General features: G+C 56.4%; 112 protein-coding genes and 3 pseudogenes (2 of these 115 only partly in view). 66 read left to right on the top strand and 49 right to left on the bottom strand.

Features of this window, described 5'->3' with window-relative positions:
• Positions 1–103 carry the 3' portion of a hypothetical protein gene (locus tag SCU88_RS14405; protein ID WP_175341772.1) on the top strand. 101 nt of this gene lie to the left of the window's left edge, so the window shows 103 of its 204 coding nt (coding positions 102–204); its start codon lies beyond the left edge, outside the window; the stop codon is at positions 101–103.
• On the opposite strand, the gene SCU88_RS14400 is transcribed toward SCU88_RS14405, so the two are convergent.
• Positions 81–293, bottom strand: coding sequence for a hypothetical protein (locus SCU88_RS14400; RefSeq protein WP_175341771.1), 213 nt, complete (start codon positions 291–293; stop codon positions 81–83). The genes SCU88_RS14405 and SCU88_RS14400 overlap by 23 nt on opposite strands.
• A 166-nt stretch (positions 294–459) precedes the next feature.
• Here SCU88_RS14400 and SCU88_RS14395 point away from each other — a divergent pair, with 166 nt between their 5' ends.
• The 7 genes and pseudogenes from SCU88_RS14395 to SCU88_RS14365 form a co-directional block, all read left to right on the top strand.
• Complete coding sequence (locus SCU88_RS14395; protein WP_175341770.1) at positions 460–3,648, top strand: TipJ family phage tail tip protein; 3,189 nt, start codon at positions 460–462, stop codon at positions 3,646–3,648.
• The gene (locus SCU88_RS14390) at positions 3,648–3,959 is read left to right on the top strand and encodes a hypothetical protein (protein ID WP_175341769.1); all 312 of its coding nucleotides are present in this window, start codon (positions 3,648–3,650) and stop codon (positions 3,957–3,959) included. The genes SCU88_RS14395 and SCU88_RS14390 overlap by 1 nt, the downstream gene beginning before the upstream one ends.
• 3 nt (positions 3,960–3,962) lie before the next feature.
• Entirely contained in the window at positions 3,963–4,637 is a 675-nt protein-coding gene (locus SCU88_RS14385; protein WP_175341768.1) for a hypothetical protein, read from the top strand.
• A 113-nt stretch (positions 4,638–4,750) separates the two neighbouring features.
• Positions 4,751–4,981: a phage exclusion lipoprotein Cor gene (gene cor, locus SCU88_RS14380; protein ID WP_175341767.1), complete on the top strand. Its 231-nt coding sequence runs from the start codon at positions 4,751–4,753 to the stop codon at positions 4,979–4,981.
• A 98-nt stretch (positions 4,982–5,079) separates the two neighbouring features.
• Positions 5,080–6,330 (top strand): tail fiber domain-containing protein, encoded by a 1,251-nt coding sequence (locus tag SCU88_RS14375; RefSeq protein WP_175341766.1) that lies wholly within the window; start codon positions 5,080–5,082, stop codon positions 6,328–6,330.
• A 224-nt stretch (positions 6,331–6,554) separates the two neighbouring features.
• Positions 6,555–6,974 carry a translesion error-prone DNA polymerase V autoproteolytic subunit gene (locus tag SCU88_RS14370; RefSeq protein ID WP_175341765.1) on the top strand — a complete coding sequence of 140 codons (420 nt, stop codon included), beginning with the start codon at positions 6,555–6,557 and terminating at the stop codon, positions 6,972–6,974.
• 2 nt (positions 6,975–6,976) lie between these two features.
• Positions 6,977–7,321: pseudogene (locus SCU88_RS14365) on the top strand (DNA polymerase V subunit UmuC); the annotation flags it as partial.
• A gap of 51 nt (positions 7,322–7,372) precedes the next feature.
• Here the strand turns inward: SCU88_RS14365 and SCU88_RS14360 are convergent.
• Positions 7,373–7,744: pseudogene (locus SCU88_RS14360) on the bottom strand (SOS response-associated peptidase family protein); the annotation flags it as partial.
• 851 nt (positions 7,745–8,595) lie between these two features.
• Between SCU88_RS14360 and SCU88_RS14355 the strand changes: the two are divergent.
• Together SCU88_RS14355 and SCU88_RS14350 are read left to right on the top strand one after the other, a co-directional pair.
• Positions 8,596–9,210: a lytic polysaccharide monooxygenase gene (locus SCU88_RS14355; protein WP_175341764.1), complete on the top strand. Its 615-nt coding sequence runs from the start codon at positions 8,596–8,598 to the stop codon at positions 9,208–9,210.
• 143 nt (positions 9,211–9,353) lie between these two features.
• Positions 9,354–10,175, top strand: coding sequence for a CPBP family glutamic-type intramembrane protease (locus SCU88_RS14350; protein WP_175341763.1), 822 nt, complete (start codon positions 9,354–9,356; stop codon positions 10,173–10,175).
• 39 nt (positions 10,176–10,214) lie between these two features.
• Here the strand turns inward: SCU88_RS14350 and SCU88_RS14345 are convergent, their stop codons facing one another.
• Complete coding sequence (locus SCU88_RS14345; RefSeq protein ID WP_175341762.1) at positions 10,215–10,919, bottom strand: hypothetical protein; 705 nt, start codon at positions 10,917–10,919, stop codon at positions 10,215–10,217.
• 188 nt (positions 10,920–11,107) lie between these two features.
• Between SCU88_RS14345 and pphA the strand changes: the two genes are divergently transcribed.
• Positions 11,108–11,752, top strand: a complete 645-nt coding sequence (gene pphA / locus SCU88_RS14340; RefSeq protein ID WP_138097886.1) for a protein-serine/threonine phosphatase — start codon at positions 11,108–11,110, stop codon at positions 11,750–11,752.
• A gap of 3 nt (positions 11,753–11,755) precedes the next feature.
• Here pphA and SCU88_RS14335 read toward each other — a convergent pair whose 3' ends face one another.
• From SCU88_RS14335 to yebS, 5 genes are all read right to left on the bottom strand, one after another.
• On the bottom strand, positions 11,756–11,947 hold the full coding sequence (locus SCU88_RS14335; protein WP_138097885.1) for a YebW family protein: 192 nt from the start codon (positions 11,945–11,947) through the stop codon (positions 11,756–11,758).
• 105 nt (positions 11,948–12,052) lie between these two features.
• Entirely contained in the window at positions 12,053–12,292 is a 240-nt protein-coding gene (locus SCU88_RS14330; RefSeq protein ID WP_138097884.1) for a YebV family protein, read from the bottom strand.
• A gap of 97 nt (positions 12,293–12,389) precedes the next feature.
• Entirely contained in the window at positions 12,390–13,805 is a 1,416-nt protein-coding gene (rsmF, locus tag SCU88_RS14325) for a 16S rRNA (cytosine(1407)-C(5))-methyltransferase RsmF (RefSeq protein WP_431810171.1), read from the bottom strand.
• Positions 13,806–13,932: 127 nt separating this feature from the next.
• A complete protein-coding gene (locus SCU88_RS14320) occupies positions 13,933–16,563 on the bottom strand; it encodes an MlaD family protein (RefSeq protein ID WP_175341760.1) in 2,631 nt (876 codons plus the stop codon).
• On the bottom strand, positions 16,532–17,815 hold the full coding sequence (gene yebS / locus SCU88_RS14315) for a membrane integrity lipid transport subunit YebS (RefSeq protein WP_175341759.1): 1,284 nt from the start codon (positions 17,813–17,815) through the stop codon (positions 16,532–16,534). The genes SCU88_RS14320 and yebS overlap by 32 nt, the downstream gene beginning before the upstream one ends.
• 131 nt (positions 17,816–17,946) lie before the next feature.
• Here yebS and SCU88_RS14310 point away from each other — a divergent pair, with 131 nt between their 5' ends.
• The 11 genes from SCU88_RS14310 (at position 17,947) to SCU88_RS14260 (ending at position 30,031) form a co-directional block, all read left to right on the top strand.
• Positions 17,947–18,441, top strand: a complete 495-nt coding sequence (locus SCU88_RS14310) for a GAF domain-containing protein (protein ID WP_138097880.1) — start codon at positions 17,947–17,949, stop codon at positions 18,439–18,441.
• Positions 18,442–18,542: 101 nt separating this feature from the next.
• Positions 18,543–19,217, top strand: coding sequence for an RNA chaperone ProQ (proQ, locus tag SCU88_RS14305; protein WP_138097879.1), 675 nt, complete (start codon positions 18,543–18,545; stop codon positions 19,215–19,217).
• A 20-nt stretch (positions 19,218–19,237) separates the two neighbouring features.
• On the top strand, positions 19,238–21,286 hold the full coding sequence (gene prc / locus SCU88_RS14300) for a carboxy terminal-processing peptidase (RefSeq protein ID WP_175341758.1): 2,049 nt from the start codon (positions 19,238–19,240) through the stop codon (positions 21,284–21,286).
• A gap of 194 nt (positions 21,287–21,480) precedes the next feature.
• Positions 21,481–22,362, top strand: coding sequence for a protease HtpX (gene htpX / locus SCU88_RS14295; protein ID WP_138097877.1), 882 nt, complete (start codon positions 21,481–21,483; stop codon positions 22,360–22,362).
• Positions 22,363–22,528: 166 nt separating this feature from the next.
• Positions 22,529–25,297 carry a sigma 54-interacting transcriptional regulator gene (locus SCU88_RS14290; protein ID WP_175341757.1) on the top strand — a complete coding sequence of 923 codons (2,769 nt, stop codon included), beginning with the start codon at positions 22,529–22,531 and terminating at the stop codon, positions 25,295–25,297.
• A 92-nt stretch (positions 25,298–25,389) separates the two neighbouring features.
• Positions 25,390–25,812 carry a PTS sugar transporter subunit IIA gene (locus SCU88_RS14285; RefSeq protein WP_175341756.1) on the top strand — a complete coding sequence of 141 codons (423 nt, stop codon included), beginning with the start codon at positions 25,390–25,392 and terminating at the stop codon, positions 25,810–25,812.
• Positions 25,813–25,828: 16 nt separating this feature from the next.
• Positions 25,829–26,299: a PTS sugar transporter subunit IIB gene (locus SCU88_RS14280; RefSeq protein WP_175341755.1), complete on the top strand. Its 471-nt coding sequence runs from the start codon at positions 25,829–25,831 to the stop codon at positions 26,297–26,299.
• Positions 26,300–26,314: 15 nt separating this feature from the next.
• Positions 26,315–27,094, top strand: a complete 780-nt coding sequence (locus SCU88_RS14275; RefSeq protein ID WP_175341754.1) for a PTS sugar transporter subunit IIC — start codon at positions 26,315–26,317, stop codon at positions 27,092–27,094.
• Positions 27,072–27,923, top strand: a complete 852-nt coding sequence (locus SCU88_RS14270) for a PTS system mannose/fructose/sorbose family transporter subunit IID (protein ID WP_175341753.1) — start codon at positions 27,072–27,074, stop codon at positions 27,921–27,923. The genes SCU88_RS14275 and SCU88_RS14270 overlap by 23 nt, the downstream gene beginning before the upstream one ends.
• 13 nt (positions 27,924–27,936) lie before the next feature.
• On the top strand, positions 27,937–29,001 hold the full coding sequence (locus tag SCU88_RS14265; protein WP_175341752.1) for an SIS domain-containing protein: 1,065 nt from the start codon (positions 27,937–27,939) through the stop codon (positions 28,999–29,001).
• Between the two features lie 19 nt (positions 29,002–29,020).
• Positions 29,021–30,031: an SIS domain-containing protein gene (locus tag SCU88_RS14260; RefSeq protein WP_175341751.1), complete on the top strand. Its 1,011-nt coding sequence runs from the start codon at positions 29,021–29,023 to the stop codon at positions 30,029–30,031.
• 46 nt (positions 30,032–30,077) lie between these two features.
• Here the strand turns inward: SCU88_RS14260 and SCU88_RS14255 are convergent, their stop codons facing one another.
• Positions 30,078–31,448 carry an MFS transporter gene (locus SCU88_RS14255; protein WP_175341750.1) on the bottom strand — a complete coding sequence of 457 codons (1,371 nt, stop codon included), beginning with the start codon at positions 31,446–31,448 and terminating at the stop codon, positions 30,078–30,080.
• Positions 31,449–31,625: 177 nt separating this feature from the next.
• On the opposite strand from SCU88_RS14255, the gene kdgR reads away from it, so the two are divergent.
• On the top strand, positions 31,626–32,417 hold the full coding sequence (gene kdgR / locus SCU88_RS14250) for a DNA-binding transcriptional regulator KdgR (RefSeq protein ID WP_138097875.1): 792 nt from the start codon (positions 31,626–31,628) through the stop codon (positions 32,415–32,417).
• A gap of 36 nt (positions 32,418–32,453) precedes the next feature.
• Here kdgR and SCU88_RS14245 read toward each other — a convergent pair whose 3' ends face one another.
• Positions 32,454–32,696 (bottom strand): YobH family protein, encoded by a 243-nt coding sequence (locus SCU88_RS14245; RefSeq protein ID WP_138097874.1) that lies wholly within the window; start codon positions 32,694–32,696, stop codon positions 32,454–32,456.
• A gap of 164 nt (positions 32,697–32,860) precedes the next feature.
• Here SCU88_RS14245 and SCU88_RS14240 point away from each other — a divergent pair, with 164 nt between their 5' ends.
• From SCU88_RS14240 to rlmA, 7 genes and pseudogenes are all read left to right on the top strand, one after another.
• Entirely contained in the window at positions 32,861–33,004 is a 144-nt protein-coding gene (locus SCU88_RS14240) for a PhoP/PhoQ regulator MgrB (RefSeq protein ID WP_138097873.1), read from the top strand.
• A 74-nt stretch (positions 33,005–33,078) separates the two neighbouring features.
• A complete protein-coding gene (locus tag SCU88_RS14235; RefSeq protein WP_138097872.1) occupies positions 33,079–33,351 on the top strand; it encodes a YebO family protein in 273 nt (90 codons plus the stop codon).
• A 40-nt stretch (positions 33,352–33,391) separates the two neighbouring features.
• Entirely contained in the window at positions 33,392–34,387 is a 996-nt protein-coding gene (locus SCU88_RS14230) for an MBL fold metallo-hydrolase (protein WP_175341749.1), read from the top strand.
• A 550-nt stretch (positions 34,388–34,937) separates the two neighbouring features.
• A pseudogene (locus SCU88_RS14225) lies at positions 34,938–35,073 on the top strand (DUF2627 domain-containing protein).
• Positions 35,074–35,084: 11 nt separating this feature from the next.
• On the top strand, positions 35,085–35,294 hold the full coding sequence (gene cspE, locus SCU88_RS14220) for a transcription antiterminator/RNA stability regulator CspE (RefSeq protein WP_138097870.1): 210 nt from the start codon (positions 35,085–35,087) through the stop codon (positions 35,292–35,294).
• Positions 35,295–35,577: 283 nt separating this feature from the next.
• Positions 35,578–37,323 (top strand): peptidoglycan glycosyltransferase FtsI, encoded by a 1,746-nt coding sequence (ftsI, locus tag SCU88_RS14215; RefSeq protein WP_138097869.1) that lies wholly within the window; start codon positions 35,578–35,580, stop codon positions 37,321–37,323.
• A 64-nt stretch (positions 37,324–37,387) separates the two neighbouring features.
• A complete protein-coding gene (gene rlmA / locus SCU88_RS14210; RefSeq protein WP_175341748.1) occupies positions 37,388–38,200 on the top strand; it encodes a 23S rRNA (guanine(745)-N(1))-methyltransferase in 813 nt (270 codons plus the stop codon).
• Here the strand turns inward: rlmA and mntP are convergent, their stop codons facing one another.
• The 5 genes from mntP to manX all read right to left on the bottom strand — a co-directional run bounded on the left by mntP (position 38,201) and on the right by manX (position 42,386).
• On the bottom strand, positions 38,201–38,764 hold the full coding sequence (gene mntP, locus SCU88_RS14205) for a manganese efflux pump MntP (RefSeq protein ID WP_138097867.1): 564 nt from the start codon (positions 38,762–38,764) through the stop codon (positions 38,201–38,203). It abuts the gene before it with no gap.
• A gap of 390 nt (positions 38,765–39,154) precedes the next feature.
• Positions 39,155–39,613 carry a DUF986 family protein gene (locus tag SCU88_RS14200; RefSeq protein WP_175341747.1) on the bottom strand — a complete coding sequence of 153 codons (459 nt, stop codon included), beginning with the start codon at positions 39,611–39,613 and terminating at the stop codon, positions 39,155–39,157.
• A gap of 57 nt (positions 39,614–39,670) precedes the next feature.
• Positions 39,671–40,522: a PTS mannose transporter subunit IID gene (locus tag SCU88_RS14195; RefSeq protein ID WP_138097865.1), complete on the bottom strand. Its 852-nt coding sequence runs from the start codon at positions 40,520–40,522 to the stop codon at positions 39,671–39,673.
• Between the two features lie 12 nt (positions 40,523–40,534).
• A complete protein-coding gene (locus tag SCU88_RS14190; RefSeq protein WP_138097864.1) occupies positions 40,535–41,335 on the bottom strand; it encodes a PTS mannose/fructose/sorbose transporter subunit IIC in 801 nt (266 codons plus the stop codon).
• Between the two features lie 70 nt (positions 41,336–41,405).
• Positions 41,406–42,386 (bottom strand): PTS mannose transporter subunit IIAB, encoded by a 981-nt coding sequence (gene manX / locus SCU88_RS14185; RefSeq protein WP_175341746.1) that lies wholly within the window; start codon positions 42,384–42,386, stop codon positions 41,406–41,408.
• Between the two features lie 457 nt (positions 42,387–42,843).
• Between manX and yoaE the strand changes: the two genes are divergently transcribed.
• Positions 42,844–44,406: a CNNM family cation transport protein YoaE gene (gene yoaE / locus SCU88_RS14180; RefSeq protein WP_175341745.1), complete on the top strand. Its 1,563-nt coding sequence runs from the start codon at positions 42,844–42,846 to the stop codon at positions 44,404–44,406.
• Between the two features lie 52 nt (positions 44,407–44,458).
• Here yoaE and sdaA read toward each other — a convergent pair whose 3' ends face one another.
• The 3 genes from sdaA to pabB all read right to left on the bottom strand — a co-directional run bounded on the left by sdaA (position 44,459) and on the right by pabB (position 47,977).
• Positions 44,459–45,823 carry an L-serine ammonia-lyase gene (gene sdaA / locus SCU88_RS14175; protein ID WP_138097860.1) on the bottom strand — a complete coding sequence of 455 codons (1,365 nt, stop codon included), beginning with the start codon at positions 45,821–45,823 and terminating at the stop codon, positions 44,459–44,461.
• Positions 45,824–46,028: 205 nt separating this feature from the next.
• Positions 46,029–46,604, bottom strand: a complete 576-nt coding sequence (locus tag SCU88_RS14170; RefSeq protein ID WP_175341744.1) for a CoA pyrophosphatase — start codon at positions 46,602–46,604, stop codon at positions 46,029–46,031.
• The gene (gene pabB / locus SCU88_RS14165) at positions 46,601–47,977 is read right to left on the bottom strand and encodes an aminodeoxychorismate synthase component 1 (protein WP_175341743.1); all 1,377 of its coding nucleotides are present in this window, start codon (positions 47,975–47,977) and stop codon (positions 46,601–46,603) included. Before pabB ends, SCU88_RS14170 begins: the two co-directional genes overlap by 4 nt.
• A 117-nt stretch (positions 47,978–48,094) precedes the next feature.
• Between pabB and SCU88_RS14160 the strand changes: the two genes are divergently transcribed.
• Positions 48,095–48,274 carry a YoaH family protein gene (locus tag SCU88_RS14160; RefSeq protein WP_175341742.1) on the top strand — a complete coding sequence of 60 codons (180 nt, stop codon included), beginning with the start codon at positions 48,095–48,097 and terminating at the stop codon, positions 48,272–48,274.
• A 17-nt stretch (positions 48,275–48,291) separates the two neighbouring features.
• Here the strand turns inward: SCU88_RS14160 and SCU88_RS14155 are convergent, their stop codons facing one another.
• A complete protein-coding gene (locus tag SCU88_RS14155; protein WP_138097856.1) occupies positions 48,292–48,639 on the bottom strand; it encodes a RidA family protein in 348 nt (115 codons plus the stop codon).
• Between the two features lie 140 nt (positions 48,640–48,779).
• Here SCU88_RS14155 and SCU88_RS14150 point away from each other — a divergent pair, with 140 nt between their 5' ends.
• The 5 genes from SCU88_RS14150 (at position 48,780) to rnd (ending at position 55,161) form a co-directional block, all read left to right on the top strand.
• Positions 48,780–50,690, top strand: a complete 1,911-nt coding sequence (locus tag SCU88_RS14150) for an ATP-dependent DNA helicase (protein ID WP_175341741.1) — start codon at positions 48,780–48,782, stop codon at positions 50,688–50,690.
• A 58-nt stretch (positions 50,691–50,748) separates the two neighbouring features.
• The gene (gene tsaB, locus SCU88_RS14145; RefSeq protein WP_175341740.1) at positions 50,749–51,444 is read left to right on the top strand and encodes a tRNA (adenosine(37)-N6)-threonylcarbamoyltransferase complex dimerization subunit type 1 TsaB; all 696 of its coding nucleotides are present in this window, start codon (positions 50,749–50,751) and stop codon (positions 51,442–51,444) included.
• A 57-nt stretch (positions 51,445–51,501) separates the two neighbouring features.
• A complete protein-coding gene (locus SCU88_RS14140) occupies positions 51,502–52,080 on the top strand; it encodes a Slp/YeaY family lipoprotein (protein WP_138097854.1) in 579 nt (192 codons plus the stop codon).
• Between the two features lie 201 nt (positions 52,081–52,281).
• Positions 52,282–53,967: a long-chain-fatty-acid--CoA ligase FadD gene (gene fadD / locus SCU88_RS14135; protein ID WP_175341739.1), complete on the top strand. Its 1,686-nt coding sequence runs from the start codon at positions 52,282–52,284 to the stop codon at positions 53,965–53,967.
• A 72-nt stretch (positions 53,968–54,039) separates the two neighbouring features.
• Entirely contained in the window at positions 54,040–55,161 is a 1,122-nt protein-coding gene (rnd, locus tag SCU88_RS14130) for a ribonuclease D (RefSeq protein WP_175341738.1), read from the top strand.
• 85 nt (positions 55,162–55,246) lie between these two features.
• Here rnd and minE read toward each other — a convergent pair whose 3' ends face one another.
• Genes minE through minC form a run of 3 tightly spaced genes read right to left on the bottom strand, consistent with a single transcriptional unit; the run spans position 55,247 to position 57,054 of the window.
• Positions 55,247–55,516: a cell division topological specificity factor MinE gene (gene minE / locus SCU88_RS14125; RefSeq protein ID WP_138097852.1), complete on the bottom strand. Its 270-nt coding sequence runs from the start codon at positions 55,514–55,516 to the stop codon at positions 55,247–55,249.
• Between the two features lie 3 nt (positions 55,517–55,519).
• A complete protein-coding gene (gene minD / locus SCU88_RS14120) occupies positions 55,520–56,332 on the bottom strand; it encodes a septum site-determining protein MinD (RefSeq protein ID WP_138097851.1) in 813 nt (270 codons plus the stop codon).
• 26 nt (positions 56,333–56,358) lie between these two features.
• Complete coding sequence (gene minC / locus SCU88_RS14115) at positions 56,359–57,054, bottom strand: septum site-determining protein MinC (protein WP_175341737.1); 696 nt, start codon at positions 57,052–57,054, stop codon at positions 56,359–56,361.
• A gap of 126 nt (positions 57,055–57,180) precedes the next feature.
• Here minC and SCU88_RS14110 point away from each other — a divergent pair, with 126 nt between their 5' ends.
• The 5 genes from SCU88_RS14110 to lysM all read left to right on the top strand — a co-directional run bounded on the left by SCU88_RS14110 (position 57,181) and on the right by lysM (position 60,091).
• Positions 57,181–57,456, top strand: coding sequence for a YcgL domain-containing protein (locus tag SCU88_RS14110; protein WP_138097849.1), 276 nt, complete (start codon positions 57,181–57,183; stop codon positions 57,454–57,456).
• Between the two features lie 162 nt (positions 57,457–57,618).
• Positions 57,619–58,278 carry a fumarylacetoacetate hydrolase family protein gene (locus SCU88_RS14105; protein WP_175341736.1) on the top strand — a complete coding sequence of 220 codons (660 nt, stop codon included), beginning with the start codon at positions 57,619–57,621 and terminating at the stop codon, positions 58,276–58,278.
• A 72-nt stretch (positions 58,279–58,350) separates the two neighbouring features.
• On the top strand, positions 58,351–58,842 hold the full coding sequence (locus SCU88_RS14100) for an NUDIX hydrolase (protein ID WP_138099267.1): 492 nt from the start codon (positions 58,351–58,353) through the stop codon (positions 58,840–58,842).
• Positions 58,843–58,935: 93 nt separating this feature from the next.
• Positions 58,936–59,388: a YcgN family cysteine cluster protein gene (locus SCU88_RS14095; RefSeq protein ID WP_138097847.1), complete on the top strand. Its 453-nt coding sequence runs from the start codon at positions 58,936–58,938 to the stop codon at positions 59,386–59,388.
• A 256-nt stretch (positions 59,389–59,644) separates the two neighbouring features.
• Complete coding sequence (gene lysM, locus SCU88_RS14090) at positions 59,645–60,091, top strand: peptidoglycan-binding protein LysM (RefSeq protein WP_138097846.1); 447 nt, start codon at positions 59,645–59,647, stop codon at positions 60,089–60,091.
• A 47-nt stretch (positions 60,092–60,138) separates the two neighbouring features.
• On the opposite strand, the gene dsbB is transcribed toward lysM, so the two are convergent.
• On the bottom strand, positions 60,139–60,669 hold the full coding sequence (gene dsbB / locus SCU88_RS14085) for a disulfide bond formation protein DsbB (protein ID WP_138097845.1): 531 nt from the start codon (positions 60,667–60,669) through the stop codon (positions 60,139–60,141).
• A gap of 126 nt (positions 60,670–60,795) precedes the next feature.
• Positions 60,796–62,355, bottom strand: a complete 1,560-nt coding sequence (nhaB, locus tag SCU88_RS14080) for a Na(+)/H(+) antiporter NhaB (RefSeq protein ID WP_175341735.1) — start codon at positions 62,353–62,355, stop codon at positions 60,796–60,798.
• Between the two features lie 235 nt (positions 62,356–62,590).
• Between nhaB and fadR the strand changes: the two genes are divergently transcribed.
• Entirely contained in the window at positions 62,591–63,310 is a 720-nt protein-coding gene (gene fadR / locus SCU88_RS14075) for a fatty acid metabolism transcriptional regulator FadR (RefSeq protein WP_138097843.1), read from the top strand.
• 62 nt (positions 63,311–63,372) lie between these two features.
• Here the strand turns inward: fadR and SCU88_RS14070 are convergent, their stop codons facing one another.
• A complete protein-coding gene (locus SCU88_RS14070; protein WP_175341734.1) occupies positions 63,373–64,911 on the bottom strand; it encodes a SpoVR family protein in 1,539 nt (512 codons plus the stop codon).
• A gap of 325 nt (positions 64,912–65,236) precedes the next feature.
• Here SCU88_RS14070 and SCU88_RS14065 point away from each other — a divergent pair, with 325 nt between their 5' ends.
• Entirely contained in the window at positions 65,237–66,532 is a 1,296-nt protein-coding gene (locus tag SCU88_RS14065; protein ID WP_175341733.1) for a D-amino acid dehydrogenase, read from the top strand.
• Between the two features lie 13 nt (positions 66,533–66,545).
• Positions 66,546–67,616, top strand: a complete 1,071-nt coding sequence (gene dadX, locus SCU88_RS14060; RefSeq protein ID WP_175341732.1) for a catabolic alanine racemase DadX — start codon at positions 66,546–66,548, stop codon at positions 67,614–67,616.
• Between the two features lie 18 nt (positions 67,617–67,634).
• Here the strand turns inward: dadX and SCU88_RS14055 are convergent, their stop codons facing one another.
• On the bottom strand, positions 67,635–69,371 hold the full coding sequence (locus tag SCU88_RS14055; RefSeq protein WP_175341731.1) for a potassium/proton antiporter: 1,737 nt from the start codon (positions 69,369–69,371) through the stop codon (positions 67,635–67,637).
• A gap of 93 nt (positions 69,372–69,464) precedes the next feature.
• Entirely contained in the window at positions 69,465–70,376 is a 912-nt protein-coding gene (ldcA, locus tag SCU88_RS14050; protein ID WP_175341730.1) for a muramoyltetrapeptide carboxypeptidase, read from the bottom strand.
• 113 nt (positions 70,377–70,489) lie between these two features.
• On the opposite strand from ldcA, the gene emtA reads away from it, so the two are divergent.
• Positions 70,490–71,104: a membrane-bound lytic murein transglycosylase EmtA gene (gene emtA / locus SCU88_RS14045; protein ID WP_175341729.1), complete on the top strand. Its 615-nt coding sequence runs from the start codon at positions 70,490–70,492 to the stop codon at positions 71,102–71,104.
• A gap of 70 nt (positions 71,105–71,174) precedes the next feature.
• Here emtA and SCU88_RS14040 read toward each other — a convergent pair whose 3' ends face one another.
• From SCU88_RS14040 to hpaR, 4 genes are all read right to left on the bottom strand, one after another.
• Complete coding sequence (locus SCU88_RS14040) at positions 71,175–71,456, bottom strand: HigA family addiction module antitoxin (RefSeq protein ID WP_175341728.1); 282 nt, start codon at positions 71,454–71,456, stop codon at positions 71,175–71,177.
• Positions 71,456–71,737: a type II toxin-antitoxin system RelE/ParE family toxin gene (locus tag SCU88_RS14035; RefSeq protein WP_175341727.1), complete on the bottom strand. Its 282-nt coding sequence runs from the start codon at positions 71,735–71,737 to the stop codon at positions 71,456–71,458. Before SCU88_RS14035 ends, SCU88_RS14040 begins: the two co-directional genes overlap by 1 nt.
• A 96-nt stretch (positions 71,738–71,833) precedes the next feature.
• Complete coding sequence (locus tag SCU88_RS14030; protein WP_431810170.1) at positions 71,834–73,987, bottom strand: TonB-dependent siderophore receptor; 2,154 nt, start codon at positions 73,985–73,987, stop codon at positions 71,834–71,836.
• 157 nt (positions 73,988–74,144) lie between these two features.
• Positions 74,145–74,573 carry a homoprotocatechuate degradation operon regulator HpaR gene (hpaR, locus tag SCU88_RS14025; protein WP_138097835.1) on the bottom strand — a complete coding sequence of 143 codons (429 nt, stop codon included), beginning with the start codon at positions 74,571–74,573 and terminating at the stop codon, positions 74,145–74,147.
• 367 nt (positions 74,574–74,940) lie between these two features.
• Here hpaR and hpaX point away from each other — a divergent pair, with 367 nt between their 5' ends.
• Positions 74,941–76,281: a 4-hydroxyphenylacetate permease gene (gene hpaX, locus SCU88_RS14020; protein WP_175341725.1), complete on the top strand. Its 1,341-nt coding sequence runs from the start codon at positions 74,941–74,943 to the stop codon at positions 76,279–76,281.
• Between the two features lie 43 nt (positions 76,282–76,324).
• Here hpaX and treA read toward each other — a convergent pair whose 3' ends face one another.
• On the bottom strand, positions 76,325–78,070 hold the full coding sequence (gene treA / locus SCU88_RS14015) for an alpha,alpha-trehalase TreA (protein ID WP_175341724.1): 1,746 nt from the start codon (positions 78,068–78,070) through the stop codon (positions 76,325–76,327).
• Positions 78,071–78,355: 285 nt separating this feature from the next.
• Between treA and SCU88_RS14010 the strand changes: the two genes are divergently transcribed.
• Positions 78,356–79,234, top strand: coding sequence for a PhzF family phenazine biosynthesis protein (locus SCU88_RS14010; protein ID WP_431810014.1), 879 nt, complete (start codon positions 78,356–78,358; stop codon positions 79,232–79,234).
• Positions 79,235–79,273: 39 nt separating this feature from the next.
• On the opposite strand, the gene SCU88_RS14005 is transcribed toward SCU88_RS14010, so the two are convergent.
• Both SCU88_RS14005 and SCU88_RS14000 read right to left on the bottom strand, forming a co-directional pair.
• Positions 79,274–79,561 carry a DUF1330 domain-containing protein gene (locus SCU88_RS14005; protein ID WP_175341723.1) on the bottom strand — a complete coding sequence of 96 codons (288 nt, stop codon included), beginning with the start codon at positions 79,559–79,561 and terminating at the stop codon, positions 79,274–79,276.
• 2 nt (positions 79,562–79,563) lie between these two features.
• A complete protein-coding gene (locus SCU88_RS14000) occupies positions 79,564–80,238 on the bottom strand; it encodes a GntR family transcriptional regulator (RefSeq protein ID WP_138097829.1) in 675 nt (224 codons plus the stop codon).
• 479 nt (positions 80,239–80,717) lie between these two features.
• Here SCU88_RS14000 and SCU88_RS13995 point away from each other — a divergent pair, with 479 nt between their 5' ends.
• The 7 genes from SCU88_RS13995 to SCU88_RS13965 all read left to right on the top strand — a co-directional run bounded on the left by SCU88_RS13995 (position 80,718) and on the right by SCU88_RS13965 (position 87,913).
• Positions 80,718–81,320: an amino acid synthesis family protein gene (locus tag SCU88_RS13995; RefSeq protein ID WP_175341722.1), complete on the top strand. Its 603-nt coding sequence runs from the start codon at positions 80,718–80,720 to the stop codon at positions 81,318–81,320.
• Entirely contained in the window at positions 81,292–82,137 is an 846-nt protein-coding gene (locus SCU88_RS13990; RefSeq protein ID WP_175341721.1) for an alpha/beta fold hydrolase, read from the top strand. Before SCU88_RS13995 ends, SCU88_RS13990 begins: the two co-directional genes overlap by 29 nt.
• Positions 82,124–83,053 carry a flavin reductase family protein gene (locus tag SCU88_RS13985; protein WP_431810013.1) on the top strand — a complete coding sequence of 310 codons (930 nt, stop codon included), beginning with the start codon at positions 82,124–82,126 and terminating at the stop codon, positions 83,051–83,053. The genes SCU88_RS13990 and SCU88_RS13985 overlap by 14 nt, the downstream gene beginning before the upstream one ends.
• Before the next feature lie 19 nt (positions 83,054–83,072).
• Positions 83,073–84,110, top strand: a complete 1,038-nt coding sequence (locus tag SCU88_RS13980; protein ID WP_175341720.1) for an LLM class flavin-dependent oxidoreductase — start codon at positions 83,073–83,075, stop codon at positions 84,108–84,110.
• 13 nt (positions 84,111–84,123) lie between these two features.
• The gene (locus SCU88_RS13975; RefSeq protein WP_175341719.1) at positions 84,124–85,590 is read left to right on the top strand and encodes an aldehyde dehydrogenase family protein; all 1,467 of its coding nucleotides are present in this window, start codon (positions 84,124–84,126) and stop codon (positions 85,588–85,590) included.
• Positions 85,591–85,739: 149 nt separating this feature from the next.
• On the top strand, positions 85,740–87,122 hold the full coding sequence (locus SCU88_RS13970; RefSeq protein WP_175341718.1) for a cytosine permease: 1,383 nt from the start codon (positions 85,740–85,742) through the stop codon (positions 87,120–87,122).
• 116 nt (positions 87,123–87,238) lie between these two features.
• Positions 87,239–87,913: a hypothetical protein gene (locus SCU88_RS13965; RefSeq protein WP_175341717.1), complete on the top strand. Its 675-nt coding sequence runs from the start codon at positions 87,239–87,241 to the stop codon at positions 87,911–87,913.
• A gap of 27 nt (positions 87,914–87,940) precedes the next feature.
• On the opposite strand, the gene SCU88_RS13960 is transcribed toward SCU88_RS13965, so the two are convergent.
• The 6 genes from SCU88_RS13960 to SCU88_RS13935 form a co-directional block, all read right to left on the bottom strand.
• The gene (locus SCU88_RS13960) at positions 87,941–89,101 is read right to left on the bottom strand and encodes a PatB family C-S lyase (protein WP_175341716.1); all 1,161 of its coding nucleotides are present in this window, start codon (positions 89,099–89,101) and stop codon (positions 87,941–87,943) included.
• 13 nt (positions 89,102–89,114) lie between these two features.
• On the bottom strand, positions 89,115–90,566 hold the full coding sequence (gene nhaC, locus SCU88_RS13955; RefSeq protein WP_175341715.1) for a Na+/H+ antiporter NhaC: 1,452 nt from the start codon (positions 90,564–90,566) through the stop codon (positions 89,115–89,117).
• A 125-nt stretch (positions 90,567–90,691) separates the two neighbouring features.
• Positions 90,692–91,699, bottom strand: coding sequence for a substrate-binding domain-containing protein (locus SCU88_RS13950; protein ID WP_175341714.1), 1,008 nt, complete (start codon positions 91,697–91,699; stop codon positions 90,692–90,694).
• A 112-nt stretch (positions 91,700–91,811) separates the two neighbouring features.
• Positions 91,812–92,096, bottom strand: coding sequence for a heavy-metal-associated domain-containing protein (locus SCU88_RS13945; protein ID WP_138097819.1), 285 nt, complete (start codon positions 92,094–92,096; stop codon positions 91,812–91,814).
• Entirely contained in the window at positions 92,093–92,455 is a 363-nt protein-coding gene (locus SCU88_RS13940) for a mercuric transporter MerT family protein (protein ID WP_138097818.1), read from the bottom strand. Before SCU88_RS13940 ends, SCU88_RS13945 begins: the two co-directional genes overlap by 4 nt.
• Entirely contained in the window at positions 92,427–93,572 is a 1,146-nt protein-coding gene (locus SCU88_RS13935) for a transglutaminase-like domain-containing protein (protein WP_138097817.1), read from the bottom strand. Before SCU88_RS13935 ends, SCU88_RS13940 begins: the two co-directional genes overlap by 29 nt.
• 225 nt (positions 93,573–93,797) lie before the next feature.
• On the opposite strand from SCU88_RS13935, the gene SCU88_RS13930 reads away from it, so the two are divergent.
• On the top strand, positions 93,798–94,751 hold the full coding sequence (locus tag SCU88_RS13930) for a chemotaxis protein CheW (protein ID WP_175341827.1): 954 nt from the start codon (positions 93,798–93,800) through the stop codon (positions 94,749–94,751).
• A gap of 77 nt (positions 94,752–94,828) precedes the next feature.
• Here the strand turns inward: SCU88_RS13930 and SCU88_RS13925 are convergent, their stop codons facing one another.
• The gene (locus SCU88_RS13925) at positions 94,829–95,263 is read right to left on the bottom strand and encodes a hypothetical protein (protein ID WP_175341713.1); all 435 of its coding nucleotides are present in this window, start codon (positions 95,261–95,263) and stop codon (positions 94,829–94,831) included.
• Positions 95,264–95,343: 80 nt separating this feature from the next.
• Entirely contained in the window at positions 95,344–96,813 is a 1,470-nt protein-coding gene (proP, locus tag SCU88_RS13920; RefSeq protein WP_175341712.1) for a glycine betaine/L-proline transporter ProP, read from the bottom strand.
• A 346-nt stretch (positions 96,814–97,159) separates the two neighbouring features.
• Here proP and dbpA point away from each other — a divergent pair, with 346 nt between their 5' ends.
• Positions 97,160–98,533: an ATP-dependent RNA helicase DbpA gene (gene dbpA, locus SCU88_RS13915; protein WP_175341711.1), complete on the top strand. Its 1,374-nt coding sequence runs from the start codon at positions 97,160–97,162 to the stop codon at positions 98,531–98,533.
• Between the two features lie 69 nt (positions 98,534–98,602).
• Here dbpA and SCU88_RS13910 read toward each other — a convergent pair whose 3' ends face one another.
• From SCU88_RS13910 to pth, 3 genes are all read right to left on the bottom strand, one after another.
• Positions 98,603–99,616, bottom strand: coding sequence for a hypothetical protein (locus SCU88_RS13910; RefSeq protein WP_175341710.1), 1,014 nt, complete (start codon positions 99,614–99,616; stop codon positions 98,603–98,605).
• Between the two features lie 317 nt (positions 99,617–99,933).
• Positions 99,934–101,025: a redox-regulated ATPase YchF gene (gene ychF / locus SCU88_RS13905; RefSeq protein ID WP_138097811.1), complete on the bottom strand. Its 1,092-nt coding sequence runs from the start codon at positions 101,023–101,025 to the stop codon at positions 99,934–99,936.
• Positions 101,026–101,162: 137 nt separating this feature from the next.
• Positions 101,163–101,747 carry an aminoacyl-tRNA hydrolase gene (pth, locus tag SCU88_RS13900; protein ID WP_175341709.1) on the bottom strand — a complete coding sequence of 195 codons (585 nt, stop codon included), beginning with the start codon at positions 101,745–101,747 and terminating at the stop codon, positions 101,163–101,165.
• Positions 101,748–102,020: 273 nt separating this feature from the next.
• Between pth and ychH the strand changes: the two genes are divergently transcribed.
• Positions 102,021–102,305: a stress-induced protein YchH gene (gene ychH / locus SCU88_RS13895; protein ID WP_175341708.1), complete on the top strand. Its 285-nt coding sequence runs from the start codon at positions 102,021–102,023 to the stop codon at positions 102,303–102,305.
• A gap of 197 nt (positions 102,306–102,502) precedes the next feature.
• Positions 102,503–102,961 carry an IS200/IS605 family transposase gene (gene tnpA / locus SCU88_RS13890; RefSeq protein ID WP_175342350.1) on the top strand — a complete coding sequence of 153 codons (459 nt, stop codon included), beginning with the start codon at positions 102,503–102,505 and terminating at the stop codon, positions 102,959–102,961.
• Positions 102,962–103,081: 120 nt separating this feature from the next.
• Here the strand turns inward: tnpA and dauA are convergent, their stop codons facing one another.
• From dauA to lolB, 4 genes are all read right to left on the bottom strand, one after another.
• Entirely contained in the window at positions 103,082–104,749 is a 1,668-nt protein-coding gene (gene dauA, locus SCU88_RS13885) for a C4-dicarboxylic acid transporter DauA (RefSeq protein WP_175340657.1), read from the bottom strand.
• A 100-nt stretch (positions 104,750–104,849) separates the two neighbouring features.
• Positions 104,850–105,797: a ribose-phosphate diphosphokinase gene (prs, locus tag SCU88_RS13880; protein WP_138097807.1), complete on the bottom strand. Its 948-nt coding sequence runs from the start codon at positions 105,795–105,797 to the stop codon at positions 104,850–104,852.
• A 142-nt stretch (positions 105,798–105,939) separates the two neighbouring features.
• On the bottom strand, positions 105,940–106,788 hold the full coding sequence (gene ispE / locus SCU88_RS13875; protein ID WP_175340656.1) for a 4-(cytidine 5'-diphospho)-2-C-methyl-D-erythritol kinase: 849 nt from the start codon (positions 106,786–106,788) through the stop codon (positions 105,940–105,942).
• A complete protein-coding gene (gene lolB / locus SCU88_RS13870; RefSeq protein WP_175340655.1) occupies positions 106,785–107,405 on the bottom strand; it encodes a lipoprotein insertase outer membrane protein LolB in 621 nt (206 codons plus the stop codon). Before lolB ends, ispE begins: the two co-directional genes overlap by 4 nt.
• A 200-nt stretch (positions 107,406–107,605) precedes the next feature.
• On the opposite strand from lolB, the gene hemA reads away from it, so the two are divergent.
• The 7 genes from hemA to nrfA form a co-directional block, all read left to right on the top strand.
• Complete coding sequence (hemA, locus tag SCU88_RS13865) at positions 107,606–108,862, top strand: glutamyl-tRNA reductase (RefSeq protein ID WP_175340654.1); 1,257 nt, start codon at positions 107,606–107,608, stop codon at positions 108,860–108,862.
• Positions 108,863–108,901: 39 nt separating this feature from the next.
• Positions 108,902–109,984, top strand: a complete 1,083-nt coding sequence (gene prfA / locus SCU88_RS13860) for a peptide chain release factor 1 (protein ID WP_138097803.1) — start codon at positions 108,902–108,904, stop codon at positions 109,982–109,984.
• A complete protein-coding gene (prmC, locus tag SCU88_RS13855; RefSeq protein WP_175340653.1) occupies positions 109,984–110,817 on the top strand; it encodes a peptide chain release factor N(5)-glutamine methyltransferase in 834 nt (277 codons plus the stop codon). The genes prfA and prmC overlap by 1 nt, the downstream gene beginning before the upstream one ends.
• Before the next feature lie 41 nt (positions 110,818–110,858).
• Positions 110,859–111,248, top strand: a complete 390-nt coding sequence (locus SCU88_RS13850) for a SirB2 family protein (protein ID WP_175340652.1) — start codon at positions 110,859–110,861, stop codon at positions 111,246–111,248.
• Between the two features lie 3 nt (positions 111,249–111,251).
• Positions 111,252–112,061 (top strand): invasion regulator SirB1, encoded by an 810-nt coding sequence (sirB1, locus tag SCU88_RS13845; RefSeq protein ID WP_175340651.1) that lies wholly within the window; start codon positions 111,252–111,254, stop codon positions 112,059–112,061.
• A gap of 41 nt (positions 112,062–112,102) precedes the next feature.
• Positions 112,103–112,957 (top strand): 3-deoxy-8-phosphooctulonate synthase, encoded by an 855-nt coding sequence (gene kdsA, locus SCU88_RS13840; RefSeq protein WP_175340650.1) that lies wholly within the window; start codon positions 112,103–112,105, stop codon positions 112,955–112,957.
• Between the two features lie 236 nt (positions 112,958–113,193).
• A protein-coding gene (nrfA, locus tag SCU88_RS13835) for an ammonia-forming nitrite reductase cytochrome c552 subunit (protein ID WP_175340649.1) crosses the window boundary here: on the top strand, positions 113,194–113,501 show its 5' portion. It continues 1,129 nt past the right edge of the window; the window shows 308 of its 1,437 coding nt (coding positions 1–308); its start codon is at positions 113,194–113,196; the stop codon falls past the right edge of the window.

Below are 113,501 nucleotides of genomic sequence, written 5' to 3'. Positions count from 1 at the left end.
GACGCAGGCTGCCGCACATGACCTTCAGCAAATAGTGGCCCAGCAGCAGGCCACAAAAAAATATAGAGCAGCAATGAGTATTACTGTTGATCCATTAGTCTGATGTTTTTCACGATGTCTTGCATGATATCGCTATCAATGGCTGATAACTCATCAGTAATTACTTTTCTCTTCTCCGGCATGTGGGCAAGAATACACATTAGGACATTCTTTATAGCCACAATTTCAAGCGCTGTATGAGTTGGGATTTCTGGTGACATCGTGAATCCGAAATTAACAAATTTTTTATCCATTTCTAATCCTTAATCAGAGGTAATCAGCCATCCCTCCTTTTGCTGTGTGCGCCCATGTGTCGGCATGGGCGGGCTGAGTCCTTACCTTATCCAGGGATACCTAAAAGCAACATCCTGATATTCAAACAGTGGCCACCCATGCGGTGGCCTTTTTTATGGGCGCAATATGGCTACAGCAACTGCTATCAAAGGCCGCAAAGGTGGCGGATCAAAACAGCGCACACCGGTTGAACAGCCGGACGATCTCCAGTCCGTAGCAAAAGCAAAAATTCTCCTGGCGCTGGGTGAGGGTGAATTTGCTGGCGCGTTGACGGCACAGGATATTTACCTTGACGGGACGCCGCTACAAAACGCGGATGGCTCTGATAATTTCGGTGGGGTAGCTTGGGAGTTTCGTGCTGGTACGCAGGCACAAAATTACATCCAGGGGATACCCGGCACAGAGAACGAAATAAACGTCGGTACTGAGATATCAAGTGTTACTGCATGGACGCATACATTTACGAATACCCAGCTATCTGCGGTGCGGCTGCGCCTCAAATGGCCGAGCCTGTTTAAACAGGAGGATTCCGGGGATCTGGTTGGTTACTCCATCAACTATGCCGTCGATTTGCAGACCGATGGCGGTACCTGGCAGACGGTGCTGAATACATCCGTAACAGGCAAAACCACATCCGGTTATGAGCGTAGTCACCGTATCGATTTGCCGCAGGCTGGCAGCACCTGGACTATTCGCGTTCGCAAAATCACGGCAGATGCCAACAGCGCCAAAATCGGCGATAAAATGTCCCTGGAGAGCTACACCGAGGTTATCGACGCGAAGCTGCGCTATCCGAACACTGCATTGCTATACGTCGAATTCGACTCCAGCCAGTTCAACGGCTCCATTCCTCAGATTTCGTGCGAGCCGCGCGGGCGTGTAATCCGGGTGCCGGATACCTATGACCCGGAAACCAGAACATATAGCGGAACCTGGACCGGTAATTTTAAATGGGCGTGGACTGATAACCCCGCCTGGGTTTTTTACGATCTTGTTGTGTCTGGCCGGTTCGGCCTGGGTAATCGCCTCACTGCTGCAAACATCGATAAATGGATGCTTTACCAGGTGGCGCAGTACTGCGATCAGATGGTGCCGGATGGGAAGGGCGGTAGCGGCACAGAGCCGCGCTATACCTGCAATGTGTACATTCAGGACCGCAACGAGGCATATACCGTTCTGCGCGATTTCGCCGCGATATTTCGCGGCATGACGTACTGGGGCGGCGATCAGATCGTCTGTCTTGCTGACATGCCGCGTGATGTTGATTTCTGCTATACCGCAGCGAACGTTATTGATGGCCGCTTTACATACTCCAGCAGCACGACAAAAAGCCGCTATACCACGGCGCTGGTTTCCTGGTCAGATCCGGCGAATGCCTATGCAGATGCCATGGAACCGGTATTCGAGCAGGATCTGGTACGCCGGTACGGTTTCAACCAGCTCGAAGTTACGGCTATCGGGTGTACGCGCCAGTCAGAAGCGAACAGGAAAGGACGCTGGGGGGTTCTGACGAACAATAAAGATCGGGTGGTGACGTTTGATGTGGGCCTCGATGGGAACATCCCGCAGCCGGGCTATATCATCGCCGTATCAGATCGCAACCTGTCCGGAAAAGACCTAGGTGGACGCGTATCCTCGGTCAATGGCCGGTCAATTACCCTGGACAGGGCGCCGACGGCGGGCAATGGCGATCGACTGTTAATCAACCTGCCCAGCGGTGTATCTCAGGCGCGCACGATTCAGGTCGTATCCGACAACGTTGTAACGGTAACTACTGCCTATAGTGAAACTCCGGCCAATGGCGCTGTGTGGGTGATTGAGTCGGATGCTTTGTATGCGCAGCAATATCGCGTCGTGACTGTCACCGATAACGATGACAACACTTACACGATTACCGCCGCATATCATGACCCTGACAAATACGCCCGCATCGATACCGGCGCGATTATTGACGAGCGACCGATCAGCGTTATTCCCCCGGGTAACCAGTCGCCCCCGGCAAACATCGCCATCGGTAGCTATTCGGTCGTGAGCCAGTGTATCAGCCTTGAAACGATGACTGTCACCTGGGACAAGGCCGACAATGCTATCGCATACGAGGCTCAGTGGCGCCGGAACGACGGCAACTGGGTGAACGTGCCGCGCAGTTCTACAACGTCGTTCGAGGTTCCCTCTATCTACGCCGGGCGTTACCTGGCGCGCGTGCGGGCGATTAATGCCGCTGAAATATCGTCAGGATGGGGATACTCGGAAGAGAAGACGCTGACCGGGAAAGTAGGCAACCCGCCGAAGCCGGTCGGCTTTCGTGCCTCCGAGGACGTCGTGATGGGTATCGAACTGAACTGGGGATTTCCGCCCAACACCGCGGATACGCTGAAAACTGAAATTCAGTACAGCTATACCAGTTCAGATGAAGATGCGATGCTGCTGACCGATGTCCCGTACCCGCAGGCTCGCTACCAGATGATGGGGCTACAATTCGGCCAGGTGTTCTGGTTCCGGGCGCAACTGGTGGATAAAACCGGGAATGAATCAGGCTATACCGATTGGGTTCGCGGCCAGTCCAGCGCCGATGCCTCTGACATCCTGGATGTTATCGGCGATGACATAATGACGACAGAAACCGGCCAGCAACTGGTAGAGCAGATCAACACCAACACCGACGCGATTATCTCCAACGCTCTGGCGAACGACGCAGATATCCAGCGCTGGCGAAAACAGGCCGGTAAAGCCTGGGCCGAAATACTGGAAATCCGCACTGTGCAGGCGACAGACCAAAAGGCCTTTGCAGAATATCAGCAGCTTGTTACGGCGCAGTTCAACGATACCAACGCTGCTGTGCAGACGACAGCATCAGCGCTGGCCGATCTGGATGGTAACCTGTCGGCGCAATATAACGTTAAAGTCGGCGTTACCTCCGGCGGTGTTTACTATGCAGCGGGGATGGGGATCGGTGTTGAGAGCACTCCCAGCGGAATGCAGACGCAGGTTGTATTCCTGGCCGATCGTTTTGCTGTTATGTCTGATGTAAACGGCACGCCAAAAACGTTTTTTGCGATTCAGTCCGGCCAAACCGTCATTGCAAATGCATTTATTGGTGATGGCACGATTACTAACGCAAAAATCGGTAGCTATATTCAGTCGAATAACTACGTAGCTGGGAAAACAGGATGGAAGCTGGATAAAAATGGAACGTTTGAAAATTATGGTAGCGACTCATCCGGCGCAATGAAGCAGACTAATACCAATATTTCGGTTCGTGATGCTAACGGAAGATTGCGTGTCCAGGTTGGTAAAATCACAGGAGCTTGGTAATGGCTTGGGGTATTCAAACATGGGATGCAAATGGTAATGCCAATAACTATGGGATAAATCCCGTTAACGTTGTTGGCACATTTCGTCTTAATAAAAATCAAATCACCGGGGATTATAAATTTACGGTCCCGCTTGGCTGTAAACTTGATGTAATGCCAGTGAGCCTGAATTTTGCATTTGATACAACTGCGCGCCGCCGGTTCGTGATCAGTGGCGGAACGGTCAGCGTCAAGGATGGTGCTGGATATTATGGCGTTGATGCGGATCAGGCTTCGGAGGTTTTTTGTCTGGTAATTGCTGTGAGAGTGTAAGTGATGAGTTTTGGAGCATACCTAACAACAGTAGACGGCGGGGTGTTTGTCACCCCTGATTCTATGCCTCTTTCCCTAATCGAAAAGAAAACCCTTGCAAATGGTACGTTTGAGGTTGCTGTTAACTATGACGCAACTCGCCCAATGATTCCATTCATCACCCACAACCGGGCAGCACCAGAAACAAACACCGCATCCACAGCCATCACTGCTTCGCTGGATAATGGCGTTTGCACGCTAAGCGCGTACTATTTGGGTGTCGAGGGCGGAACTATAGATGCGTATTTTTTTTCTGTTGAGCCTCAGACACCACCAGAATGGGGAATGGCAATCTGGGATTCTAACGGGGTTTGTATATTGACTAATGAAACAAAGGTATTAACTGATGTTGAGGCTATCGGAGATCCTTCTAATGAAAATAATAGTGGGACAAAGCTTGATGTAACTAAATCTGGGAAATGGGCCGTAATGCCACGAATGGTAGGTTATATTATTGGCATGGCCGGATCAGCCCAGCCGATACCATTTCAAACAATACAAACATCAATGGCGTACTACTCAGGAGGCAATACAAGAATAAAAGCCGTTGTAGGCATATCACCAGGTTCCGGGTTACTTAACCCAGGTTATATTAATTACCGAAACAGATATTTAATTACTGACGTTTCCCGCTATTAAACAAGATTGATCGATGAAAACGATCAATCTTGGCCCATTGATCTACCAAACCAATTGGATGAATTCGTGCCTGGCTGTTAATTTCGTATGAAATAACAGAATAAGGAACTACCGTGAGAGCGATTATTTTATCTCTGGTGATTTTTGCTGCTGGTTGCTCGTCGCTTGTAGAGCAACAGACGCCGGTATGCGATGCGGTCGCGATGATTGGCGGCCAGCACACGACTGTGCACATTTACGGCGTCCGCAGCGTGGCGAACCAGACGCAATACAAGGCTGGCTACCCATTTAACTGGCGATGGGTGAGCAGGGGTAATTTTGTCAGTTCGACATGCCAGAAGTAACCGAATTCTGACCCGCTACGGCGGGTTTTCTTTTTTCCAAAAACGACCGTTTTTGCAAAGCCTCCTTCGCGGGGCTTTTTTATTGGGAGAATTTCACTATGTCGATGTATGAAACCGGCACCGTATCCGCGACCGCCGACGCCACCACGATCACAGGTTCCGGTACGAAATGGGCGGACCAGAAAAACGGCATTGGCCCGCAGTGCACAATCGCGATTTACGACGCCGGGACCGTCGATTTGTACGCTATCGCCAGGGTGGACAGCGATACTCAATTAACGGTAACGCGTCCGGTATCAAAGGCGTTCTCCGGCGCCGCTTACGGCGTCATGGTGGCCGAAACCCAGTCGGTACAGTACTGGTCAAACATGCTCGCGTCACAGCTCGGCTACTACCAGTCACAGATGGACGGCTGGCAGGAAATCATGACCGGCACCGGTGAGGTGACCATCACAGCGCCGGACGGGCGGGAAGTTACGATCAGTTCGTTCAAGAAATTAACAGACGACATGGCCGGGAAAGCGGGGCTGGTTGACGGCGCCGTTCCGGTTGCACAGGGCGGGACTGGGGCAAAGACTGCAGCTGACGCTCGAACAAACTTCGGTTTAGGAAACAGCGCAATCAGGGACGTTGGCGCAGTGGCGGGAACGGTCGCCGCCGGCGATGATGCACGCCTAAGTACGGTGAACGGTAAAACTGGAGGTACGATTTCGTCTGCTGTGACAATCAAAGGTGTTGGTGGCGGAGCAACTGACTGGCATACAAATGCCGGTGGTGGTTTAGGTGTTAGGAAAGGAAATGGAGGTGACAATTCCATTGAGATGAACAATACGACAACGGATTCATCTCAGGGGAATTATGTAAACCAGATAGTCGGTAAGTGGTATAGCGGCTCCTGGGCGTTTGGTGCAATACGTAGCGGCTCAACCCAACTTGATCGTGTTCAGTTAAATGTGGTGGCAGAATCTGGAGGGGCTGCAGCATCTTTTATGTTTTACCCGGATGGGCGTGGCACCGGTGGTCAATGGGTATCACTCTCAGATGCGCGTATCAAAAAAGACATCGTGCGCATATCTGACCCACTCGTAAAGATGAGAACTATTAAGGGCTGCTTTTGGGAGCGTATTGACAATGAAACAACAGGTTACGGCTTTATTGCCCAAGACGTTGAGCAAGAGTTTCCCGAAGCGGTTAAAGGCGGCTATGACATTTCCCTGAAGGATGGCACAGTGATTTCTGATGTGAAAACTGTCGATACTTATGGGGTTGCTGCAGCTCTTCACCATGAAGCGATCCTTGCTCTCATGGATGATATTGAAAGGCTTAAAGCACAGGTCGATAACTTATGACGTTGCCGTATGTACGCTTTATAAAAAATTCCCCGCTTCAAAACAGGCTTAAATCTGCTCACATAGAGTTGCGGACATAAAATTTACAAAAATCATAATTCGAAGCGACATAGAAACTTAGAAGCGAAGCGGCGAACCTTTAAGCAGTGACGGTAGGGCCTGTATCTTGCGGACACTTACAAATAAAACTACTGTATATAAAAACAGTATTTGAGGTGTGTGCAATGGAATTCATCAGGCCAACAGAACTGCGAGAAATTATCGCTCTCCCGCTTTTCAGTGACTTAGTACAGTGTGGTTTCCCAAGCCCCGCAGCTGATTACGTTGAACAGCGTATCGATCTCAATGAGTTACTTGTCGCTCATCCGAGCTCCACCTATTTCGTCAAAGCCGCAGGTGATTCAATGATCGAAGCCGGGATTAGCGATGGTGATCTGCTGGTGGTGGACAGCTCGCGCACAGCTGAGCACGGAAACATTGTCATCGCCGCGGTGGAAGGGGAATTTACTGTTAAACGCCTGCAGTTACGCCCGACAGTCCAACTCATCCCAATGAATAGCGCCTACAGTCCGATTGTTGTAGGCAGCGAAGATACGCTGGACGTTTTCGGCGTTGTTACTTTCATCGTCAAATCGGCGAGCTGAGTATGTTTGCGCTCTGTGATGTGAATTCGTTCTACGCATCATGCGAGACCGTATTCAGGCCTGACCTGAGAGGGCGCCCGGTTGTCGTTCTCTCGAATAACGATGGCTGTGTAATCGCACGCAGTGCCGAGGCTAAGGCCGCTGGAATTACAATGGGAGAGCCTTTCTTCAAGCAAAAGGACTTATTTCGGCGCGCTGGGGTTGTTTGCTTCAGCAGCAACTACGAGCTGTACGCAGACATGTCGAACCGGGTAATGACGACGCTTGAGGAAATGAGCCCCCGCGTAGAAATTTACAGCATCGACGAAGCTTTTTGCGACCTCACAGGCGTGCGTAACTGCCGGGTGCTCGAGGAGTTCGGTCACGAGCTGAAAGATGCGGTGCGCAGGAATACCGGCCTGGCCGTCGGCTCGGTGAATGAAGTAGGGCTGTTTTTTGTCGCCGTCCTTCTTCCACTCGAACCATCCATCCGCAAAACAGATCGCCCTGCCATGCTGCCAGAGAGGTTTAAACATTCGGCTTGTGGACGCAGTCTCGACGCGCGCGTTAATCAGTGGTGCCTTGTCCCACCACCCGGGCGCGTATGACCACAGGACCGGATCGAGATGCAGTTGCTCGTCTCGTTCGCTCAGTAGCAGGACTTTTGTACCGGGCGCGACGTTGTACTGGCCTATGGGTTCCGGGTCGTATGCGATGTCGCGATCGGCTTCATCGGCCAGGTAAGCCAGATATTCTTCACGGGTTTGGGCTTGTGCAAAACGTCCACACATAGAAACCTCCAGCCAGATATCAGACTGAAAGTATAGGGCAGGGAGAAAAAAACAGGTGCGCACCGAAAGTCTATGATTTTGAAACATGGGTATGATGATGGAAGTCAGCAAGGCGGTAAATCGGGGGTTTGCGAAACTGGAAGGAGCTACGCAAAGTTGGGGAGGTTGTGGATCGAACTGATCCCGAAGTACACTCGTCGACCACTCGAAAAACGTGGCAACGGTTTGATCTTGAATGGATGTATTGGTAAGCATTGAAACCCGTTTTTAACGGGTTTCTGATGTGTAAGTGCCTGAATGGTATCAAGAAAGGCAGATTGTAGCGGAAACAGGAATCGTATTCGGTCTTTTTTTGTCTGTTGTTTTTGTTGCGCCTGCCCCGACCGGGCGGGCGACAGTGACTGTTCGCTCTCACCCTGGGTCTGAATCGTTGTAACACGGTTAACGATTCATTTACAAGTTGCTGACAGAATTTTTTTGTCGGATGTGATGACCGACCTGATGATGCCGGTGTCGTCGATAAGGATGAGCGCTGCCCCCCCAGACGATCAATCTCATGGTGCTCACCTCGTCGGCAGGGAACGCAGATTGTTTTCAATGGCTTTTTTATATCCCTGCCATGCTGGCTGAACAGTATGGCATCAAAAATGTACACCGTTTCGAATAATATAAAATAAAATGTTTTGTTTTATTAACTATCTGATTTTTTTGCGTGGTTGAACGTAACTCATTAATAAATATTGATGGTTCTTGTTTTTCGAGAAATAAATAAAAATTTAACTTTCTCTTAATTGGTGGGCGGCGATTCGGCGGTCTATATTAAAAAAGTCCATTCAGAAGGAGGTATCCAAATGAGTAATATCACCCCGTTTCATGGTCATGCTTATGATCCGCCAACCCGCGCCGTTCATGCTATCCAGTACTGGACTGAATTCCAGGAAGATCATGCCAATGAGTTAGAAGGAGGAAAAAACTTCCCTGATACCGTTGCAGGCCAGGCCCATTACGAAGGTACTGACGTATGGAGCGAGACGCCACCTGCAGATGGCCTTATTCTAAGCGGTGGGCGTTCTGATATTCGTAAAAAACTAAATTATACCGATCAGCAATTAAAAGAAGAGGGGAAACAGCCCTGGCCAAGAGTTTCGGTTAAGGCTTCGCAAGAATTAACAATTAAATGGAAATATACTGCGCCACATCCAACCAGGGGGTATATTGCCTTTATTACTAAAGATGGCTGGGATCCCTCCGCACCTGTTACCCGGTCGCAATTAGAAGAGAAACCTTTTTTTGAAGATGTTTATACCGAAGCGCCTTACTGGAGTTATCCGCTGCCTGCGAAGGATGAACATAAACTGATAATTCCCGCTGGAAAATCCGGATATCATGTTGTGGTGCTTATCTGGCTGGTGGCTGATACCGGCAATGCCTTCTACCAGACCTACGATCTGGATATCTCTGCCTGACAGGCCCCGTTTTCAGTGCTGATTGTGGTCCTCACAGGCGGGTCTGTGGGGACCGTTTGGCGTTGCCTGGCGTTTTTTATTTTGGTTAAGAATTTCCTGTTAGGCATAATCCGGCCAATATCATCGACACAAGGAGAACGATAATGTGGATTTTATTGGCCGCGGCGCTGCTGGCGCTGCGCTTTTACCTGCCTCTGGCGCTGGCGTTACTGGTGGGTTCTGCCGTCTGGGGCGTTGTCAGTGGCGTTGTGCAGCCAGTGGGCATTATCGCGCTGGTGGTCATGGCGCTGCTGGGGGTTGCCTGCGTTAAATGGCGCGAGCGGCGCGGAGTCAAAATTGCTCTTGAGGTGGTACTGGTCGTTGCGGCAGCGGCGCTGATGCTGCATCTGATCCCCGGGTTTAACAATCCCAAAGTTCTTGATGGAATTCACGCCGGGCCGCGCAGCGCCCCATTTACGATGTATTTTAACTTCGATAAAGCGCTGGTGCCGTTCCTGCTGCTGTGTTGCCTGCCCACGCTATTTGTGGCGCAGCCGTTAAAACGGGCTGTTTTCTGGCAGTGGCTGCTACTGGTGCTGGCCGTCCCGGCGCTGCTACTGGTGGCGGTAGCGCTGGGTGGGCTGGGGCTGGAGTTGCATCAGGGCCAGTGGCTGCTGCCTTTTGCCTTCGCCAACCTGTTCTTTGTATCACTGGCGGAAGAGGCGCTGTTTCGCGGCTGGCTGCTGCAACGGCTGTGTGGCGTGATGACGGCGCCGCTGGCGCTGTTGCTGAGCGCAGTGATTTTCGGGCTGATGCATACGGCGGGAGGCGTGCTGCTGGTGGTATTCGCCACGCTTGCCGGTGTGCTCTACGGGCTGGCCTGGCTATGGAGCGGCAGGCTGTGGGTGTCCACGGTACTGCACTTCGCGCTTAATCTGTGCCACGCCTTGTTCTTTACCTACCCTATGCTGCAGCACGGCAACTGATCAAAAAGGCCGGCGTGAGAGACGCCGGCCTGATATCCGTTACGACCGGGAGGCGCTCTCTCTGGCCCAGACTTCCGGCTCGTGCCGCCCTGTATTAAAACGCGTGACCCGGGCTTCCCGCTCTGGCGCAACCTGGCGCTGAGGCTGCAGGCTCAGCGCAAACCAGGCGCTGGAGAACAGGCACAGCGTGTAGCCGATCAGTTCTGTGCCTTCTTCGATCGCCGTTTTCACCACGTTCAGATAACCCCCCTGGAGCAGGCCGTTCCAGAGTTCAGTCATGCCGAACAGACGTGAGAACACCAGGATTATCACCATACCGGATGTGGTATGGGCAAAGCAGGGATGGCGGGTAAAAGCCAGCAGCCCCGGTTTCACAGACGCGTGCCAGTTAGCGGCCAGGATCAGGAAGAGGGCGGTGGAAGCCAGGGCGAACCAAAACCAGGCGCCGTGGTGCAGCATATCGAAAAAGGAGTCCAGCTCGCGGATCAACAGCGCGGCATAGAAACCGGCAATCAGCAGTAATCCACCGCGCATTCCCGGCGAACGGCGGGCGCAGAAGATAAAGATAACCACGTTCGCCAACAGGAAGAGCTCCTGGGAAATTTCGGTTAGCGATATCTCTTTCACCTGATTATGGAGCCAGAGCACATCGATAAATAAAAAGCTGGTGCTCAGGGCAATGCAGATGGCTAAAGCCAGAAAAATAATGAACTGTTTTAGTATGGGGGATTGATTCAGGAACACGACGCACCTCTTAACAAACATCAGGTGCAACATAAAGATTAACGCGGCAGGGTGATTAGCAGAACTTGCTTAATTTAACCTTAAGATAAACCTTACGTGCGGTTTAGGAAAAAGCGTGGAAATTCTCCAGTGAACCTGGTGATTATCTCATCAATCGCGGACGCTATACTTAGCCCAGGAGGCGATCTGTGTATCAGAGAATCGATGGTGCCGCCTGGCGTCATATCTGGCTGGTTGGCGATCTACACGGCTGCCTGCAGCAGCTGGCGACCGCGTTGCGGGACAGGCGTTTTCATCCCTGGCAGGATCTGCTGGTCTCGGTTGGCGATCTGATCGATCGCGGGCCCGACAGCGCTGGCTGCCTGGCGCTGCTGGATAAACCCTGGTTTCGCGCGGTGCGTGGCAATCATGAGGAGATGGCGCTGGAGGCTCTGGAAGCCCGCGACGGGATGCTGTGGCAGATAAACGGCGGTGACTGGCTGAACCAGCTTGCGGAACAGCCGCAGCGGGATGCTGTGGCACGCCTGCGCCGCTGCGCTGGACTGCCGTTAATCCTTGAGCTGCACAGCGCCGGTAAGGTTCAGGTTGTTGCGCATGCCGACTATCCCTCGTCCCATTATGTCTGGCAGAAGCCGGTAGATGCCCACCGTACGGTATGGAGCCGCGAGCGGCTGACCCGTCACCTGGAGGGCCGGGGTGGCCCCATTACCGGGGCGGATGAGTTCTGGTTCGGACATACGCCGTTGCAGGAGGCCAAAACCTTTTTTAATCAACACTACATCGATACCGGCGCGGTTTTTGGCAATACGCTGACGTTGGTACAGCTTCAGTAGCCGTCAGAAATCGCTGTACTGCTGAGCAGGCAGCCAGAAGCCGTCGATAAAATCTTCCACCGGATAGCAGCCGCCGTGGCGAATTTTCTGGCTGTCCATGGCCACTTCGCACTGCTGTTCGGTATTAAAAAGCTCTACGACGATATCGTCGCATCCGCCATCCAGATAACAGACAAATAAAACCAGTGCGAACATGCTATCCCCGCCACAATCAGCGCTGCGTTTTAGGGGTATTGTAGAGGATTATGGGGAAATGCGTTGATCTGAAAAACAACCCGCCCTTGCGGCGGGTTCATGGGTTCAGGCAAAATGCATGACCCAGGAGTCGGTACTGCGGTCGTAATGTTTACGGTACAGGACAGAATTTTCGCCGTTTAGCAGCGCAGGGATGCTGGTCTCTTCGTCCCAGGCATCGAGCTGCATGCACAGGTCAGGATCAGACTTGCAGGGGATACTCAGAGTGCGAGCGCCCTGATCTCCTCCGTGTATTTCGGCATCATCAATCTCGAATGCGCCGATTCGAACGCTGGTTTTTGCCATAGAACGATTCCCAATCGTAATAAGTGAGTGCCGCATTGCCTGTACGGTTTAAAAACCGTACAGGCCCATCTTGGCAGATGGCGAAAAAAGACGCAATTCAAATTGTAGGGTTTTTATTTTGTCCTGCGGCGCTGAACAGGCGGCCGTTGCGTACCAGCTCGCGCGGATAGCTATTTTTCAGACGCGACCCTACCCGTTTGGCCAGCCCCAGCGGCTGATTCTGGAAGGTCACGATGACATCGCCATCCGGAGGGAGCGTATCCGGGAAGATATCGCGGCCCCGGAACCACTCTTCGGCCTGTTCCGCCGTTAGCGCAAAGGCGTTGGCGGCATGCCCGGAGGCCAGCGCCACGATGGCCTCATGCTGCCAGCGGTAGCCTTTGGTATGACGTTCGGCCAGCCGTAGCCCACAGCGCGAGAAGCGCACTTTACCGAACAGCGGGACCATTTCCGTCGGGAACAGCCACAGCTCTTTATCCCGCTCCCAGAGCTGCAAACGATCGTCCCAGACAAGGCCCACTCTGGCGGCGGCATTTTCCACTTCGCTAAGCGGCTTGCCCCTGAGTGGGGTAAAGGGGAATTTGCCCACCCGAAAGTCCGGGGCGGGCAGTGGATCTAACGCGGCGGTTTTACGCAGCCGCGCCACGAAAAAGCCTTCACAGTCGAAGATTTGAGGGAAGACGTGCAGCCAGCCTTCCGGCGTGAGCGCACGCCCGGCGCCCGGGAACAGATCGCCCAGAGGCTCGACTTCCACTGCATCAGGATAGCGTTCCAGCAGCCAACGCAGCACCTGATGGTTCTCGTCACGATTCAGGGTACAGGTGGAATAAACCAGTACGCCGCCGGGTCTGAGGGCATGAATGGCGCTCTCGATAAGTGCTCGCTGAGTCGCGGCGATCTCCTGATTACTGGCCGGAGACCAGTTACGCAGGGCATCGGGATCCTTGCGTACCACCCCTTCGCCGGAGCAGGGGGCATCCAGCAGAATGGCGTCGAAACTTTCCGGTAGCGCGGCGCCGAAGACTCGTCCGTCGAAGTGAGTCAGGGCGACGTTGCTGGCGCCGCAGCGGCTAAGGTTCGCGTGCAGCACCTTTACCCGGCTGGCCGAGTATTCGTTGGCCAGGATAGCGCCCAGATTCTCCATCCGCGCCGCCATTTGCGTGGTCTTGGAGCCCGGAGCGGCAGCCATATCCATCACCCGCTGCGGGGCATTGCCGTCGGCGAACAGTGCCGCCACCGGCAGCATGGAGCTGGCTTCCTGAATGTAGAACAGACCGCTCAGGTGTTCGGCGGTACTGCCTAGCGGTAGCTCATCTTCGTTATCGCGCTCGATCCAGAAGCCTTCCGGGCACCATGGGATTGGTGTCAACTGCCAGCCGTAGGGGGCGACCTGCTCAAGAAAGTCCGTCACGCTGATTTTCAATGTGTTAACCCGCAGGCTGCGCCGTAGTGGACGCTGACAGGCGGCAATAAAGTCATCAAAGGAGAGGGTGTCCGGCATAGCCTCGCGCATCAGGTCGAGGAAGGCGTCCGGTAGCCAGGCGGATGGGGTTTGCACCAGTGGAGTGTCTCGTTCAGGGAATTAGCAAAGGCGCAGTGTAGCATAAAGGCCCCGGCGCCGCAGGCACCGGGGCACAGCGTTAACGCGGCAGGGCAGTACCCCATTCGCGCCACTCTTTCGGCTCGTTGTCGAGCAGCAGGAAGTGTTTGCCTGGGTTCGCCATTGGCGCCAGCGGTGTGCCAGGCGGGGTGGCGAAGGCGATGCCGCCGCGAATGAACTGGTTAAAGGTACCGGTCTTGACCACGCCGCCAATCAACCCAAAGTCGAGGCTATAGCCGGAAGCCAGCCAGAATACCGAGTTATTGCGCACCAGATGCTGATAACGCTTGCTGATGCGCAGGGCTACCATCACACGATCCGAAAGATTCCCCAGATGCATGCCGGTAACGGTACCCACTTCCATTCCGCGGAACAGTACCGGCGTGCCGATGCCCAGCGAACCGGCATCCGGCACTTCGACGGTGATGCTCAGACCGTCAAGGTAGCGGGAGTCAGTGATGGTGGCTTCCTGTAGTTCAAAATTGCGCCTGGGCTTGCCGTGACCCGGCTCGACGTTGATATAGGGCTGGAGCAGGGTATCCAGGTGCTCAACGCCCGCGGCTGACAACTGCGGCGTGATAACCGAGAAGCGGGTTCCGCCCCGGGCAAAGGTATCGACATACTCCGGATAGAGCACTGCGCTGGCCTGGACTTCATTACGATCGGTCAGCAGTTTTAGCGACTCCAGCTGACCGATATCGATGCCCAGATAACGAATGGGCATCCCCTCCGCCAGTTTACCGGCATCAAAGGTGTGCAGGGTAATCTGGCTGCCCACAGCTCGGGCCGCGGTTTCTGACGGATAAAGGTGACGTTTTTGCCCTTCTGGCAGAGATGCGCCGGACAGATTATCGAAGCTGATGGCGCCCTTGAGCGCTCTGGCCAGCGGCGATGCCTGAACCGAGACGCCGGCGCCGTTAAGCTGAACTTTGGCTCCGCCTTCGGCCCAGAAGACGCTGCTGGAGGTGAGCAGGTTGCGGTACTGAGGCTTAATATAGACATCGATATCAAAGGCGTTGGCCCTTGGGCGGATGTCGACGATTTCGCCTACCTCGAATTTACGATACAGCACCACCGAACCGTCCTGAACATCAGGCAGGCTTTGGGCCGACAGGGTCAGCGTCGGATTCGGCTGTTCACTCTGGGTGTTCTCCCGGGCCCGTTCCAGATTGGCGTAAAGCGGATAGCGTTGCTTCACCGCGCCGCTGTCGCCCGGCAGTATGCGAATACCGCCATCCACCCAGTCGCTGGCACTGGCGCCAAGCATCTCAACGCCGCTCAGGCCAACTTTCACGTCAATGCGGCTGTTGACCACAAACTTACTGTCGCCCTTGATGAGAGCGCGATACTCGGGATCGATGGCGACCGAGAAATCTACCCCTTTGGCGCTAAGCTGACGCTCCACCACGCGCCCGACCTGCACGCCGTGTAGCAACAAGGGCTGACCGGCGTCGATGCCAAAGCTTTCCGGGGCGGTGAGTGTCAGTTTCAGGGTACCGGCCTGTTGCAGCGGCGCTTTATTTTCCTGGGCCACCACAAAGTGCTGCTGGGGTTCGCCTTCGCCGGGAATTAATTCAAGGGTACTGCCGGTCAGCAGACCACTCAGGCGCGGGCTGTGCAGCGAAACCTTGGGGCTACGCAGTTCGATACGGGTACCGGTCCGCATCAGGCTCACCACGCTGGGATCCACCGTAAGCTCACCGCTGACGCTGCCGGTTTTGGCATCCAGGGCCAGTTTACTCAGGGTCCCGACCTCCAGTCCCTGATACATCAGGCGGGTGGATCCTTCCCGCAATCCTTCGCCGCCGGGCAGATCCAGCTTCACTTTCACGCCGCGTTTGGTGTCGGCCAGATCGTCATACAGCTGGTAGCTATCATTTTGCTTTGCGGCTTCGCCCTGGTCAGGGGAGTCGAAGGCAATGGCGCCGTTAACCAGCGCGCTCAGGCTTTCCAGCTCGACCTTCGCTCCGGAAAGGCTGACGTCAGCTTTTACGCCGGAGACGTTCCAGAAGCGGCTGTTTTGCTTCACCAGATTAGTGAAACGACGGTCGATCAGAACATCGATAGTCACGCCCTGTTTATCCGAGTTAATCGAATAGTCGTAAACCCTACCCACTGGAATCTTGCGAAAATAGACCTGCGAGCCGCTACTCAGGGAGCCCAGGTTAGGCGCCTGCAGGTGAATCATCAGTTCGCCGTTGTTGATGCGATATCGGGGTTGGGTATCCAGGGCGGTAAAGTGATCCCGGGACTCGCCCGGCCCGGGCATCATACCGATATAGTTACCTCCCACCAGGGCATCAAGACCGGAAACCCCGGCCAGGGAGGCCTTGGGCGTCACCAGCCAGAACTGAGTTTCGCTGCGCAGGGCATCTTCCATATCGCGCTTAATGCTGACGGTAACGGCAATCTTTTTTAGATCCTTGCTCGGACGCACATTCTGTACCGTGCCCACTTCCACCCCCTGGTAACGCACCGGGGTACGGCCGGGAACGATACCATCGGCAGAGATGAAGTCGATGGTGATGGTAGCGCCGTGCTCCTGCCAGGTGTTCCAGACCAGCCACAGCGCGATCAGCAATGCGATGATCGGCAGCAGCCAGAACGGAGAGATACGGCGTTTGGTTTTTATTTGCGCTTCAGTCGGTGAAGCGGGCGTTTCCTGACTCATGAGCGTCCCAAAGTAAGCGGCTGTCCAGCCATTCCACTGCAAGAATAGTTAAAATTACCGCTGCGCCGAAGTAGAAGGCGGCCGGTCCCATGGTAAAAGCCAGTAGCTGATCGCGATTGACCAGCGACATGGTTAACGAGATAACGAACAGATCCAGCATGGACCAGCGACCAATCCAGGTCACGAAACGCAACAGCAGAATTCGTGTTTTTAGCCCCTGCTCGCATTTTAAGTGAATGCTGATCAGCAGGGTAAACAGCACCAGTACCTTGGTAAAGGGCACCAGGATACTGGCGACAAAGACCACGGCGGCCACCGGTACGTTGCTGGATGCCAGTGACAGGATGCCGGACAGTATCGTGTCCTCCTGACGGGCACCGTTGACGTAGATTATCGAAATCGGCAGCAGGTTAGCCGGAAGCAGGAAAAACAGCGAGGCGATAAGTGCCGCCCAGCATTTTTGTACGCTCATCGGTCGCCGATGGTGAAGCGGCACGTGGCAGCGCGGACAGCGGCCGCGTTTATCGGCAACGCTGGTAAAGTGGCAGCTCAGGCAGACGCGAAGCTGCTGATTGTGGTGGCGCGCGGGCTTCTGCGGGTAAAAACGTTCCCACAGCTCTTCCATATTCAGATGGATAAGGGTCAGGATACTGAGCAGGGTGAGGGCCGCAAAGGCATACAGGCCGATGCCAGGTTGCAGAAAGGCGTATTCGCTGACTTTGATTGAGGCCACGCCGATCCCCACCAGATAAATATCCAGCATCACCCACTCTTTAAGTTTATCCAGCATAAGGAGTACCGGTCGCAGGTTCATGCCGAGGATGTTGCCGAGCCACAGATAAGCAATGGCGGCCACCAGAATGACCGGCGCGGCCACCGAGCCGAAAAGCACCATCGCCGCGGTGAGGGGAGAGCCCTGAAGCACCATCTGGCGCACGCCCTGTAGCAGACTGGCCTCGATATGACTGCCTAACAGCCACAGGTGCAGCAGCGGTTCGCCCCAGGCGAAGGGCATCAGCAGTAGCATGGTTATCGCCATCGCGCCCAGCCGGGTCATCGACCAGTCCCGGCCGTTATGGACTTTGGCATGGCAGCGCGGGCAGAAGGCATCCTGGTGCGATTTCACCACCGGTAACAGAAAAAGGGTATCGCATTCAGGGCAACGCTGATACCGTGAATGTGGCAGAGCCTCGCCAATGGCGTGAATAGTAAGGGGATTACCCGATGAGGAGTGCCTGAACTTTAGCGTCATGACGTTAGATGTCTGATAATTGCCTCTGCGAAGAATGGTAACCTAATTTGCGATTCGCCTTGAGCGTAACCGCATTTAGTGCTTATTTTATCAGGCATAGTCCTAAGTAATACAGCTGATGTGATTGATTAATGAATAAAGACCAATTTTACGCGGATCTCAACCGCGATTTTAATGCTTTAATGGCAGGGGAGACCAGCTTTCTGGCCATCATGGCGAATACCAGCGCGCTGCTATTCGAACGTCTGGAAGAGGTGAACTGGGCCGGATTCTACCTGCTGGAAGGGGAAACCCTGGTGCTGGGGCCGTTCCAGGGTAAGCTGGCCTGTGTGCGGATCCCGATGGGAACCGGCGTATGTGGTACTGCCGCAGCGACCCGTACCGTACAGCGGGTGGCCGATGTACACGCCTTCGATGGCCATATTGCCTGCGATGCCGCCAGTAATGCTGAGATTGTGCTGCCGCTGGTGGTGGAAAATCAGATTATTGGCGTTCTCGATATCGACAGCACGCAGTATGACCGCTTCGACCAGCAGGATGAGCAAGGGCTAAGCCAGCTCGCTAAAAATCTGCAGAGCGCGATCGCATCCAGCGATTTTAAAAAATTCTTTACGATTAACGCGTGATAAACAACGGTTCCCGTAGCATTTGCCGATTGCGTCATTATAATGGCGCCTGTTCATGCCTGCGACTTGGTTGGCAAAGCCCGTTGTAATCAGGAAATTTCATGGAAAATCAACCTAAGTTGAATAGCAGTAAAGAAGTTATCGCCTTTTTGGCCGAGCGTTTTCCTCGCTGTTTTAGCGCCGAAGGTGAAGCACGCCCCCTGAAAATTGGTATTTTTCAGGATTTGGTTGAGCGTGTTCAGGGGGAGATGAGTCTCAGTAAAACCCAGCTTCGTTCCGCTCTTCGTCTCTATACTTCCAGCTGGCGTTATCTGTACGGCATTAAGCCGGGCGCCACGCGCGTTGACCTGGATGGCAATCCCTGTGGTGAGCTGGAAGAGCAACACGTTGAACACGCCCGCAAGCAGCTTGAAGAGGCGAAGGCCCGGGTTCAGGCTCAGCGCGCTGAAAAGCAGGCGAAAAAACGTGAAGCGAATGGCGAAGGTGAAGCCCCGCGTCGCGAGCGTAAGAGCCGCCCAACGACGCCCCGGCGTAAAGAAGGTGCCGGGAACAAGCCCCGAGCAGAGAAACCTGCTGCCAAAGCCGCACGCGCTGCAGAGCCGCGTCATACGCCGGTAACGGATCTTTCCGTATTGAAGCAGGGCCAGAGCGTCAAAGTTAAAGCAGGTAACAATGCGATGGACGCCACCGTGCAGGAAGTCACCAAAGATGGCGTTCGTGTGCAGTTGACTTCTGGTATGTCAATGATAGTACGCGCAGAACACTTGATGTTCTGAAACGGAGGTCAACCCAGGGCATGAACACATTTTTTAAGCTTACGGCTGTCGCCAGCCTGCTGCTGCTGTCTGGCAGCGCGCTGGCGGTTGAAGATATCACCCGTGCGGATCAGATTCCGACGCTGAAAGAAGAGCCGCAGCATTCTACGGTAAGCGAGCGCGTGACATCGCGCTTTACCCGTTCCCACTATCGTCAGTTCGAACTCGATAACGCTTTTTCAGCGAAAATTTTCGATCGCTATCTTAATCTGCTGGATTACAGCCACAATGTGTTGCTGGCCAGCGATATTGAAGCGTTTGCGAAAAAGAAAAGCCTGATTGGCGATGAACTGCGCAGTGGGCAGCTCGATGTTTTCTACGATCTGTTTAATCTGGCGCAGAAACGTCGTTTTGAACGTTACTCCTGGGCGTTGAAGGTGCTCGATCGGCCGATGAATTTTAACGGTAACGACACCTTTAATCTCGATCGCAGTAAGGCGCCCTGGCCGACCAGCGAAGCCGAGCTCAATGCGCTGTGGGACGCCAAGGTTAAGTACGATCAGTTAACGCTGAAACTGACTGGCAAGAACGACAAAGAGATTCACGATACGTTGTCACGCCGCTATAACTCGGCCATCCGCCGCCTGGCGCAGACCAAGAGCGAGGATGTCTTTTCGCTGGCGATGACGGCGTTTGCCCATGAGATCGACCCCCATACCAACTACCTGTCGCCGCGCAACACCGAGCAGTTCAATACCGAAATGAGTCTGTCGCTCGAAGGGATTGGCGCCGTGCTGCAGATGGATGACGATTACACCGTGATTAACTCGCTGGTGGCCGGTGGACCGGCGGCCAAAAGCAAGTCCCTCAGCGTTGGCGATCGTATCGTCGGCGTGGGGCAGCCGGGTAAATCCATGCAGGATGTGATCGGCTGGCGACTGGACGACGTGGTGGCGCTGATCAAAGGCCCGAAAGGCAGCAAGGTGCGCCTTGAGATCCTGCCGGGGGGCAAAGGTACCAAAACCCGCATCGTCACGCTGACTCGCGAGCGTATTCGCCTTGAAGATCGGGCGGTGAAGATGTCGGTGAAAAAGATTGGCAAAGAGAAGATCGGCGTGCTGGACATCCCGGGTTTCTATGTCGGTCTGACCGATGATGTGAAGGTGCAGCTCCAGAAGCTGGCTAAGCAGCACGTTAGCAGCGTGGTGATCGACCTGCGCTCGAACGGCGGCGGTGCGCTGACGGAAGCGGTATCGCTCTCCGGTCTGTTTATTCCCGGCGGTCCGGTGGTTCAGGTTCGCGATAATAACGGCAAAGTGCGTGAAGATAGCGACACCGACGGCGTGGTTTACTACAAGGGGCCGCTGGTGGTGCTGGTGGACCGCTTTAGCGCCTCGGCCTCCGAAATTTTCGCGGCGGCCATGCAGGATTATGGACGAGCGTTGATCGTCGGCGAACCCACCTTCGGTAAAGGTACCGTACAGCAGTACCGTTCGCTGAACCGCATCTACGATCAGATGCTGCGCCCCGAATGGCCGGCGCTGGGCTCGGTGCAGTACACCATCCAGAAGTTCTACCGAATCAACGGCGGAAGTACCCAGCGCAAAGGGGTCACGCCGGATATCCCGATGCCGACCGCGAATCAGGATACCGAAACGGGCGAGAAGTACGAGGATAACGCGCTGCCCTGGGACAGCATTAAACCAGCGACCTGGGTAGAAGCAGGGGACCTGAAAGGGTTCGAGCCTGAGCTGCTGAAACTGCACCAGCAGCGTATCGCCAAAGATCCTGAGTTCCAGTTCATTATGAAGGATATCGAGCGTTACAACGCGATGAAGGCGAAGCGCAATATCGTCTCTCTTAACTACGCCCAGCGCGAGAAAGAGAACGATGAAGAAGAGGCCACCCGCCTGATGCGAGTTAACGATCGCCTGAAGCGCGAAGGTAAGCCGCTGCTGAAGAAGATCGACGACCTGCCCAAGGGGTATCAGGAGCCGGATCCTTATCTCGACGAGACGGTCCATATTGCCAGCGACCTGGCGAAAATGGAAAAAGCGCGACCGGCCCAGCAACCTGAAACCGCAAAATAACCCCCCAACAGGCACAAAGTTTTGTGCCTGTTTTTTTTAGGCTTTCTCAGCATTGCGTTAGCGAAATGCTACAAAATGTAAAGATATGTCTTTTTAGTCACCTGGCGACCTCCGATCGTTGAAAATAACGCTTTCGCGCCTCACGATATGAGGAATCGCGTAGTGCGTTTGGTTTAAACGAGGTTAAAAAAATTATGATGCGAATCGCGCTTTTCCTGCTGACCAACCTTGCCGTTATGGTCGTCTTCGGGATTGTGCTAAGCCTGACGGGAATTCAGTCCAGCAGCGTTAGTGGTCTGTTGATTATGGCGCTGCTGTTTGGCTTTGGCGGATCTATCGTATCGCTGCTGATGTCCAAATGGATGGCGCTGCGTTCGGTAGGGGGGGAAGTTATTGAGCAGCCGCGTAACGAGACCGAACGCTGGCTGATGGAAACCGTAAGCCGTCAGGCGCAGCAGGCGGGCATCGCTATGCCGCAGGTGGCTATCTACCATGCGCCGGATATCAACGCCTTCGCGACCGGCGCCCGACGCGATGCGTCGCTGGTGGCGGTCAGTACCGGTCTGTTGCAGAACATGAATCAGGACGAGGCTGAGGCGGTGATCGCTCACGAAATCAGCCATATCGCCAATGGCGACATGGTCACCATGACTCTGATTCAGGGGGTAGTGAACACCTTCGTTATCTTTATCTCGCGTATTATCGCGCAGCTGGCTGCGGGTTTCCTGAGCGGTAACCGCGACGAAGGCGAAAGCTCCAACGGTAACCCGATGATCTACTTTGCCGTTTCCATGGTGCTGGAACTGGTATTCGGTATTCTGGCCAGTATTATCACCATGTGGTTCTCGCGCTACCGCGAATTCCACGCCGATGCCGGCTCTGCGAAGCTGGTAGGGCGTGAAAAGATGATCGCTGCGCTGCAGCGTCTGAAGACCAGTTACGAACCGCAGGAAGCCAGCAGCATGATGGCGTTCTGCATCAACGGTAAGGGTAAATCCTTTAGCGAACTGTTTATGAGCCATCCGCCGCTCGATAAGCGTATCGAAGCGCTGCGTAGCGGGGAGTACCTGAAGTAATTCAGGGTATTAAACAAAAAAGCGCCGGATGGCGCTTTTTTTATGCCTGCGCCGTACCGCCCGACAGGTAGTGTGCTGCTGCCCACAAATCATCAGGCTCAGCCCCGGTTTTCCGCACTTTCACGGCATGATAAAGAGCAATGCCCGTGAAGCGTGAGGAGAGACTATGCCAAAAGATGACCTGCTGACATTTCTTACTAATCAGACCGACTTTTTTAATCCCCGCGATGTCAGTGAGGTGTTCACCGCCAGCTATCTGGCGCAGCGTTTCGGGATGCAGCGTAATACCGCCAGCCACTATCTCAATCAGTGGGTAGCCCAGGGGCTACTGATTAAAATTAATACCCGCCCGGTTTACTTTTTACATAAGGCCAGCTTCGAGCAGCAATTTTATCCGCTGACTTGCAGCGAATACGCCAGTATCGATGCGCTGCTGGATGATGCACAGGCCGAGCCTGAAACCGTGGATCACTTCTCGCTGCTGATTGGCCACAACGGATCGCTGAAAAAAGCGGTAGAACAGCTGAAAACGGCGCTGCTCTATCCGGGCGGCGGCCTGCCGCTGCTGATTTCCGGCGACAGCGGCACCGGTAAGAGCTATATGGCGCAGTTACTGCATCAGTACGCCATCGCTCAGGGGATTATTGATGCCGATGCCCCCTTTGTGACCTTCAACTGCGCTAAGTACGCCCATAACCCGGAACTGCTGGCCAGTAACCTGTTTGGCTACGTCCGGGGAGCTTTCACCGGGGCGGCGGCGGATAAGACTGGCGCTTTCGAAGCGGCCGATGGCGGTATGCTGTTTCTGGATGAAGTGCACCGGCTGGATGCCGAAGGGCAGGAGAAGCTGTTTACCTGGCTCGATCGCGGCGAAATTTACCGCGTTGGCGAAACGGCTAACGGACGCCCGGTTTCGGCCCGGCTGATTTTCGCCACCACCGAAGAGATTCACAGCACCTTTCTGACCACCTTCCTGCGACGGATCCCGATTCAGGTGGCGCTGCCGACCATCGCCGAGCGCAACCTGAAAGAGCGGGAAGCGCTGATCCTGCAATTCTTCTGGAGCGAAGCGCAAAAAGTGGGGCGCGGGCTGCGTATTACGCCGCGATTGTTAGGAGCGCTGATGTACTGTGTCTATCGGGGCAATGTCGGGGAGCTAAAAAACGTGGTGCGTTACAGCGTGGCCTGCGCGTTTGCCCATAACCCGCAGCAGGGACCGCTGCGGGTCACCCTTCACCACCTCCCTGATTCGGTACTGACCCGGTTACCCCAGTCTGAAGACGAGGCCGCTTCGCAGCAGGATGTGATACTGGAGCAGGGGACGTCTCTGCACTGGCTGCTCGATTCACGTGATGAAAACCGGGTGTTAATCCATGATGTTCAACTGCGGGTACTGGCGTTGTTCGAAAAGTATCGCCAGGGAGCGGCGGCGTGGAGCGATGTTGAGAGCCTGATGAGCCAGGATATTGAGAACCTGTTCGATCGGCTGATTTTTGACAACCGTAGCCAGAACGGCTCGCAGACCCTGCAATGGATAACCAGCCAGCTGCGGGATGAGTTCTACCGGCTGGAAAGACACTACAGCCTGCAGTTTAATGGCAACGGGATCTACGCGATCGGCCACTATCTGCTTTATCGTCCGGCGCTGGCGCCCCGGCAGCTAAAGGCCGGACTGTGCCAGCAGTTTGATGACTTCCTGCAACAAAAGTATCCCCAGCTGTACCCGTTCTGCCTTGAGGTGCTGGACTGTCTGTCCCGCAAGCTGGATCTGAGTATTCAGCCGATGGATGCCTCGCTGCTTATCCTGTGGCTGCATAAAATGGGCGTGCAGCGCAGCGCGCTGGTGACCCGGGCGGTGATTCTGGCCCACGGCTACGCCACGGCCAGCAGTATTGCCAGTGTGGCCAACCGGCTGTTGAAACAGCCGGTGTTTGAATCATTTGATATGCCGCTGGACGTCACGCCACAGGAGATTGCCAGGGAGGTGAGTCATTACATCGAGCGTAATGCGCTGTCTTCGGGCCTGGTTATCCTGGTGGATATGGGGTCGTTAAGCGAGATACATCATGACTTTTCGGGTCGTGTGACCACGCCTGTGGCGATTTTTAATAATGTCTCCACCGGCATGGCGCTGTATGTGGGCGAGCGCCTGTTACAGGGGGATTACCTGGAAAATATTGCCCAGGATATCGGTCGTGACCTGCCGGTGGAACACCAGATTATCTGGCCGCAGCGCAACAAACCCAGGGCCATTATTACCACCTGCGCTACGGGAATGGGGGCTGCCAGTAACCTGTGTCATCTTCTGAAAGCCAGTATTCCGGCGGCGCTGGGTATAGAGGTAGTGGCCTGTGAATACGATGCTCTGGTACAAAATAAGCGGCGTGAACCTATCTTTAACCGCTTCGAGGTTCTGGCGCTGGTGGGAACGGTGAACCCACGGGTGGCGGATATCCCCTGGGTTTCCCTGGAGTCCATGATTTCCGGGCATGGGGCGGCGTTACTCAACCCAATATTCGGGGCCCTGACCACGCCGGAAGGGGTGGCGGAAATCAACAATGCGATTGTTAAACACTTCTCTCTGCGCCGGGTGATCGAGTCGGTCACCATTCTGGATACCGGTAAGGTTATCGATCAGGTAGAGCAGTTTCTGATGCGCTATGAGCATCCGGGCGATCTTCAGATAGCCAATGATAAAAAAGTCGCGCTTTACATTCATATCAGTTGCCTGATTGAGCGGCTTATTCGTCAGGCGTCGGTTGAAAACTACAGCGGCCGGGGAGAGTGTCAACGACATCATCTGGACAGGCTGCGCGAAGCCTTTAGTGTCATTGAGGCCAGCTATAGTGTCAAAATTCCGGATAGTGAGCTGTTTTACGTTCACGACATCCTGCACTCAGAAACTGAATTTTTGCAGTACGATCAAGAGTTTTAGCCGCTAGCCTTGTCCTTCGCTTACCGTGCCACTTTTCCTGGCACGGTGCTTGCTCAGTTATTGTCTGTTACCGGAGCCATCTCGAGGTCAGGATGAACAGACATTATATTTTTGCCAGTCATGGAAATTTTGCCGCAGGAATATTGCATTCCGTCGAACTGATATTAGGAGAGCAACCCTGTGTGCGAACCCTGTGCGCTTATGTTAACGAACAGGATGATTTAAGCGCTCAGGTTGATGAACTGCTGCAATCTTACTCAGAGCAGGATGAATTAATCGTACTGACGGATATATTTGCCGGTAGCGTCAATAATGAATTTATGCGTTTTATCCACCGGCCTCATTTTCATCTGATTGCCGGGCTCAATCTTCCTTTAATTATTGACATGTTTATCTCCGAGTCGGATGAAGCGACTGAACGCCTGATTTCCCATGCGCTGGAGAATGCCCGCGAGAGTATCCAGTATTGCAATCACACCATCGACCAGCAGCCGATTGCTGATAAAGACTTCTGACAGAGGATGCAGAAAAATGATAACACTGTTGCGTATTGACCATCGCCTGCTGCACGGGCAGGTCGCCTTTTCATGGACCCAGTATATTGGCGCCGATTGCATTTTAATTGCCAATGATAACGTACCCAATGACGACCTGCGAAAAACCACCATTAAGCTGGCTAAACCCCCTGAAGTTAAGCTGGTGATTAAAAATATTGCCGACTCCGTTGAGGCGATAAAAAGTGGCGTAACCGATAAATACCGGCTGTTTATTGTGGTGGAGTCGGTAGAGGATGCCTGGCGGTTGGCGCAAGGCGTGCCCGGAATTAACAGTATTAATCTCGGAGGGATCAAGGCAAAGCCGGGCAGCCAGAATATCTCCAAAGCGATTAATTTATTGCTGCCTGAAATAGACCAGCTTAATCAGCTGGCGAATATGGGCATCGAAATTGAAATTCGCCAAGTGCCGAACGACAAAAAAATCCTGTTTACGGATTGTGTCTGATCCCGGAGGGACATCATGACAGAAGCGCTATTACTTGGGCTGGTGGCGTTCATTGCCCAGTCCGAATATGCATTAGGAACCTCGCTGATTTCCCGGCCCATCGTCACCGGGCTGCTTACCGGGCTGGTGCTCGGCGACGTGGAGACCGGGGTAGTGATGGGCGCCACGCTGGAACTGGCGTTTATTGGCTCATTTTCGGTGGGCGCCTCGATCCCTCCAGATGTGGTCACGGGGGGCATCCTCGGGGTGGCTTTTGCGATCACCTCCGGGGCGGGGACCGAAACGGCGCTGCTGCTGGGGCTGCCCATCGCCACGCTGACGCTGGTGCTGAAAAACGTTTACCTCGGGCTGTTTATTCCTTCCTTAAATCAGCGCGCCGATGTGCTGGCCAGCCGGGCGGATACCCGCGGCGTGGAGCGTATGCATCTGATAGCCGGTATCGGGCTTTCGCTGATGCTGGCGACCATCGTGACCCTCTCTTTCCTGGTGGGGAGCAGCGCCGTGAAGAGTCTGCTGGACGCGATACCGGAATTCATCAAGCACGGCCTTGCGGTGGCGACCGGCATTATCCCGGCGCTGGGCTTTGCCATGCTGGCCCGTCTGCTGATTAACCGCAGGGTGGCGCCTTACTTTTTCCTCGGCTTCGTGCTGATGGCCTATCTCAAAATTCCGGTGACGGGCATCGCCATTCTTGGCGCGATCGCTGCCGTGGTGATGGTCAACGTCACCCAAAATACATCCAGTCGCGCCGCCGCGGCGCAAGGAGCCTCGCATGACGACGAAGATGACTTCTGAAAACACGAACAGCGTGCAGCCCACAGAGCCGGAAACCATTACCCCACGGGATTTACGGCGCGTCTTCTGGCGCTCCTTCCAGATGGAATTCTCCTGGAACTATGAGCGACAGATGAACCTGGCGTTTGTCTACGCCCTGATGCCGGTACTGAAAAAGCTCTATCACAACAAAGACGAGCTGGCGGCGGCGCTCAGGCGTCACCTGGCGTTTTTTAACACCACCCCCCACATCGTCACTCTGATTCTGGGCATCACGGTCGCGATGGAAGAGAAAAACAGCCGCGAAGGCGGGCGCGACGCGGCGTCGGTCGATAACGTAAAAGCCTCGTTGATGGGGCCGCTGGCCGGGCTGGGCGACTCCTTTTTCTGGGGAACGCTGCGACTGATCGCCACCGGCGTGGGCACCAGCCTGGCGCTGAAGGGCAACGTGCTGGGGCCGGTTCTGTTCCTGCTGATTTTCAATGTTCCGCATATCGCGGTGCGCTACCTGTTCACCCGCTGGGGTTACGTGTTGGGCACCGGCGTTTTGCAGCGGATTCAAAAGAGCGGCGCTATGGAAAGCCTGACCTTCGGGGCCGCCATTATCGGGCTGATGGTGGTAGGGGCCATGACGGCCTCGATGATCGACATCACCATTCCGCTCACTTTTGGTACCGGCGATGCCACGACCCGGGTACAGGACATCATCAATGACATCATGCCCAGCCTGCTGCCGCTGGCGAGCTTTGGCGTGGTGTACTGGCTGCTCGGCAAAAAGGTACGGCCGCTGTCGATTATTGGCGGTATGGCGCTGGTGGGCATTCTCGGATCCTGGATAGGTTTACTGTAATAAGGAGTCAGCAATGGCTGAAACAATGATGACCTACATTGAGCAGCACCCCGCGGTACTTGGGGCCATCGCTCATCAATACCCGCAGTCGCTGGCGCCGCTGGCGGATTGGCTGGCGCAGCATCAGGTGAACAGAATTCTGATCCTGGCGACGGGATCTTCGCTTAACGCCGCGCTGTGCGCGCGTTACTACTTTGAAATGCGCTTTGGCATTCTGGTGGAAATCAAAGAGCCGTGGAGCTTTTGTCACTACGAGCGTATCGACCCGACCACCAGTCTGGTTCTGGCGATTAGCCAGAGCGGTAAAAGCGCCTCCACGATAGCGGCAATCGAAAAGGTCAGACGCGCCGGCCTGCCCGCTTTTTGCCTGACCTCCGATCCACACAGCCCGGCGGCGCAAGCGGCACAGGCGGTACTGGATATCGGAACCGGCATTGAAACGGTGGGCTTTGTCACCCGGGGCTTCAGCGCCACGGTATTAAACCTGCTGTTGATTGCGCTGTTAATCGCCCAAAAGCAGCAGGCGATAACGGCGGAACAGGCCGCCACCGAACGGGATGAGATCCAGCGACTGGCGGCAGCGCTACCGTCGGTTATCGATAAGACGGAGCGCTTCTTTACCCGCCAGCAGAAGCTGCTGGCCGAACATGCGCGTTTCGTAGCGGTGGGCTATGGCGCGCTGCTTGGGGTGGCGAAGGAATTTGAAACCAAGTTCACCGAAACTGTGCGTCAGCCTTCCAGCGGCTTTGAGCTGGAAGCCTACATGCATGGCCCCTATCTGGAGGCCAGTCGCGAGCACATCCTGTTTTTTATCGACAGCGACCATCATCCCCGCCTGCAGGCGCTGCGTGACTATATGCGCCCGGCCGTTGGCGCGGCGTTTCTGGTGACCACCGGACCTGACAGCGGCGATGAGCAGACCCTGGCGCTGGATCTCGGGGTCTCCCACCACTTTGCGCCTCTGGCGCTGATTGTTCCGTTTCAGATTCTGGCCTGGCGCACGGCGGCGCTGAAAGGCATCGATTTAAGCGTGCGCATTTTTGATGACTTTGACCGCGTACTGAAAAGCAAAATCTAACCTGCAGGAGAGAGTGACGATGTTGGGATTTAATCAGGATGAGTACCAGACCAGCGCCCGGGAAATTATCGCCGCGCGCGAGGTGGCGCAACAGGTTGCCGATGAAATTCACCGGGACGGGTACCGTAACCTCTTTTTCGCCTCGGTGGGTGGCTCGCTGGCGCCGATGATGGCGGTTAATGAGTTCGCTAAAGTGATGACCACGCGACCGGTATTTACCGAGCAGGCGGCTGAACTGATGGCCAGGGGCCATCGCCAGCTGACCCGGGACTCGGTGGTTATCACCCTATCAAAATCTGGCGATACCAAAGAGTCGGTCGCCGTGGCCGAATGGTGCAAGGCCCAGGGGATTCGGGTGGTGGCGGTAACCAAAAACGCCGACTCGCCGCTGGCCCGGGCGGCCTCATGGCATATACCCATGCGCCATAAAAATGGCGTCGAGTTTGAGTACATGCTGCTCTACTGGCTGTTCTTCCGCCTGGTGGCCTTGAATGATGAATTTCCGCAGTGGGAGCGCTTCGCCAGCCAGTTGGAACGCCTGCCGGAAGGTCTGCTGCAGGCCAAGCGCCAGTTTGACGGGCGCGCCGCCACACTTGCCGCTAAATATCATGATGCCGACTACATGATGTGGGTGGGCGGAGCTGAGATGTGGGGCGAGGTGTATCTGTTTTCGATGTGCATTCTTGAGGAGATGCAGTGGAAGCGCACCAAATCGGTCTCGTCGGCGGAGTTTTTCCACGGCACCCTGGAGCTGCTGGAAAAACCGATGCCGCTGTTTCTGGTGAAGGGCGAGGGGGCCTGTCGGGCGCTGGACCAGCGGGTTGAGCGCTTTGCCGCGAAAATCACCGACTGCCTGGAGGTAATCGATCCGCAGGCGTTCCCGCTGGCAGGCATCGATGATGAGTTTCGCTGGATTGTGGCGCCCTGCGTGGTCTCAACGCTGCTGGTGGATCGCCTGGCGGCGCACTTCGAACAGCAGACCGGACACGACCTGAATATTCGACGCTACTATCGCCAGTTCGATTATTGATAAAAAAGCGGCTTAGCCGCGAGCGCGCTCGCGGCGGTCAGGTTATTTATGCGCGACTGCGGGGCTGACTCAGGCGCAGGCTGCTGATGATTGCCGCTATACAGGCAAAAGCGGCCGCCAGCCAGAGGGCGGACTGGGTACCGCTGTCGTTAAACAGGTTAAACATCAGCGCTACCAGCGCGGCTCCGATGCTCTGACCGGTCAGACGCGCGGTGCCCAGCATCCCGCTGGCACCGCCGCTGCGGTTATGTGGAGCGCTGGATATAAGGGTATGGTTATTCGGCGACTGGAACAGCGCAAATCCGACGCCGCACAGCGCCATACGCCAGATGATATCCATATCGCCAGGGGTATCCGTAAGTAGCGCCAGCGCCGCCAGCCCGGCGGTAAACAGCAACAGCCCCAGCGCACCCAGCAGTCCGGCATGGACATGTTCGATCAGTCTTCCGGCCACAGGCGCCACCAGCATAGTCGCGATAGGCCAGGGGGTCAGCAGCAACCCTGTCTCCACTTCGCTGCGTCCCAGCACCCCTTGCATCCAGAACGGCAGGGCGACCAGCGCCAGCATCTGTGCGGTAAACGAACAGATAGAGGTCGCCATCGATAGCGAAAAAATCGGAATACGTAGCAGGTCCACTGGCAGTAACGGCACTTCCAGGCGCAGCTGGCGGCGCACAAAGAGCGTACCGATAATCAACAGCGCGATACACTCACCGGCAACCAGCAGCGGCGGCTGTCCCTGCGCGAAGCCGCTCAGGGCGCCGATCAGCAGGCCAAAGGTCAGGGCGTTCATCAGCGCGCTGGGCAGATCGAAGCGCTGACGCTGTTTTTCGGTGTTGGCTGGTAGCCAGCGCAGCGCCAGAATCAGTCCCACAACGCCGATGGGCAGGTTAATCAGAAACAGCCAGTGCCAGGTAGCGACCGACAGAATCGCCGCGGCCACGGTGGGGCCAGCGGCGGCGGAGACCGCCACGATCAACGCGTTAATGGCGAGCCCGCGTCCCAGTTGGGCGCGGGGATAGATCAGGCGAATCAGCGCGGTATTCACGCTCATTACCGCCGCTGCGCTAAAGCCCTGAAGGATGCGGGCGGCAATCAGCCATTCCAGCGTAGGGGAAAGGGCACACATCAGCGACGTCAGGCTAAACAGCGCTAGCCCGTAGCGGTAGATACGCCGGTAGCCGACCATATCGCCTAAAAAAGAGAATGACAGTAGCGACACCATAATCGCCATCTGATAGGCATTGACCACCCAGATGGTGCTGGCCGGGCTGGCCTGCAGTTCCTGGGAGAGCGTCGGCAGCGCTACATTAGCAATCGCGCCATCCAGCACCGACATCATAATACCCAGAGCGATGGTGATAATAGCGCCGTAGCGTTGGGGCAGCGGCATGCCGTCTGCGGGGGAGTTTTCCATAAAATGACGGATTAGTGGCAAAAAGTTTAATAAAGCGACCAGTTTATCATCGATGGTGCAGCTGAATGTCGCAGATTTGTAACGAAACTGGCGCACAGCGATTGCGGCACGCGGGTGGTCAAATTATACTAAAAACCAGTTCTGATTTTTATAAAACAAATTGCGCCGAGGTGATTAATGGCAGTCGCAGACTTGGATAAGCAGCCGGATTCGGTCTCTTCCGTACTGAAGGTATTCGGTATTCTTCAGGCGTTGGGCGAAGAACGCGAAATAGGGATAACCGAGCTGTCGCAGCGCGTAATGATGTCGAAAAGCACGGTATACCGCTTTTTGCAGACCATGAAGTCGCTGGGTTACGTCGCTCAGGAAGGCGAGTCGGAAAAGTATTCTCTGACTCTGAAGCTTTTTGAGCTGGGTGCCCGCTCGCTGCAGAATGTCGATCTGATTCGCAGTGCCGACATTCAGATGCGCGAGCTGTCGCGTCAGACCAAAGAGACCATCCATTTGGGGGCGCTGGATGAAGACAGCATTGTCTACATCCACAAAATCGACTCCATGTATAACCTGCGTATGTATTCGCGTATTGGTCGCCGGAACCCGCTGCACAGTACCGCTATTGGGAAGGTGCTGCTGGCCTGGCGCGATCGCGACGAGGTAAAGGAAATCCTCTCGCACATTGAGTATACCCGCAGCACATCACGTACCGTTGGTAGCACCGAAGAGCTGCTGCCGGTTCTGGATACGGTGAAAAGACTGGGTTACGGGGAAGATAATGAGGAACAGGAAGAGGGGTTGCGCTGTATTGCGGTGCCGGTATTCGACCGTTTCGGCGTGGTGATTGCCGGACTGAGTATTTCGTTCCCGACTTTACGTTTCTCTGAAGAAAAACTGCATGAGTATGTGGCGATGTTGCATCGCGCCGCACGCAATATCTCCGAACAACAGGGCTATCACGACTATCCGTTCTGATAATTACGGCCCCGCCCCTGGCGGGGCCGTAATCGCTTATTTGCCGTCGTCGACCGCGTCGCCGGTCTTGCGCAGTACCGGGCAGTCCGTAATGCCGATGATACCGCTGTCGGTGTGAACGTACTGAACGGTCTGAGTGCTGCGGGCGGTCAGATATTTACACTGTAGTCCCAGCCCAGCAGCGTTCTCCTTGCTGCCGATAAGCACCCCATAGCCGCTCAGTAGTAAGCCAATCCAGATGAGCGCCAGCACAATAATGATACGAATCAGGATGCGCATTAATTCCCTCTTATTTGATATTGATTTGCGAAAGCCAGGGTAAAACAGCGGGCAGATCTTAACAATCTGATGATTCCTAAAGGAAACGCTGAATGAGTGAAGTTTGGTTTAACCTGGCGATGCCAGGATGGTAGCATACCCTGCCCGACAACAATGGAGTCGCTGTGAGAAAATACTGGTGGATCATCCTGATAGTCGTCCTGATAGCCTGCCTGCTGATGTGGACACAGATGCTGAACGCCATGTGCGATCAGGATGAACCATTCTTTAACGGTATTTGCGTTGTGAATAAATTTATCCCCTGGTAGCGAGTAAGGGCGCTTGCGCCGGTGGTGTCCCGGGCAGACCCGCGGTAGAATCCGGGTTTGTTTGAGGTGGTTAAATGAATGAACTCATGAATACGTTAAATGTGGCCTCGCTGGCGGTCTCCGGACTGATGCTGGTGATTGGTCTGGTGGTGTGGTTTTTTGTTAATCGCGCAAGCGTCAGGGCCAGCGAGCAGGTCGCGTTGCTTGAAGCGCTGCTCGAACAGCAGAAGCGACAAAACGCGCTGCTGCGTCGTCTGTGCGAGGCCAATGAACCTGAAAAGGATGCGCCCGTACTGGTTCAGGATGATAACGACGAAGAGCTGGTGCGGCTGGTAGCGGAGCGCTGAATCTGCTATATCATCCAGAGGCTGATTCTGCGGAGGCCCAATGCCCTGGAAAAACCCCTGGTATGATCCCCAACTGGCGCACCATCTTCCCAATGGCTTCTGCAATATTGAGCCGGGCCGCCGTCAGCCCGGCGATTTAAAGCGCTGGCGTAGAATGCGCCGCGAGCAGGGGCTTCCCTTTCCTCCTGATGACGGTTACCCGGGGTTTATCGCGCGCTGGTGGCAGTATGCCGACATTTGCGGCAATGAAGATGCCGTCTGGTGGCTGGGCCATGCCACATTGCTGCTGCGTATCAATGGCCGCTATCTGTTAACCGATCCGGTCTTTTCCCACCGCGCCTCTCCGCTGCGTTTCTGGGGGCCCCAGCGCAGGACGCCGCTGGCCCTGGTGCCGGACGATCTCCCGCAGCTTGATGCGGTGCTTATCTCTCATAACCACTACGATCATCTCGACAGCGCCAGCATACGGCTATTACACCGGCGTTTTCCCCATGCCGCTTTTCTGGTCCCTGCAGGTCTGGGAACCTGGTTTCGACGCCGGGGTATTCATCAGGTTGTGGAGCGCGACTGGTGGCAGAACCACGAGCTCAACGGTATTACGCTGACTGCGGTGCCCGCACGTCACTGGAGTATGCGTACCCCCTGGGATCGCAACCGTTCTCTGTGGTGTGGTTGGGTGGTGGAATGGGCTTCCCGGCGCTTCTGGTTCAGCGGCGATACTGGCTACAGCGATCTGCTGCTGGAGATTCCCCAGCGTCTTGGCGCGCTGGATGGGGCTGCGATTCCTATTGGCGCCTATGAGCCACGCTGGTTTATGCGCGATCACCATATGGGGCCTCAGGAGGCGGTGGCGCTCTGGAGGGCGATAGGACGCCCCCTTGCCATTCCCATTCACTGGGGAGTATTTGAGCTGGCGGATGAATCGCTGGACGCGCCGCCGCGTGAACTGTGCGCGGCGTTGAGTGCGGTAGGGGAACAGGAGGCCGCTTTCCGTCCGCTGCGCATTGGTCAGTATTTGGCAATAGCCCGGGAATAAGGAAACGCTATTACATCACGGACCAGTAATTATTTGGTTTCGGGATTATCTCATCATGTCATGGTGTCGATTTATATATTGGTGCAGGTCGCGCACGCTTATGATGCGTTGTCATTAAATCGTCATTATTCTGGTGCAATATATTGTTGAATGACTCAAATTTTATTATCGGGAACAAACTGGCGAGTCTGAAGGTTAGCGGCTAAACTTGGCCTGCGGCGCTTTATTCATTACTTTATGTTATAAGTTGTCCGTAAATGATATAACCAAAAAAGCGAGGCGGCACGACTTTTTAACAGTTCGCCTGGACGGGCGGAAGTGTTTGAGCTATGGTGAAAAAGTCGCAGCGAAGCGGGGCGCCAGCCCTTATTCCTTGCGGTAGGGTACTGCAGCTTTAGCGCACGCAGGTGCATAATGGGGCGCTGTTTATCTGGTGAATATCTGAATCTGTGCGGCAGATCGTGACACGCCTAAAAATGGCTTGCCATCGTTAACGTTGTGTGTGATAACACGATGGGTTAAACGAGGTATAGTTCTGTTTTTTTGTGGCATGTTAAGTCAAAGAAGTCCTGAGTAAACACGATGTCGTTGAATACCGCTTCTCTGCCGAACCTTATATTAGTGCCTCAAGCAGTAATGTCTCAGTTTTATCTAAGTTGCGCCTGCGGGCGAAGAAAACAATTTAAGGAATTTGTAAATGGCAAAGATCACAGGTCAAGTTAAGTGGTTCAACGAGTCTAAAGGCTTTGGTTTCATCACTCCGGCCGATGGCAGCAAAGATGTGTTCGTACACTTCTCTGCTATCCAGGGCAACGGTTTCAAAACGCTGGCCGAAGGTCAGAAAGTTGAATTTGAAATTCAGGACGGCCAGAAGGGCCCGGCAGCCGTTAACGTGGTCGCCATCTGATAATTTTTGCGCAACTGCTATGGTTGCAGGTTAGTGAAACCCCGCAGCTTCCATCATATTGGGCGCGGGGTTTTTTGTTGCCCGCTATATTTCCCGCCTCTGGTTACCCGGTAACCACTTTGAACCTGCTAAAAGAGTATGGTTTTTCAGAGTGTTACTGAACCCGCCCTCTGGTTGTGTTCTGTTGCAAAGCGTTGGTCGCTATTAGCATTTTGTGACGTTATCTGTGCTTAATGTCGGGTTTAATCGGGGCTGTTTTCCGGTTAACCGCAAAGGAGAGGATGTGAAAAAATTGCGCGGCGCGACAAGCCTGAACTTTGTCCACTGGCGTTACGGGCTGCTCTGCATTGCCATTCTGGTGAGTTTACTGGTGATTCTTGGCCGGGTGGCCTGGCTGCAGCTGGTTGAGCCAGATCACCTGGTAAAGGAAGAGGATAAGCGTTCGCTGCGTGAAGAGCCGCTGGTGGTGCCTCGCGGTATGATTGAGGATCGCAACGGTCAGCCGCTGGCGGTCAGCGTACCGGTAGCGGCGGTCTGGGCCGATCCCCTTATCGTCGGTCAAAAGGGCGGCGTGCAGATTAACGCCCGCTGGCAGGCGCTGGCGACGGTGCTGAAACAGCCGCTCAGCGAGATAGCTCACCGTATTGAGCATAATCCGAAAGGGCGCTTTGTCTATCTGGCGCGCCAGCTTGACCCGCAGCAGGCGCAATATATTAAAAAGCTGCGTTTACCCGGCATCAGCCTGCGTCAGGAATCGCGACGTTTTTATCCCTCGGGCCACGTGGCGGCGAATCTGATTGGCTTCACCAATATCGATGACCGGGGTATTGAAGGGGTCGAGAAAAGCTTTAACCGGCAGCTGACCGGTAAGCCCGGCGAACGGCGGGTACGAAAAGATCGCTACGGCAAGGTTATCGAAAATATCACCGAACGCCCGCCAGTGCCTGCCCACAATATTATCCTGAGCATCGACCGGCGGTTACAGACCGTCACCGAAGATGCGCTTAGCAACGCCGTCACCTGGAATAAAGCAAAGTCGGGTGCCTCGGTATTGTTGGATGTCCATACCGGTGAGGTGCTGGCGATGGCCAGCTATCCCACCTTTAACCCTAACAATCGCGCCGGGGCCACCCTGGATGATTTTCGTAACCGCGCCATCAGCGATACCTTTGAGCCTGGCTCGACGGTCAAACCCCTGGTATTAATGACGGCGCTGCGTAAGGGGATCGTTCAGCCGGACAGCGTAGTGGATACCCATCCCTGGCGTATCGACGGTCATATGATTCGCGATGTTGGTTACTATCCGGAGCTGACGCTGACTGGCATCCTGCAGAAGTCGAGCGATGTCGGCGTCTCCCGACTGTCGCTGGCGATGCCGATTAACGCTCTGATGCAGACCTATAAAGCCTTCGGCTTCGGTCAGCCTACGGGGCTGGGCCTGACCGGCGAGAGTAGCGGCCTGCTGCCGCACCGCCGCATCTGGGGCAAACTGGATCGCGCCACCTTTTCGTTCGGCTATGGATTGATGGTCACGCCGCTACAGCTGGCCCATGTCTACGCCACGATTGGTGGTTTCGGTATCGAACGGCCGCTGTCGATTACTCGTATCGATCCGCCGGTAGAAGGGCAGCGGGTGATGCCGGAGCAAATTGTCCACCAGGTGGAACATATGATGGAAAGCGTTGCCCTGCCGGGTGGCGGTGGGATTAAGGCCGCGGTGCGTAACTATCGGGTGGCGGTAAAAACCGGCACGGCGAAAAAGATTGGGCCGGATGGCCACTATATCGACAACTATGTGGCTTACACCGCCGGCGTGGCGCCGGCCACCAATCCGCGTTACGCGCTGGTGGTGATGATCAATAATCCGCAGAACGGCGAATATTACGGTGGTGCGGTAGCGGCGCCGGTCTTCAGCCAGATTATGGGCGATGTGCTACGGCTTCAGAACGTGGAGCCGGACGGCGTAGCGCCGGATTCGGACCATCTGTCGGTACTGAAAACCAGCGATGAGGCTCATCCTCTGTCGTGATGGCTTCCCTGGCGAGGGGCGCAGCGGTACACTGCGCCCCTCGTTTTTAGATCCCGGAGCCACTATGTCCTTTGTTTGTCCGCTATGTCACGCACCGCTGACCGAGCAATCCACGCAGTTCCGCTGTCCAGCGGGGCATCAGTTCGACAGGGCCAAAGAGGGATATGTCAATCTGCTGCCGGTACAGCATAAGCGCTCAAGGGAGCCGGGGGACAGCGCAGAGATGATGCGCGCCCGCAGGGCATTTCTGGATGCGGGATACTATCAGCCGCTGCGCGATGCGGTAACGGCGGTTCTGTCCGGGGCGCTGCCCGAAGATGGACGGGTGCTGGATATCGGCTGCGGCGAAGGCTATTACACCTCGGCCTTTGCCGGGGCGCTGGGGCAGGGGAGTGAGTGTTACGGTCTGGATGTTTCAAAGGTTGCTATTCGCTATGGGGCGAAGCGTTACCCACAGGTTCGCTTTTGTGTGGCCTCCAGCCATCGGTTGCCTTTTGCCGATCGGTGTTTCGACGCCGTAGTGCGCATTTATGCGCCGTGCAGCGCCGCAGAGCTGGCGCGGGTGGTGCGACCCGGGGGGATTCTGGTGACCGTTACCCCGGGGCCCCGCCATCTGGTACAGCTTAAAGCGCTGATTTATCGTGAGGTCCAGCTTCATCCGAATCGGGAAGAGCGACTGGAAGGCTTTGAACTGGTGCAGACCCTGACGCCGGGCTGGACTATGCAGCTGCCGGGCGATCAGGCCCGGGCGCTTTTACAGATGACGCCGTTCGCCTGGCGGGCGCGCCCGGAAGTCTGGCAACAGCTGGACGAGGCGCAGGCATTCGCCTGCGAAACGGATTTTGTGGTACGGGTCTGGCGTCGGCAGGAAGGATAATCAGCCAGTGAAATGACTCCAGAGGATCTGGATACCGATACCTATCAGAACAACGCCGCCGAGAATTTCGGCGCGCTTACCGAGCAGCGGGCCGATAAAGCGGCCCACCATCATACCCAGGGTCGACATCATCATGGTGGCGCAGCCAATGGCCAGCGCGGTATGAATGATGTTGACCTTCAGGAAGGCAAGACCAACGCCGACCGCCATGGCGTCCAGACTGGTGGCGATGGCCGTAGTCACCAGCAGCCAGAATCCGTGGCGCTGGCGGGGTTCTTCATCGTCGCTGCTGGTGCGAAAGCCTTCGATAATCATCCGGCAACCCAGAAACAGCAGCAGTGCGAAAGCGACCCAGTGGTTCCACTCCATCACGACCTTGCTGGCCAGCATCCCCAGTCCCCAGCCGATAAGCGGGGTAATGGCTTCCACCACACCGAAGATTAGGCCGGTGCGTAACGCTTCAGAGAATTTGGGTTTTTGCAGCGTGGCGCCTTTGCCGATAGAGGCGGCGAACGCGTCCATCGACATGCCGAAGGCGAGAAGAAGCGTGGCGGATAGGTTCATTCAAGCGTCCTGACCGGGAAAACCATATAGCGCAAATCCACTGCCCCCAGTATCAGCAGTGATGCGCTATGGTCTCGCCTGACCGGAATACGACTCCGGCCCGTACGCGCCACGTTTCCTTTCGGTCACGAGTCTGTTGACACGTACATCTCCTGATACCAGGAGATCGGCTACTCCCCAAAGAACGGAGCGTACTTTATCTTATTTTTTAGCCAGCATCAAATCGCGAGGGAATTTATTATTTATCAATTGATAACGATTTTCATTTGACTTTATCGGTAATGATTTTGTTAATCAGGACGGGTTTTATGGTTAATGATTTTATAGCCTTTGCTATATCCGAGGTTATTTTTTAGCCCGGATAAAATATAGACCGGGCTATATTGTATGCTATTGACCTCGCAGCATAATTTTATATATCGCCTCAAGATCGTCGATATTTCGTACTCGAATAAGCAGACGCTGTTTTTCTAATTGCACTACCAGAACGCCATCTTCCGACAAATTCATTCCGCTAATTCTTTGATAGCTAATCCATACCGGTCCGTAGAAAAATCCGCCGATTTTAAATCGCAGCCAGGGCGTTCTTAGCCAGCCGATATAAATGGCCAGCAGCGCGGTTCCACATAATAGCCAGGTGGTAAGCAGGGTACCGTGGTTCACCAGGTTGTTATATACCAGGATGGCCAGTAGAGCGGTGAATATAGCGGTGTCTACCGGGCTGCGCCGCAGTAGCGGAACCTTTAGCTGAGTGCGGCCACGTCGCCGCTCCGGCACTATCTCGACCCAGAGCGCCCAGCCGAGCATTAGCGCAATCAGTACAATCAGGATGATGTCCGTCAGACCCATACTTTCTCCATAAAAACGCCGGGGCGAGCCCCGGCGATATCGATATAACGCGTTGGATTATAGCCCTAACAGGCCGATTGCATAGCCCACGATACCAATCACGAAGAAGCCGCAGATGATCCACAGCGCATTAACCTTCTTGCGCAGCAGCCACATACAGGCAAAGGTGAGCAGCAGCGGTACCAGGCCCGGCATCAACTGGTCAAGGATATTCTGTACCGTAGTGACCTGCTCCTGGCCGGTCTGGTCGGTCACGCGTGAAACTACCATCGGTATGTTGACGTGGGTCCACTTGTTCACCAGTGCCCCCATCACAAAGAGGCCGAGAATCGACGCCCCCTCCGTCAGTTTCTGCAGGAAGCCGCCGCCCATATCCTTTACGATATCGACCCCTTTGCGGTAGCCGTAAGCCACGCCGTAGTAGCGGGTCGCCAGACGTACCAGGTTGAACAGAATGAAGAACAGCAGGGGACCGAGCAGGCTGCCGCTCATGGCGATACCGGCGCCAAGTGCCGCGAACACCGGACGCACGGTACCCCAGTAGATGGGATCGCCAACCCCGGCCAGCGGCCCCATCAGGCCGACTTTGATCCCGTTGATGGCGCCATCGTCGATCTCGGCGCCGTTGGCGCGCTGCTCTTCCATCGCCATCGTGACGCCCAGAACGGGTGCTGCCACATAAGGATGGGTGTTAAAGAATTCCAGGTGACGCTTAATTGCCTGACGGCGTGCGTCGTTATTTTCCGGATACAGGCGACGGATCACCGGTACCATAGAGAAGCAGAAGCCCAGCGCCTGCATACGCTCGAAGTTCCATGACCCCTGGAACAGGTTAGAGCGCAGGAATACGCCGCGAATATCGCCCGGAGTGAGTTTTTTCTCGGTAGTCGTTTTAGTCATATCAACCATGTCGCTCACCTGTTAATCCAGTTCGTTGTCGAGATCGTTAGAGGTTGCCGCCTGGGCAGGCGCTGCCGCAGAACGGTTATATTTCGGGCTCAGCTGGATGTAGAGCACGGCCATGACTGCGCCGATAACGCCCAGAGCCACCAGGTTGAAGTCGGTGAATGCTGCGGTCACGAAGCCCAGATAGAAGAAGGGCATCAGATAGCCGGCGCGCATCATGTTAATGACCATGGCGTAACCGACCACGACAATCATGCCGCCAGCGATATTCAGACCGTTGGTAACCACTTCCGGAATGGCGCTCAGCAGGTTTTGTACCTCGCTGGTACCCACGGAAAATGCCACGATAACCGCCGGAATAGCGATACGCATGGCCTGCAGCACCAGGGCCGAGACGTGAATCCAGGAAAGCGCCGTCAGGTTGCCTTTCTCTGCCGCGCTGTCTGCAGCGTGCTGGAAGCCCACGGTGATAGTACGAACGATGATGGTCAGCACCTGGCCTGCGGCCGCCAGTGGAATGGCCAGCGCGATACCGGCGCCGATGCTTTGATGTCCGGCAATAACCAGAATGGTGGAAATAATCGAGGCCAGGGCGGCATCCGGTGCCACGGCGGCCCCGATGTTCATCCAGCCAAGGGCGATCATCTCCAGGGTCCCCCCGATGATGATACCGGTTTTCATATCACCCAGAACGGCGCCAACCAGCGTACAGGCGACCAGTGGGCGGTGAAACTGGAATTCATCGAGGATTGATTCCATACCCGCAATACAGGCGACGATAAATACCAGCACAATCTGAAGAGTGGTTATCTCCATTGTACTTCTCCTATAAACGTAGTCAGACTAAATGTGAAAAGCTGAGCACAGTGAAACCGGCTGGTTTCGTCTATTTATCTATTTTGCTAATCAGGTCCATCATCTTGAGTTTGGGATCGCTGGAGACTTTACGGACTTCCAGCTCAATGCCGCGCTCGTTGAGGTGGTTAAAGGCGGCAATATCTTTTTCGTCCACCGACACCGCGTTGTTCACCTGGGTCTTACCCTGGCGATAGGCCATACCGCCAATATTCACCGTGGTGATCTTCACGCCGCCTTCCACCAGCCGTTCGACGTCGGTCGGATTGGTGAACAGCAGCATCACGCGCTGACCGGCGTATTTCGGGTTGTTATAGACGCGGATCATTTTGGCGACGTCCACCACGTGGGCGGTGACCCCGGGCGGAGCGACCTGGGTGAGCAGGGTTTTACGCACCTGATCGGCGGCTACTTCGTCACTGACTACGATAATGCGGGTGACGTTGGTCTCTTTGGTCCAGCGGGTGGCGACCTGTCCATGAATCAGACGGTCGTCGATACGCGCCAGGCCGATGACCATATAGTCATTGGGGCCCATGGGTTTCGCGGGCGCGGCTGGTTGTGGCGCGGCTACTGTTGCCGCTACGGGAGCGGCAGGCTGAGCCGGTTCAACCGGTTTGGCTTTCAGCGCTTTAACGCCTTCGCGACCAGTTTCAACCGCCACCGCCACCAGTTCATCAAAGCTGGGGTCGTCGTCACGGGCCATCAGGGTTTCGACCAGCATCGGGATATTGACCCCGGCGATGACCTCATAGCCCTCTTTATCCACCACGATGCGACTGGCTGCGTTGAATGGGCTGCCTCCCCATGTATCTACCAGGAACAGAACACCCTTAGCGGTATCCAGTTTCTGCAACTGGGCCTGATATTTTTCGATCAGGGTTTCTGCATTTTCCCCCGGGACGAAATCGATCCAGCCTACGTTCTCCTGCTCGCCAAGCAGCATTTCGGCAGTTTTTAACAACTGCTCCGCTGCCCAGCCGTGCGTGCCTATCACAATAGCAATGGTCACCTGCTACCTCCTGTTGTGTCGCCAGCCACTCTGTATGCTCTGATCAGAGTGAATCGATTCAGACAAGGGTTATTAAGATTTATCTAAAAAACCGCGATTTATTTTAGACAGTGAAAAAATAATTTTTGTGATGAACTTCGATAAATCATCTTTGGTTAAAGAATAAAAAACTTTTGTGAAATCAGTCACTCTTTTCCCTTTGTTAGAGGTATTGCAAAGTCTGGTAAATCTTTGCCAGAAGGTTAATCCCTCTGTTATGTTAGCCGTTCTGACCATTTTGTAAGGAGCTTTGGGCAGTTGCCCTCCGTATGGACCGTCACCGACGTTGTTTATTGAGCAGCACCTGCTGCGCAACTTTTCATCCTCTGGGCCCGTGCCCACGTTCTGCTTTCTTCTGCCTTTTTGTGCCCGCGATTTGCGGTGTACGCTTTGATCATTCCTGTTTTCGGAGCTTGTCATGGAACTGTTAATGGACCCGTCAATCTGGGCCGGCCTGCTGACGCTGGTAGTGCTTGAGATTGTGCTGGGGATTGATAACCTGGTGTTTATCGCAATCCTTGCCGACAAACTGCCGCCGAAGCAGCGTGATAAAGCGCGTCTGATCGGTCTGTCGCTGGCGCTGATTATGCGTCTGGGTCTGCTGTCGCTGATCTCATGGCTGGTCACGTTAACCAAACCGCTGTTCAGCGTCTGGGATTTCACCTTCTCGGGGCGCGATCTGATCATGCTGGTGGGGGGCCTGTTCCTGCTGTTCAAGGCGACTACGGAGCTCCATGAACGGCTGGAAAACCGTCAGCACGACGGTGAGCACGGTAAAGGCTATGCCAGCTTTTGGGTGGTGGTGTTGCAGATAGTGGTGCTGGATGCGGTCTTCTCGCTGGATGCGGTTATTACCGCGGTCGGTATGGTGAACGATCTGCCGGTGATGATGGCGGCGGTGGTCATCGCCATGGGCGTGATGCTGCTGGCCTCTAAACCCCTGACCAACTTCGTGAACGCTCACCCGACGGTGGTGGTGCTCTGTCTTAGCTTCCTGTTGATGATCGGTCTGAGTCTGGTGGCGGAAGGCTTCGGTTTCCATATTCCGAAAGGTTATCTGTACGCGGCCATTGGTTTCTCTATCCTGATTGAGGTGTTTAACCAGATAGCGCGCCGTAACTTTATCCGTAATCAGTCTCAGCGGCCGCTGCGTGCCCGTACCGCCGAAGCCATTCTGCGCCTGATGGGCAATCGTCGCGACGGAGCTAACCAGAGCGAGCCGGAAGGGCCGGTAGTCATGCCTGTCCCGCACGAAGGCTTCGCCGATGAAGAGCGCTATATGATTAACGGCGTACTGACTCTGGCTTCTCGTTCGCTGCGTAGCATTATGACGCCGCGCGGTGAAATCAGCTGGGTTGACGCCAGTCTGCCGCTGGAGGAGATACGCCAGCAGCTGCTCTCATCGCCCCACAGCCTGTTCCCGGTGTGTCACGGCGAACTGGATGAGCTGATTGGCGTGGTTCGCGCCAAAGAGCTGCTGGTGGCGCTGGACGACGGCGTCGACGTAGCGGCCTGGGCAGCCTCAACGCCGGTTATCGTAGTACCTGAAACGCTGGATCCCATTGCGCTGCTGAGCGTTCTGCGCCGGGCGCGTGGCAGCTTCGTGATGGTGACTAACGAATTCGGTGTGGTGCAGGGGCTGGTCACGCCGGTAGACGTGCTGGAAGCCATTGCCGGTGAGTTCCCGGACGATGACGAAACTCCGGAGATCGTTGCCGACGGTGACGGCTGGCTGGTCAAAGGTTCCACCGATCTGCATGCCCTTCAGCAGCACCTGGATGTCACTACCCTGGTGGATGAAGACGCGGATATTGCTACCGTGGCGGGTCTGGTGATTGATGCCCACGGCCAGATCCCGAAAGTGGGTGAAGAGATTGCGCTGCCGCCGCTGCGTATTCAGGTGGTGGAAGCCAGCGATTACCGGGTGGATCTGGTGCGGGTGGTGAAAGAGTCACCGCCCGATGAGGAAGAAGAAGAGTAATAAAAAAACGCCTGCCGGTTCGGCAGGCGTTTTTGCATTCAGGGGCGGAATATCAGTCGCACTGAACCTTAATCGCCAGACCGCCGCGTGAGGTTTCACGGTATTTGGCGTTCATATCCTTTCCGGTTTCATACATGGTTTCGATAACCTTATCCAGCGATACTCGCGGCTCGCTGGTGCGACGCAGCGCCATGCGCGAGGCGTTGATGGCTTTTACTGAGGCGATAGCGTTACGCTCGATGCAGGGCACCTGTACCTGGCCCGCCACCGGATCGCAGGTGAGGCCCAGGTTATGCTCCATTCCGATTTCCGCGGCTACGCACACCTGCTCCGGGCTACCGCCCAGCAGCTCGGCCAGACCGGCGGCGGCCATGGAACAGGCCACGCCCACTTCCCCCTGACAGCCCACTTCGGCGCCGGAGATCGAGGCGTTCATCTTGTAGAGAATGCCGACGGCTCCGGCGGCCAGGAAGTAGCGTAGCCAGATATCGGGAGTGACCGGCTCGATAAAGTGGTCATAGTAAGAGAGTACCGCAGGCACGATACCGCAGGCGCCGTTAGTCGGCGCCGTGACCACGCGACCACCGGCGGCGTTCTCTTCGTTCACTGCCAGGGCGAACATATTAACCCAGTCCACCACGTTCATCGGGTCGCGGCTCAGCTTATCGCTGGAGACCAGCATCCGGCGCAGCGCCGCAGCACGGCGCGGTACCCGCAGCGGCCCGGGCAGCACGCCTTCGGTGCTGAGACCGCGATCGATACAGGCGCGCATGGTCTGCCAGACATCGGCGAAATAGTCATCGATCTCCTGACGGCTGTGCAGCGCCAGTTCGTTCTGTAGCACCAGACCGGAAAGGGAGTAGCCGCTCTCTTTGCAGTGGGCCAGCAGCTCTTTGGCCGAATGATAGGGCCAGGGGACCTCCACTTCGTCAAGCACGCTCTTACCGAAGTTTTCTGCATCAACGATAAAACCACCGCCGATGGAGTACCAGGTACGGGCATAGATTTCGCGCTCGCCGTCAAAGGCGTGAATGCGCAGACCGTTTTCATGCAGGGGCAGGTTTTCGCTGTGAAAGCGCATCCCGTTATCCTGGGGGAAATCCACTTCGTGTCGCCCCTGAGCCAGCGGCAGACGGCCACGGGTTTCGACATCGCGGATAAATCCGGGAATAGCGTCGATATCCACATCATTCGGCTGGTTGCCCGCCAGCCCCATAATAATGGCGATATCGGTATGGTGACCCTTACCGGTCAGGGCGAGGGAGCCGTAAACGTCCACCGCAATACGGGTGACGCTATCCAGCAGCCCCTGTTCGATAAGCTCATCAACAAACAGCTTGCCGGCCTTCATGGGGCCTACGGTGTGAGAACTGGAAGGGCCGATACCGACCTTGAACATATCAAATACGCTAATCACGCTGAAACTCCTGGCCAGGGGAGCCGTCATCGGCTCCGAAGGTCTATAAACTGCGGCTAGTGTACGGGGATCCCGGGCCCGCCGGGAAAAACTATTCGCATGAATTAAACTAATCCCGGGCGTGAAAATCTCTAATTCTCAACTGCCTGCCGCCTGGAATAATTCTCTAAATAAGGGCGGTTACTTAGAATTAAAGTATAGCGTCTTAGCGAATGCCAATTTGTAGAGCCAGCTCACGAATGATGCCTGCGGTCATGCCCCAGACCATGTAGTGCTGATACCAGGAGAGCCAGACCCGGCGGTCGCCGTCGCGACGTTTGATGTCCAGCGGATGATAGCGCCCGAGCCGCAGAGCCTCCTGAAGCGGCATCTCAAACACCGAAGCGACTTCATCTTCGCAGGCGTGATAATGCAGATCCGGCGGGATAATCCCCACTACTGGCGTTACCTGGAAACCGCTGACGCTATCCACTGCTGGCAGTACGCCGACGATTTCAACCCGTTGAGAAGGAATACCAACTTCTTCCCGGGCCTCGCGCAGGGCGGCATCGACCAGTGATGCGTCGCTGGCATCCACGGCGCCGCCGGGAAAAGCCACCTGTCCGGCGTGCTTGCGCAACCGTGGGGAGCGCTGGGTTAGCAGCAGCCCCGGCGTCGGACGGCGTACGATGGGGATCAGTACCGCCGCCTGGCGCAGGTTGCGGCTCGGCGTGCGTGAGCGGGGGCGCAGCATCTGAAAGCGGGAGAGAAAATCGTCGATCGTAAGCTCGTTGTGGATCATGCTGTGGTTCCCGTCAAACGCAGAATGCGGTTAACTTTAGCAAAAGTTTCCTGATATTCCGCCTCTTCGTCGCTGTCGGCCACGATACCGCCGCCGGCTGAGACGTAGAGTTTGCCGCCCGTGGCGGTTAGGGTACGGATGGTAATACTGGTATCCATCCGCCCGCAGAAACTCAGGTAGCCAATGCTGCCGCACCAGGCGTTACGGCGCTGGGGCTCCAGCTCTTCGATAATCTCCATGGCCCGAATTTTGGGGGCGCCGGTGATGGAACCGCCGGGAAAGGCGGCACGCAGCAGATCGGTGGCATGCAGGCTGGCGGGCAGTTCGGCGGTAATGGTGCTGACCAGATGGTGTACCGCGGGGAAGGGTTCCACCACGAACAGCTCCGGCACCCGAACGCTGCCGGGCACCGCGACTCGCCCGATATCGTTACGCAGCAGATCGACAATCATCAGATTTTCGGCCCGATCCTTGGGAGATTCCTGCAAACGCCGGGCCTGACGGGCGTCCTGGTCAGGATCCGCCAGCCGGGGCAGGGTGCCCTTGATGGGGCGGGTCTGAATGCGTCCTTCGGCCAGATGAATAAAGCGCTCCGGCGACAGGCTGAGAATGGCGCCTTCGTCGGTGCGAATAAAGGCGCTGAACGGCGCCCGGTTATCGCTATTGAGCGCGCAAAAAGCCTGCCATTCGTCCCCTTCATAACTGGCGCTAAAGCGCTGGGCCAGATTAACCTGATAACAGTCGCCGCTGCGGATCCAGCCCTGAATCTGACGAAACTTATGGCCATACTCATCGCGGCTCATATTGGATTGCCAGGGGGAGGTGAGCCGGAAAGGGGGGCCTGGCGTATGGCGCTGCGCCTCCAGCCAGCGCAGACGTGCCGCCGGATCCTGATGGTCGATAAGCGTAATGCACTGGCGATGATGATCGACTATCAACGCCCAGTCGTAGATACCCACCGCCATATCCGCAATAGTGATATCCGCCTGAGCCTGGCTGGGTAGTTTTTCGAACCGGCGACCCAGATCGTAGCCAAACAGCCCCAGAGCGCCCCCCTGAAAGGGCAGGCAGCACTCCTGAGAAGGCTGAAGGCAACTCTGTTCCAGCACGCCGCGCAGCAGGGCCAGCGGGTCTTCATGGCTGACCTGCGGGGCTTTCCCCCTTTGGGCAATTACCGTTTCGGCCCCGTGAGTGGTCAGGGTCGCAATGGGGGCGGCAGTCAGAATATCGAAGCGGTTATCCGGATGTTCGGCATGGCCGGAATGCAGCAGCATGGCCCAGGGAAGGGCATTAAGCGGTGCGAAATAGTGGCTGGCGGCGTCCTCGCGCCAGGGGAGCGTCAGACTCGGCGGCGGGGTGAGCGGTTGTGGCATGGTCGGTGGTCACTCTAAAACAGAAACGTCAGGCGCTCAGGATGCCACAAGCCGGGGGCTCTGGCATCTGTCGTAAGGGCGTGGGATAATAGCCACCTTAAAAACGAGGAGTCGAATATGTTTACAGGTCTTCCTTCCCTGACTCACGAACAGCAGCAGCAGGCCGTTGAGCGAATTCAGGCGTTGATGGCTGAGGGCGTCAGCAGCGGCGAAGCCATCGCCAGAGTGGCGCAGGAGATCCGCGCAACTCACACCGGGGGCCGTGTGGCTGCGCGGTTTGAGGATGAGGAGGAGTAGTCCTCCTCTGATCGCCCTCAGTCCACAGCCGCAATAATCTTAATTTCCACCCGGTATTCGGCTTTCATCAGCGTCGCCTGAATGGTGCAGCGTACCGGAGTATGCTCGGGATCCACCCAGCTATCCCAGGCGCGGTTCATCTCGGCGAAATCGGCGCCGTCCGCCAGAATAATGGTGGCGTCGAGCACTTTGCTTTTATTACTGCCCTGAGCGTTCAACATCTCTTCTACCTGCGCCAGAGTATCCAGCGTCTGCTCATAAGCACCGGCACTCAGGTTTCTCGGTACCCCGGTGTAATAAAGCGTGTTGTTATGGATCACCGCGTCGGACATACGGGGGTCGGTGTCTATGCGCTTGATGGTCATGGTCTTGTTATCCTTAGGTCACATCGGTTTGAAAACGCTGAGCCTGCCATATTCGCGCTCAGGCCGCTACCTCTTTGCTGGTGTTGTCGGCCTGGCCCTGACATAATCACTGGCAATTTATACATGGGGATATGGGTAGCGTGACGGACGATTTTGCAGTTGACGGGCAGCTTGCCAAAGCGATACCCGGCTTTAAACCGCGCGAGCCGCAGCGCCAGATGGCGCAGGCGGTGAGTAAGGCTATCGAACAGGGCGAGCAACTGGTGGTTGAGGCGGGGACCGGTACCGGTAAAACCTATGGTTACCTGGCGCCGGCGTTGCGCAGCGGTAAGCAGGTGATTATCTCCACCGGTTCCAAAGCCTTGCAGGATCAGCTCTATAGCCGCGATCTGCCCACCGTCAAAAAAGCGCTGGACTATAAAGGCCAGATTGCGTTGCTTAAGGGACGATCCAACTACCTGTGTCTGGAACGTCTGGAGCAGCAGTCGATGGCCGGTGGCGATCTGCCGGTTCAGGTGCTGAGCGAGGTGGTTAAGCTGCGCAGCTGGGCGACCGAAACCCTCGATGGCGATGTCAGCAGCTGTGCGGGCGTACCGGAAGACTCTGCGGTCTGGCCGTTGGTGACCAGCACCAATGATAACTGCCTGGGTAGCGACTGCCCGCTCTATAAAGAGTGCTTTGTAGTAAAAGCGCGTAAAAAAGCCATGGAGGCCGATGTGGTGGTGGTGAATCACCATCTGTTCCTGGCCGATATGGTGGTGAAAGAGAGCGGCTTTGCTGAACTGATTCCGGAAGCCGAGGTGATGATCTTCGATGAAGCGCATCAGATCCCCGATATCGCCAGCCAGTATTTTGGTCAGTCGCTGTCCAGCCGTCAGCTGCTGGATCTGGCTCGGGATATCAATATCGCCTACCGGACCGAACTCAAAGATACCCGCCAGTTGCAGAAGTGCGCCGACCGCCTGGCTCAGAGCGCGCAGGATTTCCGCCTGCAACTGGGTGAACCTGGCTACCGCGGCAATCTGCGCGAATTGCTGGCGGATGCCAGCATCCAGCGGGCGTTGCTGCTGCTCGACGATGCGCTGGAGCTCTGTTACGACGTAGCGAAACTGGCGCTTGGCCGTTCGGCGCTGCTGGACGCCGCTTTTGAGCGCGCCACCCTTTATCGCGCCCGGCTGCAACGTCTGAAAGAGGTCAATCAGCCCGGTTACAGCTACTGGTATGAGTGCAACTCGCGCCACTTTACTCTGGCGCTCACCCCCCTGACGGTGGCAGAGAAGTTTAAAGAGGTGATTGGCCAGAAGCCCGGTAGCTGGATCTTCACTTCGGCAACCCTGTCGGTGAATGACGATCTCGGCCATTTTACCGGCCGCCTTGGCATTGACGATGCCCAAACGTTACTGCTGCCGAGCCCCTTCGACTATGCCAGCCAGGCACTGCTCTGCGTGCCGCGTGGCCTTCCTGAAGCCCGCCAGCCCGGCGCGGCGCGTCGTCTGGCGCAGATGCTGCGCCCGATGATCGAAGCCAATAACGGGCGCTGTTTTATGCTGTGTACCTCTCACGCCATGATGCGCGATCTGGCGGCGGAGTTTCGCGCCACCATGACCCTGCCAGTGTTACTCCAGGGCGAAACCGGCAAGGGGCAGCTATTGAGCCAGTTTATCGAAGCGGGTAACGCCCTGCTGGTCGCGACCAGCAGCTTCTGGGAAGGGGTGGACGTGCGCGGCGATGCGTTGTCTTTGGTGATTATCGATAAACTGCCGTTCACCGCGCCGGACGATCCGTTGCTAAAGGCGCGCATGGAAGACTGCCGTCTGCGCGGCGCCGATCCCTTTAACGACGTGCAGTTGCCGGAAGCGGTCATCGCCCTGAAACAGGGAGTAGGGCGTCTGATTCGCGACGTTGACGATCGCGGGGTGCTGGTGATTTGCGACAGTCGCCTGGTCATGCGCCCTTACGGTGAGGTGTTCCTGAACAGTTTGCCACCGGCGCCGCGCACCCGGGATATAAAGCGGGCAGTCGCCTTCCTGACCGACAGCGCGGCGCAGTAATTCGCGCCCGGCTGTGGTATGATGCGCGCCGTTTTTATCCACCGGGGTTGACTGAACCATGCGAATCCTCGCCATTGATACTGCCACCGAAGCCTGTTCCGTCGCACTCTGGCTAGACGGCCAGGTGTTGAACCACTTCGAACTTTGCCCGCGCGAACACACCCAGCGTATTTTGCCTATGGTGCGCGATATCCTGAACCAGGGCGGCATTTCTTTGTCTGAACTGGATGCACTGGCCTTTGGGCGTGGCCCGGGTAGCTTCACCGGCGTACGTATCGGTATCGGCATTGCCCAGGGACTGGCGTTGGGCGCAGAGCTGCCGATGGCGGGCGTCTCGACGCTGGCGACTATGGCGGAAGGCGCCTGGCGGCGTACTGGAGCGACCCGGGTGCTGGCGGCCATCGATGCCCGCATGGGTGAGGTATACTGGGCAGAGTACCAGCGCGATGAGCAGGGGGTGTGGCACGGTGAAGAGAGCGAAGCGGTACTCAAGCCCGAAGCCGCCTGTGAGCGTATGGCGCAGCTTGATGGCGAATGGGCCACCGTCGGTACTGGCTGGCAGGCCTGGCCGGAAATGGGCGCCGATAGCCAACTGACGCTGAAAGATGGCGAGGTGACACTGCCGGAAGCGCGCGACATGCTGCCGCTGGCGCAGTGGCGTATCGACCAGGGGAAAACCGTGCCGGTCGAGCAGGCCGAGCCAGTCTATCTGCGAAACGAAGTGGCCTGGAAAAAACTGCCTGGCAGAGGCTGACTCTGTCAGATTAACGTTATCTACCGCGCGCGTTGCGGTCGCGGAAAGGAGTCTATTATGGCGGGTCGATTCTCTACAGGACGCTGGCTCGTAGCGCCATTACTGGCGCTGACGCTGAGCGGCTGCATTAGTGTACCGGAGGCCATTCGTGGCACCAGCCCCACGCCTCAGCAGGATCTCATCAGGGTGATGAATGCTCCGCAGCTTTATGTCGGCCAGGAGGCGCGCTTCGGCGGCCGGGTGGTGGATGTGAAGAATCTGCAGGGCAGCACCCGGCTGGAGATCGCCACCGTACCTCTGGATGCCAGCGCCGCCCCGGTGCTGGGTGCCGCCTCGGTCGGGCGTATCTACGCCGATGTTAATCAGTTCCTCGACCCGGTGGATTTCCGTAATCGTCTGGTGACCGTGGTGGGCCCCATCACCGGTACTGAAAAGGGAACCATCGGCAAAACCCCCTATAACTACCTGATCGTACAGGTTAACGGCTTTAAGCGCTGGCGCGTGACCCAGCAGGTGGTGATGCCGCCTCAGCCGATTGATCCCTGGATGTGGGGGCCGGGCCCCTGGCGCTATGGGCCATGGGGAGGCTGGTACAGCCCCATGCCGGCTCAGGTTCAAAGCGTCGTGACTGAATAATCTTTTGATTTTTAGAAATATTTAACAGCGGCCTGGCCGCTGTTTCTTTATATCCAGGACGGATAGAGAAATTTAGTGATGTGCTTCGCAACCTTTAATCCGGCTAATAAATAAACTGGTACGCTGAGTTAATATTATGTTAACGGAGCGTTATGAGACCAGGTTGCGATGACGATGAATAATAAATTCAGAGGTGAATCCTTGAACAAGGTCTGGCTTAATCGCTATCCGGCGGATGTCCCGGCGGATATCAATCCCGATCGCTATCTGTCGCTGGTGGAGTTGTTTGAACATGCCACCACCAAATATGCGGATCGTCCCGCGTTTGTGAACATGGGGGAGGTCATGACCTTCCGCAAGCTGGAAGAGCGCAGCCGCGCCTTTGCAGCCTGGCTTCAACAGGGACTGGGGCTGAAAAAAGGGGACCGGGTGGCGTTGATGATGCCCAACCTGCTGCAGTATCCGGTGGCGCTGTTCGGTATTTTGCGCGCCGGTATGGTGGTCGTTAATGTGAACCCTCTTTATACGCCGCGCGAGCTGGAACACCAGCTTAACGATAGCGGCGCCAGCGCCATTGTAATTGTATCGAACTTTGCCCACACCCTGGAAAAGGTGGTGGCGCGCACGCCGGTACGTCACGTCATTCTGACCCGCATGGGCGATCAGCTTTCCACGGCCAAAGGCACCCTGGTCAACTTCGTGGTGAAGTACGTGAAACGGCTGGTGCCCAAATATCATCTGCCGGACGCCATCTCCTTTCGTAGCGCGCTTCAGCGCGGTTATCGCATGCAGTACGTCAAGCCGGAACTGAACGGCGATGATTTAGCCTTTCTGCAGTATACCGGCGGTACCACCGGCGTGGCGAAGGGGGCGATGCTGAGCCACCGCAATATGCTGGCTAACCTGGAACAGGTAAAGGCGACCTACGGTTCGCTGCTGATGAGCAACACCGAACGAGTGGTGACCGCGCTGCCGCTCTACCATATCTTCGCCCTGACCATGAACTGCCTGCTGTTTATCGATCTGGGTGGCCAGAACCTGCTGATCACTAATCCGCGCGATATTCCCGGCATGGTGAAAGAGCTGGAGAAGTTCCGCTTTACCGCCATTACCGGGGTGAATACGCTGTTTAACGCGCTGCTGAATAACAGCGAATTCTGTAAGCTGGACTTCTCGAATCTGCATCTTTCCGCCGGAGGCGGCATGCCGGTACAGCACGTGGTGGCGGAGCGCTGGGAAAAGCTTACCGGGCGTTATCTGCTGGAAGGCTACGGTCTGACGGAGTGCTCGCCGCTGGTGAGCGTCAATCCGCATGATATTACGTATCACAGCGGTAGTATCGGCCTGCCTATTCCCTCCACCGAGGTCAAGCTGGTTGACGAAGAGGACAACGAGGTCGCGCCGGGCGAACCGGGCGAGCTGTGCATTCGCGGCCCTCAGGTGATGACCGGCTACTGGGGCCAGCCTCAGGCCACGGAAGAGATCCTGCGCGATGGCTGGCTGTACAGCGGCGATATCGCGGTGATGGATGAACAGGGCTTCCTGCGCATCGTCGATCGCAAAAAGGATATGATTCTGGTTTCGGGTTTTAACGTCTATCCCAACGAGATAGAAGATGTGGTGATGCAGCACGAAGCGGTGCAGGAAGTGGCTGCCGTGGGGGTGCCTTCAGAAACCAGCGGCGAGGTGGTGAAGTTGTTTGTGGTGCGTAAGAGCGATACTCTGACCGAAGAGTCCCTGATCGCGTTTTGCCGCCGTAATCTTACCGGTTACAAGGTGCCGAAACAGGTTGAATTCCGCGAAGACCTGCCGAAATCCAACGTCGGAAAAATTTTACGACGCGAACTGCGTGACGCAGAGCGTAATACAAGTAACAATAGCGACTAGATTCACAGGTCAGTCGCCCGAACGCCGGTCAGCCGGCGTTTTTTTTGGCCGCAAACCGAAAGAGAACACAATTTGAATTACCAGATGATTACCCAGGACGCGCAACTGGCGGATGTGTGCCAGCAGGCGCGCCTTGTTCCTATGGTGGCGCTGGATACTGAATTTGTCCGTACCCGCACCTACTGGCCCCGCCTGGGGCTGATTCAGCTGTTCGATGGCGAACAGACATCGCTTATCGATCCCCTGACCATTACTGACTGGGCGCCAATGAAGGCGCTGTTGCAGGATGAAAAGGTCACCAAGTTTCTGCACGCGGGAAGCGAAGATCTGGAGGTGTTCTGGCACGCGTTCGATATGATGCCGACGCCGATGATCGACACCCAGGTGCTGGCGGCGTTTTTGGGCCATCCACTCTCCTGCGGTTTTGCGACCATGGTCGAGAAGTACAGCGGCGTGGTGCTGGATAAAAGCGAATCGCGTACCGACTGGCTGGCGCGCCCCCTGACGGAGCGTCAGCTCGACTATGCGGCGGCGGACGTCTGGTACCTGTTGCCCATCGCCCGTCGCCTGATGGATGAGATCGACCAGACCGGCTGGCTGGCGGCGGTGGAAGACGAATGTCGGCTGATGGCGACCCGGCGCCGTGAACAGCTGGATCCCGATGAGGCCTGGCGCGATATTGGTAACGCCTGGCAACTGCGTACCCGCCAGTTGGGCTGCCTGCGACTGCTGGCCTCATGGCGCCTGCGCAAGGCCCGGGAGAGGGATATGGCGGTCAATTTCGTGGTGCGTGAAGAGCATCTGTGGCAGGTGGCGCGCCATATGCCGGGAACTCTGGGCGAGCTGGACAGCCTGGGGCTTTCCGGCAGCGAAATCCGCTTTCACGGTAAAACCCTGATCCGGCTGGTGGAAGAGGCGAAAGCGCTGCCCGAAGCGGCGCTACCGGCACCGCTGGCGAATCTTGTCGATATGCCGGGCTATCGCGGCATCTTCAAAGAGATTAAAGCGCTGGTGCAGAAGGTGGCGGAAAATCATGGTCTGAGCCCTGAGCTGCTGGCATCGCGTCGCCAGATTAACCAACTGCTGAACGCCCACTGGCAGCTGAAACCGGCCACTCTGGCGCCGGAGCTGGCCAGCGGCTGGCGTGGACGGCTGTTCGGCGACCAGCTACAGGCGCTGCTCGCGAATCGTTAAGCCACGAAAATCAGCCCTGACGGCGCTGCCGCAGGGCTGAATAAAATATCTCCCGTAGCCTGAGGCCGAAGGAGATATTTTGACGTCAGGACTTCGACTCTTCCATTTCCGGAAGCGTCACATTGAGCTCCAGAATGGAAATATCTTCACCCTTTTGATCCAGCTGTACTGAAACCATTTCCGGATCGATCTTTACGTACTTGCAAATCACTTCCAGAATGTCCCGCTTAAGCTGCGGCAGGTAGTGAGGTTCGGTATCGCCACGACGGCGTTCTGCAACGATAATCTGTAAACGTTCTTTGGCGATGTTGGCGGTGTTCTTTTTTCGGGACAGAAAAAAGTCAAGTAATGCCATGACTTATCCTCCGAACAGGCGTTTCAGGAAACCTTTCTTCTCTTCTTCAATGAAGCGGAAAGGACGTTCTTCTCCCAGCAGACGATCCACGGCATCGGCATAGGCTTTGCCCGCATCGGCCGTTGCGTCCAGGATCACCGGCTCCCCCTGGTTAGAGGAGCGCAGCACTGACTGATCTTCCGGAATCACGCCCAGCAGCGGAATGCGCAGAATTTCCAGCACGTCTTCCATGCTCAGCATATCGCCCCGGGTGACGCGACCAGGATTGTAGCGGGTCAGCATCAGATGCTCTTTAATCGGCTCTTCGCCGTTTTCGGCGCGGCGTGATTTGGACGACAGAATCCCCAGGATGCGGTCAGAGTCGCGCACGGAGGAGACTTCCGGGTTAGTGGTGATGATGGCTTCATCCGCAAAGTAGAGCGCCATCAGCGCGCCAGTCTCGATACCGGCAGGGGAGTCGCAGACGATAAAATCGAATTCCATCTTTTTCAGTTCATCGAGCACTTTTTCCACGCCTTCGCGGGTCAGTGCGTCTTTATCGCGCGTCTGCGACGCCGGGAGAATATGAAGGTGTTCGGTACGCTTATCTTTGATTAGCGCCTGATTAAGCGTGGCATCGCCCTGGATAACGTTAACGAAATCGTATACGACACGGCGTTCACACCCCATGATCAGGTCGAGGTTACGCAGGCCGATATCGAAGTCAATAACGACAGTTTTCTTTCCCTTCTGTGCCAGACCTGTAGCGATGGCCGCGCTGGAGGTGGTTTTTCCAACGCCCCCTTTACCTGATGTAACTACAATAATGCGTGCCATAAGAAATTCCTTGTTAAAAGGGCTTATCAATTAAAAGGTTGTACGGTAAGAGCGCCGCCTATCAGCTGTAGCCGGGCCGCCTTACCTGAAAAATCGGCCGGAATCTGCTCACTAAGCCAGTAGACTCCGGCAATAGACACCAGCTCTGCCGTCAGGCTGATGCTGAATATCTGCGCATCGCGATCGCCGCTGGCGCCTGCCAGTGCACGACCACGCATGGTCCCATAAATATGGATATTGCCGTCGGCGATAAGCTCGGCGCCCGCGCTGACGTGGCTGGTTACCACCAAATCACAGTTTGGCGCATAAATGCGCTGACCGGAACGTACCGGCGTATCGATAATGCGCGTTTTTGTGACGGATGTTGCAACTGGCTGCGGTGGGGAGGGCGGAGGCTCGACCGCACGCGGCTTCTCTTTACCCTCGCTCATCAGCGGCAGGCCCGCGCGTTCGATGCGCTCGCGCAGGAGAGGATCCTTGCAGCCGCTTACGCCAACCACGCGTAAACCGCTTTCCACAACCGCCTGCTGGATGGGCTCCCATTCGGCATCGCCAGTGAGACCGGTGACATTGAGCACGATGGGGGCGTGTTTCAGAAACGCGGGGGCCTGGGCGACTTTCTCCCGCAGCGCCTCGCGGATCACACCGGGCTGAGCGTCATGCAAATGAACCACAGAGAGAGTGAAACTGCTGCCTTTTAGCTCGATGGGTGTGTTTGACATCCTGGCCTTACTCAATTCAGTTTTTAGAGTCCACGTTCGCGGGACGATATTCCGATGTACAGCAGGCATGTTATAGTCAGCGTTATATTCAGGCAAGTAACCAACCGGTGAAATCAGAGTAAAATTATGCTTTGTGCGATCTATCGAAGTTCAAAACGCGATCAGACCTATCTTTATGTCGAAAAAAAAGACGATTTTTCACGCGTACCGCAGGATCTGATGCAGGGATTTGGCGTCCCGGCGTTTGCCATGCTATTGCCGCTGGACGGCACGAAAAAATTAGCTAATGCCGAAATAGAAAAAGTAAAACAGGCACTCAGCGAGCAGGGCTATTATTTACAACTGCCTCCTCCGCCGGAAAGTTTACTTAAGATTCATCTGGAAACTCAGCGGGAGAAATAATATTTCGCCGGATCCGGATATTTCCCGGGGATTTGTTTTCAGCCACAGGCGCCGTTTTCCGGCGCCTTTCTTATATCGCTACCCCAATGATTGACAGTTTGCCCGCCCGCCGTGGATAGTGGGTGGATAACCTGACAACACTACAATCTGAAGGGGAGCATCATGTACCGACATCACAACTGGCAGGGGGCGCTGCTGGATTACCCGGTCAGTAAGGTCGTCTGCGTCGGCAGCAATTACGCCATGCATATTCGCGAGATGGGCAGCGCAACGCCAGAAGAGCCCGTGCTGTTTATTAAACCAGAAACTTCGCTCTGCGATCTGGGCCAGCCGCTGGCGCTGCCTCAGGGAATGGGGGAAGTGCATCACGAGGTGGAGCTGGCGGTGCTGATTGGCTCAACGCTGAAACAGGCCACCGAAGAGCATGTGCGTCAGGCCATCGCCGGTTACGGCGTGGCGCTCGATCTGACGCTGCGCGAACTGCAGGGCAAACTCAAGAAGGCGGGGCGACCGTGGGAGAAAGCTAAAGGCTTCGACAATGCCTGCCCGATCTCCGGCTTTATTCCGGCTGCGGAATTTCATGGCGATCCGCAGAACACGCCGCTTTCGCTGACTGTAAATGGCGACGTGCGCCAGCAGGGCACCACTGCCGATATGATTCATCCCATCCTGCCGCTGATTGCTTATATCAGTCGCTTCTTTACCCTGCGCGCCGGCGATGTGGTGTTGACGGGAACGCCTGAAGGCGTTGGAGCACTGCACAGCGGCGATGAACTGGCGATTGGTTTTGACCATCGCGAACTGACAACCCGGGTGCTGTAACGACGAGGGGGAAGAGTGGCAGAAACAGAGATACAGACGCTTTCGTCGACCGAGGTCTACCGCAATAAATGGATGACTCTTAAAGAGGATCGCATTCGCAGGGCCGATGGCAACGAAGGGCTCTATTCGGTGGTGGTCAAACCGGACTTTGTGGTGATCCTGCCGGTAGAAGGGGAGTTTATCTATGTGGTGGAGCAGTATCGCTATCCGTTGGGACAACGTACTCTTGAACTGCCTCAGGGAACCTGGGAAACGGCGCCCGATGCCGATCCGCTGGCGCTAGCGGCAGGCGAGCTGCGCGAGGAGACCGGGCTCCAGGCCAACAGTATGACCTGGGTGGGATATCAGAAGCTGGCGCAGGGGTATTCCAGTCAGGGATACCATATTTATCTGGCAAGCGATCTGAGCCACGACAGCCAGCAACTGGATGCCGAAGAGCTGGGGCTGACTGCCGGTAAAATAAAGATCGGCGACTTTATGGCGCTGATCCTGGAGGGAAAGGTCAGCGATGCCACCTCGGTGACCGCCTTCCTGCTGGCCCGGGCTAAGGGGCTGCTGGGGTAAAGGACTATAATGGAGAAATAGCGGTTTGCTTGACGGCGGCCGCCATGCCCTTTATAACGTGCAGCTTATTTTCCGACGACCAGGATCACGCCAATGACCGAAACGCCTTTCTGGCAGCGTAAAACGCTGGAACAAATGAGCGATGAGGAGTGGGAGTCCCTCTGCGATGGCTGTGGGCAGTGCTGCCTGCACAAACTGCAGGATGAAGTGACCGACGAGATCTATTTTACCAATGTGGCCTGTCGGCAGCTCAATATTAAAACCTGCCAGTGCCGCAACTATGAGCGGCGCTTTGAATATGAATCGGACTGCATCAAGCTGACCCGGGAAAACCTGCCGACCTTCGAATGGCTGCCTCCCACCTGCGCCTATCGGTTGCTGGCGGAAGGCAAGGGGCTGCCGGTCTGGCACCCTTTGCGCAGCGGCTCTAAGGCGGCGATGCATGCCCAGCGTATCTCGGTGCGCCATATTGCAGTACCGGAATCCGAGGTTCGCGACTGGGAAGAGCATATTCTCAACCATCCTCAGTGGGAAAGTCGGCGCTGAAATGAAACAGCCGGATTGCGCCGGCTGTTAAATAAATATTAAGCGTCAGTCTCCCGGCAATCTATAGCCCCGCCTTGCGAGTATTTATCAATCGCTTTGTATTTATACGGAAATATTCTTTTTGTTGCGCGTTTTCCTTATTAACGTAATGATTTTGCGTGATAAATCTTATTTCCGCCTTTACTTTTCGCCATTTTTTGCCAGACTTCTTAGCACGAGGATGGGCATGTGCCCGGCAAATAACAGGAGTACAAAAATGGGACTGTTTAATTTTGTAAAAGAAGCGGGTGAAAAGCTTTGGGATGCGGTGACCGGTCAGGACGACCAGCGCGGCGACCTTATCAAAAAGCATCTGGAAAAAACGGGTCTGGCCGGTGCTGACAAAGTGGAAGTCGAAGTAAAAGGCGATAAGGTTATCGTCAAAGGCGACGGCCTGAGTCAGGAGCAGAAAGAGAAGATTCTGGTGGCTGCGGGTAACGTTGAAGGCGTGGGCGACGTGGAAGATCAGGTGACCGTGGCGGCGGGCGACAGCGCGGCGGCCAGCAAGTCTTACACGGTGAAGAAAGGGGATACCCTGAGCGCCATCGCGAAAGAAGTTTATGGCGATGCCAACCAGTACAACAAGATCTTCGAAGCCAATAAGCCGATGCTGAGCGACCCGAATAAAATCTATCCGGGCCAGACGCTGCGCATTCCTCAGTAATTCGCTGAGATGAAAAAAAACCTCCGACTGGAGGTTTTTTTATAGGATTAATGCTTGAAAATACCGCGCCGCTTCGGCTTCACAAACTGGGCAATCACCACCACCAGCGCCACTATAAGGTAAGCGGCAAAGATGCCTACCAGCCACTGCGGCATTTCCAGCGACAGAAATTCCCACTGACGTACCGAACAGTCGCCGGTAGCGACGAAAACCTGCGGCAACCATTTATCCAGCGGTAGCCATGTGGGGAATCGGGCGGCGAAATCACACACCTGGAAAGGCGAAGGGTGCAACTGCATCATGGTGTGCTGCCAGGCCAGCTCCAGACCGCGCCAGGCGCTGTAGATCCAGACCGCCAGCGCCACAAAGCGCAGTGGGGTTTTCGGGGCGATGGCGCCCAGCAGACCGGCGCCCATCACACCAAATAGCGCACAGCGCTCGTAGATACAAAGCACGCAGGGTTGCAGCTTCATAACATGCTGGAACCAGAGCGCGACCAGCTCCAGCGCAAAGGCCGTCAGGGCCATCAGCAGCCATGCGCCCCGACCACGTGAGCATTGGTTGAGATATTGCAACATAAATAACATTCCCTGCTAAATTCGTTCGCGCAGTGTAAACCAATTCGCCGCCCGCGCCATCAGGCGGACAAAAAATTATACACTTCCGTATGGCTACTGGCGGCGGGTCGTGCCCGCCACCGGTTGTTATGGCTTGAGCGGTGGAGCGCTAATCCAGCCATGGGCCAGCATCCAGTCTGTTGCGGGCATCAGGAAAAACTCCACGCCGAGAAGCCCCACCAGGGTTAGCACCAGGGTGTAGGGCAGCGCCATCAACACCATGCGACCATAGGAGAGGCGGATCAGTGGCGCCAGGGCTGAGGTGAGCATAAACAGGAATGCCGCCTGACCGTTGGGCGTCGCCACCGACGGCAGGTTGGTACCGGTGTTAATCGCCACTGCCAGCAATTCATACTGGTGCGGATCGATAGCGCCGTTAAGCATGGCGTTTCGCGCTTCGTTAATGTAGACGGTACCGACAAACACATTGTCAGAGATAGACGACAGCAGGCCATTGAAGACGTAGAACAGCGACAGCTGAGTGTGGGGCGATGCCTGGAGCACGAATTCGATAATCGGCTGGAACAGCTGCTGGTCGATAATGACGGCGACGATGGCAAAGAAGACCGTCAGCAGCGCGGTAAAGGGCAGGGCCTCGGTAAAGGCGCGCCCGATAGTATGCTCGTCGGTGACGCCGCACAGCGAAGTGGCCAGGATAATCACCGACAGGCCAATCAGACCCACCTCGGCCATATGCAGCGCCAGTGCGGTAATCAGCCAGATGCCGATCAGCCCCTGAATCACCAGCCGTACCTGCTCCTGGCGGTTACGCTGGCGGGCCTCTTTCTGAGCGAACTCTTTCAGTACGGCCCGAACGCTTTCCGGTAACGGTTCGCCATAGCCCAGCACCTTCAGGCGCTCCAGCAGCATACAGGTTATCAGACCGCAGAACAGTACCGGCACGGTAACCGGCGCCATGCGCAGCAGGAAGTCGCCAAAGTGCCAGTTGGCTGCCCGGGCGATAATCAGGTTCTGCGGTTCGCCGACCATGGTCATGACGCCGCCCAGCGCAGTACCCACGGCGGCGTGCATCATCAGACTGCGCAGAAAACTGCGGAACTGCTCTAACGTGGCCTTATGATCCTGGAAGATGTCGTTATCGTTTGACAGGTCGCCGTCATCGTCACGACTGGAAGCCACCCGGTGGTAAATACCGTAAAAACCGACGGCGACGCTGATAATCACCGCGACCACCGTCAGAGCGTCCAGAAAAGCAGAAAGAAAGGCGGCAGCCAGACAAAAAGAGAGGGAGAGCAGCATCTTGGAGCGAATGCCCAGCAGCAATCGGGTAAAAATCAGCAGCAGGAGCTGCTTCATAAACCAGATGCCGGCGACCATAAAGATCAGCAGTAAAATCACTTCAAGGTTATTGGCGACCTCGTCGCGCACGTGCTGGGCGCTGGTCATGCCGAAGGCGACAGCTTCAATGGCCAGCAGGCCGCCGGGCAGCAGCGGATAGCACTTCAGCGCCATGGCCAGGGTAAAGATGAACTCTGCCACCAGCAGCCAGCCTGCCGCAAAGGGGCTGACAAAGAAGAACACCAGTGGATTGATCACCAGAAAACAGAGTATCGCCAGCTTATACCAGTCCGGAGACTGTCCCAGGAAGTTGCGATAAAGAGCGCGGCCAGTGGATATTTCCTTCATGGATTGAGATCTTCCGTTATTTTGTTCTGAATGACACGAGAGGAATCATCCAGCCTACTCCCCGAACCTGGAACTGACAAGGCACGCTCCTGCAGGATTGTCACCTGGATAAGGCTGAAATGTCTAAAAAGTGAGCGGGGACACGCTAATTTGTTATCCGTGCGTGCTATCTGCCTGGCTGTGCATCTGGTATGATGAGTCCCCATGATTAAGCCAGGTTAATGGAAATTTCACTATGGTGATAAAGGCGCAGAGCCCAGCGGGTTTCGCGGAAGAATATATTATTGAGAGCATCTGGAAAAATCGCTTTCCGCCGGGATCCATTCTGCCTGCCGAGCGTGAGCTATCTGAATTGATTGGCGTTACCCGAACCACCCTGCGCGAAGTACTTCAACGTCTGGCGCGCGACGGCTGGTTAACCATTCAGCACGGCAAACCGACCCGGGTAAATAACTTCTGGGAAACGTCTGGTCTGAATATCCTTGAAACCCTGGCGCGCCTCGACCACGAAAGCGTTCCCCAGCTCATCGATAATCTGTTGTCGGTCAGAACCAACATCGCCACCATCTTTATTCGTACCGCACTGCGTAATCATCCTGATGAATCACAGCAGGTGCTGGCCAGCGCTCAGTCGGTGGAAGATCATGCCGATGCCTTCGCCGAACTGGATTACGGTATTTTCCGCGGGCTGGCATTCGCCTCCGGGAATCCGATCTACGGCCTGATTCTGAACGGCATGAAAGGGCTGTACACCCGTATCGGGCGGCACTACTTTTCCAGCCCGGAAGCGCGTGCTCTGGCACTGGGCTTCTACCATAAACTGTCGACGCTGTGTCGCGAATCGCTTCACGATCAGGTGTATGACGTGGTGCGAACCTACGGTCGTGAAAGTGGGGATATCTGGCACCGGATGCAGAAGAATCTGCCGGGTGACCTGGCGATGCACGGCCACTAATTCCGCCCGCCACCAGAATAAAAAATGCCGGTAAGCAGTTACGCTAACCGGCTTTTTTTTCGCTACAGAGTATTGTTGACCCGTGGCGGGCAGCGTTCCAGCAGTTCGACGCTGCCGTCGTCGTTCTGCTGCTCCAGCAGCACATCAAAACCCCACAGCCGGTGCACATGCTTCAGCACCTCGCGGCGTCCCTTATCCAGCGGCACCCGATTATGCGGGATATAACGCAGCGTCAGCGAACGGTCGCCGCGCAGGTCGACATTCCAGACCTGAATGTTGGGCTCCAGATTGCTCAGGTTGTACTGGCTGGAAAGGCGTGAACGCAGCTCCTGATAACCCTCTTCGTTGTGGATCGCTGAAATCTCCAGATAGTTTTTGCGATCGTCATCTTCTACCGCAAACAACCGGAAATCCCGCATCAGCTTCGGCGACAGGAACTGGCTGATAAAGCTCTCGTCCTTAAAATCGCGCATGGCGAAGTGCAGGGTATCCAGCCAGTCCTTACCGGCCATTTCCGGGAACCAGTAGCGGTCCTCCTCGGTGGGGGACTGACAGATGCGCTTGATGTCCTGGAACATGGCGAAACCCAGCGCGTAGGGGTTAATGCCGCTGTACCAGGGGCTGTTATAGGGCGGCTGATAGACCACGTTGGTGTGATTATGCAGAAATTCCAGCATAAAGCGGTCGCTAACCTTGCCCTCGTCGTACAGGTGGTTGAGGATGCTGTAATGCCAGAAGGTGGCCCAGCCTTCGTTCATCACCTGAGTCTGCTTTTGCGGATAAAAATACTGGCTGACCTTACGCACAATGCGCAGGATCTCACGCTGCCAGGGCTCCAGCAGCGGCGCGTTCTTCTCCATAAAGTACAGCAGGTTCTCCTGGGGCTCCGACGGAAAGCGATGGCTGGCCTCGACGGTTTTCTCTTCTTCGTGACGCGGCAGCGTGCGCCACAGCATATTGACCTGGCTTTGCAGGTACTCCTCACGGCTCTTCTGACGCGCTTTCTCCTCCTGCAGAGAGATCTTAGACGGGCGCTTATAGCGGTCCACCCCGTAGTTCATCAGGGCATGACAGGAGTCCAGCAGCTTTTCCACCTCATCCACGCCGTAGCGTTCTTCGCACTCGCGAATATAGTTACGGGCAAAGATAAGGTAGTCGACAATCGAACTGGCATCGGTCCAGCTGCGGAACAGGTAGTTGTTTTTAAAGAAGGAGTTGTGCCCGTAGCAGGCGTGGGCCATCACCAGCGCCTGCATGGTAATGGTGTTCTCCTCCATCAGGTAGGCGATACAGGGGTCGGAGTTAATGACGATTTCATAAGCCAGCCCCTGCTGGCCGTGTTTATAACGCTGCTCGGTTTCGATGAATTTTTTGCCGAATGACCAGTGGGTATAGTTGATCGGCATTCCGATGCTGGAGTAAGCATCCATCATCTGCTCAGAGGTGATGACCTCAATCTGATGAGGGTAGGTTTCCAGCCGGTAGTATTTGGCTACCCGGTCGATCTCGGCCAGGTAATCCTCCAGCAGCCCGAACGTCCAGTCGGGGCCGTCGCTTAGATGTTTGGTGTCCTTGCTCGTGGAATCTGCAACAGTCGCCATCAGCGCCCCCTCATTGTTAACGGCTCTCATCTGAATGGAAAGCCTCAAAATCAAGCATAGAACAGGGGCAGCGTTTCGGGCGGTGAGCGGAATTTTTTTCATGGGCGGTTATTTTAATTTTTGTGCTGAATTTTTTTTGTTATCCAGTATTTTTTACTGACAAAAATGTTGCGGGAGCACGAGATTCTGAATTCGCGATTTACCGCTACGCCAGCCACATTGTGAATTATGTCACCATAATAAAGCCCTATGTTGAATAACATTTTCATCTGGGTTATCAATTTGTAGCCAGAATATTATTCTTTTACTCAGAATGGAGCAGGCTATGCGAGTCATTGTGCTGGGAAGTGGGGTTGTGGGCGTCGCCAGCGCCTGGTATTTACGCCAGGCGGGACACGAAGTCACGGTCATCGACCGGGAATCCGGACCGGCAGAGGAGACCAGCGCCGGTAACGCCGGGCAGATCTCCCCGGGCTATGCGGCGCCCTGGGCGGCGCCGGGTATTCCGCTAAAGGCGGTTAAGTGGATGTTTCAGCGCCATGCGCCGCTGGCTATCCGCCCGGACGGCACCTCTTTCCAGCTCAAGTGGATGTGGCAGATGCTGCGCAACTGCGACGCCCGCCACTATGCAGAAAATAAAGAGCGCATGGTGCGGCTGGCCGAATACAGCCGCGACTGCCTGAAGGCGCTGCGCGCCAGCACAGGTATCGCTTATGAAGGGCGCCAGAAAGGGCTGATGCAACTGTTCCGCAGCCCTCAGCAGTACGAAAATGCGGCGCGCGATATCGCCGTTTTGGAAGAGGCCGGGGTGCCTTATGAACTGCTGGAAGCCGGACAACTGGCCCGGGCCGAACCGGCGCTGGCCTCCGTCGCCCACAAGCTGGCTGGCGGTTTGCGACTGCCGAATGATGAAACCGGCGACTGTCAGCTGTTTACCCGTGGACTTGCCCGCATGGCGGAAGAGGCGGGCGTCGAATTTCGCTATAACCTGCCGGTGGACCAGCTACTGACCGAAGGGCAACAGATTGCCGGTGTCAAATGTGGTAACGAAGTGCTTAAGGCGGATGGCTACGTGATGGCCTTTGGCTCGTACTCTACGGCGATGCTTAAGGGCATCATCGATATTCCGGTTTACCCCCTGAAGGGCTATTCGCTGACCATTCCCATTGCCGATGAGAGTGGGGCGCCGGTATCGACCATTCTCGATGAAACTTACAAGGTCGCCATTACCCGCTTCGACCAGCGTATTCGGGTGGGTGGCATGGCGGAGATCGTCGGTTTTAATACCGGGTTGCCAGCTGCGCGTCGCGCCACGCTGGAAATGGTGGTGCGCGATCTCTACCCGCGCGGCGGCCATATCGAGCAGGCTATCTTCTGGACCGGCCTTCGTCCCATGACGCCGGACGGTACGCCGGTGGTGGGCCGTACTCCCTGGAAAAACCTTTGGCTGAATACCGGTCACGGCACTCTGGGCTGGACTATGGCCTGCGGTTCTGGCCAGATGCTGAGCGATATTATCTCCGGACGTACACCGGCGATCCCCAGTGAGGATCTGTCGGTAGCGCGTTATCTGCCGGGCTTTACTCCTGGCCATTCGCCGCGTCTGCACGGCGCACACTAACAGGGAGCTTTCTATGACGCGTCCTGTTCAGGCCAGTATTCATCTGGCCGCCCTGCGCCACAATTTGAGTCAGGTGCGCCATGCCGCGCCGCACTCCCGGGTGTGGGCGGTGGTGAAAGCCGACGCATACGGCCATGGTTTATCACGGGTCTGGTCAGCGTTGAGCGGTGCCGACGGCTTCGCGATGCTGAATCTGGAAGATGCTATACAGCTACGCGAGCGGGGCTGGAAGGGGCCGATTCTGATGCTGGAAGGCTTTTTCGATGCTCAGGAGTTGGCGTTGTTCGATCGCTATCGCCTGACCACCAGCCTGCACAGTCGCTGGCAGATTAAGGCGCTGGCCGATGCCCGACTCAGCGCGCCGCTGGATGTTTACCTTAAGATTAACAGCGGTATGAACCGGCTGGGGTTTGTCCCGGAGCAGGTGCATCGGGTCTGGCGCCAGCTACGCGAACTGAAAAATGTGGGTGAGATGACCCTGATGGCTCACTTCGCCGATGCCGACCGACCCGACGGCGTGGATGCGCCGATGGCGCGTATCAGCCAGGCAGCGGAAGGGCTGGAGGCGCCGCGCTCGTTGGCTAACTCGGCGGCGACGCTGTGGCACCCCCAGACCCACTACGACTGGGTGCGGCCGGGTATTGTGCTATATGGTGCTTCGCCGAGCGGTCACTGGTGCGATATCGGCAGCGCCGGGCTGCGACCCGCCATGACCCTCAGTAGCGAAATTATCGGCGTGCAGACGCTTAAGGCGGGGGAGCGGGTGGGCTATGGCAGCCGCTACTGCGCGTCTGGCGAACAGCGTATCGGGATTGTGGCCTGCGGCTACGCAGATGGCTATCCGCGGGTAGCCCCGGACGGTACGCCGGTGCTGGTAGGAGGCGTGCGCACCGGGCTGGTGGGCACGGTTTCTATGGATATGCTGGCAGTGGATCTGACCCCCTGTCCCCAGGCGGGAATCGGTACACCGGTAGAGCTGTGGGGCGAGCAGATTCGTATTGATGATGTGGCGGCTGCCAGCGGAACCATCGGCTATGAGCTGATGTGTGCGCTGGCGCCGCGCGTGCCAGTTGTGACAGCGTAACAATAGGGGAGGCGGCGGTTATTCCGCCTCTTCCTGAGCCACCCGGACCCCGATTTTCATTACCTGATTATCCTCTTTTTCCGCGACCGTCCAGACCAGACCGGCGTACTCCACCTGGTCGCCGACCACCGGTGCGCCGCCCAGACGCTGAATCACCCACTCGCCCAGGGTCTGTTCGCTATTTTCCGCGTTATCCGGCTCCAGACCGTAAATGGTTGCTACATCGCCAAAGCGGGCGTTGGCCTCCAGAATAAAGTCGCCAAAGAAACGCTGGTCGAGTTCCGGCGATACTGGCGGGGTGTGGCTGAACAGTTTGCCCAGGGCGGGCAGATCGCGCTCGCGGCCAATCACGCACAGGATATCGCCTTCCCGCAGACGGGTGCTGCCGCTGGGGTGCAACAGACTTTTACCGCGAAACAGCGCGGCGATACGGGTATCTTTCGGCATATGCAGATCGCGCAGGGCGGCCCCCACGCACCACTTATCGGCGCTGAGCTGATAGATAAGCTGCTCCCAGGGCTTCTCCGGGTGGATATCCAGACCGATACGCGAAACCGGCCAGCCCACCAGCGGCACCACCACTTTGGCGCGCCTGGCCGCCCAGCTAAGGCTGGTACCCTGAAGCAGCAGCGACACCAGCACCACAAAGAAGGCGACGTTAAAGAACAGGCGTGAATTTTCCAGCCCCGCCATCATCGGGAATACCGCCAGAATAATGGGTACCGCGCCGCGCAGTCCGACCCAGCTGATAAACACTCGCTCGCGCAGGTTAAAGCTGCGAAACGGCAGCAGCCCCAGAAACACCGACAGCGGACGAGCGAAGAAGATCATCCACAGTGAAAGCAGCAGCGCCGGTATCGCGATCGGCAGCAGATCCGACGGCGTCACCAGCAGCCCCAGCACCAGGAACATGCCGATCTGAGCCATCCAGGCCATACCGTCGAAGGTTTGTAGAATACCGAAGCGGTTGCGTACCGGGCGGTTACCCAGCAGGAAGCCGCACAGGTAGACCGCCAGAATGCCGCTGCCGTTCAGGGCGGTGGTAACGGCGAAAATCATAATCCCGCCGCTCAGGGCCAGTAACGGGTAGAGCCCCTGGGGCAGAGAGATACGGTTAATCACCTGCTGCAGAATAAAGCCGCCGATGCCGCCAAGCAGAATTCCCAGCCCGAACTGCTGCGCCAGATGCGCGAAGAACATCCAGCTCAGGCCGCTTTCATGCTGCTGAATCATCTCGATCAGGGTGATGGTCAGGAACACCGCCATGGGGTCGTTACTGCCGGATTCGATTTCAAGGGTGGCGCTGACGCGCTCGTTAAGTCCTTTTCCTCCCAGCAGCGAAAAGACGGCGGCGGCATCGGTGGAGCCGACGATGGCGCCAATCAGCAGTCCTTCCATCAGATTCAGGTTAAACAGCCAGGCGGCAGCCATTCCGGTGAGCCCCGAGGTCACCACTACGCCGAGCGTCGCCAGCGATAGCGCCGGTCCGAGCGCAACCCGGAACGAACTGGCCTGGGTACGCATACCGCCGTCCAGCAGAATCACCGCCAGCGCCAGGTTACTGATCAGATAGGCAAACGGATAGTTATCGAATGGAATGCCGCCGATGCCGTCCACCCCGGCCAGCATACCGATGGCCAGAAAGATAACCAGGATTGGGATCCCAAGACGGGAAGAGAATGAGCTTAACAGGATGCTGAAAGTGACCAGCAACGAGCCGACGATAAAAAGGTTAAAAATGGTCCCGGCATCCAAGATAAAGAGTCCCCCAGCAGAGTTTTACAAAATGTTACCATGATACAGCTAAGTGCCGAAAACCGACCTGCGGAAAAGCGACCTTAATCGCCCTTATTTCAGGCAGGGATGACCATTCAGGCTAAGCGTTGCCCGTTTTCCATCGTGAATCAGTTCGCCGTGGGCGCCCAGCGGCAGCGTGACGGTGCAGGGTTCGTGACCGAAAGCCAGACCATCGACGATGGGGAGCCCCGTTCGTTCGCGCAGCGTGGCGCATACCTGGGCCAGATCGTACCCGTTATCATAGTCGTTAGGGGCAGCGGCGCTGAAGCTGCCCAGCACAATAGCGCGCTGACGCGCCAGCACACCGGCATGGTGGAGCTGCAATAGCATTCGCTCTACCCGGAACGGGTGTTCGTTAATATCTTCGACCACCAGAATGCCATCGTCGATTTGCGGCAGCCACGGCGTGCCTACCAGGCTTATCAGCATCGCCAGATTTCCGCCCCATACCGTACCGCTGGCCCGACAGGCTGGCGCATCGCTGCGCCATTCCAGAGTAAAGCGGGGGGAGGTGAGCGCCTTCCAGAAGTGCTCTATGGTAAAGGGAGCCAGTTCCGGCGCGCCAAAATTGCCCGCCAGCATCGGCCCGCTAAAGGTAATGACCCCTTCACGAGCCAGCAGAGCCAGTTGAAAGGCGGTGAAGTCGCTGTGGCCGCAAATCAGCAGCGGATTGCGGCGCTGGCGGTCGCCTAACGCCGGGTAGTTGATGGACTCCAGCAGTCGGCTGACGCCGTAGCCGCCGCGCACGGCCAGCACAATCGTCGGGTTTTCAGATAATTCTGCAAGTTGATTCAAATCTGCCAGCCGCTGTGCATCGGTCCCGGCAAAGCGCTGTTCGCGCCGCCCGATAACGCCCGTGTTATGCACCTGATGGCCCGCTTCCCGTAGCCGGGCGACGCCGCGTTCCGCGGCTTCCTGTTGAATGCAGTAACCGGAAGGAGCGACGAGATGAAAAGTGTCCATGGAATTTCCTTGCTGATTTAAATTCTGTATTGGTTATCATGCCGCGAGGCGTTGCGGTTGTCATCCGCAATGCCTTTGACCTGGAACCTGTTATCGAAAAAAGGGGAAGCGTAGTGAAGTTGAGATGGCTTATCGTACTGAGTGTGTTGCTGGTGGGTTGTTCGAGTAAGCCATCCCGGGTTCAACACGGGGGCTGGGAAGCGGGTCGCCCGGTTCAGGGGGCCCAGACCTGGATGCCGATTACCGAAGAGGCGGCAGAGACCTGGGGCGTCAGCCCGCGTCTGATTACCGCGATTATCGCCGTGGAATCTGGCGGTAATCCACAACTGGTCAGCCGCTCTAACGCAGTGGGGCTGATGCAGATTAAGGCGTCTACCGCCGGTCGCGAAGTCTATCGCCATGAAGGGCGAAGCGGCCAGCCATCGACCAGCGATCTTAAGGATCCGGCGCGCAATATTGATATTGGCGCGGCCTATCTGAGCATTCTGGAGAACGGCATTCTGCGCGGTATCGACAATCCGCAGACCATGGAGTACGCGCTGATCGTCTCCTACGTTAACGGTGCCGGGGCGCTGCTGCGGATATTCTCGTCGGATCGGGGGGAGGCGATTGAGCAGATTAACGACATGTCGCCGGAAGAGTTCTGGCAGTATGTGATGGATAACCATCCCTCTTCCCAGGCACCGCGCTACCTGTGGAAGGTAAAGCGGGCGATGGAAAGTGCCTGATGCTTTAAGACAACGGCCCCGGTTCGGGGCCGTTGTCTTATGGATTATCTGTGCAAAGGAAACCGACAGATTAGGTATGATGTGCCAGGGAACGAATCTCGGGGCGAACGCCCTGGGACGCGACCCATAGCTCAAACTGGGATTGCATATCGGTCCACATTTCAGCACTGGTTCCTAAAGCGGCTTCAAGGCGCAGCGCCATATCTGCACTGATACCCGCCTTACCATTGAGAATACGCGACAGCGCTGCGCGAGTTACACCCAGCGCTTCAGCAGCACTGGTCACAGAAGTATCGCCCAGGTATTCCCGAAGGACCGTGCCTGGATGCGCGGGTTTGTGCATTCTGCTCATTAGTGATAGTCCTGATAATCGACAAGAATTGCATTCTGACCTTCGAAAGTGAAGGCGAGGCGCCAGTTGCCATTGACATGGATTGACCAGTGTCCTTTAAAATCGGCCCCTTTTAATGGATGCAATCTCCATCCGGGAGCCGACATGTCCTCTGGTCGTTTTGCCGCATTTAGCGCAGTTAATTGGATCTGAAGCTTAACAGCATGTTTTGCCTGAATCCCTGCCGTAGAGCCAGTGGTAAAGAACTTCTCAATCCCTTTGTGGCGAAATGATTTTATCATTTCCCTCGTCCCTGGTGAGTCCTGTATACACTGGCTATACGCATCAGGATGATAGTGTCAATGGACTTATTGTTCATTACACCATCATCCGATTGATTAAAAATCATACCCCGCAGTTACGATCACCTGGCGCTCTTTACCCCAGTAGCAGTTGTTGGTGCCGTAACAGCCCGCCACGTAATCACGTCCCGTCAGGTTAGTGGCGTTCACCTGGAGCGAAGCGCCGCGCAGGCTGCTGCTCCATTCCCCGAGATCGGCGCGTACCATAGCATCCACCAGGGCCACTGACGGAATACGACGGGTGTTCTCGTTATCGACCCACTGCTTGCCGATATAGCGCAACCCGGCGCCAAAGCTAATGCCGTAGTCCGCGCGGTAGTGGCCCCACAGCGAAGCGAACTGATCCGGCGTGACGTATGGAGTGTTGCCGTTATTGCCGTCGATGGCGTCTTTAAAGCGTACCTTGTTCCAGGTGTAGCCAGCGATGGCAGAAAGGCGTGGGGTGATTTCGGTGCGCGCTTCCAGCTCAATGCCCTGGGAGTGCACTTTCCCTGCCGGTTCATAGTAGCTGCCCTGAATGACGCGGTTACCGACATCCTTCTGGGTCAGATCGTAGACGGCCAGGGTGTAGAGATCGCGGCTGCCCGGCGGCTGGTACTTCAGGCCCGCCTCATACTGCTGGCTGGTGGTGGGCTTCAGCAAATGGCCCTGGGCATCCGGTAGCACCTGAGGGGTGACGGCGGAACTGTAGCTGATATAGGGCGAGACGCCGTTCTGGAAGGCGTACAGCAAGGCGGCGCGGCCGCTGAAGCGATCGTCACGGCGGTTATCCACCACCCGGCTGTTATTCTCGGGCGTAACCGTGCGGCTTTTGGTTTCCAGACGGTCAAAGCGACCGGAGAGATCCAGATGCCAGCGGTTCCAGACCATCTCATCCTGCAGGTAGACGCCGGTTTGTTCATAAACCCGACGAATATTCGAACGCAGCGCGCCGGGGAGCATGGCGCCGCTGGCGTCGTAGTGCCACAGATCGGTGCCGCCATTCTCGCCGCTCCAGGGATTCAGGTTAGTGGCCGACGCGCTGTCGCTCTGAATACGATTACGGAAGCGGTGATATTCGGCGCCCAGTACCAGGGTGTGATCCACGCTACCGGTGGCGAAATCTGCCTCCAGTTGATTATCCATTGCCCAGGCGTCAAGCGAAGAGTCTTCACCGCTGTAGTAGCGGGTCAGTTCATTGTGCTGCGCATCGGCCCAGCCGAGCTGGTAAGCCTGGTTAAGTTTAACGTTGGAGTGGGTGTAGCTGCCGTTAGAGCGGAAGGCCCAGACATCGTTAAACCGGTGAGCGAATTCGTAGCTGTAGATCTGCTCGTGACGCTTAAAGGCGTCGATACCTGGCTCCACATCCGAGAAATCGGTTCCCAGCTTATGGCCGGTAGAGGAATACAGACTACCATCCGCGGGTACCGAACCGTGGAAACCGCCGGAGGGATCTTTTTCCAGATAAGCGCGTAGCACCAGCGAAGTGTCGTCATCGGGCTGCCAGAGTACCGAGGGGGCAATGGCGTAACGTTCGTCGCGGGTGTTCTGATACTGGGTATCGGTATTTTTGGTCATCCCGGTCAGACGCCACGCCCAGTTCTGATTGATGGCATCGGTATAGTCGAAGGCGGTGCCGTTGGTACTGTGATTACCGACCGTGGCGCGCAGGTGGCCTTCACGGGCGAATTGCGGGCGCTTCGAGGTCATCATCACCAGCCCGCCGGGGATGGTCTGGCCGTACAGGGCGGAAGAGGGACCGCGAATCACATCGATGCGTTCCAGGAACCAGGGATCGACCTGCAACACGTTATAGCTGCCGCCATCGCTCATCAGGCGCAGACCGTCCAGGAAGGTGTTGTTGACATCGCCGCCGTGGAAGCCGCGCAGCGCTACGGTGTCGTAGCGGGTGGCACCGCCGGCGAAGCCGGTAAAGACGCCAGGGGTGTAATTCAGCGCGCTGTTAACGTCTGCAGAGCCCTGGTCTTCCATCTGCTGGCGGGGGACCACTGAAATCGCCTGGCCGGTTTCGATGAGCGGTTTATCGGTTTTGGTGGCGCCGCGGCTGGTGGTGGCGCTGTACCCTTCGGTGGGGGTGGTGGCGGTATCCGGTGCTACGGCGCTGACCACCACGGTATCTTCGGCGCTAAACGCCGGGCCCGAGGCCAGTAGCGCCAGGGGGATAACCAGCGCGCGCCCTCTGCTATTCATTAACGTCATTATTGTTTTCCCGTCATCATCGATAAACGTTCACTTTAAAGTTAAACGCGAATTATTATCGTTGTCTTTTGCTTATTTCAAGACGTAAATGCGGATAAACAGAAGAAAAAAGCCCTTATTAATGAAAGGGCTGTGGAGAGGGATAATTTCAGACATCATCCGGCGGCGGGGGCAGGGCGCTGAATTCGTACAACAGCCCCTGAAGCTGCGCCATTTTCTCCGGGCCGAACTGACGCTCGATTTCCCGATAGCCCTGTTCCACCTGGTGGCTGGCTTCCTGATACAGCGCTTCGCCGCGCGGCGTCAGCGAGGCGAACAGTTTGCGCTGATCGCTGACCGGTTTCATGCGCCAGACCAGGCCGTCGCGCTCCAGCCGGGTCAGGATGCCGGTCAGGCTGGGGCGCAGGATGCAGGCTTCGCTGGCGAGTTGATGGAAGTCCAGCGAGCGATGCACCGCCAGAATACGGATGACGCGCCACTGCTGCTCGGTCAGGTTATGCCGGTTCAGCACCGGGCGAAACCAGCTCATGGCCGTTTCCCGCGCCTGCAACAGGGCGATGGTCAGGGATTCATGCATAACGATTTCCACAGAATAAGAGTCTGTATCCAGTATATTTTTTTCCCTTCTGGCCGCAAGGCTTGTCGGTAATACTTTCACCACCCCCTGCTGAATCATCAGGTTATTAATATATTAACTGTTAATCCGGGCGTCAGTGTTGCGATCTCTGGAGCTTTCTGAGTGTGGCCTCATTAGCGTGTTTTTACAATGATATTTCTGTTTTGTTAATTGCGTCACGCCTTTTGAAACAATATTTGAACAATAGAATGAGCCATAATAAAATCATCTCGTTAATGTATTAATGAAATGGGCTGGCGAGGAAAGGGCTCGGGATCCGGTGCCGCGATTGCCAGTGACTATCCATCGATCTTTCCGGGAGTCCCTTATGAGCGACCTGGTCTCACAGCAAGCGGGCTTTAGCGCGCTCGAGCTGCGGGTGATGAAGAAACTGTTCCGGCGTCTGATCCCCTTCCTGTTCGTGCTGTTCGTCTTCTCCTTTCTCGATCGTATTAATATCGGTTTTGCCGGTCTGACGATGGGCAAAGACCTGGGATTGAGCGCCACCATGTTCGGGTTGGCTTCTTCCCTGTTTTACGTGACCTACGTTATCTTCGGTATTCCTGGCAACATTATGCTGGGCATCGTGGGGGCCCGGCGTTGGATCGCCACTATCATGGTGCTGTGGGGAATTGCTTCCACCTGTACGATGTTTGCCACTGGTCCTGGCTCGCTATATGTACTGCGGATGATTGTCGGCATTACCGAAGCCGGTTTTCTGCCCGGGATCCTGCTCTATCTTACCTGGTGGTTTCCGGCCTGGTATCGGGCCAGAGCGAATGCGCTGTTTATGATCGCCATGCCGGTCACCATGATGCTGGGCTCGGCGGTTTCCGGCTATATTCTGGCGCTGGATGGCGTACTGAACCTGAAAGGCTGGCAGTGGCTGTTCCTGCTGGAGGGAATGCCGTCGATACTGCTGGGGATCGTGGTCTGGCACTACATGTCAGATAAACCGGCGGATGCCCGCTGGCTGACGAAGGAAGAGAAAGGGGCGCTGGAGGCGATGCTGGCCCGGGGCAGGGCCCGGAGCCGTGCAGCTCCCGTCGGGCGTTCGACCTGGCGCGAAGTGCTGACGCCCGTGGTGCTGATGTACACCCTGGCCTATTTCTGTCTGACCAATACCCTGAGCGCCATCAACATCTGGACGCCGCAGATTCTGCAAAGCTTTAACCAGGGCAGCAGCACCATTGTAATTGGCCTGCTGGCGGCGGTGCCCCAGCTGTGTACCATTATCGGGATGGTCTGGTGGAGCCGCCGTTCCGATCGCCGTCAGGAACGCAGGATCCATACTATCATTCCCTTTCTGTTTGCCGCCGTGGGCTGGCTGACGGCCTCCGCCACCGGTCACAGCCTGGTTCAGCTACTGGGTATTATTATGGCCTCGGTGGGTTCCTTTACTGCCATGGTGCTGTTCTGGACCACGCCGGATAACACCATCAGCTTTAAGGCGCGGGCGGTGGCGATTGCGGTGATTAACGCCGTGGGGAATATTGGTTCAGGGCTTAGCCCGCTGATGATCGGCATTCTGCATGATCTCACCGGCAGTTTTAGCGCCGGATTGTGGTTTATGACCGGTTTGCTGGTGGTGGGCGCGGGCGTCATGGCGCGGATACCGATGGGACAACAGGCTTCAGCAACGCCCGTCGGGGCCATGGAAAAGGGGTAAGCCGGTTCCCTCTCCCCTTTGGGGAGAGGGTTAGGGGAGGGGATTACTGCTCTGCCGGTTGTGGGGCGCTGGCCTTTTCAGCCGGTTGCGAATTTGCCGACACGTTCGGAGCGGCGTGTCCCGGACGCTGAGACGGCACGTTATCACAAGGCTTGTCGCTGGCGCACAGCTGGTCCAACAGCTTCAGCGTCACGCCATTGGTCCAGCCGAAACCATCCTGTAACGGATATTCACCGCCACCACCGCCTGCCCCCTGGCCGGTAACATCATACTTCTCGACCAGCTTCTGTTCCGCGTTATAGATGCGCTGCACATTGCTCAGGAAGCGCCAGCGGATGTCACCCGCCAGTTCATCCTGACCGTAGTGTTTCAGCCCTTCGACGGCCACCCACTGCAACGGCGCCCAGCCGTTAGGCGCATCCCACTGCTGCCCTGAATTTACGTCCGTGGTCAGCAGGCCGCCCTCTTTCAGAAGGCTGCCACGCACTGCGGTAGCCACCTTCGCGGCCCGCTCTTTATTAGACGCCTGGACATAGAGCGGGAACAGTGCGGCGGCGGTTAGCTGGCTGCGCACCCGATGGTGCTGCAGATCGTAATCCGCATACCAGCCGTTCTTGCTGTTCCACATATGTTTCTCAATGGCCTGCTGGCGCTGGCTGGCAAGACTGGCATAGCGTTTCGCTTCTTCAGCATTACCAGCCGCTTCGCTGGCGCGCGCCAGGGTCTTCTCCAGGTGATACATCAGCGCGTTAAGATCCACCGGTGCGATGCTGGTGGTACGAATGGTGGAGAGTTTTTTGGGGTCATCCATCCAGCGCGAGCTAAAGTCCCAGCCAGAGGCTGCGGCAGCCCGCAGATCGCGATAAATCTGTGCCGCCTTGCGATCCGGATTGCTCTTCGCGGTGGTTACGTCGTCCAGCCAGGATTCGGGGCGCGGCGTATCCTTATCATCCCAGTAGCGGTTCAGCAGCGCGCCGTCGCGCAGTTTCACCACCCGTCCTTTGGCGTCGCCCTTATCAAGGGTATCGCTGCCCGCCATCCAGTACTGATACTCCTTCTTCATCTGGGGCAGGTATTTGGTCAGCGCTTCGCCGTTATCGTGGCTGGCCAGCAGCTCCACCATCATGGCGAAGAAGGGCGGCTGGGAGCGGCTCAGATAGTAGCTGCGGTTGCCGTTAGGAATATGGCCCCAGGTGTCTATCTCGTAAGCGAAGTTATCCACCATATCCTGGACTTTATCCCAGTTGCCGCTTTCGGCCAGCCCCAGCATGGTGAAGTAGCTGTCCCAGTAATAGACTTCGCGGAAGCGGCCGCCGGGTACGACGTAAGGTTTGGGCAGCGTCAACAGTGAATCCCATTCGCCGGTACTTTTCCCGGTGCGGGTCAGCACTGGCCACAGGCCGTCGATATGTTCGCGCAGGCTCTGGTCGGCAGGAGGCACATATTTTTCGCCCGCTTTGGGCAGCACGAAGTTCACCTCCACAAAGTGGCGTAGATCGAAACCGGACTGATTACGCTGCATACGATAGTCGGCGAGGATCATTAACGGATCGCTGCGCGGTACGGCGTCGGCGAAGGTTTTCTGATCGGGAAACAGTTTCGCGCTTTGTACGGCGGTGAACAGCGGGCCCAGAAGCGCATCCGGCGACTGAGGCGCGGGTCTGGCGGCCACGCTCTGTTCGGCATCGGCAGCAATGGCCTGGGGCATTAGCGAGACAAAAGCGCCACCCAGCGCCAGCTGGATGGCCAGTAACAGAGTACGGGGACGGCGAAAATCAGATTTTGCCATGCATTATTCTCCTTATTCTCCATGCTCCCGGGCCACTGCCGGGATAGAGGCGATCAACCCTATGAAAACCTTAGCCGAATTTTTAGCGCAGCGGGGGGCCGAACTCACGATTAGTGAATTTTTTCGGACAATAAGAGCAGTGTCGTCTGAGGGGGCTGTTTTTTGAGCGTCGCAGTCCGGGCATAAACAGAGCCATGTGTATCTGTCAGGGCTACAGGGAGAGTGGTATAAAGAGAGCCGCACCGCTGATACTCTGCGGCTGATTTTAAGGGGAGGAAAAGCGCGATGATGATAAATGCTTACAGCCTGCGAGCTTTTACAGCACAGGTTGCAGGCGGCAATCTTGCCGGTGTCGTTATTGATACGGAAAAACTCACCGAGGCGGATATGCTACATATCGCACATCAGTTGGGATTTTCCGAGACGGCCTGCTTATTCACCTGTGAAGATGCTGATTATCACATTCGCTACTTTACACCTGCGGAAGAAGTCGATATTTGCGGCCATGCGACCGTGGCTTTGTTCACTTATCTTTATCAGAAAAAAGAGATTACGGCGGGCGATTACACCATAAAGACCGGGATCGGGATTCTGAGTGTACAAGTCAGAAATAACGGGCAAATTTTTTTACAGCAGGCAGCACCGCAATTTCTGGATATTTTATCACCGGCTGAAATTGCCGACTCACTGAATACAGACAGGGCCGTATTCAGCCATGACCTGCCGGTCCAAATTGTCTCCACGGGGTTAAAGGATATTTTAATCCCGGTGCGTTCATTCAATGCGCTGGCTGAAATTAAGCCCGACCTTGATAAGGTTGCGGCAATCAGCAGAAAGTATCAGGTTACCGGCTATCACCTCTTTACCACCGAAACGCTGTCGCCTTCTGCGGCGGCCCATTGCCGAAATCTGGCGCCGCTTTATGATATTCCGGAAGAGTGTGCCACAGGCACTTCTAATGCGGCTTTAGCCTGTTATCTGGTCAAATACCTGCCAGATTACCAGCGACAGGAAAAACAGACATTGCTGTTCGAGCAGGGTTATTCCATGGGGCTGCCTTCTGAAATACTCGCTGAATTGACGCAATCCGCAGGGCGTATAGTGACGATATTTGTGGGCGGCCGGGCGGAATATCAGGAAATGATAACCATCGAATTGTCATAACGAAGGATGGCCGCAACGCGCGGCCATTTTTGTACCCGATCAGGCTAACCCTTCGACAATCACAATTTGCGCTTCGGCAACGCCAGCGCGTTGGGCCTTCGCCCGCTGGTAGGCGTCGGACTGGTAGCAGGCCAGCGCGCTCTGATAATCGTCGAACTCAATCAGCACGTGCTTCACAAAGTGCTGGCCTTCCAGAGTCGAGGCTTCACCGCCCCGGGCCAGAAAGCGGGCGTTAAAAGCCTGAAAGGCTTCAGGCGCCAGATCCATATAGTGGCGGTACTGCTCGGGGTCGTGCACGGTCACGTGGGCAATCCAGTAGGCGGACATGTTTACTCCTGCTGTTCCAGAATCTGGCGGGCAAGACTTGATGCTTCGCGCAGATGTTCAATGACTTCCTGGCGGGCGCGTTGGGCATCGTTCTGATCGATGGCGCGCCAGATGCGCGTCATGCGTTCAAAACCGGCCACCTGGCGCTCGCGGGTCTTCAGGGTCAGCGTGCGCAGTCGGCTGATGCGGCTGTTAAGACGCTGGACGATCTCCCAGGCGATGGTATGCCCGGCTATGTGAAACAGTTGTTCATAAAAGGCGAGAGAAGCTTCAATGCGGTGGATATCGTCGCTGGCGCCGGATACGCTGTCTATTTGCAACAGTCGGTCATAGAGCCGCTTTTTATCCTGTTCGGTGGCGCGCAGGGCGCAGTCGTGGGCGGCCTCCTGTTCGAGCAGCATGCGGATGTTGTAGATCTGTTCAGCTACCTCCCAGGTCAGAATGGCGACGATAGGGCCCTTTTTGGGGATGATCTCGATTAATCCTTCTGCTTCGAGATAGCGAATCACCTCGCGTACCACGCTGCGGCTGACGCCGAGCTCATCGCTCAGGTTGCGCTCCACCAGCCGGTCTCCCGCCTTAAAATAGCCGACGACGATGGCCTGGCGAATTTTGGTTAGCGCAAGCTCACGAAGGGTAGGCGTGCTCTCTATTTTCAGTGACTGGCTCTGAATCATTATTTTCTCCATGCTGAGCCGTTAAACATCGTGATGAAATAGCGCCAGTTCTTCCTGTTCATGGCTACTATTAACATCCTTTTACACGGGATGGCAACGCCGCCCCGGCAGAGGGGCTGAGGCACCGGCGTCGGTTCCCGGCTAAATTCGGCACGGCTCACAAAATTCAATATTGCGCTAAAAATTGTTGCCGTCGTCTGTCAGCCGCGTCGTAACGGCACTCTACCGTTTTGTCATTTCCACATAAATAGCAGTGCTTCTCTGTTCGCCCGTGCTGAAGATTCGTACCGGGTTGAAATGAAAAATCCTTTTAAATCAAGATTATTAATCTGTCTTTAACACGCTGGTCGTGGTTGTTACCACTCCGTATTTGGTGTGTTGTCTTATGGTATACCAAGTTTTGACATTCCGTAATACGCAATGCTATACCGTTTGCGACATTTGATTAACATTTGATCTACATCTCAGAGGGTATTGTTATGCATCCGGATATTCGTAAGACCTTTGTTGCCACCGAGACTACCTGGGTCGACGGTGGTCGGGCCGCGGCCGAGCCGCTGGTGATGATCGCGGCGGCAGCCGTGGTGAAGAATCCCTGGGCCGGGGAGGGCTTCGTTGAGGATCTGGCGCCGAAAATCCGCGAGATGGGACCGGTACTGGGGGAATTACTGACCGGCATGATCATCAAAGAGGCTGGTTCCGGCGAGAAGGTCCAGGCCTTTGGTAAGAGCGCAGTGGTGGGGTTGAACGGCGAGCTGGAGCACGCCTCGGCGCTGATCCACACCCTGCACTTCGGCAACCACTACCGTTCGGCGGTAGAGGGCAAAAGCTACCTTGCGTTTAACAACACCCGGGGTCCGGCGGCATCGCCGATTCTGCTCCCGATGATGGGTAAAAACGACGAAGGCAGTCGCGAACACTACCTGACTTTCCAGTTCAACATTAGCGATGCGCCGTTCAGCGATGAAATCGTGGTGGCTCTGGGCGCGGCGCTGGGGGGCAGACCTCATCACCGTATCGGTAACCGTTATCTCGACTTAAAAGAGTTAGGCCATGATCCGAAAAACCCTGCGGCTGTCTGAGCCGAATCTGCGCGTCGGCTACCTGGAAGCGGGCCAGGGCGCGCCGCTGGTGCTGATTCACGGCGTGGGTATGAATGCCGATGCCTGGTATCCGCAGCTCGAAGCCCTGAGTCGCCGCTACCGGGTGATTGCGCTGGATATGCCCGGCCATGGCGAAAGCGAAGGTTTCCATCAGACGCCCGCGCTTGAGGATTATGTCCACTGGGCCGGCGCCGCAATTCGCAGCCTGGTTCAGGGGCCCTGTGCCGTCGCGGGCCACTCCATGGGGGCGCTGATCGCCGCCGGACTGGCCATTGAATATCCGCAGTGGATTAGCCATGCGATTGTTATCAGCGGCGTATTTCGTCGCGATCCGGCGGCCCGCAAGGCGGTGCTTTCCCGGGCGCTGGAGCTGGCTAACGGCGGAGGCCAGACCGATGCGCCGCTGGCGCGCTGGTTTAGCGATGCCCCCCGGGAGCAGGTGCTGCGCCGCCAGGTCGGCGAATGGCTGCACCAGGTCGACAGACAGGGCTACGCCCGGGCCTATCAGGCCTTTGCCGACGGCGACAGCACCTATGCCGGTCGCTGGGGCGAGATCGGCTGCCCGGTACTGGTGATGACCGGCGAGTACGACGCCAACTCCAGCCCGGCCATGGCGCACCAGATGGCGCAGGCCACCCCCGGCGCCCGGGCAGTGATTGTGAAAAACGCCCGTCATATGCTGAGCCTGACCGATCCTCAGCCGGTGAATGACGAGATTCTGACTTTTCTTGGCGCGCCACATCAGAGTGGACGTGCCGGACAACAGTATGAAGGAGTGACAGATGGACGCGGATAAGCGCAGACAACTACGCGACGCCTTCGGCGCCTTTATGACCGGGGTGACGGTGGTCACTACCGTTAATAAAGCGCAGCAGCCCATTGGTTTTACGGCTAACTCATTTTCATCGGTTTCTCTCGATCCGCCGCTGCTGCTGGTGAGCATCGATAATCGTTCGGCCAACCTGAGCCATTTTGCCGAAGGTGAACGCTTCGCCATCAATATTCTTTCCGAACAGCAAAAAGAGGTGTCGGGCCGCTTCGCCCGCCCGGGCGAGGACCGTTTCGCCGCCACGGCGTGGCGCAAGGGGGAGCACGGCACGCCGCTTATCGACGGCTGTTCGGCCTGGTTTGAGTGCGCCCGCTGGCAGACCATCAGCGCTGGCGATCACCAGATCCTGATTGGCGAGGTACTGGCCTTCGATTCCTGCGGTACGGCAGGGCTGGGCTACTATCGCGGCGCTTACTTCACACCGGCCCAAAACGCTGAAAACCTGGCGGCAGGCCCGGAAGTGGTGGTCAGCGCGCTGATTGAAGCCAGCGGCCAGGCCGTGATGGTGAAGCAGCAGGATGGCCGCTACCGCCTGCCGTCGCGATCTGTGGCAGGGGGCAGCGTGGGTGAAAGCCTGGAAGCGCTGCTGAAAGAGCTGGATGTTCCGGCGAATCCAGGGCTGGTCTACTCGGTCTATAACGATCGCCAGCGCAACCAGCAGCATATCGTCCTGCACTGCGCGTTGCCGGTCGGTTCAACGCTGAACCCGCCCGCACAGCCAGGCTGTGAGTGGGTGGCGCTGCCGGTGATTCCGGATCTGCCGGTTCAGGATTTTGCCCTGAAATCGCTACTCAACCGCTTTGTACGCGAGAGCGCCATGGGCAACTACGGACTCTATTACGGCGACGAGCAGCGCGGGTCCATTAAGCAATTTGCTGTCTGACGGTAAACGGGAGAGCGTTATGAAACTGTCTTTATTTGTCCATATGGAGCGCACCTCTGCCGAAACGCCGCAGCGTCAGCTCTATGACGAAATGATTGAGCTGTGCGAGATGGCGGATAAAGGGGGCATGCACGCGGTATGGACCGGTGAACACCATGCGATGAACTTCACCATCGCCCCCAATCCTTTTATCAACCTGGCGGATCTGGCGCGCCGCACCTCCCGGGTACGACTGGGCACTGGCACCATAGTGGCGCCGTTCAACCATCCGATCCGCCTGGCGGGCGAGGCGGCGATGACCGATATCGTCACCGACGGGCGGCTGGAACTGGGTATCGCCCGCGGTGCTTATATGTATGAATACGAGCGCATGCTGCCAGGGTTGACCGCCTGGGACGCCGGGCAGCGGATGCGCGAACTGATTCCGGCGGTGAAAAAGCTGTGGGAAGGCGATTACGCCCACGACGGTGAATTCTGGTCGTTCCCTTCCAGCACTTCAGCACCGTTACCTCAGCAGCAGCCTCATCCGCCCATCTGGGTGGCGGCCAGGGACCCAAACAGCCATGAGTTTGCGGTGAAAAACGGCTGTAACGTGCAGGTCACACCGCTCAGCCAGGGTGAGGAGGAGATAGAACGCCTGGTCAGTTGCTTTAAAGAGGCCAGGGCGCAGTTCGCCCCGGAGCAACCCCTGAAAATCATGCTGCTACAGCACGGCTACGTGGCGGAAGATGAAGCGGATGCCCAACAGGCGGCCCGGGAGCTTAACCGCTTCTATAACTACTTCGGCGCCTGGTTTAAGAATGAACGCCCGGTTAGCCAGGGGCTGATTGAGCCGCTGAGCGAGGAAGAGATCGCCGCCAATGCTTTCTTCACGCCGGAGATGATGCGTAATAACCTGGCCATCGGTACGCCGAACGAGGTCATTACCCGTCTGAAGCACTACAAGGATCTGGGTTACGACGAGTTCGCTTTCTGGATCGACAGCGGCATGTCGTTCGAGCGCAAAAAAGCGTCGCTGGAACGCTTTATCCATTCGGTATTACCGGAATTCCACTAACAGAGAGGCGGCGATGGAAACCTTCAAACTCTATATCGATGGCCGCTTTGAAGCGGGAGCGGCGCGCTTCCTCTCTCGTAATCCGGCCACCGGAGAACCCTGGGCCGAAATGCCGGAAGCGCGCGGCGACGAGGTGAATCGCGCCGTCATGGCCGCGCAGCGCGCCTTCAACGATCCGGCCTGGCGCGGGCTGACTGCGGGCGGGCGCGGCAAACTGCTGCTGCGGCTGGCCGATCTACTGGAAGCCAACGCCGACGAACTGGCGCGTCTGGAAACCCTGGATACTGGCAAGATTATTCGCGAAACCCGCGCTCAGATTGCCTATATCGCCGAATATTACCGCTACTACGCAGGGTTGGCGGATAAGATCGAAGGCCGGGTGCTGGCTATCGACAAGCCGGATATGGAAAGCTGGATCCGCCGCGAGCCGGTGGGAGTGGTCGCTGCGATTGTCCCCTGGAACAGTCAGCTATTTCTGTCGGCAGTCAAACTGGGACCGGCGCTGGCTGCGGGCTGTACGGTGGTGCTGAAGGCATCGGAAGAGGCGCCAGCTCCGCTGCTGGCCTTTGCCCGGGTTATTGACCAGGCCGGTTTTCCGCCCGGCGTGGTCAATGTGATCACCGGCTTTGCCGCTGAATGTGGCGCGCTGCTGAGCGCCCATCCGGCAGTGGACCACATCGCCTTTACCGGCGGGCCGGAGACCGCGCGCCATATCGTGCGCAACAGCGCAGAGAACCTGGCACGCACCTCGCTGGAGCTGGGGGGCAAGTCGCCGTTTATCGTGTTCGACGACGCGAATCTGGAAAGCGCCGCCAACGCGCAGGTGGCCGGTATTTTTGCCGCTTCCGGCCAGAGCTGCGTGGCGGGTTCACGCCTGCTGGTGGCGGACAGTATTAAGGAACGCTTCCTGGCGCTGCTGACCCGTAAGGCGGAAGCCATCCGCATTGGCGCCCCGGAAGATCCCGAAACCCAGTTCGGGCCGCTGTGTACCGCCCGTCAGAAACAGCGGATTGAAGAGGTGGTCGGCAAGTCTCTGGAACAGGGGGCACGGCTGGTGACCGGTCATTATGCGCTGGAGCAGGGCGGTCACTACTATCCGCCGACCATCCTGGATTGCGATGGACATCCCGATGCGGCCTGCCTGCGCACCGAACTGTTCGGACCGGTGCTGTCGGTACAGTCGTTCCGGGACGAAGCCGAAGCGATACGGCTGGCCAACGACAGCGCCTATGGCCTGGCCGCAGGCGTCTTTACCCGGGATCTGGCCCGGGCCCACCGGGTGACCGGGGTGTTGCGGGCCGGTGTGGTCTGGCTGAATACCTACCGGGCTATCTCGCCCATGGCGCCGTTCGGCGGCTATGGCGAATCCGGCTCCGGCCGGGAAGGGGGCATCAGCGCCGCGCTGGAGTACACCACCACCCGCACCGTGTGGCTACGCACCAGCGATGAGCCCATCGACGATCCCTTTGTGATGCGTTAACCGAAGTCGCGGCGCCGGTTCACGGCGCCGCTAACAGGAAATCCGTAACCCGCAGTTCAGGCGAGCCATGGCGCGCCGGGTCTGCTACGGCCTTTTGTCAGGGAAAACACCGCGAACCTGTACCCATTTCTTTCCCGGAGGAGGCGACCATGCAAGCCCGGAAAGCGTTTATTGAAAATAAGTCTATCGACTATGTGCCCGCCGCCGAGCGGCACGGTCACCCCCGCAGCCTGTTTACACTCTGGTTCTGCACCAATATTGCGCCGCTGGCGGTGGTGACCGGCGCCGCCGCCACGCTGACGTTTCACCTTAACGTGTTGTCGGCGATAACGGCTATCGTGGCGGGTCATCTGTTCGGCGGTCTGTTTCTGGGGCTCACTTCCGCTCAGGGTCCCCGTGCCGGGATACCGCAGATGGTTCAGAGCCGGGCCCAGTTTGGGCGCTATGGGTCGCTGCTGGTGATTGCGTTTGCCTCGGTCATCTACCTGGGCTTTTTTATCTCGAATATCACGCTTTCCGGCCGGGTGATCCATAACGTACTGCCGTCGATCGGTATTACCAGCGCCACGCTGTGCGGCGCCGCGGCCGCTACCTTTATCGGCGCGGTCGGGTATCACTTTATTCACCGTCTTAACCGTATTGGCGCCTGGGTGATGGGAGCGGCGCTGCTGGCGGGGCTGGCGATGATCTACAGCCATCCGCTGCCCGCGGATTTCTGGGCGCGCGGCAGTTTTACGCTTTCCGGCTGGTTCGCCACCTTCTGTCTGGGGGCGGTATGGCAGATTAGCTTCTCGCCTTATACCTCTGACTATTCGCGCTATCTGCCGGAAGATTGCGGGGTACTGAAACCGTTTTTGTATACCTGGCTCGGCGCCTGCTGCGGCACTATCCTGGCGTTTCTGTTCGGTATGTCGGCAGTCAGCGTCACCGGCGGCAGCGACGCCATGGACGCGGTGCGCCAGGCCACCGGCTGGCTGGGTCCGCTACTGATGGTGCTGTTTCTGCTGAATATCATCTGTCATAACGCCATGAATCTCTACGGTGCGGTGCTGTCGCTGATCACCGCGGTACAGACCTTTGTACCGGACTGGCGGCCATCGGCCCGCGGGCGGCTGCTGTGCTCCGCGGTGGTGCTGGTGGGCTCGGTGCTGGTGGCGCTGGCGGCTTCATCCAACTTTGTGAACCTGTTCCTGAATCTGATTCTGGCGCTGATCTCGGTACTGGTGCCCTGGGCGATGATCAATCTGATCGACTTCTACCTGATCCACGGTCAGCGCTACGATGTGGAATCGATCTTCCGGGCCGACGGCGGTCGCTATGGGCGGGTAAACCGTAAGGCGCTGGGCATTTACGCCTTCGGTATCCTGGTGCAGTTGCCCTTTATGAAGAACGCCTTTTTCACTGGCCCTTATTCCGGACTGGTGCCGGGCACCGATATTTCGTGGATTATCAGTATGGCGGCTATTGCGATCGCCTGGCCGCTGTTTAACGGTCGTGCCGAACTGTGGTGGATCCGGGCGCAGCGGGAATAACGGGATTGGGGGAGGAAATATTTTCCTCCCCTGGTTTACGCGTCGCAACCGCTAATTGGCCGCATGCCTGTGCTATATTCCGAAACCTGGAGAGGTGGATCGGGAATCAAGACAATATGTCCAGGAAAGAGATAATAACGGATTTGGTTATTTGTGGTATGGTCGTGGCGGCCATGTATTACGGCCATATCTATATCGCGTTCTGTATTCTTTTTGGTCTGGGGATTATCCGACTGGCGCCGCTGCGTGGGGCGATCTTCAGCTTTCTGAAAAATGCGTATGTCCTCAAATTTTATAATGTGGTGATTTGGTTTTTTTCTTATCTGATCGCTTTGAAAATACTGAGTTTTGCCAGCGGCGTCAGCGAAGATAATTTGAAATATTCCCCCGCAATATTGGGAGTGCCTGTTTCGGTGCTTCTGGTTTGGGCACTGATTATGCTGGCCTCTGCGCTGTCGGGTATGATTGTTTCAGTCTATAGCCAGTTTTCTCCTGTTATTCCCGGTGGCATGAAGCAGTCCATTGAGTCCTCAGGTTTTATGTTGTTACTGCGGCGTGGCATTTATCTGATGATACTCACGGCGCCATTACCTGTCCTGGCGGTATTTTCCACTCCCTGGATTGCCCGGGTGGCTCTGCTGGCGGATGCCTCCTTTATTTCCCCCTGCGGACCAAAAGCGGCAGACCGTATGTATTTAAAAATCAATGATACCCAGTGCTACCGGTTTACGCTGGATCGATATCTGTTAACCCGTGATCCTGTTATTCAGGAGATGAAATCCGCTAAATAATGCCGGACGCGCTGTCCGGCACCGTGGTTACGCAGGCTGAATTTGCCTCAGCCCTGCCAGCGCCTGCTCCAGATAGCGGCGCGGGCACCCGAGGTTAAGGCGGATAAATCCCTGTCCCGTGGGGCCGAAACTGGCGCCCATTGAAGGGATAATACCTGCCTGTTCGGTTATCCGCTGCTTCAGGGTATCGTCATCCAGCCCCAGGGCGCGGCAGTCCACCCATAGCAGATAGGTGCCCTGGGCGGGCGTGATTCTGGCCCAGGGCAGATGCTGAGCCGCCTGCTTACAAAACCAGCGCCGGTTTTCCGCCAAATAGGCCAGCAGTTCATCCAGCCACCCGGCGCCGTGGCGTAGCGCCGCCGTGGACGCGGTCAGAGACATGGCGTTGAACACATCCAGTCCGTGGGCATCCAGACGTTGCAGAAAACGCTGACGCAGCGTGGCATCCGGAATCAGGAAGTTAGACAGACGCAGCGACGACAGACCAAAGGTCTTACTGGGGGCGGTGGCGGCGATGATGCGCGGGTGCCAGCGCGAGTCCAGATGCAGTACCGAGGTAAAGCGGTTACCCGGCAGCAGCAGATCGGCCCAGATTTCGTCGGAAAGCAGGGTGACATCGTAGCGTTCGCACAGTGCCAGCAGACGGGTCAACTCATCGGCAGACCAGCAGCGTCCGGTAGGATTATGGGGATTACACAGAATCATCAACGGTGGCCGATGGCGCTGGAACAACTGCTCCAGTTGGTTGAGATCCATCCGGTAGCCGAACTGAGGATCCTCGATCAGGGGATTTTCCAGTAGCGCGCGGCCGTTAAGGGTGATGATTTTGGCGAATGAGCCATAGTAAGGCCCCTGAATCACCACGCCATCGCCGGGCTGGCTGAGCATCTGCAACAGCAGCGCCAGCCCGGGGACCACGCCTTCCACACAGCAGATCCATTGCGAGTCCAACGTCAGGTTGTGTCGTCCTGCAAACCAGGCCAGTAGCGCATCGTCGTATGCCTGATTGCGGGTACTGTAGCCGAAGACGCCGTGATCCGCCCGCTGGTGCAGGGCGGCCAGCACCGCCGGCGGTGCTGCGAAGTCGACGTCCGAAACCCACATGGGGAGCCCGGAGCCGTCCATCGCATCCCACTTTACCGAGCCGGTGCCCCGGCGCTCAATAATCCGATCGAAATTCTCTGTCATGGTCTGATCCTTATTATTCCGCAACCGGTTGAGGCTGAGGCTGTGTCTTTGATTGCGGCAGTCGGGCGATGCCAAAACCGGTAAAGCCGTAGATCAGCGCGAAGAAGATAGCGGCGTAGCACTGGACCGCCCAGGGCAGCAGGTCGAGGGTACTGACCCCCAGAGTGGTCGCCATATAGACCCCGGCGGAGGTCCAGGGCAGTAGTGGTTCGATCACGGTTCCGGCGTCCTCAACGGTACGCGACAGGTTCTTGTTATCGAGCCCCATCCGGCGGTAGGCGTTTTTAAACAGTTCGGCAGGCACCAGCAGCGCCAGCTTGCCGTCGCTGGTGGCGCCGGTTACCAGAATGGTGGTGCCGATGGTGGCGGCGATCAGCTGGCCGGTGGTACGGATAACGGTCAGCAGGCGGTTGATTATCACGGTCAGAGCGCCGGTGAGCGTCAGGGCGCCGGCAAAAGAGAAGGCGCAGAACACCAGCAGAATGGTGCTCATCATCGAGAACATGCCGCCGCGATTGAGCAGACGCGGCACATCGGCGACCACTCCGGCGTTGCCATGGTCGAACATGGTGATGTTAAAGCCATCCATAAAGGCATCCAGCCCCTGTTTCAGGCTCAAACCCTGTAGCGCAATCCCAAGGATGATGGCCAGCAGGCAGGCGAATAGCATCAGCGGAATCACCGGTTTTTTACGTACCGCGCCCCACAGCACCAGTACCGGCGGAAGAATCAGCACGATATTAAAGTGGTACAGCCCTTCCAGGGCGGCGATGATATCGGTAACGCGCTGGGGCGTGGCCACATTGCCGATCATGTCGCTATGACCGGCCAGCAGATAGACTACGGCGGCCAGCAGGAAGCTGGGGATAGTGGTATAGAGCAGGTGTTGGATATGCTCGAACAGCGTGGTGTCCGCCACGATGGCGGCGAAGTTGGTGGAGTCGGAAAGCGGCGAAATTTTATCGCCGAAGTAGGCGCCGGAAACCACGGCGCCCGCTGCCGCAGGCAGGGAGACGTCCAGCCCGGCGGCCACCCCCATCAACGCCACTCCGACGGTACCGGCGGAGCCCCAGGAGGTGCCGGTACAGACCGATACCACGCTGGTCAGAAAGAAGGCAGCGATCAGAATATACTGGGGGCTAATCAGCTTCAGGCCCCAGTAAACCATGTAGGGGATGGTGCCGCTGAACATCCAGGTGCCGATCAGGCCGCCGACGCAGATCAGGATCATAATCACCGGCATCGCCTTCGCCAGTTTGCTGACGATGGAGTCGATAATCTCATCCCAGCTATAGCCCTGCCACAGCGCCAGAGCCGCCGCGATGGCCGCTGAACACAGCAGCAGCGGCTCGATACGCAGCCCCGCCACGCCGTAGCCCACAATCAGCAGCGCCAGCATGGCGACAATGGGCAGTAGCGCCAGCCCGAGCGACAGCGTTTTTTTGTTGTTCTGTTTCGCATTCATGTTGATGCTCCTGGTCGAAGAGTGGGCTTCAGGGTAGGGGCAATGGTGGCTGGCTAACGTGATCGGGAATGGCTCGCCATGTAACCGATTACATGACGATGAAAAAGATGAACCCGATCACATCATTATCCATTGACCGGTGGGCAGACTGAGTCTCTGACCACCAGTTCGGCGCAAAAGCCGTTACTACGCGGCGGCGGGGTCTGTCCCTGGTAAAGCTGAATCGCCAGTTGACCGGCCTGGCGGGCCATGGTTTCTACCGGGTAGTGGATGGTGGTCAGGGCAGGGTGCAGGTAACGAGCCAGCACCACATCATCGAAACCGACCAGCGACAGACGTTCGGGAAGCGCCACCCCCTGCTGATGCAGGATGCGCATAATGCCAGCGGCCATCACATCGTTAAAGGTAAAGGCGGCGGTAAACGGAATACCGTTGTCCAGCAACTGACGGGCTGCCTGTTCGCCGCCTTCCTCGTTAAACGGCACGCTGATAATCCATTCGTGGGGCGGCGTAATGCCGTACTGCGCCAGCGCTGCGCGGTAGCCTTCCAGACGCTGGCGGCGATCGTCGATGGGCAGATCCGAGGTGACGCAGGCGATGCAGCGGTGGCCGTTTTCCAGCAGATGCAGGGTGGCCTGCATGGCGGCAGCGTGATTTTCCAGCCAGACGCAGCGGTTAGCCATGGCGGCAATATAGCGGTTCACCAGCACCATACCGGGGGTATGGGCGGCATAGCGCAGCAGGTCGCGATCGCTCAGACGGCTGGAGTGCACCACAATGGCTTCACAGCCCTGGTTAATCAGGAAATCGAGGCCGGATTTCTCCATGCTTTCCTGGTGGCCGCCGCTGCATACCATCAGGCGGAAACCGTGCTGTCGGGCCACTTCCTCAACGCCCCGGGCCAGCCGGGCAAAAAAGGGGTCGGCAAGGTTGCCGGTCAGCAGGCCGAGCATATCGCCGCTGCGTTTCGCCAGCGCCAGAGCCGCCGCATTGCGCCGGTAGTTGAGTTCGCGCATGGCTTTTTCGACCCGCTCCCGGGTCGCTGGCTCCACCCAGGCGGTCTGATTGATCACTCTTGAAACGGTGGCGGTGGAAACGCCCGCCAGTCGGGCGACGTCTTTGATGGTTGGCATGACGGTGCCGCTCTCCGGTTAAGGAACATCGAACGACAGCATTGTACGCCGGGAAAAGGGGAGCGGCAGAACGCTGTGCCGGAGATGAGATCCGGCGCAGCGTATGGCGGGATCACTGAATATCAGTGACGTCGTGAATCTTCGCGCTAAAGCCGGTTTTGGCGACCGCCGCCAGCAGCTTCTGGTTATCAAAATCCGCCGGGACGACCACATCGGCCTGATGGGTTTTCATCGACGCTTTGGCTTTGATAACGCCATCGGTGCCGCGCAGCGCTTTGTTAATTGAGATAACGCACAGCGGGCAGGTCATCTGACTGACATCGAGCGTCACTTTTTTGTTGGCGGCCCAGCCCAGAGGGGCAATCAGCATCAGCGCCAGGCAAATTATCTTTTTCATTCCATCGTTTCCAGTATCCAGGGTAGCACCCAGGGGTAGGTGATGAGCAGCAACACCAGCGGGACCGACAGCCAGTAAAGCCATTCCAGCACCCGACGGCTGACTACGTTAACGCAGATGGGCTTCGGCGACAGATAAAGCCGCCAGAAACCGCGCGCCATCAGGCCGACTGACAGAATAATCATCGGGATCTGCAGCCAGTCCAGCGCCGGAATGCCAATCAGCCCGGCGGCGGAGATGCCGAACAGCAGATACAGCAGAGGCCCGATGCAGCACAGCGTGGAAGCACCCGCGGCCACCAGTGCCGCCAGCAGGGTGACCAGGCCGCTCTTAACGCCGTTCGACGCTGACATAGTCATAACTGAATGTCGCCGGATCGTAGAAGTTAAGCGGATCGCCGTCCACTTCCGCATAAGGATAGCCAAGGTTGTTGACGTCGCCCTGTTCCGCTTCTGGAGAGAGGGCGAAATCGCGGCCGAAGTTAAAGCCCACCCAGTTCATCTCCCAGTTGCCGAACAGGTAATCGTTCACCGCTTTCACGGCCGGGGAGTCGTTCTCTTGCTTTTCGGCCAGACGCATTTTGGTGACGTCCGCTGGGTCGGCCGGAACCCAGCCAAAGCCCGCCAGCCAGAACATGGCCCGGCAGTGCTGGCCGCCGCTGATTTTTGCCACGCCCTGGGCGTCGGCGCTGCCGAAGGCTTTTTTCGAATAGTCCGCCAGTTTGTGGGTGGCTCCCAGACGAATACCGAACATTTCGCGGGCCGGAATGCCTGCGGCGCGGCACAGCGCCACAAAGACCGAGTTGATGTCGGTGCATTTGCCGCCCAGTTTGCCGGTTTTCAGGATCTCGCCCACATCTCCGGTGCCGCAGCCGATAACCGACTCGTCGCGATGCATATTGCTGCTGACCCAGTCGTGGATCAGACGCGCCTGTTTCAGCGGGGATTTTTCGTTGCCGATAATCTTGTGCGCGGTCTCTTTAACCACGCCGTCGATGGCGATATGCGGGGTGGCTTTCAGCCAGGGCTGAATGGTGTCTGGAATGACGGCGTCCTGTTCTGGTAGCTGCCAGTCGGCCAGTTTATTCTGTTTCAGCACTTCCCAGTCGCGGGTTTCGATGGTCATTTCGACCTTCAGCTCCAGCTTGCCTTCGGAGTCCGGCCAGGTGACGAACAGCATCTTCGCGCCGTAGCGGTTATTGGCGTTGAGTACGGCCTTCTGGTAGTTGCCGCTAAAGGAGAGATTTACCAGCTGCTGGAAGTCGGTATTTTCGGGCACCGGCACCCACAGATTGACTTTGCCTTCGGAACCTTCCGGCACCTTCAGGTTGTAAGTCTGGGTCATGACAAAACGGCGCCATTGGCTGGAAGCGGAGACGGCGGGCTGCTTAGCGCTTTTGGTTTCAGACCAGACCGGGCTGACCAGCCCCAATGTAGAGAGCGCCGCCGCGCCTTTAAGAAAGTTACGCCTTTCCATTCGTCATCCTTTCGTCACCAGAAAAAGCTGGAGCTTAACCCCGCACCTGCGGAGGTCGGGCGTTATTATGCGACTATCGGAACGCGTGGACAATCATTGCAACCGCTTTCTCCCGCCTCAGGAGGCGCCGGAGAATGAAAAAAAAGAAAAATACACTGCACTTTTTCCCGGGAATGCCGATAACCAGAATACCGGTAAAACCCTTTCCAGGACTCTGAGGGCATGATGGATAATTTCCAGAAAGATATTGATGACAGGGTGAATCTCACGCTATCGAACCGTTTTGAACTGCTGCTGTTTCGCCTTGGTGCATCTGAGCATGATGGAAAATCGGAGCTGTTCGGCATTAACGTATTTAAACTGCGCGAAATCGTACCGATGCCTGACTACACCAAACCGGTTGGGGTGCGGCATCCGGTACTGGGAATGGTGAATATTCGCGACCAGATAATCCCGGTAATTGACCTGCCCGCGGTTCTGGGCTGTCGGCCTTCGGGCGGGATGAATATTTTGCTGATTACCGAGTACGCGCGTACCGTTCAGGCCTTTGCCGTGGAGTCGGTGGAAAATATCGTGCGTCTGGACTGGACCCAGATTCACACCGCGGAAAAACTGGTCAACGGACAGTACATCACAAGCGTAGCCCGGCTGGATGACGACCCGACCAGCAATAACCTGGCGATGGTGATCGACGTGGAACAGGTGCTGCACGATATTGTTCCCACCAAACACGACCTGCACGCCACCCATAACGATCTGCCGCAGATTGACATTAAACCGGGGTCGGTGGTGATTGTCGCCGAAGATTCCAAAGTGGCGCGCGCTATGCTGGAAAAAGGGCTACAGGCCATGAAGCTGCCGGCGTTGATGCATGTGACCGGCAAGGATGCGTGGCTGAAAATCGAGGAGCTGGCCGCCCAGGCTCAACAGGAAGGCGTACACATTAGTGAAAAGATTGCACTGGTGCTGACTGACCTGGAAATGCCGGAAATGGACGGCTTTACTCTGACCCGTAAAATTAAAAACCACAGCCAGTTGCAAAGCATTCCGGTGATCATTCACTCATCACTTTCCGGTAGCGCTAACGAGGAACACGTCCGCAAAGTGCGAGCCGACGGCTATGTCGCCAAGTTTGAGATCAACGAGCTGTCGTCGGTTATTACGCGGGTGATGCGTTAGCGGGCGCCAGACAGGGACGAATTACCTGCCTGTTAGCTGACAGGCAGAAATCTGTCCGGGCATAAGTAAGAGGAGCATTACGGGAAAAAAAGCACTTTAATTACGGATGCCCCCAGAAACAGATACCCGGCAAGAAAGCGCCAGTTACGACGCAGTACAAAACTGGAATTCCTGAAGCGGCGGAAGGATCTCACCTTTTCCAGTTGGCGATTAAGTTTTAGGCGCGCTTCTTCCGGTAGCGTTGATATGGCAATCTGCGCGCGGATTTTCGACTCCATCTGGGCGAACGTCATTCTATTATGGAATCGAAGTAATTTACCGGAGAAAAACAGCGCCGTTAAAATAAACGCCCATATCTGGAAAAAACGGTCAGGAATTCCCCAGCAGGCGATGGCCATAATAAGCATCCATTCGGCAATGGATTCCTTTTGAAGATTTTTCCAGAACTGATTCATATCATGGGCGTAGTTGTAAATATCACGCGCGATAACGGAATATCCAACGGGGCGCATGGTTTGCTCCTTTTATTCATTGGGATGGTATTTGCCAGCTTACCCTGAAAAAATCCACGCCGCAGCGTGGATTTAATCGGTTACTCGCTCGCCGTTTGCGGCATACGCGATTTTTTGGCCCGCTGCTTACGCAGCCTGTCGATCAGCCGGTGCGCTTCGGCATGGCTGGCCACCGTAGGCGACGATCCGCTCAGCGGTTTTTGAGCCGTTTCACGCAGCGTCAGCACGGTGATCAGGCCGATGACCCCGGCACCCATCATATAGTACGCAGGCATCATGACATTCTGGGTGGTATCCACCAGCCAGGCGGTGACCAGCGGCGTGGTGCCGCCAAACAGTGAAACCGACAGGTTAAAGCCAATGGCCAGAGCGCTGTAGCGAATGTGGGTGGTAAACAGCGCTGGCAGCGTGGCGGGCATGGTGCCGCTAAAGCAGGTATGCAGAATACCCAGCACCGCAAGGCCGGCAAAGACCGCCAGCAGATTTCCCGACCCGATCAGCATAAAGCTCGGAATGGACAGCAGCACCAGCCCGATAGCCCCCAGGGCAATTACCGGGCGACGGCCGATACGATCCGTCCAGTGGCCCCACATCAGAGTCAGCGGCATCATCACAAACATAATGACCATCACCAGCAGCAGACCGGTGAGTTCACTCATCCCCAGTACGCTGGTGAGATAGCTGGGCATATAAGAGGTCAGCATATAATTCGACACGTTAAACAGCAGTACCAGCCCCATACATTTGAGGATCTGATTGCGATTCTGGTGCAGCATTTTTAACAGGCCGAGCTGCGGCTTGCTGTGCTCCAGGGCATCCTGTTTTTCCATATGCTCTTTAAACGCCGGTGTCTCTTCGAGCTTAAGGCGGATATAGAGACCAAAAATGCCTAACGGCGCGGCCAGGAAGAAGGGGATACGCCAGCCCCAGTCGAGCATCGCCTGTTCCGGCAGCAGAGCGGTCATGAGGGTAACCAGGCTGGCGCCCAGCAGGTAACCTCCCAGAGTGCCAAATTCCAGCCAGCTTCCCATAAAGCCGCGCCGCTTATCGGTGGAATATTCGGCAATAAAGGTCGCCGCACCGCCGTATTCACCGCCGGTGGAAAAGCCCTGCACCAGGCGAGCGACCAGCAGCAGGATGGGCGCGGCGATGCCAATGCTGCCATAGTCGGGGATGAGCCCGATACAGAAGGTGCCGATCGACATCATGATCATCGTCAGGGCGAGGATCTTCTGGCGGCCAAAGCGGTCGCCCAGCGGACCAAACACCATTCCGCCGATAGGGCGCACCAGGAAGGCGGCGGCAAAGGTGCCGAACGAAGCAATCAGCTGTGCGGCGCCGCTGGCATCGGGGAAAAAGACCTTGCCGATAATCACAGCCAGATAGCTGTATACCCCGAAGTCGAACCACTCCATGGTATTGCCCAGCGCGGCAGCGCCAACGGCGCGCTTTAATAGCTTGCGGTCAACAATAGTAATATCGCTAACGGTTAATTCCTGTGCCGATGGCTTATGGTTATTCTGGTTATTCGGTATCGATCCTGTACTCATAAACTCCCCGTAAATCTGGATGGAGCACTCTTATAGCTTTCGCTGCCGTCACGCTTATACAGTAAGGAAAGCTATAAAAGGCCGGTAATACCGCCATTCCCGTAAAAATGGCGGCCGACCACCTTAAAGAAAACGGCATCATGGCGCAATCCCATATAATTAACCCCCGGTTATTGCATGGCGTCTTTATTAATAATGAGAAACTTAAATAAACATATTGATATATTATCCGGATACTTTTTCTTATTATGATGAGAATGACCCCAAACTAACTGTACGTTTTAGATGCAATCCTTACAGGCAAAGGATGCTATCATTGTCGGCCACTTTATCCGGAATGCTCACTGTGACCTCATTTGCCGAACTCAACGCGCTGTCCGCGCAACAGCTCTCTAACCTTAACGAACTGGGCTACCTGACCATGACGCCGGTTCAGGCCGCGGCGCTACCGGCGATCCTCGCAGGAAAAGACGTGCGGGCGCAGGCGAAAACCGGCAGCGGTAAAACGGCGGCCTTTGGTCTGGGGCTGTTGCAGCGCATTGATAGTGGACGTTTTAACACTCAGTCGCTGGTGCTGTGCCCGACCCGTGAACTGGCCGACCAGGTGGCGAGCGAACTGCGCCGTCTGGCGCGGGCGATACCTAACATTAAAGTGCTGACTCTGTGCGGCGGCGTGCCGTTCGGCGCCCAGCGTGATTCGCTGACTCACGCGCCCCATATTATTGTCGCCACGCCGGGTCGCCTGTTAGATCACCTGAAGAAAGAGACGGTCAGCCTGGCGGCGTTGCAGACCCTGGTGCTGGATGAAGCCGACCGGATGCTCGATATGGGCTTTGCCGATGCCATCGATGAGGTCATCACCCATGCTCCCGACCAGCGCCAGACGCTGCTGTTTTCCGCCACCTGGCCCCAGGCGATTGCCGCCATCAGCCAGCGTATTCAGCGCTCTCCGCAGACCATTGAGATTGATGCGGTGGATGAACTACCTGCGGTAGAACAGCGCTTCTACGAGGTACCCCGCAGCGGCAAAATCGCTCTGCTGCAACAGCTTCTGAGCCGTGAACAGCCCGCATCCTGCGTGGTGTTCTGCAATACCAAAAAGGATTGTCAGGCGGTGTGCGATGCCCTGAACGCCAGCTGCCAGAGCGCGCTGGCGCTGCACGGCGATATGGAGCAGCGCGATCGTGACCAGACCCTGGTGCGTTTTGCCAACGGCAGCTGCCGGGTACTGGTGGCGACCGACGTAGCGGCGCGCGGGCTGGATATCAAGACGCTGGAGATGGTGATTAACTACGAACTGCCGTGGGACCCGGAAGTGCACGTGCACCGCATTGGTCGTACCGCCCGGGCCGGTAAAAGCGGTCTGGCCATTAGCCTGTGCGCCCCGGAAGAGGCCCAGCGCGCCAACCTGCTGGAAGAGATGCTGAATATCAAACTCCAGTGGTTGCCGCAGCCAGGCGGGCTGCGCATCACGCCGCTGGAGGCCACGATGGCGACGCTGTGCATCGACGGTGGCAAAAAAGCCAAAATGCGCCCTGGCGATATTCTGGGTGCGCTAACCGGTGAAATGGGTCTGGACGGCGCCGATATCGGCAAGATTGTGATCCACCCTATGCATGCTTATGTAGCGGTTAAGCAAAGCCAGGCGCGCCATGCCTGGAAGCAGCTACAGCAGGGCAAAATTAAGGGCAGGGCGGTAAAGGTGAGGTTGTTGAAGTAGGGCTGGGTACATAAGAAATCCATCGACTGGTATGGATTTCTTATCGATAAGCTATCAGCTACAGGGAATTCATGCGTTATACTGGAATAGTTTCTTAAGTTTCTCCGTGAGACTCAGTTGCGTATAATCAACTTTTTTTAACTGCTGTACTTTTTCTTCAAGGATTCTGTTTTTTTCTAGCGCGCTATCAAGGGAAGCATGTATGGTTTGATACTGGGTGGTATTCTTTTTCTCCAGTGAATCTATTTTTTCGAGATGTTCTTTGTTTTGAGTTGACTGAGTCTGGAGCCGGTTTTGATAGTTCTGGATGGTATTTTTTAACTCTGTTACCTCTTTTTTTATGGATGAGATGAGAACCCTGGCTTCATTCGGCATAATAGGGTCGGATAATATCTTCATATAAACAACATTCGAGAACTTCTGATGCAAAAAGTGGTAATGCCTCTCCATTTCATTATCGTTAATGTCTGCGTTCTTTAGTTCCGACCACAATCGCATTTTGCTGCCTAATGATACTTCGATAATGGGGATGTTATGATCGTAGAAATCTTTGATTTTAATATCTTCACAGGCATGAGTGACTTTAACCTCAATCGCAACCTTACCACCCCATTTTCTTGCCAGTGATTCTGGCTTTTTAAAGAATCCCATCAGATCAGGGATGTAAGTTGCGCCATTTTCAAATCTTATATTTAAATCATCTTTCTTGATCTTATCGAATTCAATTTCATAAATTTTATCTTTGTCCTGGAATTTTATGGTCTGCATTTCGGAAAGTACCAGGATTGCTATTTCATGTGACATTAAATCTGAATCCGAATGCTGGGGTTCGGTGTCGGTAGCCGGACGGGACTTGTATCTAAAAAAAACGCTTTTGGATGTTTTTACATCAACCAGTTCTGAGCGTTTATTTTTATTAGATTGTGTGCTCATAAATGTTAATAAGGAGAGCTCTTCGGGATTTTCCCTTCTCATTTTCATTACTTCCCATATATAGAATAGTCTTTCCTTATCCATGGTCTTATTTTTAATATACTCACGATTCCCTTTGTAAGCGTATGCCCATATCTTTTTCCTTGCCATTGTTCTCCTCCAGCTACCATAGGTGTGATATGCCATGGAATTATGTTAATTCATTTTATGCAGCACGATATATCATTTTGCAAGTTTTTTATCTTTAGGGCAATTCGTTCCATCACAACCGGACTATGGTGGCATGACGGATTCCCTATAAACGTGATATTTGATGATATAGCAGATGAAGAATGGTTTGATGCAGAAACAGGCATCCAGTCACAAAATATGCAATTCCCATAAAAAAATCCACGCAACTGCGTGGATTTTTGTGTTTTATCCGTCTGGCGAGAGATTCAGCGAATCCCCTAAGACAGCAGCAACGCTTAGACGTTAAACAAGAAATTCATCACATCGCCATCCTTAACGATATACTCCTTGCCTTCGGCGCGCATCTTACCGGCCTCTTTGGCACCCTGTTCGCCCTTATAGGTAATAAAATCCTCGTAGGCGATGGTCTGGGCACGGATAAAGCCTTTTTCGAAGTCGGTGTGAATTTTACCGGCCGCCTGTGGGGCGGTGGCGCCAACCGGAATGGTCCAGGCGCGCACTTCCTTCACGCCTGCGGTGAAGTAGGTCTGCAGGTTCAGCAGTTCGTAACCAGCGCGAATCACGCGGTTCAGGCCCGGCTCTTCCAGACCCAGCTCCTGCATAAATTCGTCGCGCTCGTCGTCTTCCAGCTCGGCGATATCGGCTTCTACGGCGGCGCAGACCGCAACCACCACTGAACCTTCACCGGCGGCGATTTCGCGGACCATGTCCAGGTACGGATTATTTTCGAAACCGTCTTCGTTAACGTTGGCGATATACATGGTGGGCTTCATGGTCAGGAAGCTCAGGTAGCGGATCAGCGCTTTCTCTTCTTTGCTCAGATCCAGGCTACGCAGCATACCGGCCTGCTCCAGCTGCGGCAGGCACTTTTCCAGCACCGCCAGCTCGGCTTTAGCGTCTTTATCGCCGCCTTTGGCCTTCTTCTGTACCCGGTGAATGGCGCGCTCGCAGGTGTCCAGATCAGACAGCGCCAGCTCGGTGTTGATCACTTCAATATCTTCCGCCGGGTTTACCTTGCCCGCGACGTGGATGATATTGTCGTTCTCAAAGCAGCGCACCACGTGGCCGATAGCTTCAGTCTCACGGATGTTCATCAGGAACTGGTTGCCCAGACCTTCGCCTTTGGATGCGCCTTTCACCAGGCCCGCGATATCCACGAACTCCATGGTGGTTGGCAGCACGCGCTGCGGTTTTACGATTTCGGCAAGTTTGTCCAGACGCGGATCGGGCATCGGCACCACGCCAGTGTTCGGCTCGATAGTACAAAACGGGAAGTTCGCCGCTTCAATGCCTGCTTTGGTCAGGGCGTTGAACAGAGTGGATTTACCCACGTTCGGCAGGCCGACGATACCGCATTTGAATCCCATGGTTTAGATCACCTTAATTGCTTGATAATCATCAGGTTATAGGCTGCCTGATGATGAAAAACGAATGACTATGGCTATTATACACCTAAACCCGGCGCCCAGGGGGGAGAAATCCCGCCCGTGGCCGGGACAGGGGGCTACTGCGCTTTAAAGCTATGCAGCCGGCTGGTTGCCTTCGCCAGCCCCTCTTTAAACCACACTTCGGTGCAACGCGCCGCTTCGTCTACGGCTTCGTCAATCAGCTTCTGTTCGGCTGCCTGAGGTTTGCCCAGTACAAAACCGACAACCTTGTTTTTATCGCCCGGATGGCCGATTCCTACGCGAAGACGGTGAAAGTTGGGGTTATTGCCCAATTTGCTGATGATGTCTTTAAGCCCGTTATGACCGCCGTGGCCGCCGCCGAGTTTAAACTTTGCCACGCCCGGAGGCAGGTCGAGCTCATCGTGGGCCACCAGAATTTCGTCCGGATTAATACGGTAGAAACTCGCCAGTGCAGCCACCGCTTTACCACTCAGGTTCATAAAGGTAGTGGGGACCAGCAGGCGCACATCCTCGCCATTAATGTTGATGCGGGCGGTATAACCGAAGAATTTCGCCTCTTCTTTCAGCGGCTGGCCGTGGCGCTCAGCCAGCAGATCCACATACCAGGCCCCGGCGTTATGGCGGGTAGCGGCATATTCCGCACCCGGGTTGGCGAGGCCGACAATCAGTTTAATCGTCACATCACTGTCCTAAAGGGTTTGACCTGCGCGCTAGTGTACTGTGCCGAAGGCGCGATGACAAAAGGCGTACGCCGCTTTGGTTGTGAATGATAATAATCACTTATACCAATCATTCAAAATGTAAGATGTTCAGTAGGTTATTTGTAAAGTTTTGTTAGTCAAATGTTCTGAGTTGTGATCGAGACCGCACACATTGAAATGAGTAATTGCCTATACTTTGACTTACAAGGAAAGGGGATATTCCCTGGCGACCCAAGGTTCCGGAGGTGACAGATGAAACGCAAAAACGCTTCATTACTCGGCAATATGTTGATGGGGTTGGGGTTAGTGGTAATGATTGGCGGCGTAGGCTATTCCGTACTTAACCAGCTTCCACAGCTTAATTTACCAGAATTTTTAGCCCACGGTGCGGTATTCAGCATCTTTGTTGGCGCAATTCTGTGGCTGGCGGGGGCACGTATTAGCGGTCGTGAACGGGTGACAGATCGCTACTGGTGGGTACGGCACTACGATAAACGCTGCCGTCGCAGCGGCGGCAGGCAGCATCACCACAGTTGATGCTCGTTCGCCAGGTCATGAAGAAGGCGCCGTCTGATACGGCGCTTTTTTGTTGTATACAGAAAACCCCCAGCTAGGCTGGGGGTTCCGTGAAGCTTTCAGCTATAAATCAGTTATATAAACCCCTTTTGATTTGTTAAAACACCTTGCGGTCTGGCAACTGCAAGGGTTAAACAAGAAATCAAAAGGGGGTCCCAATGGGGGACGAAAAGAGCTTAGCGCATACCCGATGGAACTGTAAATATCACATAGTTTTTGCGCCGAAATACCGGAGACAGGTGTTCTATGGAGGGAAGCGCAGGGCGATAGGTAAGATCTTAAGAAAGCTGTGTGAATGGAAAAGTGTGAAGATACTGGAAGCGGAATGCTGTGCAGATCATATCCATATGCTTGTGGAGATCCCGCCGAAGATAAGCGTGTCGAGCTTCATGGGTTATCTGAAAGGGAAAAGCAGTCTGATGCTGTACGAGCAGTTTGGAGATCTGAAGTTCAAATACAGGAACAGGGAGTTCTGGTGTCGTGGGTATTATGTAGACACGGTGGGCAAGAACACGGCAAGGATACAGGAATACATAAAGCACCAACTGGAGCAGGACAAGCTGGGAGAACAGTTATCGATTCCGTATCCAGGTAGCCCGTTTACGGGCCGTAAGTAACGAAGTTTGATGCAAATGTCAGATCGTATGCGCCTGTTAGGGCGCGGCAGGTAAGAGAGCCTTATAGGCGCATCTGAAAAACCTCCGGCTATGCCGGAGGATATTTATTTTATCTCGTATTCAGGCCAGCGCTTCGTCGCGATCGGCGAAGAAGGCCAGGCGACCGGGAATGGGCTGAATACCGGCCCGGGCCAGAGTCCGCAGCGGCTGGAATTCCAGATTACAGATGCGCAGTTCACAGCCTTCAGGCAGTTTCGCCACAAAGCGGCGCAGGGCATCCAGCCCTCCCGCGTCAAGCAGCGGTACTGCATCCCATTGCAGTATCAGGATCCGGTGGCCGTTAAGGCGCTGGCTCAGATCGTTAAAGATCCCTTCCGCCGCGGCGAAAAACAGCGGCCCGGTGACACGCAGCGCCAGCACGTCGTCCGGGGTCGTCACCGGCAGTGGCGCCAGCCGGGTCATGCGCGCAATGCGCCGCATAAACAGCAGCGATGCCATGACGATCCCCACGCTAATGGCGATGACCATATCGAACAGCACCGTCAGTGACATACAAATCAGCATCACGATGATGTCGTCCTTCGGCGCCTGACGCAGTAGCGCCACCACTTTACGCGCCTCGCTCATATTCCAGGCCACCATCAGCAGCAGCGCCGCCATGGCGGAAAGCGGCAGCCAGGAGAGCAGCGGAGCAAGAGCCAGCAGCGCCAGCAGCACCAGCAGGGCATGGATAATGGCCGATACCGGCGAGCTGGCCCCGGCGCGCACGTTAGCGGCGGAGCGGGCGATAGCGGCGGTGGCGGTAATGCCGCCGAAGAATGGCGCGACAATATTGCCCAGCCCCTGGCCCAGCAGCTCGCCGTTGGCGTTATGGCGGGTGCCGGTCATGCCGTCCAGCACCACCGCGCATAGCAGCGATTCAATGGCCCCCAGTAGCGCCATCGAAAAGGCTGCCGGTAACAGGGCCTGTAGCGAATCCAGATTCAGGGTAAAAGTATCGCCCGGCAGCGACCATGGCAGCATCAGCTGGGGTAGCAGCGGCGGAATGCCATTACCCTGGCTACCGTCGGCCAGCAGATAGTGAAAGCGAGTACCGATGGTAGCCACTTCCCCGCCTGCCAGCATCACGATTCCCATGACCGCGCAGCCTGCCAGCAGTGCGGGTAGGTGGCCAGGCAGGCGCAGGCCCAGCCGCGGCCACAGCACCAGTACCGCCAGCGTAACGCAGCCTGTGACGGTATCTCCCAAATTTAGCGTGGGTAATGCTATCGCCAGGGCCGCCACTTTGTCGGTGTAGTGCTCCGGCGTGTGGTTCAGCGTCAGCCCAAGGAAATCCTTAATCTGCATGGTGGCGATGGTAATGGCGATCCCGGAAGTAAAGCCCAGGGTGACCGGTAGAGGGATATATTCAATCAGCCGCCCGAAGCGCGCCAGGCCGAACAGAATCAGGAATACCCCGGAAAGCAGCGTCGCCACCAGCAGGCCGCTGAGTCCGAACTGCTGCGAAACCGGATAGAGAATCACCACAAAGGCGGCCGTGGGGCCGGAAACGCTATAGCGCGAACCGCCGGTCACGGCAATGATGATACCTGCCACCGCCGAAGTATAAAGCCCATACTGGGGCGGTACGCCGCTGGCGATAGCCAGCGCCATGGCCAGCGGAATAGCGATAATCCCTACGGTCAGACCGGCGATCAGATCGCGGCTGAAGCGGGCGGCGCTGTAGGGTTCGCGCCAGCAGGCATCCACCAGCGCGCGAAAGGGAAGTACGGTATTACGAAAGTTCACGATGTCGTCCATGGGCGCCGGCGGCGCGAGGTATTGATCATACAAATGTGTAACAAAAAAGAAAAAACCCGCCGAAGCGGGTTTTTTCTGAGCCGTTCGATTAGTGGTCGAACATGGCGGAGATGGATTCTTCGTTGCTGATACGGCGAATCGCTTCGGCCAGCATGCCGGAGAGCGTCAGCGTACGCACGTTCGGCAGGGCTTTAATCTCGTCAGAGAGCGGAATGGTGTCGCAGACCACCACTTCATCGATCGTCGAGTTACGCAGGTTGGTGACCGCGTTGCCCGAAAAGATGGGGTGGGTGGCGTAAGCGAATACGCGTTTGGCGCCGCGCTCTTTTAGGGCTTCGGCGGCTTTGCACAGGGTGCCGCCGGTATCGATCATATCGTCAACCAGAACGCAGTCGCGACCGGCGACGTCACCGATAATGTGCATCACCTGAGAAACGTTGGCACGCGGGCGACGTTTATCGATGATAGCCATTTCGGTGTCGTTCAGCAGTTTGGCAACGGCACGGGCGCGCACAACGCCGCCGATATCCGGAGAAACCACGATCGGGTTGTCGAGATCTTTCTGCAGCATATCTTCCAGCAGGATCGGGCTACCGAACACGTTGTCTACGGGAACGTCGAAAAAGCCCTGAATCTGCTCAGCGTGCAGGTCTACGGTCAGAACGCGATCCACGCCGACGCTGGAGAGGAAATCGGCAACCACTTTGGCGGTAATCGGCACACGTGCGGAGCGCACGCGGCGATCCTGACGGGCGTAGCCGAAGTAGGGGATAACGGCGGTAATGCGTCCTGCGGAAGCGCGGCGCAGGGCGTCGACCATGACGACCAGCTCCATCAGGTTGTCATTGGTGGGTGCACAGGTTGACTGGATGATGAAAATATCGCCACCACGTACGTTTTCGTTGATTTGTACACTGACTTCTCCATCGCTGAAGCGGCCGACAGCGGCGTCTCCAAGAGAAGTGTACAGGCGGTTGGCAATACGTTGAGCCAGTTCCGGGGTGGCGTTACCAGCAAAAAGCTTCATATCAGGCACGAGAAGAACCTCAGGCATGCGTCCAGTAGTGGATGATGGGCCATCGCACCGTTATCCGGTGCGGGCGGGGTGGCACATCATCCCGGCGGTGTATTAAAAAGCATGGTGCAACGTCTGAAACAAGGTGACGTTGTCACCGGCGCTAAGCTTGCCCGGGTAAGGTCCTGTGCAGCGGGGAGTGATTGACGCCTCGCGCCACGAAACCCTGCGACCATACCGGGGCTTGCTCAAGCACCTGACGGGCCGCGGATTCAGTGTCAAATTCAGCAAAGACACAGGCTCCGGTGCCTGTCAGACGCGACGGCGCGTATTCTAACAGCCAGGAAAGCAGGGCATCAACCTCGCGAAAACGTTTTCTTGCGATAACTTCGCAATCGTTGTGGAATTCACATTTCAGCAACATGTCAATTGACCGCACCGGCGTATTGCGCACTAATTCAGGATCTTTAAAGATATCCGGCGTGGCGATACTAATACCCGGATGCAGCACCAGATACCATTTTTCCGGCGGCGAGACCGGTGTCAGCAGGTCGCCAACCCCTTCGGCAAAGGCGGCGTGACCGCGCACGAAGACCGGCACATCGGCCCCCAGGCGTAGCCCAATGTGAGCCAGCTGGTCCAGAGAAAGCCCGGTGTTCCAAAGATGATTCAGCGCCACCAGCGCCGTGGCGGCATTGGAAGAACCGCCCCCCAGCCCGCCGCCCATCGGTAGCACCTTTTCTACGGCCAGATCGGCACCAGGCACCGCGCCGTTGACCGTCTCTGACAGCATACGGGCGGCGCGTACGATCAGATTCTGTTCATCCGGCACTCCAGCCACCGGCGTCAACAGGTGAATCTCGCCGTCGGTTCGTGGGCTGATGGTTATGGTGTCGCCATAGTCCAGAAACTGAAACAGGGTCTGGAGATTATGATAGCCGTCGGGGCGACGGCCAGTGATATAGAGAAACAGATTCAGTTTAGCCGGTGACGGCCAGCGGGTTGCGCTCATTTCACGATCCAGTTATCCATCTTCAGCTTAATGCGCTGCTCGCCGTCGTTCAGCTCCATACTGGCGGGCAGGGCGGGCTGCACTTTATCGCTATAGCCGCTCCAGGTCACCTTCCATTTTCTGCCGTCGCTGCCGTAGTTCAGCTCGCTCAGGCGGTGATTTTGGTCAACCCGGTAATCGGTGGCATCGCCCGGCAGGCCGAGGATCCACTGACGCAGGCTGTCGATGGGAATCGGCATACCGGTCAGACGCTCCAGCATCTCTTCGGCGTCCTGGGACTGATAGCGCTGGCCTTTGTTATCTACCAGGGTTACTGCGCCGGGCTGGGCGTTCAGCTCCAGCTCGGTGCTGCCCAGCGGATTGGTCAGCAGCAGGCGGTAACGATCCTGGCCAGTCTGCTGCCAGAAGAAGCGGGCGTAGACTTTCTGGTCGTCGGAAATATAGGCGAAGGCGCCGCGGGTCTGGTACTGACTCAGGCCTTTAACCTGGGCCATATGCTGCTGCCACTGGGGATTATCGTGACTGACTCCCGGGCCTTTCGGGGCCTGATGGCTGACGCAGGCGGCGAGTACCAGGCTTGCCAGCGGTAGCAGGCGCAGCGGACTGAATTTGATCATAGCGCAATAAATCCTTGAGAACCGTCAATATTATAGTTAACCATCCTGGCGGGCGTCGTACGGCCCGTCAATGACGAAATGGGCGGGATCATCAAAATTATCGATTAGTTTGAAAGGCAGGGCGTCGTCTTTTATTGGGGCTGCGCATCCTGTATTATGCTTGCAGTAATCCTTACCAAGACCGGCATTATTCCGCACACATGACCCTGTTAGCTCTAGGCATCAACCATAAAACTGCTCCGGTATCACTGCGAGAACGCGTCACGTTTTCGCCGGACACCCTTGACCAGGCGCTGGAAAGCCTGTTGGCGCAGCCAATGGTGCAGGGCGGGGTGGTTCTCTCTACCTGCAACAGAACAGAACTCTATCTTAGCGTTGAAGAGCAGGAGAATCTGCAGGAAGCGCTGGTACGCTGGCTGTGTGACTACCACGGGCTGGATGAGACCGAAGTTCGCAATAGTCTGTACTGGCACCAGGATAACGACGCTGTCAGCCATCTGATGCGGGTCGCCAGCGGTCTGGATTCAATGATTCTCGGCGAACCGCAGATTCTGGGGCAGGTGAAGAAAGCCTTCGCCGATTCGGCCCGCGGCCATCTGCACGCCAGCGATCTGGAACGCATGTTCCAGAAATCCTTTTCGGTGGCCAAACGGGTTCGTACCGAAACGGAAATCGGTGCCAGCGCGGTGTCGGTGGCCTTCGCTGCCTGTACTCTGGCGCGCCAGATCTTCGAATCCCTTTCCGAAGTGACCGTACTGCTGGTCGGCGCCGGTGAAACCATTGAACTGGTGGCGCGCCATCTGCGTGAACACCAGGTTCGCCATATGATTATCGCCAACCGCACCCGCGAGCGGGCGCGTGAGCTGGCCGACGAAGTCGGGGCCGAAGTTATTGGCCTGCCGGAGATCGACGAACGGCTGGCCCAGGCCGATATTATCATCAGCTCCACTGCCAGCCCGCTGCCGATTATCGGCAAGGGCATGGTGGAGCGCGCCCTGAAGGCGCGACGCAACCAGCCGATGCTGCTGGTGGATATCGCCGTCCCGCGCGATGTCGAACCGGAAGTGGGCAAACTGGCCAACGCCTATCTCTACGGCGTAGATGACCTACAGTCCATCATTCAGCACAATATGGCCCAGCGTCAGGCCGCGGCGGTACAGGCGGAAACCATCGTTGCCCAGGAAACTGGCGAGTTTATGGGATGGTTGCGCGCCCAGAGTGCCAGCGCCACCATCCGTGAGTATCGCGGTCAGGCTGAGCAGGTGCGTGATGAACTGACCAGCAAAGCGCTGGCTGCCCTTCAGCAGGGCGGCGATGCTGAAGCCGTGCTGCAGGAGCTTTCCCGTAAGCTGACCAACCGGCTGATCCATGCTCCTACCAAATCGTTACAGCAGGCGGCGCGCAATGGCGACGACGAGCGCCTGAATATCCTGCGCGACAGCCTCGGGCTGGACTAGCGCGCCCCCCATTCGAATACCACAAGGTAATAGCTACCCATGAAGTCTTCTATTGTTGCCAAACTGGAAGCCCTGCAGGAGCGCCATGAAGAAGTTCAGGCCCTGCTGGGCGATGCGGAGGTCATTGCCGATCAGACGCGCTTTCGCGCGCTGTCGCGTGAGTACGCTCAGTTGAGCGATGTCTCCCGCTGTTTTCTACAGTGGCAGCAGGTGCAGCAGGATATCGAAACCGCCCAGGAGATGTTGGCGGACCCGGATATGCGCGAAATGGCCCAGGAAGAGCTGGATTCCTCACGCGCCCGCAGTGAAGAGTTGGCGCATCAGCTTCAACTGTTACTGCTGCCGAAAGATCCCGACGATGAACGCAACGCCTTCCTGGAAGTGCGCGCCGGAACCGGCGGTGATGAGGCGGCGCTGTTCGCCGGCGATCTGTTCCGGATGTACAGCCGCTATGCCGAATCCCGGCGCTGGCGGGTGGAAATCATGAGTGCCAGCGACGGCGAAATGGGTGGCTATAAAGAGGTCATCGCCAAAATCAGCGGCGAAGGCGTTTACGGCCACCTGAAGTTCGAATCCGGCGGTCACCGGGTACAGCGGGTACCGGCCACCGAATCCCAGGGGCGTATTCATACTTCCGCCTGCACCGTGGCGGTGATGCCGGAACTGCCGGAAGCCGAACTGCCGGATATTAACCCGGCGGATCTGCGCATTGACACTTTCCGTTCCTCTGGCGCCGGTGGCCAGCACGTTAACACCACCGATTCCGCTATTCGTATCACCCACCTGCCCACCGGCATTGTGGTGGAGTGTCAGGATGAACGCTCCCAGCATAAGAACAAAGCCAAGGCGCTGGCGGTGTTGGGCTCGCGTATTCACGCCGCCGAAGTGGCGAAGCGTCAGCAGGCGGAAGCCTCGACCCGCCGCAATCTGTTAGGCAGCGGCGATCGTTCCGATCGCAACCGCACCTACAACTTCCCCCAGGGGCGTGTGACTGACCACCGCATCAACCTGACGCTTTATCGTCTGGATGAAGTGATGGAAGGCAAGCTGGATATGCTGATCGATCCTATTGTTCAGGAACATCAGGCCGATCAGTTGGCGGCGCTTGCCGGGCAGGAGTAATGGATTATCAGAACTGGGTGCGTCAGGCAACGGCGCGCCTCGCTGGCAGCGACAGCCCGCGACGCGATGCCGAAATCCTGTTGGGGCTGGTCACGGGGCGCTCCCGCACTTATCTTCTCGCCTTTGGCGAAACCCGACTATCAGACGCGGAACTGGACCAACTGGAGCAACTGCTGGCGCGCCGCGAGCGCGGTGAACCTGTGGCTTACCTTACCGGCCAGCGCGAATTCTGGTCGCTACCGCTGGCGGTCTCTCCGGCCACGCTTATCCCACGCCCGGACAGCGAATGTCTGGTGGAACAGGGGCTGGCGCGTCTGCCCGCAGAGCCCTGCCGCATTCTCGATCTCGGTACCGGAACCGGCGCTATCGCCCTGGCATTAGCCAGTGAACGGCCGGATGCCGCAGTCACAGCGCTCGAACTGATCCCAGAGGCCGTTGCGCTGGCGCGCAGCAACGCGCAAAATCTCGCCATTGACAACGTCACCGTGCTCCAGAGCGACTGGTTTTCCGCCCTGGAGTCCGGACAGCGTTTCGATTTGATCGTCAGCAATCCTCCATACATTGATGCGGAGGATCCGCACCTGAGACAGGGGGATGTCCGTTACGAACCCAAATCGGCGCTGGTGGCGGCCGATAAAGGGCTGGCGGATTTGCAGCAGCTGATTACTGAGGCCCGTTACTGGCTGCAGCCAGGCGGGTGGCTACTGCTGGAGCATGGCTGGCGTCAGGGGGAAGCGGTACGCGAACTGTTTAACGGTGCGGGCTACGAGCGGGTGGAAACGCATCGCGACTACGGCGGCAATGAGCGGCTGACCGCAGGGCAGTTTATCTGACCCCGGGGCAGGAAAATTTATAACAATACTGGAGTAAGGCAATGGCGGCATATTTCGCCCTAAAGCATCTGCACATTCTGACGGTGGCTATCTCTGTCTCGCTGTTTATTTTGCGTTACTGGTGGCAATACCGCGCTTCGCCCATGGCCAATAAGCGCTGGGTGCGTATTGTGCCACATATCAACGATACGCTGCTGCTGGGCAGTGGAGTAGCATTAGTCGCTGTCACCCATTTCTGGCCTTTCACGCCCCAGGGCACATGGCTGACTGAGAAACTGTTTGGCGTTATTATCTACATCGTTTTGGGTTTTATTGCGCTCGGCCGCGGCCAGCGTAGTCAGAAAGCGCGCGCTGGCGCGTTTATACTGGCGCTGGTGGCGCTGTACGTCATCATCGAACTCGCCACCACAAAAATTCCGTTATTGGGGTAAATCATGGAGTCGTTAGCCGGTTTTGAATTTAATCAGGCGCCGCTGTGCGAGGGCATGATTCGGGTCTCGCAGGCTATTCGCGAGGACTTTCCAACGCAGCAGGTGCGCGCGCAGCTCGATAAGCTGGCAGAGCTGGCCCGCGAGGAGATTAGCACAGGGTGGCAGCAGGACGATCGGTTGGAGAAACTGCTGGAGCTGTTTTATGGCGAGTGGGGCTTTCATGATTCGGACGGCGTCTATCGTCTTTCCGACGCGCTGTGGCTCGATGAGGTGCTCAACCGCCGCCAGGGCAGCGCCGTCTCTCTGGGAGCGATTCTGCTGTGGCTGGCGGATACGCTGGATATTCCGCTGATGCCGGTTATCTTCCCGACCCAACTGGTTCTGCGTGCCGACTGGATGGATGGCGAGATGTGGCTAATCAACCCGTTCAATGGCGAAACCCTGAATGAACATATTCTGGAGGTCTGGCTGAAGGGCAATGTCGGCCCGTCGGCCCGTCTCTACGACGAAGATCTGGATGAAGCGGATAACGCAGAGGTGATCCATAAGCTGCTGGATACCCTGAAGACCTCGCTGATGGAAGAGCAGCAGATGGAGTTGGCGCTGCGCGCCAGCGAGGTACTGCTGCAGTTCAACCCGGAAGATCCTTATGAAATCCGCGATCGCGGGCTGATTTATGCCCAGCTCGACTGTGAACACGTGGCGCTTAACGACTTAAGCTATTTTGTCGAACACTGCCCGGAAGATCCGATCAGCGAGATGATTAAAGCGCAAATTAATTCGATTTCTCACAAACCGATTACGCTGCACTAAGTGCGACAGTTTTTTCCGGTTCACACCAACAAGGCGAAAATATGAAACAGAAAGTGGTTAGCATTGGTGATATCAAGGTCTCGAACGATCTGCCGTTTGTGCTGTTTGGCGGCATGAACGTGTTGGAATCCCGCGACCTGGCGATGCGCATCTGTGAACACTATGTCGAGGTAACCAACAGGCTTGGCATCCCCTACGTTTTCAAAGCCTCCTTTGATAAGGCGAACCGCTCTTCGATCCACTCATACCGAGGGCCGGGTCTGGAAGAGGGCATGAAGATTTTTGAAGAGCTGAAAAAAACCTTCGGCGTGAAAATCATCACTGACGTACATGAGCCGCTGCAGGCCCAACCGGTTTCCGAAGTGGTGGATGTGATCCAGCTTCCGGCCTTCCTGGCCCGCCAGACCGATCTGGTGGAAGCCATGGCGAAGACCGACGCGGTGATCAACATCAAGAAGCCGCAGTTTATCAGCCCGGGGCAGGTGGGCAACATCGTGGATAAATTCCATGAAGGCGGTAATGACCGGGTGATCCTCTGCGATCGCGGCAGCAACTTCGGTTATGACAACCTGGTTGTCGATATGCTCGGCTTTGGCGTGATGAAGCAGGTCTCCGGCAATGCACCGGTGATCTTTGATGTGACCCACGCCCTGCAATGCCGCGACCCCTTTGGCGCGGCCTCCAGCGGTCGCCGTGGCCAGGTGGCGGAACTGGCGCGCGCCGGGATGGCGGTCGGCCTGGCCGGTCTGTTCCTGGAAGCGCATCCGGATCCGGAAAATGCCCGCTGCGACGGTCCTTCAGCGCTGCCGCTGGCAAAACTGGAACCCTTCCTGCAGCAGATCAAAGCGATCGACGATTTGGTGAAGAACTTCCCGGAGCTGGATACCAGCCACTAATCGTTTTACCGCCGTCCGGCTGGCGCCGGCGGCGGTTTTCTTTTATCGTCCACTGCAATCCGCCTTCTCTGAAGTGCATCACAGCTTCCGCCCCTGCCGGTTTTTCATACTGTTACATTGATCAAAGACAATGCTTTCATTGTGGTTTTTGGCTAGAAAATAGACCACTCCCGCCACGCTATTGCGCTGTTCCCGTCGGCGATACGACTCATTTCCCCATAACAATAAGTATCGGGATGGTATCTATGGTCAGAATTTTGTCTCTGATAGCACTACTGTTGAGCCTGTCGTTCACCAGCGGCGCGGCCGATGTCCCGGACGCCGCTAAACCACAACCTGCCGCCAACGTGGAAGCGCGCAACGGACGCTTCCAGGCGCTACATCCCGATCAGTATGCCTCCTGGCTGGCCACGGCGCAGCAGTCGGCCCGGGAGGATGCTCTGGCGGAAGATCCCCGGCTGGTCATCCTGTGGGCTGGCTACGCCTTTGCCAAAGATTACAATAAGCCGCGCGGCCATGCTTATGCTCTGACGGATGTTCGGGA

It is taken from the genome of Jejuibacter sp. L23 (genome assembly GCF_050815825.1).
Lineage (GTDB): Bacteria > Pseudomonadota > Gammaproteobacteria > Enterobacterales > Enterobacteriaceae > Jejubacter > Jejubacter calystegiae.
The sequence above is the reverse complement of the archived record's forward strand: the minus strand, read 5'-3'. Positions and strand labels throughout refer to the sequence as shown.

Excerpts from the sequence above, each read along its gene's own strand:
- SCU88_RS14400 (WP_175341771.1), bottom strand. The coding sequence starts at position 293 with ATGGATAAAAAATTTGTTAATTTCGGATTCACGATGTCACCAGAAATC.
- SCU88_RS14395 (WP_175341770.1), top strand. The coding sequence starts at position 460 with ATGGCTACAGCAACTGCTATCAAAGGCCGCAAAGGTGGCGGATCAAAA.
- SCU88_RS14390 (WP_175341769.1), top strand. The coding sequence starts at position 3,648 with ATGGCTTGGGGTATTCAAACATGGGATGCAAATGGTAATGCCAATAAC.
- SCU88_RS14385 (WP_175341768.1), top strand. The coding sequence starts at position 3,963 with ATGAGTTTTGGAGCATACCTAACAACAGTAGACGGCGGGGTGTTTGTC.
- SCU88_RS14375 (WP_175341766.1), top strand. The coding sequence starts at position 5,080 with ATGTCGATGTATGAAACCGGCACCGTATCCGCGACCGCCGACGCCACC.
- SCU88_RS14370 (WP_175341765.1), top strand. The coding sequence starts at position 6,555 with ATGGAATTCATCAGGCCAACAGAACTGCGAGAAATTATCGCTCTCCCG.
- SCU88_RS14355 (WP_175341764.1), top strand. The coding sequence starts at position 8,596 with ATGAGTAATATCACCCCGTTTCATGGTCATGCTTATGATCCGCCAACC.
- SCU88_RS14350 (WP_175341763.1), top strand. The coding sequence starts at position 9,354 with ATGTGGATTTTATTGGCCGCGGCGCTGCTGGCGCTGCGCTTTTACCTG.
- SCU88_RS14335 (WP_138097885.1), bottom strand. The coding sequence starts at position 11,947 with ATGTTCGCACTGGTTTTATTTGTCTGTTATCTGGATGGCGGATGCGAC.
- SCU88_RS14330 (WP_138097884.1), bottom strand. The coding sequence starts at position 12,292 with ATGGCAAAAACCAGCGTTCGAATCGGCGCATTCGAGATTGATGATGCC.
- rsmF (WP_431810171.1), bottom strand. The coding sequence starts at position 13,805 with ATGCGCGAGGCTATGCCGGACACCCTCTCCTTTGATGACTTTATTGCC.
- SCU88_RS14320 (WP_175341760.1), bottom strand. The coding sequence starts at position 16,563 with ATGAGTCAGGAAACGCCCGCTTCACCGACTGAAGCGCAAATAAAAACC.
- yebS (WP_175341759.1), bottom strand. The coding sequence starts at position 17,815 with ATGACGCTAAAGTTCAGGCACTCCTCATCGGGTAATCCCCTTACTATT.
- SCU88_RS14310 (WP_138097880.1), top strand. The coding sequence starts at position 17,947 with ATGAATAAAGACCAATTTTACGCGGATCTCAACCGCGATTTTAATGCT.
- proQ (WP_138097879.1), top strand. The coding sequence starts at position 18,543 with ATGGAAAATCAACCTAAGTTGAATAGCAGTAAAGAAGTTATCGCCTTT.
- prc (WP_175341758.1), top strand. The coding sequence starts at position 19,238 with ATGAACACATTTTTTAAGCTTACGGCTGTCGCCAGCCTGCTGCTGCTG.
- htpX (WP_138097877.1), top strand. The coding sequence starts at position 21,481 with ATGATGCGAATCGCGCTTTTCCTGCTGACCAACCTTGCCGTTATGGTC.
- SCU88_RS14290 (WP_175341757.1), top strand. The coding sequence starts at position 22,529 with ATGCCAAAAGATGACCTGCTGACATTTCTTACTAATCAGACCGACTTT.
- SCU88_RS14285 (WP_175341756.1), top strand. The coding sequence starts at position 25,390 with ATGAACAGACATTATATTTTTGCCAGTCATGGAAATTTTGCCGCAGGA.
- SCU88_RS14280 (WP_175341755.1), top strand. The coding sequence starts at position 25,829 with ATGATAACACTGTTGCGTATTGACCATCGCCTGCTGCACGGGCAGGTC.
- SCU88_RS14275 (WP_175341754.1), top strand. The coding sequence starts at position 26,315 with ATGACAGAAGCGCTATTACTTGGGCTGGTGGCGTTCATTGCCCAGTCC.
- SCU88_RS14270 (WP_175341753.1), top strand. The coding sequence starts at position 27,072 with ATGACGACGAAGATGACTTCTGAAAACACGAACAGCGTGCAGCCCACA.
- SCU88_RS14265 (WP_175341752.1), top strand. The coding sequence starts at position 27,937 with ATGGCTGAAACAATGATGACCTACATTGAGCAGCACCCCGCGGTACTT.
- SCU88_RS14260 (WP_175341751.1), top strand. The coding sequence starts at position 29,021 with ATGTTGGGATTTAATCAGGATGAGTACCAGACCAGCGCCCGGGAAATT.
- SCU88_RS14255 (WP_175341750.1), bottom strand. The coding sequence starts at position 31,448 with ATGGAAAACTCCCCCGCAGACGGCATGCCGCTGCCCCAACGCTACGGC.
- kdgR (WP_138097875.1), top strand. The coding sequence starts at position 31,626 with ATGGCAGTCGCAGACTTGGATAAGCAGCCGGATTCGGTCTCTTCCGTA.
- SCU88_RS14245 (WP_138097874.1), bottom strand. The coding sequence starts at position 32,696 with ATGCGCATCCTGATTCGTATCATTATTGTGCTGGCGCTCATCTGGATT.
- SCU88_RS14235 (WP_138097872.1), top strand. The coding sequence starts at position 33,079 with ATGAATGAACTCATGAATACGTTAAATGTGGCCTCGCTGGCGGTCTCC.
- SCU88_RS14230 (WP_175341749.1), top strand. The coding sequence starts at position 33,392 with ATGCCCTGGAAAAACCCCTGGTATGATCCCCAACTGGCGCACCATCTT.
- cspE (WP_138097870.1), top strand. The coding sequence starts at position 35,085 with ATGGCAAAGATCACAGGTCAAGTTAAGTGGTTCAACGAGTCTAAAGGC.
- rlmA (WP_175341748.1), top strand. The coding sequence starts at position 37,388 with ATGTCCTTTGTTTGTCCGCTATGTCACGCACCGCTGACCGAGCAATCC.
- mntP (WP_138097867.1), bottom strand. The coding sequence starts at position 38,764 with ATGAACCTATCCGCCACGCTTCTTCTCGCCTTCGGCATGTCGATGGAC.
- SCU88_RS14200 (WP_175341747.1), bottom strand. The coding sequence starts at position 39,613 with ATGGGTCTGACGGACATCATCCTGATTGTACTGATTGCGCTAATGCTC.
- SCU88_RS14195 (WP_138097865.1), bottom strand. The coding sequence starts at position 40,522 with ATGGTTGATATGACTAAAACGACTACCGAGAAAAAACTCACTCCGGGC.
- SCU88_RS14190 (WP_138097864.1), bottom strand. The coding sequence starts at position 41,335 with ATGGAGATAACCACTCTTCAGATTGTGCTGGTATTTATCGTCGCCTGT.
- yoaE (WP_175341745.1), top strand. The coding sequence starts at position 42,844 with ATGGAACTGTTAATGGACCCGTCAATCTGGGCCGGCCTGCTGACGCTG.
- SCU88_RS14170 (WP_175341744.1), bottom strand. The coding sequence starts at position 46,604 with ATGATCCACAACGAGCTTACGATCGACGATTTTCTCTCCCGCTTTCAG.
- pabB (WP_175341743.1), bottom strand. The coding sequence starts at position 47,977 with ATGCCACAACCGCTCACCCCGCCGCCGAGTCTGACGCTCCCCTGGCGC.
- SCU88_RS14160 (WP_175341742.1), top strand. The coding sequence starts at position 48,095 with ATGTTTACAGGTCTTCCTTCCCTGACTCACGAACAGCAGCAGCAGGCC.
- SCU88_RS14155 (WP_138097856.1), bottom strand. The coding sequence starts at position 48,639 with ATGACCATCAAGCGCATAGACACCGACCCCCGTATGTCCGACGCGGTG.
- tsaB (WP_175341740.1), top strand. The coding sequence starts at position 50,749 with ATGCGAATCCTCGCCATTGATACTGCCACCGAAGCCTGTTCCGTCGCA.
- SCU88_RS14140 (WP_138097854.1), top strand. The coding sequence starts at position 51,502 with ATGGCGGGTCGATTCTCTACAGGACGCTGGCTCGTAGCGCCATTACTG.
- minE (WP_138097852.1), bottom strand. The coding sequence starts at position 55,516 with ATGGCATTACTTGACTTTTTTCTGTCCCGAAAAAAGAACACCGCCAAC.
- minD (WP_138097851.1), bottom strand. The coding sequence starts at position 56,332 with ATGGCACGCATTATTGTAGTTACATCAGGTAAAGGGGGCGTTGGAAAA.
- minC (WP_175341737.1), bottom strand. The coding sequence starts at position 57,054 with ATGTCAAACACACCCATCGAGCTAAAAGGCAGCAGTTTCACTCTCTCT.
- SCU88_RS14110 (WP_138097849.1), top strand. The coding sequence starts at position 57,181 with ATGCTTTGTGCGATCTATCGAAGTTCAAAACGCGATCAGACCTATCTT.
- SCU88_RS14105 (WP_175341736.1), top strand. The coding sequence starts at position 57,619 with ATGTACCGACATCACAACTGGCAGGGGGCGCTGCTGGATTACCCGGTC.
- SCU88_RS14100 (WP_138099267.1), top strand. The coding sequence starts at position 58,351 with ATGACTCTTAAAGAGGATCGCATTCGCAGGGCCGATGGCAACGAAGGG.
- SCU88_RS14095 (WP_138097847.1), top strand. The coding sequence starts at position 58,936 with ATGACCGAAACGCCTTTCTGGCAGCGTAAAACGCTGGAACAAATGAGC.
- lysM (WP_138097846.1), top strand. The coding sequence starts at position 59,645 with ATGGGACTGTTTAATTTTGTAAAAGAAGCGGGTGAAAAGCTTTGGGAT.
- dsbB (WP_138097845.1), bottom strand. The coding sequence starts at position 60,669 with ATGTTGCAATATCTCAACCAATGCTCACGTGGTCGGGGCGCATGGCTG.
- nhaB (WP_175341735.1), bottom strand. The coding sequence starts at position 62,355 with ATGAAGGAAATATCCACTGGCCGCGCTCTTTATCGCAACTTCCTGGGA.
- fadR (WP_138097843.1), top strand. The coding sequence starts at position 62,591 with ATGGTGATAAAGGCGCAGAGCCCAGCGGGTTTCGCGGAAGAATATATT.
- SCU88_RS14070 (WP_175341734.1), bottom strand. The coding sequence starts at position 64,911 with ATGGCGACTGTTGCAGATTCCACGAGCAAGGACACCAAACATCTAAGC.
- SCU88_RS14065 (WP_175341733.1), top strand. The coding sequence starts at position 65,237 with ATGCGAGTCATTGTGCTGGGAAGTGGGGTTGTGGGCGTCGCCAGCGCC.
- dadX (WP_175341732.1), top strand. The coding sequence starts at position 66,546 with ATGACGCGTCCTGTTCAGGCCAGTATTCATCTGGCCGCCCTGCGCCAC.
- ldcA (WP_175341730.1), bottom strand. The coding sequence starts at position 70,376 with ATGGACACTTTTCATCTCGTCGCTCCTTCCGGTTACTGCATTCAACAG.
- SCU88_RS14040 (WP_175341728.1), bottom strand. The coding sequence starts at position 71,456 with ATGAGCAGAATGCACAAACCCGCGCATCCAGGCACGGTCCTTCGGGAA.
- SCU88_RS14035 (WP_175341727.1), bottom strand. The coding sequence starts at position 71,737 with ATGATAAAATCATTTCGCCACAAAGGGATTGAGAAGTTCTTTACCACT.
- SCU88_RS14030 (WP_431810170.1), bottom strand. The coding sequence starts at position 73,987 with ATGAATAGCAGAGGGCGCGCGCTGGTTATCCCCCTGGCGCTACTGGCC.
- hpaR (WP_138097835.1), bottom strand. The coding sequence starts at position 74,573 with ATGCATGAATCCCTGACCATCGCCCTGTTGCAGGCGCGGGAAACGGCC.
- hpaX (WP_175341725.1), top strand. The coding sequence starts at position 74,941 with ATGAGCGACCTGGTCTCACAGCAAGCGGGCTTTAGCGCGCTCGAGCTG.
- treA (WP_175341724.1), bottom strand. The coding sequence starts at position 78,070 with ATGGCAAAATCTGATTTTCGCCGTCCCCGTACTCTGTTACTGGCCATC.
- SCU88_RS14010 (WP_431810014.1), top strand. The coding sequence starts at position 78,356 with ATGATGATAAATGCTTACAGCCTGCGAGCTTTTACAGCACAGGTTGCA.
- SCU88_RS14005 (WP_175341723.1), bottom strand. The coding sequence starts at position 79,561 with ATGTCCGCCTACTGGATTGCCCACGTGACCGTGCACGACCCCGAGCAG.
- SCU88_RS14000 (WP_138097829.1), bottom strand. The coding sequence starts at position 80,238 with ATGATTCAGAGCCAGTCACTGAAAATAGAGAGCACGCCTACCCTTCGT.
- SCU88_RS13995 (WP_175341722.1), top strand. The coding sequence starts at position 80,718 with ATGCATCCGGATATTCGTAAGACCTTTGTTGCCACCGAGACTACCTGG.
- SCU88_RS13990 (WP_175341721.1), top strand. The coding sequence starts at position 81,292 with ATGATCCGAAAAACCCTGCGGCTGTCTGAGCCGAATCTGCGCGTCGGC.
- SCU88_RS13985 (WP_431810013.1), top strand. The coding sequence starts at position 82,124 with ATGGACGCGGATAAGCGCAGACAACTACGCGACGCCTTCGGCGCCTTT.
- SCU88_RS13980 (WP_175341720.1), top strand. The coding sequence starts at position 83,073 with ATGAAACTGTCTTTATTTGTCCATATGGAGCGCACCTCTGCCGAAACG.
- SCU88_RS13975 (WP_175341719.1), top strand. The coding sequence starts at position 84,124 with ATGGAAACCTTCAAACTCTATATCGATGGCCGCTTTGAAGCGGGAGCG.
- SCU88_RS13970 (WP_175341718.1), top strand. The coding sequence starts at position 85,740 with ATGCAAGCCCGGAAAGCGTTTATTGAAAATAAGTCTATCGACTATGTG.
- SCU88_RS13965 (WP_175341717.1), top strand. The coding sequence starts at position 87,239 with ATGTCCAGGAAAGAGATAATAACGGATTTGGTTATTTGTGGTATGGTC.
- SCU88_RS13960 (WP_175341716.1), bottom strand. The coding sequence starts at position 89,101 with ATGACAGAGAATTTCGATCGGATTATTGAGCGCCGGGGCACCGGCTCG.
- nhaC (WP_175341715.1), bottom strand. The coding sequence starts at position 90,566 with ATGAATGCGAAACAGAACAACAAAAAAACGCTGTCGCTCGGGCTGGCG.
- SCU88_RS13950 (WP_175341714.1), bottom strand. The coding sequence starts at position 91,699 with ATGCCAACCATCAAAGACGTCGCCCGACTGGCGGGCGTTTCCACCGCC.
- SCU88_RS13945 (WP_138097819.1), bottom strand. The coding sequence starts at position 92,096 with ATGAAAAAGATAATTTGCCTGGCGCTGATGCTGATTGCCCCTCTGGGC.
- SCU88_RS13940 (WP_138097818.1), bottom strand. The coding sequence starts at position 92,455 with ATGACTATGTCAGCGTCGAACGGCGTTAAGAGCGGCCTGGTCACCCTG.
- SCU88_RS13935 (WP_138097817.1), bottom strand. The coding sequence starts at position 93,572 with ATGGAAAGGCGTAACTTTCTTAAAGGCGCGGCGGCGCTCTCTACATTG.
- SCU88_RS13930 (WP_175341827.1), top strand. The coding sequence starts at position 93,798 with ATGGATAATTTCCAGAAAGATATTGATGACAGGGTGAATCTCACGCTA.
- SCU88_RS13925 (WP_175341713.1), bottom strand. The coding sequence starts at position 95,263 with ATGCGCCCCGTTGGATATTCCGTTATCGCGCGTGATATTTACAACTAC.
- proP (WP_175341712.1), bottom strand. The coding sequence starts at position 96,813 with ATGAGTACAGGATCGATACCGAATAACCAGAATAACCATAAGCCATCG.
- SCU88_RS13910 (WP_175341710.1), bottom strand. The coding sequence starts at position 99,616 with ATGGCAAGGAAAAAGATATGGGCATACGCTTACAAAGGGAATCGTGAG.
- ychF (WP_138097811.1), bottom strand. The coding sequence starts at position 101,025 with ATGGGATTCAAATGCGGTATCGTCGGCCTGCCGAACGTGGGTAAATCC.
- ychH (WP_175341708.1), top strand. The coding sequence starts at position 102,021 with ATGAAACGCAAAAACGCTTCATTACTCGGCAATATGTTGATGGGGTTG.
- tnpA (WP_175342350.1), top strand. The coding sequence starts at position 102,503 with ATGGGGGACGAAAAGAGCTTAGCGCATACCCGATGGAACTGTAAATAT.
- ispE (WP_175340656.1), bottom strand. The coding sequence starts at position 106,788 with ATGAGCGCAACCCGCTGGCCGTCACCGGCTAAACTGAATCTGTTTCTC.
- lolB (WP_175340655.1), bottom strand. The coding sequence starts at position 107,405 with ATGATCAAATTCAGTCCGCTGCGCCTGCTACCGCTGGCAAGCCTGGTA.
- hemA (WP_175340654.1), top strand. The coding sequence starts at position 107,606 with ATGACCCTGTTAGCTCTAGGCATCAACCATAAAACTGCTCCGGTATCA.
- prfA (WP_138097803.1), top strand. The coding sequence starts at position 108,902 with ATGAAGTCTTCTATTGTTGCCAAACTGGAAGCCCTGCAGGAGCGCCAT.
- prmC (WP_175340653.1), top strand. The coding sequence starts at position 109,984 with ATGGATTATCAGAACTGGGTGCGTCAGGCAACGGCGCGCCTCGCTGGC.
- SCU88_RS13850 (WP_175340652.1), top strand. The coding sequence starts at position 110,859 with ATGGCGGCATATTTCGCCCTAAAGCATCTGCACATTCTGACGGTGGCT.
- sirB1 (WP_175340651.1), top strand. The coding sequence starts at position 111,252 with ATGGAGTCGTTAGCCGGTTTTGAATTTAATCAGGCGCCGCTGTGCGAG.
- kdsA (WP_175340650.1), top strand. The coding sequence starts at position 112,103 with ATGAAACAGAAAGTGGTTAGCATTGGTGATATCAAGGTCTCGAACGAT.